Source organism: Leptothoe sp. LEGE 181152 (assembly GCF_032906605.1).
Classification (GTDB): domain Bacteria; phylum Cyanobacteriota; class Cyanobacteriia; order Phormidesmidales; family Phormidesmidaceae; genus Leptothoe; species Leptothoe turfae.
Genome location: NZ_JASATU010000067.1, coordinates 57,672 through 173,014, shown reverse-complemented (window position 1 = coordinate 173,014; position 115,343 = coordinate 57,672). Strand labels below are relative to the sequence as shown.

Below are 115,343 nucleotides of genomic sequence, written 5' to 3'. Positions count from 1 at the left end.
CCCAAGCCTACATTGAAGGTCCCGTCCTCCCTGAGAATAGCAATGTTGTCATTTTGGAAGATGTTGTTACCACCGGACAGTCCGCTATGAAGGCTATCGTCCGTCTGAGAGCAGCTGGTTACACCGTCAAACAGGTAATTTCCTTGGTCGATCGACAGCAAGGGGGAGCTGAGCACTATGCTCAGGAAAATATTGACTTTAAAGCAGTTTTCACAATCAGCGAAATCCAAGCACGCTGGAAAGCCCTAAACCTTCAATCTGCTTAGCATCGGTTGTTTAGCAAATTCCGGAACAAAGTAATAAATTTCAAGGGTATTTGAAATCACCCCTAAGGGTACTGGCGATTGCTTTCACGGCTTTTAGATTTGAATCAGATACATCGTTTTTAGATTTTCGGTGCCATGAGCATCCGTAGGATCTAACGTTTCGTGTAGGAAGATTCTTATGTCTGATCGTCGCCAAGAGTCCTATGCTGTTCGTCTGGAAGCAGCCGAACTAGCTAGAAGTCGCGAGTACCCCACCCATAAAGCTAATGGGGATGAACAGCGCTACGCTGGAGCCCAGTATTTTATGTCCTTTACCAAAGGACTACCCCACAATCCTGACACAGGCTTACTGCAAGATCCTCAAGATTTCGTGGAGTTTCGCCGGGCCATTGACGATGGCTTTATTGATCCTTTTACAGATCGCGTCCGTCACGGTGCCAAGTTCCAAGTGAACTATGCAGGTGAGGTTGTCCCTGAGACAGATGTAGAGATTACTGACAAGTTAAGACAGTGGGAAGCACCTACCGCTGGTGTCGTTTATGGGCTACAAGGTCCTGATGCCCAGGCAGTCACCATGCCGCCTGCACCACCACTGTTGGATGAGCATGGCAATGTTAATCTAGAGCTTGCCTTGGAAATGGCTGAAGTTTATGAGCTAGCTATTCTCCGTGATCAGCCATTTAATGCCTTTGAAAATGGCAAATCCACAGGAGAGATTGATAGTGCGATCTCGCGTCTCAACACTCTAAGCTACGTAAGTAATCAAACCGGTCGCCCTCGTAAGGTCAATAGTGATCAAGAATTCGACCCTCAAACAGTCTTTCGTGGTTCTTCTCCCGGTGTTGAAGTCGGTCCATATCTCTCTCAGTTTTTGCTGATTGGTAATACAGATGTCAATCAAGATGAGGATGGTAATGGTGGGGGACGCGTCGCCGAAGGCAAAATTACCTATGGTGTCCTGCAAATCGACCAGAAGGTTCCTATTGCTGAACCGTGCAAAAACTACATGATTACCATGCCTGAGTATGTGAAGGTACAGCGTGGTATCAAGCCTCCTAGGGAAACCTACGGTGCCAAAAAAGGTCAACCTGTTTCAGCGCCAGCTCGCCCTCCCCGTCGATTTATTTCTACACTTCGTGACTTGGCCACTTATGTCCATTATGATGCGTTATACGAAGCCTACTTAAATGCTTGCATCATCCTGCTAGGCATGGGCACCCCCTTTGATCCGGGATTTGATCAACTCTCAGGGGGGGCGACTTTTGTTGGCCACACGAAAACGTCTCGTAATGCAGGGGGGTTCGCGCTTTATGGTGGCCCCCACATTCTCAATCTTGTAACAGAAGTGGCGACCCGAGGTCTAAAAGCAGTTCGTTTCCAGAAGTTCAACAGTCATATTCGTCTGCGCCCCGAGGCGTTGGCTGGCAAACTTGAGCTACTACGCTGTGGTGCCAAAGTTCCTACAGCATTAGCATCAGACATTGGTGTCCTAAGAGATGCTTTGGGACGTACTCTAACCGCGATCGCAAATGGCCCTGGTTGTGGCACCCATTTCTTACCCATGGCGTTTCCAGAAGGCTCACCTATGCACCCTGCCTATGGCGCAGGTCATGCCACTGTTGCAGGGGCCTGTGTCACCATTCTTAAAGCCTTCTTTGATACCAGTGCTGTTTTGGCTAAAACTAAGGGCGGTGCGATCGCTTTCAAGCGTGAAGAACACGGTGACAAACCTGTTGTTTTCCGTGCACCTGACCTCTCCCATCCTTCTACGGGCGAAGGTGCACCTACAGGGTGTCTTGTGGAGTCTACTTGCAGTGAGTTTCTCACCCTAGAGGGTGAACTAAACAAGCTTGCAGCGAATATCTCTATTGGTCGTGATATGGCTGGAGTCCACTACTTTAGTGACTACTACGATAGTTTACGTATGGGTGAAGAGATCGCCCTCGGTATCCTTGAAGAACAGGCCTTAACCTACTCTACCGATCCGTTTGTGCTCTCTGTGCCCACATTTGATGGTGATGTTGTCAGGATTGGCCGCCGATGACCCGTTTACCCCGTCATGCATCGAAGGTAAAGCCCCCCTTGCGGGGGCGGGCGGCTACGAAACAGTATCGTGGAGAGTTTGCTCCTGTCGCATCCGTACGTCGCCCCCTGCATCCCTATGGCTCTCCACAAGAGCTACCCTGCAAGGAGATAGACCCTCCCACGCTTCCTCCTAAGGATGTAGATCCTCCCATCACTCCCCCCCATAAAACTAGTTTGTTCGCAGACATCGTTCAGTTTTATAAGAGTTTTGCCAGACTCCTAGAAACCTTGAATCAACCCTGGCAGTGGCTATTAGCATTAGCTACTGTTCTCAGTGGCCTGCTTTTGCTAAATCGACTCCTATGACAGTCTGACTGAATTAAATGCTATAGGCAGTTTGGAATCAAGAACAAGAGAGATAAACAGCTCTCTTCAAACCCCTAAGGACAGCACAGATAAAACCCCTATGCCGGAAGTTTCGAAGGTTGCCCCTCGCCAAACTTCCGGTTTCCTAGTATTTAAAGTTCAAGTCCTTTCATGCATATCTGCCATCATTAAAGTCAGCCAATTTTAGGATAATGCTGCGTTAATAACCTCTGGCTTGAGGGCACGTTAAGTTAAAAGCTCCTTGAGCAAAGCCTTGATCAGCATGCGAGGGAACCCATGAAATTTACGCTTCAGTCCATCCTTTATCCCCTAATGCTAGCTGCGGTTGTTGGATGTGCAACCCAACCTAAGTTTGACTCGGTTTACACTCGCTTAGAAACACCTATTCTCAAGGCCGGTAGCGCAATTCCTAAGCCCCAGGAAGATGTAATCTTAACAGTCTCAGGTAAAATTGGTGCAACGAATGATGGCCAAAAGATCATCATGGATATTCCCACCATTGAGTCAGTAGGACTGGTGGAATATACTGTTCAAGATCCATTTGAAAAAGAAGAACACACATTTAAAGGGGTCTTGATGAAAGATCTACTGGAATTATGGCAAGTTCCTCCTGAAGCCAGCGTGCTGGGTGTGCTTGCCTTAAATGATTTTCAAGTAGATGTCCCCATCCATTTAGTTCGTGACTATCCAGTCATTTTTGCATTACAACAAGATGATGAATACATGACTCCCGATTATCGTGGCCCGGCCATGCTCGTTTTTCCCTACAATGACTACAAATTTGAGCTGGGTACAGATTCCTATTGGGTATGGCAAATTAAGAACATTACCGTGAAAGAGTAGTGATACTTCAAGGTTTATGCGATAGTTGTCATGCGTATACCTTTGACTCCGGTAGAAACCAAACTTATGCCTGGGAAAGGCTTCAAAAGTTTTCAGACCAAAATCGTGATGCTGGCAACAATCTCGGTGGGATTATTTGGAGCCATTACTTTCAGCGGTCTCAACCTGATTGATTACTTAAAAGCCCAAGATGAACTCCTAACCAGTGGCCTCAATCGTTCTGAGCGGGGGGTCAATCAATTGAACCGGGAAGTTTTACGATTAGCCGTTCTAGCTAGAGCTAGACATGGCGACCTTGACGTGATTGCTATTAAGCAACAAGTTGATCTTGTGAAGAGTCGTCTGAGGGTAATTCAAAAGCATCATATCAGTAGCGATCTACCTCCTGAACTTGCTAGTAAGCTCACTGAATTTGACCGTGCCTGGCAAATATTAGAGGTAAACCTGAATCACTGGATTACTGATTCTACAAATGATGCATTACAAACTCAGCTTTACGAACAGCTTGTCGACTTTGAGTACCTAATCAATGATCTGGGCAATAAACACTCTCATCAGAGACGAGATCAGTACGTACAGTTGGTAAATCTACGATCTGGCGCAATTCAGCTTATTACAGTCATTTCTATCTTATTTCTCATTTTTATCTGCTTTGCAATTATTAATACAGCCCAATTCATTCAAGAACGTCAGCGAATTCTCGCCACCATTCGAGAGCAAGAGGAGCAATATCGCCGTATTATTGAAACTGCTGAAGAAGGTATTTGGCTCTTAGACCCCCAAGGAAAAACTACCTTTGCCAATTGCAAAATGGCAGATATCTTAGGCCTCGATGAGATAAAGCTAAAGGAAGCTAGCTTATGGGATTTTCTTGCTTCCCGTGAAGATAAACTTAAAGTCCGTGAGTATTTGACTGCTCTTCAACGGGGGGCGCGAGTGCCCCATGACCTACAGTTAATGCGGCCAGATGGAAAGACTTTATGGCTGTTGACCAATGGCACTCCAATTTTCGATGACATTGGCCAACATACGGGGACACTCTGTATGCTGACCGATGTGACTGCCCGAAAGCGGTCTGAAGAAGAACTCAAAATCGCAAAACAAAAGGCAGAAGTTGCAAATCAGGCAAAAAGTGAATTTTTGGCTAACATGAGCCATGAACTTCGCACGCCTCTGAATGGTATTCTTGGCTATTCTCAAATTTTGAGAAGAAGCCAAACGTTAACTGCACGAGAACGTAATGGAATTAGTGTTATCCATCAATGCGGAACCCACCTGCTCACCTTGATCAATGACATTTTAGATCTAGCTAAAATCGAAGCTCGTAAACTGGAGTTAATACCTGTTGCAGTAGATTTACCAGCACTACTCAAAAGTGTTGTGGAAATATGCAAAATTCGCGCTGACGAAAAAAAACTGAGATTGATTTATCAGCCCAACCCTCAATTGCCAACTGGGGTCATCGTTGATGACAAGCGTCTACGGCAAATTTTAATTAACTTATTGGGCAATGCTATCAAATTTACCAATCAAGGGAGTGTCACCCTAAAGGTAGATGTGCTGATGCTTGATCAGATGCAAACATCGTTACGATTTCAAGTCATTGATACTGGGGTAGGCATTGCCAAAGCTCATCTGTTTAAACTATTCCAATCATTTGAGCAAGTAGGTGATCGTCACAAACAGTCGGAAGGGACAGGTCTCGGTCTCGCAATTAGTCAACGTATTGTGCAGTTGATGAAAGGTACTATCCAAGTACGCAGTCAAATTGGAGAGGGTAGTGAGTTTTTTTTCACGGTTAAACTTCCTTTAACGCAGCAATGTAAGGAACGACCAATAACCTTCAACATCCGTCATATAATTGGTTACAAGGGTCGTCGTCGTCAAATATTAGTAGTGGACGATCATTGGGAAAATCGTGTTGTTTTAAGGAATCTACTAAAGCCATTAGGTTTCGATATTGTTGAAGCTGAAAATGGTCAAGAGGGGCTGGACATACTTGGCTCCGGGTCTCCTGATTTAGTGATTACTGACTTAGTGATGCCCACAATGGATGGGTTTGAGTTTTTAAAGCGCATTCGTAATTCTGAGGACCTCAAACAAGTCAAGGTTATTGTCTCGTCAGCCTCAGTATCCCAAAGTGACCAGCAAAAAGCCCTAGCTCAAGGCAGCGATGGTTTCATAGCTAAGCCTGTAGATGAGACTCATTTATTCGAGATCCTGTTAACTCATTTGAAATTAGAGTGGATCTACCAATCTCAGCAGGATAGTCCCCTACAAGCAGCATCTGCCAATGCTGAACTCATCTTACCTCCAAGGCAAACATTAGAGATGCTGTTTACTCACGCACGAAAAGCTAATTTAAAGGTGTTGCGATCGCAAGTCGAACAGTTAGTGGCTACAGATCAACGATATCTCGTCTTTGCCGAAACCATTCTACAGCTGGCCAAACAATTTCAAGTCGAAGAAATTGAAGAACTCCTGCAACAACATCTGACAAATATGTAACTGCCATAGAAAACCTATGTGAAGCATACAGAAACCAATGTCTCTCCAGATAAAAGAAAGGAGCAGCATCAAGCCGCTACCTTTCTTCCCAAATATTATTTAACCCATCAACATCTTACTTCATAAAGAAAGTCTCAGATGTCTTTACACTGTTGCTGCTTTAGCTAAGAACTTCTCTAGTTCTGTGAGTTTGTCTGCGTCTACTTTAGTCTGCATCGGACAGAACTTAGGACCACACATAGAGCAAAACTCAGCTGTCTTGTAGATATCAGCCGGTAGTGTTTCATCGTGATACTCACGAGCACGCTCAGGATCTAAGGACAGTTCAAATTGTTTATTCCAGTCAAAGTTGTAGCGAGCGTGGGAAAGTTCATCATCGCGATCGCGAGCTCCCGGACGATGGCGCGCAATGTCAGCTGCATGGGCTGCAATCTTATAAGCAATTAAGCCATCGCGGACATCTTCAGCATTGGGTAAACCTAGATGTTCTTTGGGGGTTACATAGCAGAGCATAGAGGTTCCATACCAGCCCGCCATAGCTGCACCAATGGCGGAGGTAATGTGATCGTACCCGGGAGCAATGTCAGTTACTAAGGGTCCCAGCACATAGAATGGCGCTTCTGAGCACTCTTCCATTTGTTTGCGTACGTTAAACTCAATTTGGTCCATGGGAACGTGACCAGGCCCTTCCACCATCACCTGGACATCGTGTTCCCAAGCACGTCGGGTCAGCTGACCAAGTGTTTTTAGTTCTGATAGCTGCGCCTCATCCGAAGCATCATGGAGACAACCCGGACGTAAAGAGTCACCAAGACTAAAGGAAACATCATACTTTTTGAAAATTTCGATGATGTCATCAAATCGGCTATAAAGAGGATTTTGCTTATGGTGATGCAACATCCATTGGGCAATAATGCCACCACCCCGAGAAACAATACCGGTAATGCGATTTTTCACCAACGGTAAGTATTCAATCAGTAGTCCTGCATGGATGGTCATATAGTCCACGCCCTGCTGAGCGTGCTTCTCAATGATGTGAAGAAAATCATCCTCAGAGAGATTTTCAATGCTGCCATGGACACTTTCTAACGCTTGATAGATGGGAACTGTACCGATGGGAACGGGAGCAGCATTAATAATGGCAGTACGAATCTCATCTAGGTTGCCACCACCTGTGGAGAGATCCATCACGGTATCAGCACCGTATTTCACAGCAAGGTACATTTTGTCCAACTCTTCGCTGATATCAGAAGAATTGGGAGAAGCACCAATATTGGCATTCACCTTGCACTTACTGGCAATGCCAATAGCCATAGGCTCTAGATTGGGATGGTTGATATTGGCTGGAATAATCATCCGTCCCCGAGCAACTTCTTCTTTAATCAGATCAGCAGGTAGATTCTCTCTCTTAGCTACATACGCCATTTCCTCTGTGATCATGCCCTGACGCGCATAGTGCATCTGGGTAACATTCGCTTGTCCTCGACGGGGGGTAATCCAGTTTGTTCTCATCTTTAAACCAAAATAAAGTGGGGTAACAAATGGTGACGACTTGGCCAGGTCGGCCCAGGAATTAGGCTGGCAAGCTGTCTTCAGCTTGAGCTACATAAGGTGTAGCTTGTAGCTGATCGTAATTAAAAACGGGAGCTGTACCATTTTGTTTTGCTAAGGTAGTCCAAACTAGTGTGACCACTGTTGAAGTAATCAGCGCTGCTGCAAAGCTATGGAGTAGATCTGCACTACCAGGCACCATTGGAAATAAGGGTGAAAAGTCTGGTTTTTGAAAAAACAGTAATCCTGCCACCATCCCTATGAGCGAGCTAACAAAGGCATTACACCCTGTAAGATGGCGACTGTATAAACCATATAGCATGGGGAATAAGACGGCTGCACAAATCAAATCGGCAACAAAAAATAAATACAGTACGCTGTAGCCTTGGGAGGCAATTGCGATCGCAGGCACCCCTATCAAAACAGTTAAAATTCGTGAAACTCTCAGCACATTCTTCGCTGACGGGTCAGGCAACACGCGCATAAGATCTAGCGTGAACACACTGGAAATACCATTGAGCATGGTGTCCAGGCTGCTCATTACTAGGGCCAGAGCCAATACAATCACACTGACTAACACCCAACCAGGCATCGCGAGTTGGCTCAACAAACCAAAGAACGCAGTTGCACCAATAATGTCCGGTTGTTCTGCTGCTAAGGGAACTGCCAACACACCTAACAAGCCTGCAATAAAGATCAGTGGCAAAATGATAACTGCCGACCCCAGAAAAGCTCGACGCACTGTTTGGCTGTCACGACAGGCATAAACTCGTTGCCAGTTGCCCTGATTAAAAACCTCTGCGGCAACAATAGCAATGATCAGTGTGGCTCCAAAGCGAACACCATCAATGTTGCCCAAGGATAATAGCTCGGGCTGCTGAGCAGAAACAGCAATAAAGGCATCTGTCCCCCCCAAAGCCACAACAATCATCCCTGAGCAGATCAACAACAAGGGCACAATCACCACAAACTGAACCACATCAGTCAAGATCGTGGTGCCTAAACCTCCTACCGTCGTGTAAATAAACACTGCTGTAATCACTACCAGAGCGGTGACTCCTAGAGGAACATCGGCCACTAGCTGCAATGCCTTGGCAATAGCTGTTAGCTCTGCTGCCAGGTAAATAAACATGTAAAAAACAATTACCGTCTCCACCAGCCAGTACATGGGGCCGCCAAAGCGATGCTTTACATACTCATTTAGGGAATGACCCTGGGGCATTAGGTGGCGTAGTCTTGGCCCTACGATAAAAAATAAGGCCACGGCCCCTGCTGAACCAAGACAATAACCCAAAATAGCTGACACTCCACCAAACGCGGAGCCTGCCTCCTGGGGACTAAATAAAATCCAGGCTCCCAAAGCTGAAGCCGTCACCGTTGCCAAGGCTGACCAACCACCAACCTGGTTGCGATTGACCATGTAGCTTTCTAAATCAATCCGTTGACGCCCAGCATAAAGCACACCAAGTAGGGTAAATGCTGCTGCCGTTACTAGAGTCACTAGTAGCGCGATCGCTCCTATGGACACCATGCTTCCTCATTGCGTTGGGCAGAACACTAGGAGCGATGAGCATAGTCTGTAGATAACAGATATCACCCCTTGACTTTCCCACGGATGCATTCAGCAGTAACAGTCAACTAAATCGGCTGCTTCCCTACGCTGGCATGACCCAGACTCAGGTTCCGAGGGTATAATCTCAGCCCGTTTGAGTGGGCACCCCTAGCTATGTGATTGATATTATCACAGTAATTATCAGAAGGCAGTGGATCGGGTTCACTGCAAAGAAAGGTTACGTAGCTGTTCAGAGAAAACTGGTTTTACTTGGCCAAGACTTCGAGGGTAAGGGCGGTTAAAGATTGAGTCACCAAGGTATTCCCACTGGGGCTGAGATGAATATGATCTCGATAAAGATGTTCAGGTATAGGGGTATCTTGGAACAGTTGTAAGAAATCTATATAGGGAATCTGTTGCTGAGCGACTAGTTTATCCACTCGCTCACGGGCAACAATCTCATAATCTCTTGGGCCATGGAGCACCTCCCGTTTAAGAGGGGTCATGGCTAACAACAATATGCCGTTGTTGGTAACTACATATTTCTTGATCTCAATAATGGCTGTTAGATTTTTGCCAATGCGATCTCCTTTCTCGTTCTGAACCTCTTTTAAACCTGGAATAGGTTGTTGTTTCTTAAAGCGGTTAAAGATTTCTAAGATAGCAAGCAAAGGCTTTTGATTTGGATAACTGCGGTCTTTACCCACCTGAAGCGAATTAGGCTGGACACCAAAGAGATCATCAGTGTTGATCACCAATATAACAATCTGTGACTCAAAGATTCCAAATTTTTGTAGATAAGCCAGTTCGTTGCGAGGTCCCCATGAATTGGCAGATGCATTGAGCACTTCAGCCCACTGTATCTCATCATATTGAAGAAGGCTATTCTCTAGTCTTACCGATAATGTAGAAGATTGATCGGTCCACCAATTTCCGTTAACAATAGAGTCGCCAATTAGAAATACCCTTAGAATATTCAACGGTCGAGTTTTTTCAATCTCATTCGACCGCATGGAATATTGATTGATGTTAATTAAATTACCGAAGCGTCGCACTCGCTGATTGGGGGCTAACAGATACCCGATAGTATCATCAGCTACATAGAGAGGTGGATTGCCAAACCCAAACAAGAGCTTCAGGGCTAACTCCACTAAGAGAAATCCTACTAAAGCAAAAAGCAATCCTAAAATAACAAACTTCACGGATAGCCCCCGTTTAGAAAGAAAAATATCAAGAATAAGAATTAATCTTCACGCTACCATGCCCCCATATAAACATTTTGCCAGCATTGCGCTATAGGCAATTTAATCTGATATTTTACAGTTGGCTCAATTCAATAACATGACCATCTGGGTCTTGGACAAATATCGCTGCACGACCAGACGAACTGGCTTGCATCGGTATATGAGCTAACTTTAATCGCTGTTTGGCAACGTCTAAATCTGTAATTGCAAATGCTAAATGTGCTTGACGCCCCCACTTTTCATCAGGGGCTGGCTGAGAATAATCACGCTCCGCTACAATTAGGTGGATTTGAAAAGAGCCTAGCTGGTACCATGCTCCAGCAAATTTCAGGGTTCGTTCTACTTTGGTTAGTCCAAGGACTGTTCCATAGAAATGTTCTGCTGTTGCCAGATTTGAAACGTTGATGGCGGCATGCAGAATTGACTGTAACATCTCTTAAATTTTCTAGTCAGCTTCCTTATTGTAGCGAGCCGTAGTTGGGGCTAGCTTGACAGTTCAGGTATATTGCATCACTAGCCAGATAACTTCTCTCAATCGTTACTCCAGAATTAACCTGGGTTTACTAATATCATCAGTCAAACACAGTCTGGTGTGATTCGATGGGTATCGTTATCCTGTGAGTAGCCCTCTCTGTGTACTCCTGCAAGTCTTTATGAACACAGTCAGTCCTTTAAATGCAGCACAAGTTTTGACCAGGCAAAAGCCTCGGCTTCTAGTTGTCGATGATGAACCCGACAATTTAGACTTGCTATACCGCACATTCCGTCGCGAATATCAGGTTTTGAGAGCTGAGAGCGGCAGAAAAGCATTAGAGGTATTAGAAGATGATGGCGAAGTTGCGGTCATTATTTCTGATCAGCGGATGCCTGATATGAGCGGCACTGAGTTCCTGAGTAAGACGGTGCCTGACTTTCCGGACACGGTTCGTATTATTCTTACAGGGTTTACAGACGTTACAGATTTGGTTCAAGCCATTAACAATGGTCAAGTCTATCGCTATATTACTAAGCCTTGGGAGCCAAATATTCTAAAACAGCTAGTTCAAAAGGCTGCTGACACCTATGAGCTGCTTAAGGAAAGTCATCATGCACTGTATGTTGCTGATCGGCAATCTCAGCTCATGGGCAGAGTCGCTGAGATTGCCCACATGGCGATGCAGGAAAGCGAGGTACTACAGTTTATTGCTGATGGATGGGGACAAACGCTATCAGCTCAGCTATGTGTCATCAAGTGTGTAGACAATGGAGCAATGGCTACGTTTGGCAACTTGGGTGGTCAAAGCCTAGACAGTAACCCGTTAGTGCAGGCTGTAATGGCAACTCGTACTCTGCAAACTTTGCCTGACGTGAGCGCTAGCAACGTCAATGATCATCTCTACGAGGCAACAGGTACACGAGCTCATTTAGTTGCCCCTATCATATTTCAAGAACGTCTGTTAGCAGTGGTGTCACTCCATTGGGCCCACAGCTATCGCACGCTCACTGATGTCAGCAATATTCTAACGATTGCAACGAATCAAATGGCTCAAGCTCTAGTTGCAGTCCGCTCTCAATAGGCTCAAGCGGCAGTATGATAAAAGGCGGATTCAGTTGCCGTAGTCAGCATCAATTGTATGCTAGGGTCGCTGATCACACTTGTCCGTAGGAAGGAACTGATGGCTCAGGCTGCTCCCGATGCCAACTATATTCGTGACTTATTCGACCGGATTGCACCGGTCTATGATGACTTAAACCAATCTCTGAGCTTTGGTCTACACAAGGTTTGGAAGCAAATGGCTGTGGATTGGAGTGGTGCCGAGTCAAGGATGAATGTTCTGGATGTATGCTGCGGTAGTGGTGATTTGGCCTTACTGCTAGCACGAAAAGTGGGGGCTGATGGTCGGGTGACCGGGGCAGATTTTGCGGTTGAGCAACTTGCGATCGCAGCCCAACGTGCTGCCACCAGGGGCTATACCACCCGCACTACTTGGGTTGAAGCTGATGCCCTTAATTTGCCCTTTGAGACCAATCAGTTTGATGCCCTGACCATGGGCTATGGTCTACGCAACCTCATCAATATTTCCAAGGGGCTGAGTGAACTCCACAGGGTCTTAAAGCCCAATGGCAAAGCCGCTATTTTGGATTTTCATCGTCCGAGTTCTGCTTTCGTTAAGCAGTTCCAGCAATGGTATCTCGACACCATTGTGGTGCCCACCGCTCAGCGATGCGGTCTGACCGAAGAGTATGCTTATATCGGTCCCAGCGTAGATCGTTTCCCTATGGGTAGTGAGCAAGTTGCCTTGGCCCAAGAAGTCGGTTTTCGTGAGGCTGTGCATTATCCTCTCGTCGGGGGGATGATGGGTGTCCTGGTGGCGCAAAAATGATTGCAGTTTCTCCCATTGTGTTGGTTGTGCCCCCCATTGTGGGTGGCATTATTGGCTATTTCACTAACGATTTAGCCATCAAAATGTTATTCCGACCCTATCGTCCTATCCACCTGTTTGGCCAACGACTACCATTTACGCCAGGGTTGATTCCGAGCAACCAAAACCGTCTGGCCAAGCGGATTGCCGATACGATCATGGGGTCACTTTTGACGCCCGAAGAGCTACAGCGGCTGGCGAAGCGACTACTTAAAACTGAACGTATGGAGGGTGCCATTCGTTGGCTCTTGAACTTAGCCCTCACCCAAACGCAGACTAGCAACCAGGACAAAACAGCCTATATCCTCGGCAATATTCTTCAGGATATGCTGGGCCAATCTTTACCCAAAATGTTAAAAGTATGGGCCCGGGATGAGAATTTTCTGGCTGATCAAATTGACCATATTTTTGATCAGGTCCTGCTGAATTTTCGTCTAAACGAAAATCAGGCCAAACAAATTTCTACCTGGGTGCGCCAGGGCATTTTGCCGCCTGATCGTCTACGTCGCTTAATTATTGACTTTCTCACCGATCGAAATATTAAGGTGATTGACGAAACTTTACGAGAAAAAACTAGCGGTACGTATTGGGTGGTCGCCAATATTTTGGGCGTGCGCAATGCTCTCACCCGTCTACGCACCTATTGTTTAGATGAACCGGTCAAGTGTAACAGCCGCATTGCTGAACTGATTAACGCTCTACGCGTGGAAAATCGGTTTCAAGAATGGTTGCAAAATTTCTCACTCCAGGATTTTCCAATATCGACCGTCCAACAACTCAGGCTCACCCTGCGGCAGACTATTCGCAGCTATTTACAAACAGACGGGGTGCCGTTGCTCAGGGGGTTAAGTGACTCCATTGACTGGCACAAGGTAGCCCAGCGATTACTGAAACGATTACAGACATCCTCAGTCGTTATGGATTCTCTGGATACTGCTAGTCAAGAACTCGCTCTTATCCTGGAACGATATTTGGAGGAAGATTTGGAAAACATTGTTGCTAAGGCAATTCCCATTCTTGATATTGACCAGGTGATTATGGAACGGGTCAATGCCACGTCCCCACGAAACCTGGAAATGGCGATTCAAGGCATTGTCCGCAATGAGCTACAAGCCATTGTTAACCTGGGGGGAATTTTGGGTTTTACTATCGGTCTCATACAAGCCGGAATTTTATTATTCCAGTAGGGGGATTGCATGCAATCCCCCTACCGCATACAAAAAACAGGGCACCTACAAGAGATGCCCCTACGGAGATAATTTGAAACGCTTGGATGATGTGGATAGCCAACCGGTGAATTAACCGAATCGGCCAGATACATAGTCGCGGGTGTATTCTTCGCGAGGATTGCTAAATATCAACTGCGTATCGTCATATTCCACCAGATACCCCATCTTGCCACCAGCTTCAGTGGCCTGTGCATTGAAGAAGGCAGTCTTATCTGAAACGCGGGATGCCTGCTGCATATTGTGGGTCACAATCACGATTGTGTATTGTGTCTTCAGGTCATGCATCAACTCTTCGATTTTTAGTGTGGAAATGGGGTCAAGGGCAGAGCAGGGCTCGTCCATGAGGATGACTTCGGGTTCGATGGCGATCGCACGAGCAATACACAAACGCTGCTGCTGCCCACCTGATAGGCCTAAACCACTGTCTTTGAGCTTATCTTTGACCTCATCCCAAAGGGCTGCCCCTTTTAAGGATCGCTCCACTAGCTCATCCATATCACCTTGGTAACCATTAATACGAGCACCAAAAGCAATATTTTCATAGATGGACTTTGGGAAAGGGTTTGGCTTCTGGAAAACCATGCCCACGCGGCGACGTAGTTCTACAGGATCAAATCGCTTAATGTTTTCTCCGTCAAACAGAATATTGCCGTCAACGCGAGCACTTGGAATCAGATCGTTCATCCGATTAAAACATCGCAGCACAGTACTTTTGCCGCATCCAGATGGACCAATAAAGGCCACAATTTGGTTACGAGGAATATCCAGAAAAACGTCTTTAACCGCCAAGCTAGATCCGTAGTAAACTGAGATTTTTTCAGCCTTTAAAGCTGTATCGGTCATAGTTTTAGGACGTGTATCTTGCATAATTTATAATTCCTGCGAATACCCAATATCTTGGTAAATGAATGCGGTAAACTAGTGCGTCTTCTGAAAACGATTACGCAAGTAAATTGCGATCGTATTCATCAACAGCAGCATGACCATCAGCACGATAATTCCTGAAGCGGCAATATGGTGAAACTCTTCTTGGGGACGGCCAACCCAGTTGTAGATTTGAATGGGCATTGCCGTAAACGGACTTTGCAAGTTCTCAGGTGTAGAGCGAATAAACGCAACCGCACCGATCGCGAGCAAAGGTGCTGTCTCTCCAATAGCGCGAGATAGCGCCAGAATTACCCCAGTTAAGACACCAGGCATTGCACTGGGTAGCACGTGATGCCAGACAACCTGCCACTGATTAGCACCTAACGCAAAACCCGCCAAACGAATGCTGTTGGGTACTGCTCTGAGAGCTTCTCGCGTAGCCACAATAATCACTGGCAAAATCAGTAGCGAGAGCGTTAACCCCCCGGAGAGCACACTGCGTCCACCTGTTAAGGGCTCAAGAATACGCACAAAAACAGCTAGACCCAGCAAACCATAAATAATTGAGGGCACACCAGCCAGGTTCCCAATGTTTATTTCCACCAACCGGGTAAACCAATTATCAGTGGCAAACTCCTCAAGGTAGATGGCTGCACCCACACCAATGGGGAACGATACCGCTGCCACAATCCCCATTACCCACATGGTGCCGAAGAAAGCTGCCTTGATACCGGCCTGCTCAGCTTTTCGTGATGGGAATGCTGTAAAAAAGTTAGGGTTTAGCGTGCCTAAACCATCTTGCAAAATCGTAAACAACAACCATGCCAGCACCACAACAGAAATGATAGTGGCAGTCCATGCAGCTGTTGCAAATACTTTATCTAGGTTGTAGCGACCGGACAAATCCTGCTTAAAGTTGCCAGTTGGTACATCCTTATCTTCAATCCCTTGAGCCGTCATGTCCTTGTATTCCTATTTGCTCACTTGCTCTACTACTCATCACACGGTCTGCGTTAACTCAGAAAACGCTTTCATTAGTCGTACTTCTGACGGAAACGACGCACAAACCAAAAGCTAAAGACATTGAGAGCAAGGGTAATTAAAAATAGGGTCATGCCCACTGCGTACAGAGTTTCGTAGGCAATGGTTCCATGGGGAGCATCCCCCTTTGTCACCTGCACAATGTAAGCTGTCATGGTCATGACGGGTACGAATGGATTAAAGCCCAGGGTAGGGTTTGCGCCTGCCGCCAAGGTCACAATCATGGTCTCACCGATGGCCCGTGACATCGCTAAAATCAGGGATGAAACAATTCCTGAAAGCGCAGCAGGCAAAACAACAGACCAAACCGTTTCACGCTTGGTGGCTCCCAATGCATAGGAACCATCACGTAAGGACTGAGGCACAGAATAGATGGCATCCTCACTCAAAGACGCCACCATAGGCGTAATCATAATTCCCAAAACAATGCCCGCACTTAGGGAATTGAAACCTTCCACAGGCTCTAAAAATGCCTGCAAGAAAGGGGTAACAGTCAACAGAGCGAAGTAACCATAAACCACCGTCGGCACACCCGCTAGAATTTCTAGAACAGGTTTGAGGATTTTACGTAGTTTGGGACTCGCATATTCGCTCAGGCAGATGGCAGCTAATAGTCCCAAGGGGAGGGCTACCGCGATTGAAATAAAGGTGATCATCAGCGTCGCACTGATCAACACAAAAATTCCAAACTGCTTACTCGCAAACAAAGGTGTCCAACGGCCAGCCGTTAGGAAATGAATAACCCCTTGAATATAAGAGACGTTTTCGCCATCCTTTGACAGCTCAGCTGGTAGATCTCCAAAGAAAGAAAAGGCCTCAAAAATGAGCGTTGCGATAATACCAATGGTGGTGACAATCGAAATTGCAGCAAATGCTCCGCAGATGATCTTAACGATCATCTGAATAGCTTGAGAACGACTGCGATTCGGTTGCCAAGCACCAGGGGCAATATCATTTAAGGGAAGCTCAGCTGTCATGCATAAAGTCCTCAGCTTGGGTTTAGGCTACACCACGTCCAGGCACCTGCTTACTCTGGGTCAAAACGACCGTTTTGGACGTGGACAATGTTCGAGTGCATCCAATGTTTAAGCCAATGCTTTAGGTCAGCTGTCACTCTTGTTTGCAGGGAATAAGAGTATCAGATGCAAAAATAGACTACTAAATTTTTGTCCAGAAACGATGCATCCAGCGATGCAGAACAGAACTTAGCCAAAGAGAACTGGGGAGAGTGAACTCTCCCCAGTTGCAATGACCAATCATCAGGCAGAGAGCCCCTGATGGGTTTAAACCCTACAGGTTAGTAGGGTCGCTGCCTAGCTTGGCCTCATCAACACGAGCCTTGGCATTAGCTAAGATCTCATCAGGCAATGCAACATAACCAGCATCACCAATTAGCTCGCCATTCTTGGGATCAAGCATGAAGTCAACAAAGGCCTTGACCTGCTCCTTAGTGTCGTAGGCTTCTTTCTTCACGTAGAAGAACAGGGGCCGGGACATGGGGTTGTAGGAGCCATCAGCGATAGTCTCAGTAGAAGGAGCTACACACTCACCAGCTTCGTTCTGGATTTCAACCGCCTTCAAAGAGTCAGAGTTCTCTTCAAAGTAGGCGTAACCAAAGTAACCTAGGGCACCCTCTTCACCCGTTACACCCTGCACGATTAAATTATCATCCTCACTGGCAGCATAGTCACCACGGCTCGCACCCTCTTCACCATTCACTTCATCGGTGAAGTAGTCGAATGTACCAGAGTCAGTACCAGGACCATACAGATCTAGTTTCTGATCGGGGAAGGACGGATCTACCTGGTTCCAGTTGTTAACTTGATCTTCAGCATCAGGAGACCACATGGTGTTTAGCTGCTCAGTAGTCAAGCACTGAGCCCAATCATTAGCCTGATTAGTCACAATGGTCAGACCGTCAAAAGCGACGGGCACCTCGATAAACTCAATGCCTGCCTCTTCGCAAGCCGCAACTTCTTCATCCTTGATAGGACGAGAAGCATTGGAAATATCAGTCTCACCAGCGCAGAATTTCTTGAAGCCACCGCCGGAACCCGAAATGCCGACAGTTACATTGACATCAGGGTTAACAATGCTGAATTCCTCACTCATTGCTTCTGCAATGGGGAATACAGTACTAGAACCATCAATTAAAACATCGCCAGAGACACCACCAGCAGCAGCAACTTCAGTGCCACCGTCAGCAGGTGCATCGGCGGTATCAGTTGTAGTGCCACCGCCGCAAGCAGCCAGGCTAGTTAATAGAGCAAGCAGAGTCGCTGAGTATGCGTAGCGCATTTTCCGTGCTTTGAATTCCATGATTGCTTAGACTTAAACTCCTCACCAACAATGTCTAAAGACATTCTTGGTGAAAACTACCGAGCTCAGGTAAAGGCAAGGTTAAGAAAAATTTGAAAATGTGCTTAAGCTAACATGCATCATTCCGTGATTTTGTGCCTTTAATAACGTTATTAATGTATAGCAAGCTACATTGGAGGTGCCCTAATACCGGGTCAAGCCGACAGGTTTTATTCCTATAATTAAAAAATAAACGGGTGTGATGCATGGGCTTAAATCTATAGCGCTCTCCTAAAAAGCCTGATTTCTAAGCTGATTTTTGACTGCTCTGAATATTGAATATAAGCTCCCCTCCTGTAAGTCGTCTGTGTCCGGCTTGTACCTGTTCTATTTAGCGTGATCCCTATGCACTGCGTAATTTACGATGGCGACTGTAATCTCTGTACAACCTTAGTCCAATGGTTAGAGTGGCTTGATCGGGGCCAGCGCTTTCATTATGGGTCGATGCAAGATGCTGAAATCCTGGAGCAGTTCAACGTTACAGCTGCTGATTGTGAGTTAGGGATGCTGCTAATTGATGAGGCTAATCCTAAGAGGCGTTGGCAGGGCAGTGCTGCTGCTGAAGAAATTGGAGCCTTGCTACCAGTTGGTGCTCTGTTTGTGGCTGCTTACCGTAGCTTGCCGGGCCTGAAGCGTTCTGGGGATCAGCTGTACATATTCATCCGTGACAATCGATATAGGTTATTTGGTCGGCGTGCTGCTACCTATGAGTCAATCCACCGCGTCTGTAAGTCAGACCGATGTGATCAATATTTTTAATCACCACGTTAAGGTCGGGACTCCTAAATACTTAAAATGCGCTGTGTAAAGTTAAGGACCCGCAAAAATGGCATCTTCTAAATCTTGACGGCTTAGGGAATATTTGAAACCCCGTTGAATATCTTCCCCGGTATCGCCTGCATCTAAATAACGCACAACTAGCGAGTCCGTTTCTAGAATTAAATCTGCTCGCCAGGTTGCCTTGGAAATTTCCCAGCGATTGAGTTCAGAATTGTCTTGCTTGCAACCCTGCTGGGTCAGCCATAGCTCAATGTCAGGCAGCGTGTGGTTGTACAGAGGTGTATCAGTGGAGGGAAGGGCCATGGCGTATTGCTATTGCTAAATTAAGGCTGTAAGACAGACAGGGTAAAATCACTATCGGCGATCCCCAAAATAAATACTAGGGCCAGGCAGACGGCAAACGTTAGCCCCAGTATAAACAGAGCAAATATCTCCCCTGCAGATAGGGGGCGATCGGTCGGATCAAGGTAGGTATAGCGAGACTCAAAGGGTGAATCTTTGCCGGAACCCGTCCTAACATCTTTAGGGGCTTGGCTCACGTAAAACCGAGAATAGCCTATTTTACTATCGTAGCTAAGACGTTGTTCTGGATTGCTTAGGGTGCCATAGGCTTCATTGAGGGCTTGAAACTTTTTGGTTGCGATCGCACTTGATAACTCAGTCGTATCAGGATGATAGAGCTTGCTTAACTCCCGATAAGCGCGACGAATTTCCTGGGGGGAGGCCGTCGGCTTTACCCCCAAAAGTTCATAGTGATTTTTGGGACTATCCTCAGAGACGCTATTTGTCGTCATATATGTCTGCCAAATTATGCCGCCGCTTCCAACGTTGCATGATCGGATAATGAGTTATCCGAATCGCGGATCAATCGAATTTGGGCCAGAGTAAATACGACTGGAATCACGCGAGTATAGTTTGAGGCAATTGCTCGCCAGCCTAGATCGACGATAAACCAAGTCCATAGGGCTGGCCCTAAGCAAGCAAATACACCCCGTACAGCACTGTATCGTGCCGTATTAATAGCCATGCCGCGAGAAGCCAGCTGGATAGCCGCTTTCCCCTGCACTTTAGTGCCCAAAGTAGCGGCCCCGCGCAGGGTTTGTTGAGCCACCTGATAACGTGCCATCTGGAGCGCAAACTGTTTTGCAATTTGCTGCAGTAACCAAGGGCGAATCACAGAACTAGCAGCAACGGCACCGCTCCCCTTAAGTACTAAGGCCATAGGATTTTGTTGTAACTGAGGCGATAGCCGTTGAAACTCTTTCATCTGCGCCAATTCATTGGTCAATCGTTTTTGCAGCTGACGTTGCTGACTAGGAGGTAGCTGCTGCCAGGTCTTTTCGAGTAACTGCAAAAATATTTCGGCTTCTAAATCGAGGGTGGATAATCGTGTAGACAACCGAAGTTTAAGGTGACGGTTGAGCTGTAGCAAAATTTGTCGATAGCTCAGATGTTGGGTGTCTTGTCGCAGCACCGTCAAACCATCAGCCGCCAGATAGCGCAGTCGAGCCTCTATTTGTTGGATACGATGGGTGCGATCGCAACTCTGCACCTTCTGGGGGGAAGGGGTACACCAATAATCTAAAGGATTAAACTTGGGTCGAAATAATACCTCGGCCAGGGCGGCCAGTTCAACGTGGGTTGCTAACTCTAACCCCGTCCTGAGTTCATCCACAGGTCAACTAATTGTGTTGAGACAGCATAATTTTGTTCTTCATTCTACATAGTTCTCTAGAGAAACGGGATGGACCAGGGGGGAGAAAAGGAGTTGGTGCATTCAGGACACCATATAATTTAATAGAAGTTTTATGCCAATGCAGCATGCTCCCGTTTTACTGGAAGCACCGTTCCCCTTACCTATTCCCTACTACCCATGCCTACTTTTCCAATCTCACTGCATACCACTGCCAGGACACCCCGGGGGTAACTTCAAACTCACAGGCAGTATCGCGTAGATGTAGAGCTTGCTGGTCAACTAAGTCAAATTTTTGTAAGTCTCTGGGAAGGGGGCCAGGATACTTCTCTAACATGGCTTTGAGCTTAGCCAATAGCTCATCAGGCTCTAAAAAGACCTCCTCGTTGCCAGGAATCAGCAACACAAACATCTCTTCGCTGTACATGGTGGCATCTGCCATAGATCGAGCCTCCGCTTGGCAAGATAGGTAACTCAATCCTAAGGGCTTACCATGGATAAGGTGGAATCACTTCAGCCCAGCCTTGATTTTCAGCATCAGATAACATTTGGCCAGAGAGTAACCACTCACAAAATGGTTGGCAGTGATACCATTGGGTATACACCACTATCCCGAGCGGATTACCGGGAAATCAAAATCTAACGATTTACCGGGTAATACCGTTATTGACTAGCTATCTGACTACAATTTAGCTCCGCTAGTCTAATCAACCGAGACACTTAAATATTAGGCTTGGATGCTTTTCCATAGCCTGTTTCGTTTTTCGGATTCATCAGTTCTTGTTCTGCTATCGACCGCTGCATCATGGTTCAAACCCCGATTTCTACTAATAGCCACGTAGCTCAGTCGTCGGTTCCGGCGATTAATCCTGTAAAGAAAGTATCCAGACTGGAAGGGATTAAGGAACGTAGTCAGTTTCTCCGGGAACCTGTAGCAACCGAGCTTGCCCAAGACACTACTCATTTCAGTGAAGACGGTATCCAGATCCTGAAATTCCATGGGTCTTACCAGCAAGATAATCGCGATAACCGAGTGAAAGGTCAGGAAAAGGATTACCGCATGATGTTGCGGACCCGCAATCCTGGAGGTTTAGTTTCACCGGAAATGTATCTGACCTTAGATGAGCTGTCGGACAAATACGGCTACAGCAACATTCGGGCTACCACTCGCCAGGCGTTCCAGCTCCACGGCATCCTAAAGAAAAATCTGAAGGCCACCATGGCGTCGATTATTCGTAGCATGGGGTCCACCCTGGGAGCCTGCGGCGATTTGAACCGCAATGTGATGGCTGTACCCGCTCCCTTTAAGGACAAACCAGAGTATGTCTATGCCCGGGACTATGCTAACCGGATTGCTGACTTACTCACGCCCCAAACTCCCGCCTACTATGAAATTTGGCTAGATGGCGAAAAGGCCGTCACTGGTGAAGAGCACCCAGATGTCGTCGCTGCGCGTCAGAGTAATGGCAATGGCACCACCTTCCAGGACAGTGTCGAGCCCATTTACGGCACCCACTATATGCCGCGTAAGTTCAAGTGCTCGGTGACTGTACCGGGAGACAACTCCGTAGACGCCTATACCCAGGATGTCACTCTGGTGGTAATTGTTGATGAAAATAAGGAGTTACTGGGCTTTAACGTATTGGCCGGTGGCGGTATGGGACGTACCCATAACAAAGAGGAAACTTTTGCCCGTATTGCTGATGAAATTGGTTATGTAGATAAGGAAGATGTCTATGACCTGGTAAAGGCAATTGTGGCCACCCAGCGTGATTATGGTGATCGTGTACAGCGCCGCCATGCTCGGATGAAGTATCTCATCAACGATTGGGGCGTTGAGAAGTTCCGGGCCAAGGTTGAGGAGTACTTTGGCAAGAGCCTGCAACCTTTTAAACCTTTGCCAGAATGGAAGTTCTATGACTATCTAGGCTGGTATGAGCAGGGCGATGGCAATCTCTTCCTCGGTGTCCATATTGAGAATGGCCGGATTTATGACAATGGTGCATTCAAGATCAAGTCAGCGCTGAAGGAAATTGAATTACGTTATCGGTTGCCCATCCGTCTTACTAGCAACCAAAGTCTGTTGCTAACGGAGATCAACCCAGCTGATAAGGACGAAATTGACCGTATCCTAACTAGCAACGGCATTGAAGCAGATAATCAAATCAATCTGCTTCACCGCTATGCCATGGCTTGCCCAGCTCTACCTACCTGCGGCTTGGCGGTTACTGAGTCGGAAAGAGCTATGCCCACTGTGCTTGACCGAATTCAAGCACTGCTGAATAAGCTAGGGCTAAAGAAAGAACACTTTGTGATTCGCATGACCGGTTGCCCCAATGGCTGTGCCCGCCCCTACATGGCTGAACTTGGCTTTGTGGGTAGCGCGCCTAATTCCTATCAGCTGTGGCTCGGAGGTTCGCCTAATCAAACCCGATTAGCCCAGCCTTACATGCAGAAAATGAACATTGATGATCTGGAGAGTACTCTAGAGCCAATGTTTGCCTTCTTTAAGAAAGGTCGCCAGTCTGGTGAAAGCTTTGGTGATTTTTGCGATCGCCTCGGTTTCGACGCGATTCGTAACTTTGCTGAATCCTATGTACCTGCCAAGAAGGCATCAGGTCGTCGTAAGCACCGTGTCGGTGTCTCTGGTGAAGTTTACCTACAGCTGAAGGAAGCCGCCGCCACCAAGGGCATGAGCATGGCACAGATTGCAGAGGATGCGATCGCGACTTATCTTAACAACCAAAGTAACTAGGCCCTTTTCCGGGTTAATCAATGGCTAAATTCACCAGTACTCCCAATCGCTGTGTCATCGTTGACGGCGAGGAGCTTTGGATCAGCCGTAGCGTTACCGTTCTGGCCATTGTCGTGGTCGTTTGTGACGGTAACGCCTACGTCCCCCTGAATAAACGTGGTCCTGACCTGCCGTCTGAGGTCGGCAAGTGGTGTTTAGCAGGGGGCTATCTAGACTATGACGAAACCATCGGTGGGGCTATGCTTCGTGAAGTCTGGGAAGAGCTGGGTCTGGATCTTAAGGAGATCCAGGCAAACCATCGACTAGTGGGTTCCCTTGATCAACCTAGTCTAGTTTTTAGTGAGCCCCGCCACTCCCAAAATGTCACCATGCACTATCCTGTGATGGTGTTTCTCAGTCAAGGTGCAGACCTACCGCCGTTAAATCCTCAGGTAAGCAAGGGCGAAGTCACAGACGTTGGCTGGTTTGAGTTGGAGAAAGCCCTGGAAATGGAATTAGCTTTCAAGCACCAGGAAATTCTACGTCGCTGCCTTAGCAACGAATTTGCTAAGATTTGGCCAGCATCGTGTCTGACCTAACGATATCCGCTCAGACTTTTACATCCGCTCTCCATAATCGATATGCGGCCAATTTCTAAACGTCCCCAACAAATCGCTGATAGTCAGTATCAAGCCTTAAGCACCCAGCATCTTTTTAGTCAGTACATGCTGCAGGACCAAATGCGGGACCAGGTGTTTATGGCGTCATTGAGTACCTTCAAAGCTGAACTACAGCGGATCAAAAAGTCGGCATCACTACGTCATGCAAGCCTTGATTGGTATTTAGACGAACTCAATGAGTTAAGACAGCAGTTTGATACCTACGTCAGCACATTACGTCGCAAAGGGTTAATACAGTTCACTCTACCCATGGAATTAGCCTTATTCGCCACCCGCAGCCAGTGGTTTATAAACTACCAAGGACCACAGATTCGTCGGGGATGGCAGCAAGCGGCCCAAGGCTTTCAGCAAATGTCTAACCCAGAAAAATAATAGCCACTAGCCCGAGTGCAGTTGTACGTTGACAAGACCCAAATCAAAATAGTCAGGATCAAAGTCCCCACCGACTTCATCCCATCGGGTCAAATATTGCGGGTCATCGGGGTCATCGAGAATTTCTATTAGCTCGTTGTAACCCCAAATACCGCCACAGCCTTCGGGAGGGCAGCGTAATTCTCCGGTGATGCAGTGGGGATAATGGCCTTGAGGGTCGGCGGGCAAAATCATTTCCACCTCTATAGTGTGAAACCAACCGTCACGTAGGTCATACACGTAACAGAACTGCACCAGATCATCCCTAATGATTTCATTAAGGGGCATTTGCAACAGAGAGGGCTCAGTATCAGATCGCTGCTTACCAATGCGGTAATGATAGTTCGATAAATTTTGCCACCCCATGGCAATTTGCACGATGCGATGCAATTCTTCTAAGTTTGTGGTGGCATTGACCAATAATCGTCGCCATATAGGCGGTTCGCTATCGGTTAAAGTCAGTTTGATTTGATAAATTCGCTCATTGGGCATCAAAGGGCGGCTCCATGTTCGGCTAACCAATCCTCACCCAATTGAATTGTAATATCTGAGTTAAGGTTGCCAGTACTTTCAACCCGCACCTCACCAATGCCTAAAAACTGCTTTAGCATTGATGCACTGGCACGATCACCACGTTGAGCAACGATGCGGGTTTCAGCAAGTGCCTCGTTCAAATCGTAGCCAACACTCACATTGCGATAGCCACTATCGTAGAGAGTATCCACCAAAGACTGGATTGCAACTTCATCACCAGTACTGTCTTGAATCACCACGCTTAAATAGGAAGGGCTGGTAGCCTCCATCATCTGAGCGGCATCTAACCCAAAGTATTGCTCAACCATCTCATCAATTTTTGCGTAATTTGGGAGCCAGTAGCTAAGACTATATTCTGTCGGACTACTAAAGTTACCTGGCAGCATCAACATCTGCACGTCTGAACGGCTAGTTTGAGACCCGTAACCTACCAATGCCACCAATTCTTCTACTGAGAGGTTGGTATCAACATGGGACTGAATAACTGACAAAATCTTCGGGAGTCGGGCGATGGTTGCTGGATTAAGCGTTTGCTCAATGACAGCCCGCATCATTGTCTGCTGGCGCTGTACCCGCCCAATATCGCCATTCTCGTCGTAGCGAAACCGTAGAAATTGCAGCGCCTGATTGCCGTCTAAAGTTTGTCGACCCGCTTTCAGATTGATGTACAGATGCTGGCTATCGTCCTGATATTTCATATCCTGTGGCACATTAACCGTCACGCCGCCCAGAGCATCCAGCAGTTTTTCCACACCCTGCACATTGATACGAACATAGCGGTCGATCGCCACCCCCCCTAGCAAGTCGCTGATGGACTCTGCTGTTAATGCAGGCCCCCCATCCAAATTAGCTTCATTGATTTTTGTCAACATACCATTGACCAATGCCCTGGTATCACGGGGAACAGACATCACCACGAGCTGCCCCGTGCGCGGATTGAAACGCAGCAGCAGCATAGTATCTGATAGGCCCTCAAAGGAGTTAACCAGGGCGTGATATCCCAAGTCCTCTGCACCTGCAACAGACCGATCGAGATCAGAGGTTAGAACTTTGACCCCAAGCACCAGAATATTCACCGGTCTGGTCAAACGGGGGAGGCGCAAACTACTGGTCGCAAGGATAGGTTCATCCTCGCTGAAAACAGCCGCTTCTTCAGGTGACAGCTGACTCTGTAACAGTGGCTGACTATTCATAGACACCGCCAGCAATGCCCCCGTAGCCGCTGAAAACGTCGCTACACTGGCCAATGACACAGTGATCCATGCCCACTTAGGTATGCCCAACCACCCACGACGTTTACGCTGCTTGGGCAATACCGCCTTCTTTATTGGCTGTTTAGCTGATTGTTTTTTGCGGTGTGGGATGGACACAGAATGACCTCAAACCTGGAGAATAATAATTGAGAAGAAGGGCTATGAAAGCGGAAATGTAGCCGTTAGTTTAGCGACTATTGGCCACAATTGACTAATTAATATAGCTACCCTTGCCCAAGGTAATGGAAAACTGCCATACATCAGGGACAGCAGTCCAATTTTTAGCAGAATAGTAGCAGTATTTTTCTGAAAAGACGGATCTTTTCAAAACGCAACATTAATCCGGTAGCCGGCGGCTTAGCTGGCTAACGCCTGGGAGCTTAGTCGATTTCCCTTGGAATATCCGTAGCATCAGCCATAGATTTGTCAGAAAATAGCCGCTCCCCACAAAGCTACTCGCAATCCAAAATCGTAGGGTCGCCAGCTGGGAAAATTCGCTATGGGCACCCGCACTCAGCAACACAGTTGCTAATAACCATCCCATTCCCAAGACAACGGCTAAGCGACTTACTTGCTTTAGCTGGGCATCAGGTTCATGGGGAGTACCATAAAGAGTTAACAGAGAGGCAGGAATGCCTAAAACTGGCACAAGGTTTAGATAGAGCCGTAGCCGCAATAGATAGTTAGGTGATGATTGTTTCACAAATAACCTTGACTGCTAACTACCGAAAAACGAGAAATAAGGCTGAATAACGAACAGAACAATCGATAATGTGCGCTGAAAGCTTAAGTGTTTTAGCGGAAGAAATGTATATCTATATTCAATATTATACTTTCACTTTGTAGATACATTTTGGGCTGGAAGGATCGTAATGAACGAAGCATTTTTAACCAATATAGCTAGCAATGCTACCAGCATTCTGATCGCAGTTGGTCTCAAAATTGTTGGGGCGCTCATTTTCTGGATTGTAGGTCGTTGGCTGATCAAGTTTGCCATTGGTTTGTTGACCCGTAGCCTTAAAAACACCACCATTGATCCAACACTAATTATCTACCTTAAATCTACCGTTGGTGTTGTCCTAAATGTTGTTTTAGTGGTTGCCATTTTAGGTTTCTTTGGCATTGAAACTACATCTTTTGCGGCCCTATTAGCTGCTGCTGGCATTGCAATTGGCGCAGCTTGGAGTGGTCTATTAGCTCACTTTGCAGCTGGAGCGTTTCTAGTTATTTTGCGTCCCTTCAAAGTCGGTGATTTTGTTGCAGCAGGCGGAGTGACAGGCACTATTGAAGAAGTTGGTTTATTTGTTACCAAAATCAACACTATGGACAATGTAATGACGATTGTCGGCAACAACACAATTTTCTCGGATACAATTCAAAACTTCTCTACCAATCCCTATCGCCGTGTTGATTTAGTTGCTCAGCTCGATAATTCTGTGGAGCCTAGCCAAGCGATCGCACTACTTAAAGAAAAACTAGCTGCCATTCCCAATGTCATGACAGAGCCTGCTCCAGATGTCGAGATTCTGGAATTCAATCCCATGGGTCCTGTTTTGGCAGTACGCCCCTATTGCAACAATAACGACTACTGGCAGGTGTATTTCGATACCAATAAAGTGATTCGCGAGGGCTTTGGTCAAGCTGGTTTCCCAGCACCTGCTCAGCACTTTACTGTGCATCAGCGAGCAGCCTAGAAACGAAGTCTCTCAAGAAACTGACATGTAGATGAAACGGTGAAACCATACCAACGCTCGGCAACACCATTTTGTTAATCCTAACGATTGACTAAAATCAACCTCAAGAGCGATAGACACGTCTATCGCTCTTTTTGATGGAAAGTTTTGACCGATAGCTAGCTGAAAGACAGTTAAGCGCGTAAGCAAAGCAGTATGATCAAGCACTTAGCTCATATTGTCATGCTAAGCACATAAATCCATGAATGCGCTAGGTCAAATCTCATCTGCTCAGTCTAATCAGCTATTGACCCAAGTTCGAGATATCTCTGTAGATATTGGCTTACAGATTATTGTTGCAATTATCATTCTAATCGTGGGTCGTTGGATGGCCTCGTTTGTCAAGCAGCTGATTAAAAAGCTAATGGCAAAGGCTCGCATTGAGCCAACGTTAATCTCTTTTGCTAGTAATATCCTTTATTACGGGACCTTAGCCTTTTTTATTTTGGCAGCCCTGGGTCAGCTAGGAATTGAAACAACATCGCTGATTGCTGTTCTGGGTGCTGCAGGCCTGGCGATAGGCTTGGCCTTGCAGGGATCGCTGTCAAACTTTGCCGCAGGCATCTTAATCATTTTATTTCAGCCCTTTCGAGTAGGAGACTGGATAGAAGCGGCTGATATCAATGGCATTGTGGAAGAGATCCAAGTGTTTACAGTTATCCTACGCACCTTGGACAATCGCACCGTAATTGTGCCGAACAGCAAGCTGACCGATAACAACATCATTAATTATTCAGCCAAGGGAATATTGCGGGTGGATCTGGTAATCGGTGTGGCCTATCAGGAAAATTTGGCCAAGGTTAAACAATTGACCTTGGAAGTTTTGGCAGGTCAAGACTTGGTGCTAGCAGAGCCTAAACCTACGGTAGGTGTCCTAGAGCTGGCTGATAGCAGCGTTAATCTGGCTGTGCGGCCTTGGACTAAAACTGAGAACTACTGGAATGTATATTTCGGCGTTCAGGAATCCCTTAAAACACGGTTTGATGAAGTTGGCATTAGTATTCCATTCCCTCAGAGAGAGGTTCATCTAATAGGGAGAAATAACGGGAATAATTCCTAAAAAGCTATTCTATTTTGAGTTTGAGAGGAGTCCATTGAGACGTTCTACAATCTTTTTATCCCTGACACTACAAGGATCCTGGGCGACTGCTGAGGTGGAATTGCGCTAGGATGGATGTAGAATCCAGAGAGTGGCACTCTTTTGTCAATTTTTCCGGTCTAATATTTTTTAAGATAGCGTAGGGGTAAGTGATGCTGGAATCATATCGCAAACATGTAGCTGAAAGAGCGTCATTGGGGATTCCTCCACTACCGTTAACTGCTGAGCAAACAGCTGATCTCTGTGATCTACTTAAGCAGCCGCCTGAGGGTGAATCTGAGTTTTTGATGCATCTGTTGTGCGATCGCATTCCCCCCGGAGTTGACCAAGCATCCTACGTAAAAGCATCCTTTCTAACCGCCATTGCCAAGGGCGAAACCACGAGTCCATTGATATCGCCCCTAAGAGCCGTGCAGCTACTCGGCACAATGTTAGGTGGTTATAACGTCCAGTCCTTGGTAGATCTACTTAAATCTCCAGATGCAGAACTGGCCCAAGCTGCCACCGATGCACTCAAGAAAACACTGCTTGTATATGACGCCTTTAACGACGTACTAGCGCTAGCCAAGGGCAAGGATAAAGGCAGTGACTACGCCCAACAAGTCGTAGATGCCTGGGCTACAGCGGAGTGGTTCACCAGTAAGCCCGAGGTTCCCGACACCATCGATATCACTGTTTTCAAGGTCCCTGGCGAAACTAATACAGATGACCTTTCCCCTGCCCCCCATGCCACTAGCCGTCCAGACATTCCCCTGCATGGTTTGGTGATGCTCGAGTCTAAAATGCCCAATGCCCTAGAAACCATTGCCGAGCTAAAAACCAAGGGTAATCCGGTGGCTTACGTAGGGGATGTTGTTGGTACCGGGTCCTCTCGCAAATCGGCGATGAACTCTGTTATCTGGCATTTGGGTGAAGATATCCCCCACGTTCCTAACAAGCGGACAAGCGGCTACATCCTCGGTGGCAAAATCGCGCCTATCTTCTTCAATACAGCAGAAGATTCGGGTGCTCTCCCCATTGAGTGCGACGTCTCCCAGATGGAAACTGGCGATGTCGTTACCATCCATGTGCGCAAAGGCGAAATTACCAAGGATGGCGTTGTCATTGCCACCTTTAGCCTCACACCTGACACCCTGCTAGATGAAGTCAGAGCCGGTGGACGCATTCCCCTAATGATTGGCCGTGCGCTCACAGATAAAACTCGTGCAGCTTTAGGCCTAGCACCTAGCGATGTATTTATTCGTCCTGCTGCGCCTACTGAGACTGGCAACGGTTACACATTGGCCCAGAAAATGGTCGGTAAAGCCTGTGGTTTGCCCGGTGTGCGACCGGGTATGTCCTGCGAGCCACTGATGACGACAGTGGGTTCTCAAGACACCACTGGTCCGATGACCCGCGACGAGATGAAGGAGCTGGCCTGTCTTGGCTTTAGTGCGGGGCTAGTGCTACAAACCTTCTGCCATACCGCAGCCTATCCAAAGCCAGTGGATGTAGAGACCCATGCCACATTGCCAGATTTCTTTTCCTCTCGCGGTGGTGTTGCCCTACAGCCTGGGGATGGCATCATTCACTCATGGCTAAACCGCATGCTGATGCCCGACACTGTGGGCACAGGCGGAGATTCCCATACCCGTTTCCCCTTAGGTATTTCCTTCCCAGCTGGGTCTGGTTTAGTCGCCTTTGCAGCTGCCATCGGTGCAATGCCTCTGGACATGCCCGAATCGGTTTTAGTCAAATTTAAAGGTGAATTACAGCCTGGCATTACACTGCGGGACATCGTTAATGCAATTCCCTACGTAGCTATCCAAAAAGGTCTACTCACCGTCGAGAAGAAGAATAAGAAAAATGTTTTCTCCGGTCGCATTATTGAGATGGAAGGAATGCCTGATCTGAAGCTGGAGCAAGCCTTTGAGTTAACTGATGCAACGGCAGAGCGTTCTGCAGCAGGCTGTACCATCAAGCTTAGCGAAGAGACTGTGGCTGAGTATCTACGGTCCAATGTGGCACTGATGAAGAACATGATCGCCCGTGGGTATGCCGATGCTCGTACTTTGGCACGGCGAATTGCGGCGATGGAAGATTGGCTGGCCAATCCCAGCCTGATGTCAGCGGATGCAGATGCAACCTATGCAGAGGTGATCGAGATTGACCTCAACGAGATTAAGGAACCTCTGGTGGCTGCACCGAATGATCCTGACAACATCAAAACTCTTTCAGATGTTGTTGACGACAAAGTTGATGAGGTCTTCATCGGCTCCTGTATGACTAATATTGGCCACTATCGAGCATCAGCAAAAGTGCTAGAAGGGGCTGGTACTGTTAAGGGACGTCTTTGGATTTGTCCACCCACTCGGATGGATGAACAGCAGCTGCGTAAGGAAGGCTACTACGGCACCTTTGCCGCCGCTGGAGCCCGAACTGAGATGCCTGGATGTTCGCTTTGCATGGGGAATCAGGCCCGTGTGGAAGATGGTGCAACAGTCTTTTCTACGTCCACTCGCAATTTCAATAACCGCATGGGTAAAGGTGCTCAGGTATATCTAGGTTCTGCAGAACTGGCAGCTGCCTGTGCATTGCTGGGCCGAATTCCCAACATGGAAGAATATTTGGAGATTGTTGCGAAGAAGCTCGATCCCTTTGCAGATGAACTGTACCGCTATTTAAACTTTGATCAACTCAAAGGTTTTGAGGACGAAGGGCGTGTGCTTTCAAAAGATGAAGAAGAGAAGATTGAAAAAGAAGCACTCTCAGTAAACTAAAGAAAGCTTTAGGCCAGGGCTAACTGTATGGGCTCTGGCCTGTTGAACTCAGGAGAAGAAAAATGAGTGATTCATTAACCCGTCAAACCTGTATTCCTTGTAGTGGCAAGGTTCCACCCGCCAGTGAGGCGGAAGTAGCGGAACTTAAGCCTCAGATTCCGGATTGGGATATTATCTCCGTAGAGGGCATCCCTCAATTACAACGGGTTTACCATTTTAGTGATTTTCAGACCGCCCTAGGGTTCACCAACAAAGTCGGTGATCTGGCTGAAGGGGAGCAACATCATCCGGCTCTACTGACTGAATGGGGTAAGGTCACAGTCACCTGGTGGACCCATGCTCTAAATGGGCTGCATCGAAATGATTTCATTATGGCTGCCAAAACCGATAAAGCTGCCCAAGGATTAACCAGTGATGTTATGGCACCATCTCATCAGACTGATTGAGCGTATGCCATGTATCTGGAATCTCATCATCGGCAACTAGGAGACGTCGCATGTCCCGGTGAGGGCAGATGCTTGGATGTTAATTCTGGGTGTTGATTAAAATTTAGGCAATTAAGCCTTCTTCACGGGCACGAATCTCAGTTTGAATGCGTATATTTTTATTCGCTTCAGGGTAAACGTCCAGGGCATCCTGGACCTTAGACCAATAATGACGAACGGTGCGTTCTGAAACGTTCATTCTTTCGGCAATTATTTTATCTTTGAGACCTTCTTTGAAGGCTAATTCCAGAACCGTGAGCCATTCGGATCTAACTTCTAAACTTGTCCGCATATCACGGGGTGTATAAATCAAGCCTTGTAAAGCCCAAGCGACTTTAGTCAGCATTTCTTTCATCGGCAATTTTTTATCGATAATGGTAAAACCTGCCTGATGAATCGCAATCTGAGGCTTGAGCCGAATCAGTGAACGTATATGGGCACTTTGTACAACAATATTAAGTTCTGGGTAGGTTTCCATGACCTTTCGTAGAAGCTCAATGCCTGTATCCACTTCAGAGGGTGTTTGAGCATCCTGAGGAATGGATAAGTCCATGATCAAGAGATCGGGTAATGCGATTGATAATTCCCCTTGGGTCGATTGAGCTGTGTTGGCTGTGGTAATGGCTGCGTCAGGATATTCTTGTAATAAGGCACTGATAGTGCCACTTAAGATTGCTTCATGATCATCAACAATAAGTATCTTGTTACAGGGATAGTCAGAGGCCATGATTTAGACTTGCAATAAAAGATGCGGCATTTTATTCAGGATTTGAGCTGTATTTGCCACTGCAATATCTAACTTAGCTGATCCAGTTGGTAATCTTATCTGTCTTTAGTGTGAGCTATAGGTAGTCAGTGTTAGGGAGTAGGCCGGTTAGCCTCATCCTAGTGACCAGAAAGCAGACCTAACCCCTAATTCCTTAGTCAATGCTTAAACTTAATCAACTGCCGAGATTTGTCGAAGTTGAGCCCCAATTTCAACATCTTCAAACTCAGCCAGACTAGTTAGTAATGCACGTCTATAGTCATTTTCCTCAGGGGTTAGCAACGGATCTGATAGGAGCGCCATGGCGTCGTACCATAGCCCTGCGATCGCATATTCTTGAGCCTGTTGCACCCGATTACCGTCTACCGCACTCAGGTCAATGGGACGGCTAACCACCTCAAACTGTGCGCCTGTGACCTGAGCACTGGATGGACGATCAGGGATGCAAGTTAGCACAATTTGCCACTCATAGACACTGCCTATTTCCAACTCTAGGGTGGCGGGTACCGTATAACTCATATAGCCTTGCGTGCTCAGGCCAATGTCTAACCCTTCCACAATATCGGCCCAACCCTCACCGGTATATTGGTATAAATTTAGCTGAACTTTATAGGCCTTGGCATCAGGTACATACCAAACCAATGTTGGTTGTGTTGTCAACGTTTGTCCCACCGATTGTTGTGGGGCAAGGGCCAGCAAATCAAGGGCTGAGGCATCGTCACACCCCCCTCGACGTCCCCCTGAAAGCGTCGGTCCTTCAGGGGCTTTTGTATCCTCCGATGGCATGTAGGCTGCGATCGCAGACACTGAGATCCCTAAAATGGTACTGATCAGCGCTAAGCAGGTTAACCGAGTCAATCTACTACCTAAGGGAAGAAATGGCATATTAAGAGATTTTAGTATGCTGAAATCTTGCATTTTCTTGAGCTTAGCTAATTTCACCTAGGTTTGGAAATGGGCCATCTTAATTCGCAACATGTGCCATGGGGGGATACTGAAAAGCGTTTGAATTGTCCCTTTAAGTGGTGAGCTAGCTGCTGAGCCTGCCAGGTGCCTCTACCTCCTTCTAGCCGATTGATGTACTTAGAGTCGTCCTTAAGAACAGTTTTGCCATTATCCTGAACTAAAATGAGATTTTCGTTTTCTGTGGCCAGGCAATTGACTGTTAACTTTGTAGCGCCCTGAGCGTATCTACCTACATTACAGAGGGCTTCTTCGAGGAAACGACAGAGATATCGCTTTTCTTCCCTGCCCAATCGTGAATCCTCCATAGATTCAAATTGAACTACGTTAAATTTAATGGATTTAAAGTGTGGAAAATCTCTTTGTATTGTTTGCTCAAACACTTCATAAAGCAACTCATGCAGAACCATATCAAGGTCTAAAGTAGGCCCCTGACTTTGCAGATGAAGTTGGTTATTTTGCGGTTTAAGTTCTTCTTCTAAGGTGTTGTAAACAGCCCGAATCTCTTGATTGAGTTTATCAAGCTTAGCGGATAGTTGGGGGCGATCTATCGTTTTATCTGGATCATCAACATCTTTTAGAATGAGAGCTAAGGTTTGTAGGGGACCGTTGTGAACAGCATTGTATGTGTGTCGGATGACCCGTTGACCAGCTTCGATGCGAGATCGCAACATCTGGTCATATAGCAATATCCCCGGCAAGACTAGGCCATTCAGTAAAAAGGCAATCAATGGCGGCTCTAATGGTAGCCACCAGCCCACGGACAAGGCCACATAGCTGGTAAACACCAAACCTACGCCCGTCATCAGCACCAAAATCAAATGCCGCGACGGTGTGGGGACCACACCCACCAGCACAATTCCCGCAGTCCCCCACCATAAAATCCATAGGTATTCTCCAATGTCTGGCAGGCTGCGCAGTAGGGGACGATTATCTAAGACAGCACTCAGAATCTGGCTGACTACATGGGCATGGATTTCAACGCCAGACACGGCACCAGGATTTTTACCGACGAGGGCAGCGGATGTCACATTATCCTTATGACCTGGAGAAATAATGCCAATGAGAATAACACTGTCTTTAATCCAACTGGGGGAGACATTATCCGCTAACACATCCCTGAGCGGTACCATCCGAAAAGGCTCAGGCCCACTGCGGAAGTTAATCAGTGTTTGTTGGGCATTCGCATCAGCTCTTACGTAACCGCCCGTATTAGGGTAAAACGGTTCAATTTCTACAGCCCCAAAGCGCATAGCATCAGGATTCTTTAAACCATTTTCTAATGGAATGCCTTCATGCCGTAAATATTCAGACGTGAGACGCATGGCCAGGGAGAATTGATAAACACCAGAGTCTTTAGGTCTCCCTAAAAGACTTCTCCGCACAGCGCCATCATCATCTAGCGGATAATCTGAAAACCCTACTCTTTCGTAAGGTAAGGTGGGGGGTGGGCCAATACTCTCACCAGTCTGCCCTAAAAATTCGATACCAAAGACATAGGGTAGATCGGCTAAGGCCTCTACAAAATCTTGATTACCTGATTTTTCGGGTAAATCACGAAAAATATCAATGCCCACAGCCCGGGGCTGATATTGGTCCAACTGTCTTAAAAGGGTTGCTAAGGTTTGACCAGGTAACGGGTAGGTGCCCAAGTTTTGAATATCAGTTTCATCAATGGTAACAACCAGCACTCTTGTATCTGTTGTTTCTGCAGATCGAAGTCGTAAAAATAGATCTAACGTTCTCCACTCGATAGCTTGAAATACACCTAAAAGTCTAACTATGATAATTAGCCCCGTTAAGGTCAATCCTGGTAATATTGACAGCTGCCAGTTTTTTAAACTATTGGGTAAATGTTGCCAGGCAAGGGTGATGTTAGTGTTGTGGGCCATGGGGTATACCCTAAATCAGCAATCGCGAGAGTAGCAGTACGCTGACTATTGTCATATAGTTTACCAAATTTAAACAGCGGCTCAAAATGGCTAATCGTCATCAAGAGCTAGATTAAAACAAACGCTAGATTAAGACAGACAAATGAAGACAAAAAATGGACAGATGACATCTCTACTGAAGTCATCCGTCCCATGGAATAAGGCATTCTATACGACAACAAAGTCACTTCTCGTCAGAGATGTACCTGCTGATAGGGTGGCAATCTGGACAGCCTTCGCAGAGCCTGAGCCATCAATATCAAAAGATAATGCTCCAGTTGAACTATTATAGAGCACACGGTCATTGGTATCGGTTGCAGACCCCAGGACAAATTGCTCTGCACCTAATAAACCTGCGGTTAAGCCACCACCTAAGCCACTGGCCACCAGTGTAATTCTATCGCCTTGGGCACGGACAAAGTCAGTAATGGAATCGATACCATGCTGTAAGGACTTAAACTGGAATTTATCCGCTCCAGCACCCCCCGTAAGGATATCGTTACCAGCGCCCCCCACGAGTTGGTCATTGCCTTTATCGCCATTGAGGCGATCGTTGCCAAAACCACCTGTGATGATGTCATGGCCGGCCCCTCCATGAATCAGATCATCATCAGCTTGACCATTGAGTTTATCATTACCAGAAAAACCATAGAGCTTGTCATTACCAAAGCCGCCGTAGACGGTATCATTACCTGTGCCGGCCTGAATCTCGTCGGCCCCTAGATAACCACGAAGAACGTCATTGCCTGCCTTACCTCGGAGCACGTTATCAGCGTTATTGCCGTGGATGATGTCGTCACCGGAACCCCCATTGGCATTTTCGATTAATGAGCGATTATCCCCCCTATATTGAAGAGCATTATAAACATGACCCTGGGCGTGCTGATTGGGACCTAGCTCTGCCCGTTGAATGTTACCATCTCTATCTAAATTGCTCCATTTGCCAGGGCGTAAGTCAACGGAGAGATTGGTTGTATAGTTAGAGAAATCGTAGGTGTCATTGCCATTGCCATCCCAAATGGTACGGAAGACTTTATTCCCAACCGGTTGCCCTTGACCAACACCGTTGATCGACAGTTCCCCCGTGTCTGTTGAAAACCTATAGACTGTATCGTTGGAGTTATGGTTAAAATTGGCACCATACATCTCTTGTATAGCCCTGATGTCATACATCATCATGGACTGGGGATAACTATCTTGTGCGATTGTATAGCTCCTAACTGGGCTGCCTACGTAAGAACGGTAAGTCATCACCGAGAATTCTATGGAGTCTCGATTGGCATCCATGGCAACTGCTCGCACGCCCTCTTCCGTGCTGTGACCATGTTTAAGACCTAATGCATGGCCAATTTCATGGCCAAAGGTGAGATAGGCATAGTCACCCATTTGAGGATTGTTAAACTGGTTGTTGTCAAACCAAATATCTCCAGCTGCAAAGCTACTATCACTATGCTCTGTACTTCCTGGGAAATCACCGACTCGAGCTGGATTGGCAGCACTAGATTCTGCTATGCGGATAGTGGCATTCCGATCCTGAGCCCCCGTTAGCTCCGTTAATGTTAAGCCAGAGACACTTTCATACATATCCATCCATTCGCGAGCCACAGATCTTTGGGTGGCGTTTAGAGTTTGAAATCCATTTTCAAACTCGGCTGGATAATCTGTTTCTTCCTCATAGTCATTTTTAAAGTTGTTGGTGAAACTGAACGTTACGGTCGTATCTGCCCATCGATGTTCAAGCAGTAGGGCATCGATATTGTTATCCCCTGTAGCTGTATTGTCAATAGATTGAGTGATTTGTCCATATGTCATGGGTCGAACTCCATTAATGCGTTAGGTATTTCAAGAGCGGATTGAGCCCTTCAGTAGCAATGCTTTGTTCTAGGAAATGGATAGAGAGATAACGATGAAATGCATTGCTTGTTGGCTCATTCACACTTCCTAAATTAAGGGTTATTTTCCCTGAAGTCAGGAGAGTTTTATGACACAAGAGATTCTCGCTGTGTCCAATCGACTATCCAAACTTGAGTAAAATAGCCATATAAATGGAGTGTAGATTTTCCGTTTTCTGAGGCGAGCATTGCAGAAAACTACATTTGATTATGGGCAGTCTCGCCCTAGCAGCAAACGACCATCGGCCAGCCGATGCAGGACATTGGGTTCGACGATAGGTTGATCAATGTGCCATGGGCTCGGAGCGTCTTCGTTAGTCAGGGGTTGTACTGGGAGCGCTGAAAACCTGGAGCTAGCAGAGTCGTTAGGACGTAGTGGAAGACCATCAGAGCCCGTAGTGATAAAAGAATCTGGATTTTCTTCTGTGCGGACAATGCAACTGCCAGTGGTAAGTGTGGTGGGATCTACCAAGGCATCTGGCAGTTCGGTTAAACTGTTTTCAATAAAAGAGATATCAGAGATAGTAATACTGCCGTCGATGGCACCACTGGCATTTACATCCACTCGATCATTGCCATTAAACGGTGGTGGACTGCCCGGTACATAATTTTCTCCAAAGAAGGCTGTGTTGAAGGTAATGTCCCCACCGCGTCCATCATCAGCAAACGCTAAAATATCACTGTCATCAAGGGCAATAACCGCATTACCATTAAACGTAATGTCTCCTCCTCCTGATGCGCCGATATTTACAAACGTAACAATATCGCTATCACCTATTAGTAAGACGTTTGTAGCATTGATAGTTATACTGCCTCCAGCAGTATTCTCTGCGTTCGTGAGAATACTGCTATCGTCTGCTCGAAAACTATTGTTGACAGTTAAAAATATATTGCCTGCATCACCATCCCCATCGGAGAATGCACTGATTGTTGCAGCATTACTCATTTCCAAATTGTTGGCTGAAACAACAATATCTCCACCAGTGCCGATGCCATTTTTTCTAAGATTACTAAAAATGCCACTCAAAGAAACAGGATCAGAGTCACTGATAAAGATGGTGTTAGTGACTTTGATCCTCACATCCCCTGCATTGCCAATGCCATCAGAGCTGGCCACCACCCTGGCTCCATTGACTATGTCAAGATTAGCAGCCGTGATGGTGATATCTCCCCCCATCCCGACGGCATTGGGTTCAATGTTGGTTAACGCCGCACTTGGGAAATTCCCATTGGGATTAAACCCATCGAAACGTGCTGTTTCTCTAACATTGAGCACCACATCACCTGCCTGCCCTTGACCAAACACTAACGCACTCAACTGTGCACCATTTGTCACGTCAAGATTACCAGCTGAGATTTGCACTAGGCTGCCATTGCCAACTCCGTCTGAATTCACATTACTAAAAGCGCCACTGCCCAAGAAATTAATTGGATTAAAGCCATCAAATCTAGCTGTTTCAGCGATATCAATGACGACCGTGCCAGCGTCACCTGTACCATTGGTTGATCCTTCAATCTGGGAGCCATTGTTGACTTCCAGCGTGTTAGCTGAAATGTCAACCAAGCCGCCATTGCCTCTCCCTCCAAACCGAATACTACTAGAGATGTCACTAGCTCTACCGTTCGCAGCGTTAAAACCAGTGACTTGCATGGAGTCAGAGATGGCAATGATCACACTTCCCGCATCACCTAGACCATTTGAGGAAGCAGCTATTGCTGCCCCATTGGTGACATCAAGCTGATTGGCCGTAATGCTCACCACTCCGCCTGTGCCTTCCCCATCAGAATTAATATTGCTAAGGGCCGCACTCGGAAAGTTTCCCTGTGGATCAAATCCATCAAAGTGGACCGTTTCTGTCACCTCAAGCATCACATCGCCTGCATCACCGGTACCGGAGACGGATGAACTCAGTTGTGCCCCATTGGTAACTGCAAGATCATTGGCTAAAATTTGAATCACTCCACCCTGGCCTGATCCAGTACGATTGACGTTGCTGAAGGCACCACTAACGATTCCTGTTGCATTATTTACTCCATCAAAGCGGGCCGTCTCAGCAACATCAATTATGATTTGACCTGCATCACCAATGCCATTGGTTGACGTACTAATCTGTGCACCGTTAGTCACGTTTAAACGTCTGGTATTTAACTCGATATCTCCCCCAGTTCCTGCCCCAGGGCCACTCACCTCGGCAAAAATACCACTGACAAGTGCATTATTTTCATTCAATCCATCAATGGTAGATTGATTAGCGATCGCAAGAAAAATATTGCCACCATTACCCGTTCCAACCAAGGCGGCAGATAGTTGAGCTCCGCCTGCAAGCATCAACTCAGAGGCTCGAATAACGATATTGCCACCGTTGCCTGTACCATTGGCAGCAACATCACTAAAAACCCCTGTTAACCTGCCATTGGTGCTGATGAAATCCACCTCATCATTGGCCAGTATCGTAATATCGCCAACGTCTCCTAAAGCAGTAGTACTAATAACACTGTCAGTAACAGACACATTGTTGCGAGCGTCAATAACTATGTTACTGCTTTCTCCATTAAAGGTGCCGACAACTAATCCATCATTAAATCTTCCATCACCCGTAATCGAAATTGAGCTATTCAACACGGTTGGCTGTGGAAAATATTGATTTGTCAACAGAATCAATCCATCGGGCTGCTCAATACGTGCGTCACCTACGCTGATATCAGCAGTAGATGGGTTAGGTGTAGCAAAGGCTGGTGCAAAAAAAATATCCGTAAACGGATTGAACCCAGTTAAGATTTCTAAAGGAGGATCGCCGATTATCTCGGGTCTAACACCTGCCCTAATATCCAACGTTGGTTGAGCTAAGCCATCAACTGCCAACAGCGTACCGTCCGACAACTCAATTACTTCCCGGATCGCATCAATGCCCAAAATGCCTGGATCTGAGCCAGTAATTGTAGCTGTTCCTAGGGTCACTGAACCACCGGCCAAAATATGGAGCGATGCCCCCTCATATTCATTAATAACAACATCTCCAAACGTTCGAATAATAGGATCGATTGGACTGAATAAGTTACCAGCATCACCATTTAATGTCTCAACCCTAAACCCTCCTCGACTCCAAAAATGAGCATCTCCCCCCACCTCATTCGCACTCTGTAACAATAAATCTCCACCAGAATAAAGACCACTATCTGGATGACTCAACACAACAATATCAACCGTCTCATTTCCTTGAATCCTTAAGTTTCCTGCTGCTGCGGCTATGAAAGGAACGGTTACGGAATCTCGAATACGAACCGTACCTGTACCGAATAGATTAAGACTTCCACCGGATATGACTGGTCCTTGTAAATCCACCTGATCTGCAAACACTGTTAAGTCTTGTCCAGTCGCAAGACTACCTTGATTGAGCACCACAGATTGTTCTCTTGGTGCTGGTCCCTTCTGTAGCCCCAGTGGGACACTCACTGTCAAAAGTGAACTATTGTTCGGCCCCAATGTACTAAACTCACTACCATCTTCAAACCCAATCCCCTGCGCCGTACTCACAAAGAACGAGCCCAACACATCTAAACTCGCTGCTGGTCCAAAGATCACTCCATTGGGGTTCAAAAAATATAGGCTAGCTGTCCCATCGACTCCTAAGACTCCATCAATCGACGATGGATTTCCCCCGGTTACCCGACTAAAAATTCGCTCAGTTGCCGCAGGATTGGCAAAATAAACCCGCTGATCAAAATCTACATTAAAGTCCCAAAAACTATGAAAAAGATTAGTATTTCGCCGTGCTCCTCCCTCAATCAGCTCCGTAGGCAAACCCTGTACCGCCGCGCCAGACGTTACCACCGAAGACTCACCCGGCAACGTATTATCCGGCAAAATCTGAGCCATCATAGTTCCATGGGAGAGCCCAACCAAGCTGCTCGTTAATAACAACGTACAGACATGAAACCAACCAGCAGATTGAGTAAATTTCATGGGACGATCTCTTGATTAATAACGATTCAGACATCTATTCTGTTACATTTTGGGAGTGGATCACGCATTGTACAAATCTGCTAAGTCCTTTCATGAGACATCTGATGCCGTAATGACGTCACAGCTGGCTCACCCATATATCAATAGTCCTATTGCAAATTAACAATTTTCTCCCCTGATAATATTTTGATGAACATTCCTTGGCGGTGTTTATTTGTTAACCGACTTATTAACCGACGTTGGCTCAAAACTCTATTTGCTGTCAGTCTGACCTTAGCGGTATGGATTGGTCATAGTTCCTTTATCCCTGGGATGGCATCGGCAGCGAGTTTTGCTAAAAGAATTGCTATCCAAGGGGTTCAAACGGTGCAGGCGGGGGTTGATGATTACAATATAGGCAACTATTCTGCAGCTATTGAGCATTGGCTGGAAGCCCTCAATGGTTACCCGGTTGACGATCCGGTGCCTGAGAAAGCTGTGATTCACACTAACCTAGCCAATGCCTATCAGCAGCTAGGACAACCCCATAAAGCCCTAGGGGCTCTGATTGAGGCGGGAAACATCTATGACCAGTTAGGCATGGTGGCAAGGATGGGGCGAATACAAACTGAACAAGCCCAGATTTACGCCAGCTTGGGACAATACCGGCGAGCAATTGCACTGATCTGTTTACCTCAAAATGTTGATACTCAAACTACCAACCCTATAGATGTAGATGAGCCACCGAGCCCTGTCACCCTGTTCCAAAACTGTGTTGAAGATGGAGCTTACCCGCTTGCGCTCTCCACTCAAGATCTAGCAGGACAGGTTGCAGCCTTGGGGAGTTTGGGGGATGCCTACCAGCTTCAAGGCGACTATGGGAGTGCGGTGGTAATTCTCACCGCTGGTCTTCACTTAGCGCATCAGGGACCCCTCTCAGATGCCTATGAGATTCCGATGCTGAATAGCTTAGCCAATGCCTATGGTAGACAGGCTCTACTCAGCTATCAACGGGCTGAAGCGGCTAAAAGTCTGACCTTTGTCAGTTCTGCCCAGGAGCTGAAAGTTAAAGGTGATGGGCAGTTTGACAATGCTATCAGCTATGTAGAAGAGGCTCTGCTTTTAGTGCAGCAGCGGTTTGAATTAATTGACGAGCCCCTAACTGACGGACGTTCTCTTATACCGTTATTAACAGATGAACTGCGTACCCAGCTAACGCTGTTAAAACTTTCCCAAAGAAGACATCCTGTTCCAGATCTCTCCTTAACACAGCAACGGATTGGTCAATTATTACAACAATTACCCAATTCCCGTGAGACCGCCTATGCTGCCATTGCCCTAGCAAAATCGTATCAAGAAAATCTACAGGCCTTTAGCTGTTTTTCTCCAGGAACTGACTCTATCGTCCGTACGGTACTAGACCATGCCCAGATAATTGCTAAAGATATCGATGATTTTCGGGCCCAATCCTTCGCGACGGGGCAGTTAGGCCATTTCTATGAATGCCAAGCTCAAACATCGTTGTCACCGACACAAAAGCTCACCTATCAACAAGAAGCGCTCAGGCTCACTAAACTAGCTGAGTGGCAGGCCGATGAGGGACGAGACGCTGCTGATAGTCAATATCTGTGGAAATGGCAAGCGGGTCGCCTCTATGAGTCCCAGGGCGACTACACCCAAGCGATGGCCAGTTACCATCAGGCGATTACAATCTTGGACAGTATTCGTGACGATATTTTAACGGCCACTCAAGATCTACAGTTTGACTTTCGTGATGCTGTCGAGCCACTTTATCGCAGAATGATCAAGCTCCAGCTTGAACTAGCGGACAATACCTCTTACCAACTATCAGTAGAAAACGGAAACGACGATGTTCCTCTCAATAGTCTAGAAGGTGCGTTACAGACCGTAGACTCTCTCAGATTAGCTGAATTGCAAAATTACTTTGGGGATGATTGTTTACTCAGTCCAATCCGGCAAGAGCAGGTGATTGGGCTAATTAATCAAAATACAACCTCTGCCGTGATTAGCTCCATTACGGTGGGTGATCAAATGGCGCTGATCTTGACTGTGCCGAATGTGGCGGCGCAGCTGACCTGGGTGCCAGTCAATACCGAACGTCTGGTAAAAACAGCCATCGACTACCGGCAAGGTTTAGAAAGATCCCATGATCGTACCTATGACTATCATTCTGCTGCACAGCTTTATCAGTGGATCATTACTCCCTTTGATGAGGTTTTAGCAGAGACCCATGTTAAGACCCTCGTTTTTATCCAAGATGGCATCCTTCGCAGCATACCCATGGCGGCTTTATGGGATGGCGCACAGTATTTAATTGAGCACTATGCGATCGCAACTATCCCATCACTGACCTTGACCGAGCCAGAAGCACTGCGACCAAAAGAGCTAGAGGTCTTAACCTTAGGCTTTAGCGATGGTTTATGTGATGAAAATGGTAGTAACTGTGAATACGCACCGATCTGGCATGTGGAGCAAGAACTTCAATCTGTTAGACATATTTTTCCGGGTAGTCCTGCCCCACTTCTAAATAGAGAATTCACATCAGAAAATCTGGCCAAAGCATTAAAAAAGAACCACTATTCCCTATTGCATATCGCCACACATGGAGAGTTTAGTGCAGACCCTGACAGCACATTTATTGTGACGGGTGATGGCGAGAAACTTACCTTTGGTGCATTAGAGCAATTAATTCGAGATAACTCATCCAATACTCATCCGATTGAACTGATCGCCTTGACAGCTTGTGACACCGGGTTAGGCAGTGATCGTTCAACCTTAGGGTTAGCGGGTGTCGCACTTCGGGCTGGAGCCAGAAGCGCGATCGCGTCTCTATGGCTGATTGATGATGCCATCACTGCCGATATTATGGGTCACTTCTACCGCAACCTGAAAGAGCATCCAAACCTCAATAAAGCCCAAGCCTTACAAGCAGCCCAGATAGCAGCCATTCAACGGGATGGTCATCCTGGAAATTGGGCTCCGTTGATTCTGGTGGGTAACTGGCTATGAATAACTCAGCCAGTGCTCCTGGGTGAATACTTATATTAATCATGTTCATGTTGCGCTTTATCAACTTAAGCTGTTACTTTCCTGCCCGTTCTAGGTAGTCTGAGAGGGATAACTACCGATTCACGACTCAAATACGGGAGTGTTAGCGATGAAGTACGAAATTCGCTACAAACCAGCGTTTGCCACCTTATTTGTCACCTTACAGCCGGGAGAGCGTATTTTTGCCGAGGCGGGAGCGATGGCGAGCATGGATGGGCAAATATCCATGGGTACAGGCTTCTTTGGTGGCCTGATTCCAGGGTTGCTCAAAGCATTTTTCGGTGGCGAATCCCTATTCCTGAATCACTTTGCTAATCGAACTAATAATCCCCAAACGCTGGTGCTCACCCAGTCAACCATTGGCGATATTGCCCGCATGGAGCTGAATGGTAATGAACTGTGTCTGCAGCCTGGAGCCTATATCGCCCACAGCTCAGGCGTTAAGGTAGAACTACAGTGGGCCGGCTTCGCTAGTTGGTTTGCTGGCGAAGGGTTATTTAAGCTCAAGCTAGGTGGTCGTGGACTCGTTTTCTTTGGTGCCTATGGTGGCCTTTCGGAAGTCACTGTCAAAGATGAATTTATTGTCGACAACGGTCATCTCGTGGCCTACGAACCAGGCATCAAGATGAACATTGGCTTGTCGGGAGGTATGGTGGGCTCCATCACCTCTGGAGAAGGGTTTATCAACCGGCTCCAGGGTCGAGGAAAAATTTATCTCCAGTCCCGCAGTATGGATGGGTTGGTTCGCTTCCTCAGGTCGAAGCTGCGGTAGAGAGTGCTGGATAACATCTATATAACCTGGAAAGAGTATGAAGCTTGAACTGTTACATCAGCCGGATAGTGCGATCGCAAAAATCTTCATGGACCCCCAAGAAGAACTCATTGCCGAAGCCGGGGCCATGGTCGCCATGAGCGGCTTTGTGAACGTTAGCACCACACTCCGCAAAGGTAAGGGGGGCGGCGTCTTTGGTGGCTTAAAGCGTATGCTAGCTGGAGAATCGCTGTTCCTGAGCGTTTTTCGCTCAGGAAATAGCTCGGCAGAACTCTATCTTGCCCCCAAACTAATCGGCGATATTCTTCCCTATACCCTCAAAGAAACAGAACTTGTGGTGCAATCCACTGGCTACATGGCCAGTACACCCGATGTTGATATTGACTTAGGCTTCACTGGCTTTAAAAGTCTCTTCTCAGGAGAATCTCTCTTTTGGCTCACAGCTAGCGGCTCAGGCCTATTGTTGCTCAGCGCTTTTGGTGGCATTTACGAAATAGATGTGGATGGAGACTATGTCGTCGATACAGGCCACATTGTCGCCTTTGAGCGTACCCTTGACTACAGCATCTCCAAAGCTAACAAAAGCTGGGCTGGTGCATTCTTTGGCGGAGAAGGATTTGTCTGCCAATTTAGAGGTCGCGGTAAAGTCTTTTGCCAAACCCACAATCCTGGATCATTTGGGCGATTAGTGGGGGGCAAACTGCCTCCTCGTTAGCAGCGTGAGCAAAGCCAAAATCCGGCCACTGTAAATGAATCAGGAACCAAGCGATATGAGTAATCAAGTCACATATGCCATCGACCATAATCCAGCGTACGCTTCCCTCAAACTTAGCCTGCAGCCCAATCAAACCGTCTCTGTAGAAGCTGGGGCCATGGCAGCTATGGACAGCTGCATTGATATGAAATCCAAAGCAAAAGGCGGCTGGAAAAAAGGCCTTGGCCGCATGCTCGGGGGCGAATCTTTATTTATCAGTGAGTTTACAGCCCAGGGAAGTTCTGGTGATCTATACATATCGCCAGGTGTGCCTGGAGACATTCAACACTATATCTTAGACGGCAATCAAAGTCTGATGGTGCAATCATCTGGTTTTGTCGCAGCTGGTCCAGGCGTCTCCATTGACAGCAAATTTCAAGGCTTTAAAGGATTCTTTAGTGGAGAATCGCTTTTTCTCTTACGAGTTACCGGCCAGGGGGATTTTTGGTTTAGTTCCTTTGGCGCAATTTTAGAAATCCCTGTGGAAGGCAATTATATAGTGGATACGGGCTATATTGTCGCCTTTGAAGATAGCCTCAGCTATAACGTTGAAATGATCAGTGGTCTATCCTTTAGGGGGTTGAGAACTGGCATTTTTGGTGGAGAAGGGCTCGTGGCTCGCTTTAGTGGCTCGGGTCGACTGTGGATTCAGTCCCGTAATGTTTACTCACTGGTTAACTTCCTGAATCCCTTCCGCCCAACCAAGAGTAACAACTAGATGACCAATGCCCATGGAACTTCCGCCTGGAACAGCGGCGTATAGTGACAAAACACCCCCACCCAGCCATCATCAGCTGTTAGTGTTGTTGGGGTTATTTCTCGCAGGCATCGCTATCGCCATTGCCATTGCCTTCTGGTTAGCAGGAGCTTTGGTATGGTTTATCCCGACTCGTGTAGAGCAACAACTGGGGCGGGCAATTGTGCCCATTTACGCGGCTCAAGCTGAAGTGTCAGCGACACAAGCAACCCTTAATCAGCTATTAGACCGGCTGGAGACGTATTTACCTGCTGCACAGACTAACGGACGGAATTATCAGGTATTGTATGTGCCAGATCAGACCGTGAATGCCCTGGCTATTCCAGGCGATCACATTATTATTTACCAGGGTTTACTCGCCGAAGTAGCTTCTGAAAACGAGTTAATGATGGTCTTAGGCCATGAGCTGGGGCACTTTGCCAATCGAGATCATCTGCGCGGCCTCAGCCGTCAGGTCTTAATTCGTCTATCCCTATCGTCTTTACTCGGTGACTTTGGCTCTTGGGGTTCCATCGCCAGCGCTAGCATTTCTACACTTTCCACTGCTCAGTTTTCGCAACAGCAAGAACAACACGCTGATCGACTCGGATTGACACTGCTTAACCAAGTCTATGGTCATGTTGCTGGAGCCACCGACTTCTTTGACCGGCTCAGTCGATCAGAGCGTCCCGGCTTAGCCATATTAGCCAGTCACCCTCCATCTAAAAAGCGGGTGCGCAATCTTGAGCGCCTGATTGCGCAGCAAGGGTATCGAGTAGGAGACAAAGCTCCCTTACCCAACGCTTTGAGGTCAAATCTTTAGTTATGGGGCTCTTCTTGTGCCTCTTAGGGGACTGAACAAAAATAAAGACCCAGGTTGGGGCTGTCGATGGGTGAATGAGTGATGGGGTAATGGGCTGATTATTTAAGCACAAGCGCCTAAAGAGACTTTCGTTCTCTCTCTAGCTGTCGCTGCTTTATACGTTCGGCAAATCGCATACGCTGTTTCTCAGTCAGTTGGTCGTAACAATTAGGGCATGCCATCCCTGGTTCGTAATAGGGTGATTGCATATCTTCATCGGATATCGGATGTCCACAGCCACGGCACATGGCATAGCTGCCCTCTGCTAAGCCATGCTGTACGGTCACCCGTTGATCAAACACAAAACATTCCCCTTCCCAAAGACTGTCTTCTGGTGGGACCTCTTCTAAATACTTTAGAATACCGCCCTTAAGATGGTAAACCTGCTCAAATCCCTGCTCTAGCAAGTAGGATGATGCTTTTTCACAGCGAATCCCCCCGGTACAAAACATCGCTACTTGTTTATGTTTTGCTGGGTCTAACTGCTGATCCGCATAGTCAGGAAAATCACGAAAAGACTCAGTCTCTGGGTTAGTGGCACCGTTAAAGGTACCGATATCCACTTCGTAATTATTGCGTGCATCAATCACCACCACGTCTGGATCAGAAATTACCTGATTCCAATCCTTGGGGTCCACATACGTGCCGACTTTTTTCGTCGGGCTCACGTCCGGCTGTCCTAGGGTGACAATCTCTTTTTTCAGCTTCACCTTCATCCGCGAGAAGGGCTGCTCTTCCGCAGATGAGGTTTTGTGGGTGAGATCGGCTAACCGGGGGTCTTGTTTAAGGTGGGACAGTAACTTTTCCACTGCTTCATTGGTGCCTGCTACCGTAGCGTTAATTCCTTCAAGGGCTAGCAAGATGGTTCCCTTAATGCCTTGCGTTTTACAAAGCTCTGTGAGGGGCTGACGCAATTCAACAAAATCATCGAGCTGAACAAATTTATAGAAGGTAATAACGGTCCAAGGCATGGGAAAGATTTTTGATGCTTGAAATTAGGTTTAGATCGGACTTCAGCAGCTATGGTCAAAATTTCCTGAATATGGTGACATCTCCGTTAGTAAGGCTTTACTGCTTCCAGGAAACGGTGCTGCTAAAGCCTTACAACTTTATCCTAAATTTCTAGCAATATTTCCGGTAGACCTCGCTGGCGGCCCGATGTAAGTATGAATGTCGATAGATCAGCGCGTTCATGTCTTTGCCATAGCCACCGCCAATTACGCAGGCTACCGGGTATCGCGCTTTCGCGCAGGTTTCTAAGACATACCAATCACGACGATATAGCCCCTCATCCGTCAGGGCCAATTTACCCAGACGATCATCCCGATGGGGGTCAGCACCAGCATCGTATAGAACCAGATCAGGCTTTACCTGAGCCAATAGATCGGGCAGATGGGCCTCTAGCTTTGCTAAATATTCGTCATCTTCAGTGCCTTCATCCAGGGGCACATCCAAATCACTGGTTTGCTTACGCCCTGGGAAATTCACTGCGCAGTGCATGGAAAATGTGAATACGCTGGGGTCATCCCGAAAAATCCAGGCGGTGCCATCGCCTTGGTGTACGTCTAAATCAACGACTAGGACGGTTTTAAGTAAGTTTTGGGCTTTGAGAAGACGGGTTGCGATCGCAATATCGTTAAAAATACAAAATCCTGCTCCATATCCTGGAAAGGCATGGTGGGTTCCTCCAGCGGTGTTACAGGCCAACCCTTGATTGAGTGCTAGTTTGGCCGTCAAGATAGTCCCGCCGACTGCGGTGCAGGTTCGTCGCACTAATTCCGCACTCCAGGGCAAACCAATGCGGCGCTGAGCCTTAGCGTCTAATCCGCCATCACAATAAGCTTGTACATAGGGCGAATCGTGCACTAATTCGAGCCAGTCCCTAGGGGGACGCCCCGGCTGATAAATCTGCTTTTCTGAAATGACGCCATCGCGCACCAGCAGATCCCGCAGTAGCTGAAATTTTGGCATCGGAAACCTGTGCCCTGTGGGCAAAGGCGTCACATAGTCAGGGTGATAAATAACCGGCAGACCCGTCAAAACGCGGTTTACAAGAAAGAACTGATTGAGCGAGTCTGACGGACATCTAATTTATGGGCCAGACTCCCTTCTTTCCAATCCAGGGGAGACGTTTCATTGTCCGGAACAACGGTCACCGATGGACCAGACGGAGCAGACTGGCTAGTCACAGCAAATGACATTGGTTGTGACGCCATGGGTGCTGATGGCTGAGCAGGTACTTGATGGTGCCCAGGTCTCTGGCCTGACTGCACTGCCATGCCTTTAGGGGCTGAGCGCTGCTGGGCTGCCAAACGGCGGTGTTTACCACGACGTTGCCGTTTACTAACGGTTTTACCTGGGGTTCGTGCAGAGCGTACAGGGCGAGAACCTGCTTGAGGCACAGGAGTGGTTGTAACCCGGCGGCGACTACGACGAGACTCAGCTGTTAACAGACCTTGTTTAGATACCAGTAGACAGCCACCTGCGCAGGTGACGACCATGAATAACAGTGGCCAAGCTGGCATAGCTTGCTCGTTTGCCCCTGGTAACGTCGCTGCCGGATCTCGCTGACTCAGGACACTTTTTTCATTACGAATGCTCAGCCGTGAAAAAGCAGCGGCATCAGGAGTGCTTAGGGGCTGCCCTGCAATGCTGCTATTGACAGGCTCCAGAGTCATCTCACGGCCAGGGTTAGAAAGACCAGCGAGTGCGATCGCAATCATCAATATAAATGTCAGCCACAGGGCAACGACCAGCAGCCATGGCCGCACCCAAAATAGATGTGACCAAAATGAACCCGACTTAGCAGACCTTTTCTGAGGTGCAGTTGTCTTATGAGCTATGGTCCGGGTTGCTTTAGCGGCAGGCGACTTGGGCACAGCCACTTTCTTAAGCTTTAGAGATGAGGGGGGGCAGCCCCGTCTGCTACGGGAAGGTGATACACGTCTCGAAGCACGCTTCATCAGCGCTTTTAACCTTTTAGATAGTTGCTCAGACAAGATTGGATGCCTAGCCATAGCACAACACGTTCCTTAAAAAGCACCCTCACCCTTGGTATTGGACCTAGAATAACGGCATTGTAAGCCTTCTTTATCGCAATGACTAGCTTTACGCTGCAATTCTTCAGATATCCGATACTTTATCGAGTTTCGCAAGTGAGCTATTGCTGTAATTCTAATTCGGACAAATATTGACCTGGATCGCGAGCAATCCAGCCCTCACTAGAATTTGTCCGCACCTCAAAGTACATAAAAGAATCCTGCGACTCACCTGCTACGGTGCCCAATCCAGTCCCTTGGGTAACTGCATCACCAACGGTAAACTCAACATCAGCCAAGTTGCCATAACGGGTCTGCAAGCCATTGCTATGATTAACCACCACGATCAAAGCGCCATTGTGTTCTCCCACAAACGCTACGGTGCCATCTGCAGCTGATGTCACCACAGTCCCTGGTGTTGCCGAAAAAGCAATACCACTGTTAAAAACCAGTTCATCTCGTCGGGGATGAGGCTGCCAACCATAACTCAACACAAGCTTGGCTGGAACGGGCAATGGATACCCTAAGGCAACTGCTGAAGGCGTAGTTTCAGCAGCCATAGTGCCCCCACGATTACCAGCAGGAATAAATACTCGACTGGGTAAGGTATCAGGGCAGCCATTCACCTCAAATAAAAGGTCTGCCCTTGTCCCATGGCGCTCTGCCAATGACTGCCAGGTTTGACCCGCCCCGACTTGGACAGGAACACCATTAAATGGGGGGACTTCGACCACTCCCCCCGTGGGCAGAGCTCCTTGAGCTGGCAATTGTGGATTGATTGCCGCTAATGTTGCCGGGCGTAACCCATACTGTGCAGCCACACCCTCCAGCGTTTCTCCCGCTGTAACACGGTGGTTGGTCATTTGGGAAAGCGCCGCGTCAGGGCACGCTGATGCTTGCAACGGCTTCAACCAACCCAGGGAAAGCAAACTAAATCCAGATAGGAATAGGAAAAATTTATAAAATCTTTGGAATACATGCATTCTTGGAGCACCCAGGATTACGAACAATAGCAAATCACCATTCCGCAGTGATTGGTAGAGAAATTTACCTGAGCACAGCACCAACATTCAGTACCATGGATAAGTCTGTATCAGGAGTGTGTACTTAAGCCGATACATTTTCGAGGTAATCTTCGCTAAGGTAAGTTCATTAGAACCCTCATCACCTAGAGATGAGGAAGCAGCAATGAAAATTTCTCCCAAACAACTCGGTCTATATGTAGGCCTCCTTCTGGTGGGTAGTGGTGCTGGCTGGGCCAGTCATAGCTACTTTTTCAAGTCGGTTGTCGAGGAACAGGATAGTGAACTACCAATTGCTACTTCGGTTTTGCAGACGGCAACTGAGCCTACAGAAGTTTTAACTCAATCTCCACAGCCCAGCTATCCGTCGGTTGATAATCCTAATTTTATTGCAGCTGCCGCCGAGCAGGTGGGACCTGCCGTTGTACGTATTGATGCTTCACGTTCAGTTAGGGGAGTATCAGAACCCTTTGAGCATCCTTTATTCAAGCGATTTTTCACAGATGAATTTCCGGTGGAACCAGATTTACCCGAACGTCTTGAACAGGGAACTGGCTCTGGTTTTATTATGACGAGTGATGGTCAAGTTATGACCAATGCCCACGTTGTAGAAGGGGCTAAAACAGTCAATGTGACCTTAAATGATGGACGCTCATTTGAAGGTGAGGTAGTCGGGACCGACCCGGTCACCGATGTTGCAGTTGTCAAAATTGATGGTGAGAACCTGCCAACGGCTCCCCTAGGAGCAACGGATAATTTAGCGGCAGGTCAGTGGGCCATTGCCATTGGCAACCCTCTAGGTCTAGATAACAGTGTTACCGCTGGCATTATTAGTGCTATTGGTCGAACCAGCTCCCAAGTGGGCATTTCTGACAAACGTGTGCAGTTTATTCAAACTGATGCTGCCATTAACCCTGGTAACTCTGGTGGGCCACTACTTAATGCCCAAGGAGAAGTTATTGGCATGAATACAGCAATTCGTGCCGGTGCTCAGGGGCTTGGATTTGCAATTCCCATTGAGACGGCTAAACGCATTGGTGATCAGCTGTTTAAAGATGGTGAAGTGAAGCACCCTTATCTGGGAATCCAGATGGTTAACCTTAATCCAGAGATGCGTCAGCGCATTAATGCCGATGAAGATATTGACTTCACTATCGAGGCAGAGTCAGGTGTAATGGTTATTCGCGTCATGGAAGATACACCGGCTGAAATTGCCGGGATCCAACGGGGTGATGTCATCAGCAAAGTGAATGAGGTTGAGGTTGCTACCGCTACCGATGTACAGACTCAGGTTGAGGCTAGTATTATTGGCAAGGCTCTGAAAGTAGAAATTGATCGCAAAGGTGAAGTGAAGACCCTTAAGGTCAAACCTACTAAAATGCCTAACAATCTGCAGTAAATGACTTGCTGTAGTGAGTCCTCGTAATCAAAGTAAATGCTTGCAAGCATTTACTTGCAAACTGGTGGTGAGCTTGAAAACCAAGTAGTAACAGCTAGGCTTTAGATGGCCTAGCTATCAAATTCTGGGAATTCGCTATCTGAATCACTATCTAGTGTAGAGGATACCCCTGACAGGCTGGATTCAAGTTCCATTCGCTGTTCCATCTGACGTAGGAAGTATCCCGTCATCATGGCTGAAGCCAACAACCCCGCCAGGTTTTCACGGTCAGTTGTCACCTGCACGTTAAACCCTTCCGACGGCAGCACGCCAATGAGGCCCTGAACGTTTTGAGAGATGATTTGCTTGATCTCACCGCTCACGGATTGGGCCACGCGAGTGAGAACCTCAGGTGGCTGATGCTGTAGGTACTTCAGTAATTGATTGACCTGTGCATCGTCAGAACCCATGCCGATAAATTGGGCGCTATCAGGGTTAAACATAAATGGTTGTGTATTTCTTCTAATTACCTTAGCGTGATCAAGCCGATTTCAGCTAGCACTTCCAAGAAGTTCAGTGTGAACGACATATCTTAAACATGCCCCATCACATCGCTTGATTTAACGATATCTTAATTGACTACTAGCCTTAGTGAACTTTTCAAGTCTCTGACAGAGCTATTGGTTCAACTGCTACACTCACCTCTGAAAGAGGGTTTGGCACTGTTTCCGTCTCTGTCTCTATGGTTGAATCATCATTTGTGTTGGCGGATGTTTCCATCGAGGTTTCACCAGGCTCAGACGTATCATTTGTGACGTCAGGTAAATTAATCTGTGGAAGTTTATCAATCTCAAAACGCTGATAAAACTTTTCGGTCACTTGTAACCAAAAAGATCGTCCATCGGATTGACGACGGCGACGAACCAAGCCTTGGTCAACTAAATCGTGCACATGTCCATAAGCCCCTGACCCACGCAAGTCAACCAGGTCGGTCTGACTGAGAGGACCTTTCATTGCGATCGCGGCCAACGTCCGCAATGCACCCAAACCAATATCTAAAGGAATCAATTCATCGAGTAGCGGCTTAAATGGCTGACGCAACTGCAAGCTATAGCCATTTTCAGTTTCAGAAATTTCCAATGCTCCCTCTCGATGAGAATAATCTCCCATCAGCTGGATCAACCCTTCCTCCGCAGTCGCCTTATCACACTTGGCATACTCGGCAATCTGGGCAATGGTTAAGGGTTTGGCCTTAAGGTACAAGATTGCTTCAATGGTGTGGGACAAAGACGCCATAGTCATCAATACCTACAAACGTGGGTCAAGGATAGCAAACGCAGGCATATCCTACCCCCATTGGCCGTAGAGTAATCGCCGATCACAGCTAAATTCTTGGTTTGGAGTGTTGAATTTGGCATCAACACTCAACTCAAAATTCAACACTCCCCAAACCAATCAGCTTTACTTAATTAGTTGCCATACGAGTCAGTAACACCGGACAGGGAGCATTGATACGCACATAGTCAGACAAAGACCCACCTAGCAACCGATCAATATCAGGTAAGCCTTTAGCAATGGAAGGACGTCGGTCAGGGGAACCCAGAATCAGTAGATTCACATTGAGCTCATCAGCCAATACACAAATACGCTGACCCGGTTTACCGGCTGGAGCCAAACAACGATAGTTGATACGATACCGCTTTGCTTCAGCGATGGCAGGCGCTAGAACTGGATCAGTCTCTGGATTTGCGTTAATGGCCTCATCAATGGAGTTACGCAAGTTTGATAGCGTATGAACAAAGATCAATTCACTGTCCTGGATATCACGGGTGAGGTCGATGGCAACTCTCAGCGACTCTTTTGCCATATCAGATTTATCTAAGGCAACCAAAACTCGCTTAATGGGTCGAATGCTATATATATCATCCTTCACCAGTAGCATGGGGCGAGAGGATAGCTGAAACACATACTGACTGACCGAGTTTTTGAAAATTGCCTTTAGACCACCGAGCCCACGGGAGCCCATAACAATCAGACTGGCGTCAATTTCATCAGCGACCTTACACACCACATCTTTAGGATCGCCCTCTCGTAGCATAGGGGTTACCTTCGATGCTTCGATACCCAAGCGTGTCACCGTGTCTGACAACTCTTGTTCACTGTCAGTACGCTGATTACCCATGTCGTTGGAAGCTGTTTGAGGCGGGATAGCCTTTAATACAGTTACCTGCGCTCGCTGAATCATGGGGATTTCCAGCAGGGCCTTAAACATTGTCTCAGTGTTGCCTGGGCCGGAGCTGGCCAACAAAATCTTCTCGATCATTGACTAAATCCTATTGGATAAACTCTCAAGGATGTATAAATATCTATGATAAGCACCCTGTTTTCATAAACTTGATCAGGGTTCACAATTCGTAGTTTGACAGTCAACTTATTTATGACTAACCGCTGGTTTGACTATGGTTTTCGAGTACAGCCTCATCACACCGACTATGGTGGTATTGTCTGGCATGGCACATATGTTCAATGGATGGAAGCAGCCCGGGTGGAGTGTCTTCGTGCCCTGGAATTTGCATTCGAAGACTTTGTCAAAGCAGGCTATGACTTACCTGTCATCGACCTGCAATTACGTTATCACCAACCCCTGATCTTGGGAGCCAAAGGATTGGTTAGAACGCGATTAGATATACAACGCAGTGTCAGAATGAATTGGCTTTATGAAATTTACGATACGACAGAAGACGCACAAAAACTATGTATTACCGGTCAAGTATTGCTGGTTCCTATAGATATCAGCAAACGAAAAATTGTCCGGCGCTTACCTCCTGAGCTCCAGCCTATGTTGGACTCACTATATCAATATTTTGTAGATTGATGGACCACTAGTACTGCACTACTGCTCACTGCTAGCCAACTCTTCCAAAGCTATACCCGCAACACGACAGGTGCGCCAATCATTGAGCATCACGGCACCTTTAGACCTATAGAAATCAATGGCAGGCTGATTCCAATCCAAAACACTCCATTCAAAACGGCCGCACCCTTTAGCCAAAGCTGTCTGGGCGAGATATTGAAAAATGGCAGTACCGATACCTCGACGGCGATATCCAGGCAAAACGAAGAGATCTTCTAAATAAATACCTGGTTTCATTAAAAACGTAGAGAAATTAAAAAAATAAAGTGCAAACCCAGCAGGTGCTCCATCAATACGCGCAACAATCGCGTGGGCTTTAGGACTGTCGCCAAAGAGATATTTTTCTAAATCTTCTGGCGCACCACTCACTTCATGGGCCAGATTTTCATATTCCGCCAGAGCCATAACAAGCTCAAAGAGTAATGGAATATCATTGCGGGTTGCGGGGCTAATAGTAATGGGGGCTACCATTGAGCAATTAATCAAAAATGGGTGGAGACACAACTACTTTGAGACAGCCAAACGGCTCGTAACGCGGCCGATAACACGGTTCGCTGCTATGACACCAAAATGTCGACTATCACGGGCTTGCGGCTCACTTGTATTATCGCTGATCAGGTATACACTACCGTCATAGAAGATTTCGCCGACCCGTTTTATGAGGAGCAATACAGCAGAGTTATCAGGTGCAACAACCTGACTAGTGCGTACTTGGGCGATGGCAATATCACCAACCTGCACTGCTCCTCCCATCTTGGCTAAAATCGTATCTCCAGGCATCAGCGTTGGCACCATAGAATTCTCACGAACCACAAACCGTCGCCGTCGCCCTGATAGCCATTGAATATACTCCTTCCATCCGGCACTAGGCAGTACACTTTTGTGTACCTCACGTGATGGGCTATACCCATTTCCCCTTTTACGACTTACCATTCACAGCCTTTGGTTATGAATACAAAAATCCCGCAAGGGAAAGACCCTGCGGGATTGCTATAGAAACATGAGCTACATAGCTACTAGCTAGCGGTATACCAAGCCACATCACGGCCCTTAGTTGCCCAGAAGATGGTGTGGATCTTCTCAACAGCAGCCATGAGCTCTTCAGCATGCTGCTGGCTGACCTCTACCTTGCAGGCAGAGCAAAGTTTTGCCGCCTTCCAGAAAGTATCGTGCAAATCAGGATAGGACTCTAAGTGCACGGGCTTAAAATAGTCAGTCCATAGAATCAGGAGATCATCCTTAGTCTTTTGAGCCTGCTCTTCCTTGATCGCGATGTAGCGAGAAAGAGTGTTCGCGTAGACTACTTTACCAGCGGCATCTGCTGGCTCTTCAAGGGCCAAAATTTTCTTAGTCATCGAGAGCACAGCTTCAGCGGTGATGCGGGCAGCAGAGGGATCATAAACACCACAAGGGCCATCACAGTGAGCGTGGACCTCAGTAGCAGGGAACCAAGCGTTTAGTAATTCAATTGCGTTGTTGAGCATAATCACCAATCGATTCAATAGTTGATGGGGCTTCTGCTAGAAACTTCGCCGGCAAGATCGTTCAGCGAAATCGTCCAGCGAAATCGTCCAGCGCAGTTAACAGTATACTGCCGTTTTCCCATCCCTCCATGGGGGATAGCAAAGGATGTATAAGGATTTATTTTGTAATATTTATAATATTTTTGTACTAACCTCAGGGTAAACTCATGGGTGAAAATATAAGTACTTTTAAGCGGAACCTTGAGGCATCAGAATTTAGCATATTGGCTACGCTGGATACGTTATTCAGTAAGAACATCAGCTTTCTTACTCATACTGACAAGTTGCGATAATTTAGCCACTCAATTGGCCGATCCCAACGCCCATCTTCCCCCCTGTGTCGAGCAAAATTGTGACTGTGGTGATTTTGTCAGTCAAGACCTGGCGCAATTAGTCCTTAATGACATTCAGGGTGACCCCCATAATTTGGACGGTGATGATAACGGTCGCGCTTGTGAACAACTGCCTCAAAGTACACCAGCATTAGACTGGGAAACTTATTTTTCTAACAATCCCCATATTGCTCTGGGCAATCCTAGCCACGCCGGGCAAGAAAATATTAATAACTATTTAATTGATAGAGAGCAATATGTTCTGGCTTACAGTCAAAGTCGAGGTGTATTGCGTTGGGCTAGTTGGGTCTCAAGTCGCGACTGGATTGGTAGTACCGAGCGACAAAACAACTTTCGCCCGGATGGCATTTTACCCAAGGGGACATATAAAGTAGCCCCTGGAGACTATACCAATAGTGGTTATGATCGTGGGCATATGGTGCCTTCAGCGGATCGTACAGCTAGCAAAAAAGATAACTCGGCAACATTTTTAATGACCAATGTTTTTCCTCAGACGGCTGAGAATAATCGTGGACCCTGGAAAGAGCTGGAAAATTATTCCCGTGACTTGATCTATCAGCAAAATAAGATCCTGTATATCGTTGGTGGAGTCTATGGTCAAAAGCAACCTATTGCTAAGGAGCGAGTTATCCCTCCCAGCCGTACCTGGAAAGTGATTGTGATTTTTGACGATGAACCAACTGTGGATAACGTTTCTTACAACACTGAGATCATCGCTGTGGATATGCCTAATAACAAGCGTCTCGATGATCAATGGCAAACGTATCAAACCTCTGTTGATCGAATTGAGCTTGCTACAGGTTACGATTTACTATCGGATGTTCCTGAGGCTTTACAAATTGAGCTTGAGGCTAAACTAAGTGCCCATTAGAAATTGCAGCCCTTTCCACACCGCTGACAAATACGTTTAACTATTGCTAAGATGCTGCCTTAGAAACGCTATAGTTCTTTGCCAGGCAAGGTCTGCCGCGTCAGCGTTGTAACGGGTGCCAGAAGGATTCGCAAACGCATGATTGGCTCCTTCATATATATAGATATCAGTATCTTTGCCAAGGTTCTTGAGCGCTGTCTCAAATGATTGAACTGTGTCGGGAGAGGGGTTGGTATCCAAAGCGCCAAAGTGTCCTTGAATTGGCATTTGTAAGGGTTCAAGGGTGGTTAGATCAGTGGATAGTTGGCTGCCGTAATAAATCACAGCCGCGTCAAGATCTTCAGGTAGCGCCAGGGCTGCATTGAAAGACCAGGACCCACCAAAACACCAGCCAATACTGCCAACCTTAGGGGCCTGTTGTTCATTGGTAAGATAGTTATGGGCGGCTATCACGTTTTGAGTCAGCCGATCTGAGTTTTGAATAGCCGCTTGCACTAAGGTTTTAGCTTCATCGCGGGTTTCTGCTACCTGCCCATCGTACAGATCAACAGCTAAGGCGGCGTAGCCTTCAGCAGCAAGGCGACGGGTCATGGTGCGAATATTGTCGTTAAGGCCCCACCATTCTTGAATCACAATTAAGCCTGGTAAAGGTTCAGTGGCCTCTGCGGGCTTAACAAGATAGCCTTCAAATGGAATGCCATCAAGGGTTCCATAGGTAACATCCTGTGCCGTTATAGTCTCAGCTGCAACATCTTTGGCTGCAGGAGACGCCACTGGAACATCGTCGTTGTGGAGTTCTGCTATGGCCTCGCTTTGGTCATTAGCAGGAGTTTGACTAGACGAAGGAGGATTGATCAAGGTACAGCTAAAGGCGAATAGAGCTGTCACCAGGGCAAGACCCAACAGTTTGCGCATTGTTGCTAACGCGAGAGTAACGCTTAAAGAGTAATCGATTTTTCTAAAGATAACCTGAGAAACATGGGTTGAACCGTGTCAGGGCAGGTACGCACAAGGCGAGTAGGCACAAGGCCGTCCCCTACGGGATGGGCACCGTGTCTAAAAGCTGGGCAATGATGGGAGCGCTTTTGTGGCCGCCACTGGCAATGATTCGATGGGCTAAAACAGCTGTGGCAAGGGTCTTGACATCGTCGGGTAGAACATAGTCTCGATCTTCTAGAAAGGCTAAGGCTTGGGCTGCGCGATAGAGAGCCACTGTCCCTCGTGGGCTAACACCAAGGGCAACATCCTCATGGTCACGGGTGGCACGCACCAGATTAATCATGTACTGCTGTACGGAGTCTTCGACCCTGACCTGCTGACACTGCTGTTGCAGACTGTGCATTTCGTCTAGGGTAATGCAGGGCTCTAGATCAGTTGGTTTAAATGGCTGGGTCAAATTTTGCAGCATCTTCAGTTCTTCTTCAGCACTGGGGTAGCCCAAGCTTAGGGATAGGGCAAAGCGATCCATCTGGGCTTCAGGCAATGGAAATGTTCCTTGATACTCCACAGGATTTTGGGTTGCAATCACGAAAAACGGTTCGGGTACCGGGCGAGAAACGCCGTCGAGGGTCACCTGATGTTCTTCCATCACTTCGAGTAGTGCTGACTGAGTTCGCGGTGTCGCACGATTAATTTCATCGGTCAGTAGTATGTTGGCAAATACTGGTCCTGGCATAAACTGAAACGTGCCGCTGCTGGGGTTCCAGATATTTGTGCCAGTGACATCGCTGGGCAGTAAATCGGGTGTGCACTGCACCCGTTGAAATTTTCCATCAATGCAGCGGGCTAGGGACTTTGCTAGTAAGGTTTTTCCCACTCCAGGGACATCTTCGAGCAGAACATGACCACCGGATAAAAGTGCCACCAGCACCAGGCGAATGGGCTCTTCTTTGCCAACAATGGTTTTATTCAGGTTCTGAACGATTTGGTCGATGCGATCGCGCATGGTTGCCCTTAGTGAACTGCCTACAGCTTACCCACACAGTTCAAGGTTTTGGAATGATGTAGCTCACAGGCAAACGTTTTTAGAGAACTTTGCCCCATGCCACCTACGGATGACGGGGGGCGTTGCATTGCCTACAATAAAAATGTACTAGGTCGAGGTGCGCCACAAGGTAATAAACGCGATGACCATTGAGTTTCAGTTTCAGCCAGAGAAAGCAATAGCAGCTGCAGCCCTGTTATTAAAGTGCCATGGTGAACCGATAAAATATCTTGGGTTGCTCAAGATGCTGTACATTGCCGATCGAGTCGCGTTGGCACAAATGGAGCAGCCGATTACGGGTGACCATTATGTGTCCATGGACTATGGTCCGGTCCTTAGCGGTGTTTATGATTTGATCAAGGGGCAACCCGTTGATGATGCGCTGCCTCTGTGGTCCAAATTTATCTCTCCCCGTGAAGACAACTGTGTTTCTCTGCTTGAAGATCCAGGCAATGGAGAACTTTGTGAAGAAGAAGAAGAGATCCTTCAACAGGTGTATAACACGTTTGGTCATTTGGATCCTTTTGAGGTCGCCGAGTGGACCCATGATTTACCTGAATGGAGCGATCCTGAAGGATCAGCCATTCCCATTGTGGTAGAAGAGATTCTTAAAAATCTGGGCAAAAGTGATGCTGAAATTATGCGCATTCAAGACGATGTTACGCGCGAGGCCTATCTCGATCAAGTTATAGAGGATGAGGGTTAAATGGCTAGCCTCTCTATTCGTCTCGGCGATGCGTTTTTAATTAAAACACCGCCGAAAGGGAAGCATTTGTATATTGCGATCGCAAAAACCACTAAAACTCGACACCTATTTGTCAGCGTCAATAGTCGCCAACCCAAGTCAGAAACTGTCTGTATTCTCAAACCCGGTCCTGATGTGCCAGACTTTATCATTCATGAATCGGTTGTTAATTACCGATTTGCCCGTGAACTAACAGTTAAGGAGTTAGCCAAATTGCTACCCATGGGACATCGCACCCATAAAGGCTATTGCTCTAGAGCCGTACTCCAACACATTCAAGCCGGTGGATTAGCCTCGAAACGGTTGAAGAACCGCTATAAGCTTGCCCTTAAAGATTTTTTAGAGATGTAGTGCCACAAATTTCGTAGTCCCCTTACCCAAGATCAGCTCATGATTCAGCGTACCCTCTACGTCATTGCTGTCCCCAATCTTGAAATCTCAGCCCCTTTCTACCGCGATGTTCTGGGCTTCACCATCGAAGACATGGGGGACCCAGGCTGGCGGATGTATAGGCGTGATGGCTGCCGCATCATGGCTGGAGAATGCCCCAATGCCATTCCGGCAAGAGAGCTAGGCGACCATTCTTATTTTGCCTACTTTGTTGTGGATGATGTGGACAGTGAGTATAACAAAGTGACAGCTCACAATGTGGAGATTGTAAAACCCCTACGCGATGAACCGTGGGGCATGAGAGAGTTTGGTTTACGCACCATTGATGGTCATCGTCTGATGATTGGGAAAGATTTGGATGAATAAATAAGCTAACAATAAAACCCTACACCTGGTAACGGTCGTGTCTCTTACCTTTTAACCTTGCAGTGGTTTGGCATCACCTTCTCTCCAGAGTGCTTCAAAGGAGAGTTGTAAGGTCTTTGCTAGCCCTGGATGGGTAACACTCAATGCCGTAAAGCTGGGAGAACTGACCACCGGGTCCTGCAATGACAGTAGCGTCACCCGCTCATCAAACAGCTGCATTTTAAACGGCACTTCTGCAACAAATCGTACCTGTTGCCCCCAGTCCTGGCACTGGCGGATAAAGTCACGACTGCTAGGATCTTGCCACACATTGTGTTCGTAAATGGTGCGATAGGTAATGCCTTGTTTCAGGGGACCTTCCACGAGTTTTAGGCCATCTTCATAGCTAAGTAGAGAGGGATAGGTAAAAAATACGCAAATGCTATGTTCAGCGGCCTGGGCCAAATGGCTGCCTCGTTCATTAATGTGGTTGGGATCTGACAATACTTCGACATAGGCCAGGGGATCTTGATTGCGATGGCCTGCTGCATAGAGTGGGGCTAGGGCGGCCACCATTGCCTCAGACTGTTGTTGCTGGCGAGATAGTTCGGCTGCGTACTGACGCTGTTTAGCTTGCACTAGTCCCGGTAAGGCCTGGGTCGGATCAACGGCCTGGAATAGGCGTTGTCTGCCAGAGTGGCGTTCGAGGGCAAGGTTGCGATCGCACAACCCCCGTAACACATCATAAATTCGCTGCCGAGGCACCTTTGCCTGGGTTGCTAGTTGAGATGGGGTAAAATCCTGCCGTTCTAGCAACGCTAGATAGACCGCCGCTTCATAGCGGGTCAACCCCAGATTCGTCAGATTTTCTAACTGCTGTGCATCGCTCATAGTTCTGTGACAAGAAATGACACCACTGCTCAGTGGTGCTATTGTAGAATCCTGTCAGTCATCACACAAGTAGCATTACAAACCATGAGTATCACCACGCTTCAGCGCCCTGCCGAGGCCAAATTCGCAGCACCTAATTTTCTGCCAACGGCTTATTTTCGCAATCAGTTTGTCCCCTTTGACCAAGCTCAAATTTCTATCGCCACCCATGCACTCCACTATGGCACCGCTGTTCTCGGCGGCATTCGCGGTTTCATCATTGACGGAGAAGCGTTGATTTTTCGTCTTGAGGCCCACTGTCAGCGCCTGAGCAACAGCGCTAAATTTATGGGCTACCACCTTTCCCCAGATGCACTTCAAGCAACACTCATTGAATTTGTACAACGCAATCAGCCTGCTACAGCCTTCTATCTCAGGCCGTTGATTTACACGTCTGGGCTGGGTGTCGCTCCTCGATTTCACCAAGTCGAAAAAGATTTACTAATCTATGGTGTACCCATGGGGGATTACCTCGCTCGCAATGGTGTACGCTGTCGCATTAGCTCTTGGGCACGGCAAGAAGATCGTAGCCAGCCCCTCCGAGGTAAAACCACCGCCGCTTATATTGCCTCAGCCCTCGCCAAAACAGAAGCCGTAGAATCCGGCTTTGACGAAGCCATCCTGATGAACTCCCAAGGTAAGGTCAGCGAAGCGTCTGCCATGAATCTATTTCTGGTGAGAAATGGCCAGCTGATTACCCCAAGCTTTGACCAAGACATTTTAGAAGGCATCACCCGCGACAGCATTCTTACCATTGCCGAGAATTTAGACATACCAGTCATAGAGCGGCCTGTTGATAAATCTGAGCTTTTTATTGCTGACGAGATTTTTCTCTCAGGAACTGCTGCTCAAATTACACCTGTTTTGAGTATTGAGAATTATGATCTTCCCTCAATGCAGCCCATAACCCATCAGCTTCGGGAAAGTCTTCAATCCATAATGCTCGGGAAAGAGCCGCACTACAATAGTTGGCTCACAAGAGTAAACGTTTAAATTTGGCGCAACACTCAGGTACGCTGCTCAAATCAGCAGTGATCAAAGAGGGAGACAACAGACTAATAGTAGGATAAAGATTCTGCTGTTTGCTTGCTCTTATGCTCACGAATATTCTGATCATTTTGGCGTTAATCATTGCCAATGGCGTGTTTGCCATGTCTGAGCTGGCCATTGTATCAGCTCGCAAGGTGCGCCTAGAGCAAGCTGCTCGCAACGGTGATCGTCGTGCCCAGGCGGCCCTCAAGTTATCTAAACGTCCCGATAACTTTTTCTCTACGGTGCAAGTGGGCATCACCCTGATCAGCATTGTCAGTGGTGCCTTTGGAGGCCAGGCCCTGTCAGCCCCTATGGCCGCCTTGATTAATAAGATTCCTGGTTTGGGGACCTATGCCAATACCCTGGCTTTTCCGCTGGTGGTTGCTATTATCACCTATCTATCACTGATTTTAGGGGAGCTAGTGCCCAAACAAGTGGCGCTGACCATGCCCGAGGCCATTGCAAAAGTCATTGCTCGGCCCATGGCGACCCTCTCAAAACTAGCCGCTCCCATTGTTGCCCTGCTTAGCTTTTCAACCAACCTAGTGGTGCGCGTCCTGAATATTCAACCCGACCGTGGCCCCAGTGTCACGGAAGCAGAAATTCGGGCCTTTATTCAACAAGGGACTGAGGAAGGCACGTTAGAGGTAGCTGAACGGGAAATCATGGAACGGGCGATTCGACTTGGAGACCGCCAAGTTACCTCTATCATGACGCCACGCCCTGAAATCATGTGGCTAGATTTAGAAGATACTGCCACAGAAAATCAACGCAAGATTATTGCCAGTCGCTATCGTCGTCTACCCGTATGCCAGGGTAGTTTAGACAATATTCTCGGTCTGGTCAGTGTTAACTCCCTATTAAATCGAGCCCTGAACCAAAATCCTTTAGATTTAACCGTAGATCTGGAACAACCCCTGGTGATTCCAGAAATATCGCGATCGCTACCCCTACTCGAGCAGTTCAAACGTTCGCGTGTGCACACCGCTCTTGTGGTTGATGAATATGGCGTCATTCAGGGATTAGTCACCCTGTGGGATATTCTGGAAGCCCTCGTGGGAGATGCGCCATCTCTTGACGAACCTGGCGATCAGCCGCGCCAACGGGAAGATGGATCCTGGCTACTCGACGGCATGATGAATATTGAGGATGTCTATTACTGTCTTGAATTAGGAGACTTTTCTGATAAAACAGTTAGCTACTATACCCTGGGGGGCCTAGTGATTCACCAACTTGGGCGCATTCCCACAGCAACCGATCGCTTTGATTGGAATGGATTCGTCGTAGAAGTGATGGACATGGACAGTAATCGGGTGGATAAGGTACTAATCACACCCAAACGTAATCCCTGCGAAGATGAAGGATGACGGCACCATCTCTCCAACCCTAATCCATAGATTCTATGGATTAGGGCTGGAAAACCTGACGTCCTCAGCCGACCTTAGCTTCTGCAATGTTCTGTTCTGTTTCTCCTAAAAGGCGTTTGATTTTGGCCAATAACTCACCAAATCGAAACGGCTTATGCAGACAGTCATCGGCTCCCAGCTCAATCGCTCGAGCGCAGTCGGACTCTCCAAGGGCTGTAATAATCACAACCGGTGGAGACTGATTCATTTTGCGTAAATTCATTAATACATCAAATCCATCGAGCTCAGGCAAACCCAAATCTAAAACGATCAGGTCGAAAGACTCAGAAAGAGCTATATCCAGAGCCTGGCGACCATTAAACGCTGATTCAGGCTGGTGATGCTGTCTCCTAAGTCCCTTTTCTAAGAATGTGACGATTCGAGGTTCATCATCCACAAGTAAAATCTTGGCCATATTCAGAATTTAATATTCGTTCACACTGTGCTACTGTTCAGCATGCTAGACGATATTAAAATCTCGATGATACAGCGATGAGAGCTTATTCATGTTTCAAACGGTAGCCTAACCCTCTAATGGTCTCAATGAAGTGGCGGCCCAGTTTTTTGCGTAAATAGCCAATATACACATCAACAATATTGGAGCCTGGATCATAGTCGTATCCCCAGACGTGATCCAATAGTTGTTCTCGACTTAAGATTTGACCAGGATGGCGCAGAAACGTTTCAGCAAGAATAAATTCTCGAGCTGACAATTTAATCGAGCGTCCTGCTACACGTACTTCGCGAGAATGCAAATTTAGTTCAACCTCTCGGAATCTTAGGATGTAAGTATTAGATGTGTCGGTGTGGGTCTGTTGGAGATGGGCATTGCGTAGACGAGCTTGGATCCGCATTAGCAATTCTTCAAACCGAAATGGCTTGGTCAAATAATCGTCAGCACCCCGTTCAAACCCAGCGACTTTATCGTTAATTTCATGACGAGCAGAAAGAATAATAATTGGCACGGAGATACCTTGCCCTCGAAACTCATCCAGCACAATTAGACCATCTTTATTCGGCAACCCTAAATCGAGGATGATCAGGTCAAACTGTTGGTGGAGGGCAAGTGCGATCGCATCGTCCCCATTATCTATAATGGTTGGGGTATAGCCATTTGCCCGCAGCCCTTTCTCCAGGAAAGATGCCACGCGGGGAGAGTCTTCGATAATCAAAATACGGCTCATAGCAGTTATAGAGCAAGGTTGAGAAAGAGAAAACATTGGCAATAAGACCCCAATTGCTACAAAACCGTATCTTAAATAAGCTAGAAATATCTCTTAAATAAGCTGGAAACATCCTAGTTCGCTTCTAAAATCAATCGATTATGGTGAGGTTGAACAGGTCGGGCAGTTTCACCTAAAACAGCGATAAATTGCTCTAGCTGGGTAATAGAAAGAGTAATCGGATCTCTCATAATAATCCACGTAACACTTTCACTGTAGGGTGGCTCTGTCCAAGAACCTGAATAACGGTAGTAAGCCCTTAGGTTGTCAGGTAATAATTGAGCAGCATCAATCGCTACATTGTCAAAAGTCTTTTTGAGCCCTGGTGTGGCAGGCATATGGTCCCAGATACTTTGCATCACAGGATTACCTTCCCCAACTTCAACGAATACTCCTACAATTACAACGTGCTCACCATAGCGGTGCACAAGTTGAACTTCCATCGCATAGGGCATACCAGCGACAACATGTTCGCTCGGAGCCTGGAAATGCACTTCCTCTAACGTATACAGCTGTTCATCCAGGGTCAGCGTACTACCAAATCGATAATTAACCTGAATAGTATTACCATTGTGCACAACTGTCAGAGGAACAGAATGATAATCGTACTGTAACGGAGTTAAATCCACTTGAATGGTGGTTTGGAGTTCAATGGGAGACTGTCGTTGCTTGTCAGGACATGGCCTGATTGCTATCCCTTTATATGATGAGTAATAAGATCTCTGATTAATAAGAGTGCCAGCAATAAAAGCGCCAACAATTCCCAAAATTATTAAAAAAGACTTCATCCAGTGATGACACAGTAAATGCTTAGCTGATAGCCACGACATAGATAGAAAGCTCCATATAAAGTACCTCTCTCAAGAGAGACGACAGCGAGGAGCCATCCTAAAACTATTGATTAAAACCATCTTGTCCGTTGAAAACGGACAAGACTATTTATAAAGGTTATGGGGTGGAGAAAAATGATTCACAGCCAACTTGAATAAACAGCTCCCATAGCAGCCATGCTGCATGTGCTCCATTACTATGGCTTAGACATGATGATTTGTAATACTATCTATTGACCGTTTCTATGGTTCCAGTGGATAGTCTGCCAGATATCCACCTGGCTATCCGCAGATGGCACAGGCTTAAATCAGACCTTCACGAACGGCTTTGGCGGCAGCTTGCACTCGGTCATCAACACTGAGTTTATTCAAAATAGTACGCACATACGCCTTAATGGTGCCTAAGGATAGGTAAAGCTGATCGGCAATCTCTTGATTTGAACAACCTTCACTAATCAGTTGCAAAACCTCACGCTCGCGATCCGTAAGCATCGAAGGTGCTTTATCTTGAGCGGGAACCGGGGCTGTCGTTGATTTCAACATTGAAGAAAGCTTGTGGGCAATCTGCGGCGCTAAATAGGTGCCGCCGCCCTGGATCAACCGTAACACTGCTATTAACTGCTGCCATTCAATACTTTTGAGACAATAGCCATCTGCCCCTGCTGCCAGCATACCCACGACCTGGCTATCTTTACCGAAAGCACTCAATGCCAGCACTCGACTCTCCGATTCTGTTGCTTTAATGGCTTGAGTTGCTGAAATACCATCCAGAACAGGCATTTCAATATCCATCAAAATAATATCAGGCTGTAGTTGAGCTGCCAGCTCAATAGCCTGCTGACCGTTTTCAGCCTCGCCGACCACTTTAAAGTCATCTTCTAAGCTAAACTGTCCCGACAAGCCACGCCGCATTAGGGCATGATCTTCCACCAAAAGAACACGAATAGGAGCAGTTCCCATAGTTACCTCGAAATGTCAACCAGACTCCAAGCTCGGGACATCACATGTAAGGGCATTCGTTGATAGCATAAACCAAAAGGTAGCCCCCTTACCTGGAATACTCTCTACCCAAATTTTACCGCCATGGGCCTCAATAATTTGCCGACAGAGGTAGAGGCCCAGACCAGCTCGTCCTTGACGGCCTGCAACTTGAGAAAACCGATAAAACAACAAGCCGATCTCTTCCTCCTTAAGACCTGGTCCCTGATCACGTACGGCTACATACACACTTAAATCATGCCGCGATGTCACTGCAATTGAAACCGGCTTCCCTGGCTTACTCAGCCGTACAGCATTATCGACTAGGTTTTGCAAAACCCTTTGAATTTCGATGGCATCACCGTACACGACCGGAATCTTAGACGCGATGTTGACCTCTAATACACATTTCCCTTCCGAGCTATTTTGCTCCCAAACAATCACCCGATTACAAATTTTATCCCAGTTCAAAGGTTCACAGTTAAGTAGCTGACTACCCCCCGCTTCATAGCGACTAATATCTAGCAGTGCCTCCACTAGCTTAATCAAGTTATCGTTAGCTTCACGATAGTCTTCTAACAAATCTTTGAGCAAATTACTCACTGGGCCAAATGCCCCTCCAACAATAGCGTTGAGGGTACCACGGTTAGCCAACAAAGGAGTCCGTAAATCGTGGGATAGTGTACCGATTAAATCTTCTAGCTGTTGATTGCGTTGTTGAATCCGTTCTTGCCGTACGCTGATCCCCTCAGCCATACCATTCAGCGTAGTTGCCAGGTCTCCCATCGGATCTTCTGACACATGCTGAATTCTCCTATCCAATTGACCATGCCGCCAGTTATCCCCGACCCTTATAAGTTGTCTTAAAGGTGTGAGAATACGACGGCGTAGCAGAATTAAGTTCAGTGCACTGCCAACAACAATTAGCACAATGGCAGTACCACTGAGGCCTAAGCCCCAAACATTTAAGCGATTTAGACGGTTTAGTCGCTGATTCTGTGCTTCTAGGATAGACTTCTCATACTCTAGAATGCGATTGACTGCTTCCCTCAGAGTATCTAATGAACTTTCCTCCGCTAAGCTATTTCGATCAAATGAGCCATCGACAACCGGCTGTGCAAATTTTCGTAGCCACTGATTATGAAAGGTTTCAATCAGCGATAGAGTACCCTGCTGAGATGGATCCTGAGCTAAAAGGGTTGAAAGAGTTGCCAAACTTGATTCAAACTGTTGACGTCCAGCTTGATACTGTTGTAAGTAATCCTCATTTTCGCTAAGCAAATATCCACGCAGGGCCACTTTTTCTTCTAAGGCAGATCTCAGTAGGCGCTCGCTTTCACGCTTGATTTCAACGGTCTTAGTAATCTCTTGGGAGGTCCGTTGTCTGGCAACACTCACGGCTACACTCAGCACTTCCTGAGCTAATAGCAGGACAACTAACACCGTAAAGCTGGCATAAAACGGTGCAAATAAGCGCTTTCTGAGAAAAGATAAGTCCAATGGCTCAGTTCGTTAAGGATTCAGTATTAGTCATCCAACTTTGCCAGTATATGAGGTTATATGGTCTTCTAGTCATCTTTATCAAGGCAGTATACGTTTCTGACATCAAGGCGATTCAAGGCAAACGATTCAAATCATGAGAGCAATCTCATGATGATCTTAATGCTTTCTTAGATGCAATGGGTCTAATAAAAGTTAGGCTCAGCGGCTTGTTTTGGATAGTAGTTGCTGCCTAAGCAACCAGCGCATCTGCCCCCATAGCCAGCTTTGCGCTGGTTTTATTCCACACAGAGCATTGTCAACATAGGTGGTACTCCTTAGCCGTCGAGATGCTTTGCTCAAAAACTCTTGATAGGCCCTACGCACATCCCACAACGGCTCGCTAGACTATTAGACAAGCGCTTTGTGGGGGCCTATGGCAATAGTAAAACGGCGCGATCTTGACTATGTGGTGATTACCCTACTCATAGGTAGCAGCATCTACGTTTTTATCACCGGACTCATCGCCGATACAATGGGGCTGCATCACTTTGGCTTTCACAGTCAGGTGGGGTATTTGTGGGTCACCCTAGCCACAATTCATCTCATCCAAACCTGGACTCGGGTTAAAGCCTTTATGCGCAATCGATTGCGAGATCGCCCTCAAGAACCTTCCCTAACCAAAGTTCACCCTAAATCAACAGCCACAGGCCAATCAACAGTCACAGGCCAATCAACAGAGGCCCCACCTCTTCCCCCTAAACAAGTCGTCTTACCAAACAGCGGACGCCGTAATCTTCTTTTGTTTATTTTGGCCATCGCCACTGGCATTGGCTTTGAGCGTTTGATTTCCCCTTCAGAACCCGGTGGCCTCTCTGATGTCAATTCTGATGTCAATCAGGATATAGGGCAGCTTTACCATAGGTGGAGTCAGCCTGGATATGGGGAAGCCATTGCCACTATTTTCAATTGGGGACAAGCGCCACCGCTGTACAAGACTTACCCAGATGCCCAGCAAATTGAACTGCCCCAATTTCCCCTCTCAGAGGAATCATCACCTACTACGCTGAATCTAGCGACAACTTTAACCACTCGGAGATCGCGCCGTAACTACAACCCCCAGAGCCAGATATCGCTAGATACACTTTCCCAATTGTTATATCTAGCTCAAGGCATCACCTGGGATGAGCGAGAGTTTCGGACAGTGCCCTCTTCTGGAGCGCTGTATCCTTTAGAAATTTATCCGATTGTCCACCGCGTCGAAGGATTAGAGCCAGGACTTTATCACCATGCTGTGGAGCATCATCGGTTAGAATTGGTACAATCTGGGGACCTCCGTCAGCCACTTATCAGAGCAGGCTTAAACCAGGAGTTTCTGGGCGAAGCACAGGTTTGTTTTGTGATCTCAGGCATTTTCCAACGCACTCGCTGGAAATATCACGAACGCACCTATCGCTATGTACTAATGGAAGCCGGACATCTAGGTCAAAATTTATATTTAGCCGCTACAGCCTTGGGGCTTGGTGTTTGCGGTGTTGGTGCTTTCTTCGACGATGCACTCAATGAATTATTAGGTATCGATGGTATAGAAGAAGCAGCCTTATACTTAGTGACTGTAGGAAATATTGCATAACCGCTGCATGGATGCTGTTAAACAGTGCTACTCTCTGATTGTTTAAGGCAACTGATGATTATCTGACAGCAATAAGTCGACAGCCTTGGACATACTGTCCAGGGGTTACCCCAAGCATTTTTTTAAAGTGTCGATGCAGATGACTTTGATCGGCAAAGCCAGTCGCTAGAGCTGCTTCAGCAATGGGATGTCCTTCAGCTAGAAGGGTTTTAGCCTGATGAACACGCACATGATTGAGGTAAGCATGGGGAGGTAAGCCAATCTGTTTCCTAAATGCTCTCAGCAAACGAAATGGGCTTAAGTTTGTCAGCCTAGCTAATTCGTCTAGTGAAATATTACGGGTGTAGTGACAGTGAAGATACTCTCGGACCTGTTGAACAGAATAATTTTCTTTGCCAACAGATTTTATCTGGGGACGATTGCTGGCATATCCATGCACTAGCTGCGTTAAGCCCCATAAAAAACGAGATTCTTTTTCTAAGGATGAGGGAGATGTTTCGAGCGTGCGATGGAGATTAACTAACTTTTGATTAAGGCACTTATCTTGGATAACAGGAGATGAAAAGTAGGGAATTGCCCCTGAACATTCACTCAACTCTTTGGCAGCCTGCTGTAGCCAATCGATAGCTGGCAAAAGCGTTCGATAGGTCCACCCTGTCTCTAAGACCGCATGCCCCGTATGCATTTCACCAGGGTGAGTAATCACCACACTCCCAGGGGGCGCAATATGACTGGCACCACGATAGTCAAACTCCATTGCGCCTGACTCGACAATGGCGATGCCAAATCCCTCATGGGCATGACGCGAGAAAGCGTATGTCACATACGTGGCATGGAGCATTTCTAAACCACGCAACGCCGGATCACGCCAAAACTTAACACGTTCTTTAGGGGCTGCTCGACGACTCATTGATAGATACACACACATTTAAAGACTCAGTGTAGCGATAAGATCTATCAAGCAACCTGCTTATTGTAGATTTGCTTCGACCATTAAATACCCATAGGAAGACCTGGCTTATCGAGATATGGGACCTGGTAAAAGGTGAAAGGGGTTGAAATTTGTATGGCGATCGTAAAAGTCTTCGTTTTCTTGGTGTTTTAGCCAGCCGGTTAATCCATAGGTGATGGGGGTAAAGAGAATTTCTACACCGCACTTAAAGATGTAGTTGGACACAACTAGAGTCACCATCAGGCTGGGAGGAAATAGGCCCCAGAATGCGATCGCAATAAATAATCCTGTATCCAACACCTGGCCCACCAGCGTAGACGAAATCGTCCGCACCCATAGCTGTCGACCTTTGGTCGCCACCTTCAACTTGGCTAAAATAAACGAATTGGAAAACTCACCAACGACATAGGCAATCAGGCTAGCCATAACGATCCTTGGCGTCAGCCCCAGGATCTGATCATAGGCCTCTTGGTGGGGCCAATCTGTAGCAGCAGGTAGCGCCCCCACCACCATAAAGGTGACAGACATAACCAGTGCAGCCATAAATCCCGTCCAGATCACCTTGCGAGACCGGGCATACCCGTAAACCTCAGTCAGGATATCCCCAAAAATGTAGCTGAGGGGGAATAGTAATGTGCCACCATCAAAGGTAAAGATACCAAAATCAACAATTTTGGTCGATGTCACATTAGAAATCAACAGTACTGTGACAAACAGAGCGGTAATGGTATCTAAGTGTCTAAAGCCACGCATTGGATGCTGAGGAACAGGTTTGGTCATGGAGTCTAGGCAATAATCTGGATGCAACCCACTAGTTAAGGATACTAGGCGATACCATACCCCTATGGCCAGTACTTAAAATAGAAGTGATGCCTGACTTCATTTGGGAGAAGCTAGACTGTAAAAACCAGCCAATTGGTGGCTTAGGTGCCTGGAGGGCTAAGGTGCCAGGCGGTTGGTTGGTGGCCATTCGCTGTGGTGGTGGCGAGGGTAGCGGCATCACCTTTTATCCAGATCCTAACCATGAATGGGATGGCGGTTCTCTTGATTCTTAGGGTATGGGCATTTTAATTTCAGCTGTCCTGCCCATCGCACTGGTGGCACTGGTGGGTGTTTGGGTGGGGCGTATGTTTACGCTAGAGCGGCAAACCTTAGCACGGTTGAGCATTTATGCGTTAGTGCCAGCGCTTGTACTGCACAGCTTAGCTAAAACAACATTGGAGTTAGGCAATGCGATCGCAATCCTCATCGCCTTTGTTCTCCACACCACCGTACTCTATCTACTTGCTGTCACCCTGGGTAAAGTACTCAAGTTCTCATCAGATGAGAAAAAGAGTTTAATCGCCACAACAATCTTTGCCAATGTGGGTAACATGGGTCTTCCTTTTGTTTTATTCTCCCTAGGAGAAGCCGGACTCGAACGAGCCATTGTTTACCTGGTGGGCTCTAGCCTGATGACTGCCAGTGTCTTCCCTATAGTGCTCAAAGGAGAGGGAATTCTTAAAGGCTTACGCTATACCGCGTGTTTACCGGTTTTGTGGGCTGCGATCGCAGGGCTTATTTTACAAGGCACAAGCACCGTACTGCCCATATCGATCGATCGAGGTGTCACCCTTTTAAGTGAAGGCGCGATCCCAGTTGCTCTATTAATGCTAGGCATTCAGCTGTCGGAAACGCCGTTTGTATTTGGCCGTTACGAGCTCATGGGGGCAGGACTACGATTAATCGTGTCACCACTGATAGCAGTTAACATTGCTAACCTAGTGGGGCTCACTGGTATTGATCGCCAAGTTGTTATCTTACAAGCTGCTATGCCTGTGGCAGTGAATTCGTTAATCTGGGTGATCGAACTGGGCGGGGACACAGTGCGAGTTGCCAGAACCATTGTCGTGTCCACATTACTCAGCCTAGGCACACTCCCTATCGTGCTGTGGCTAAGTAACCGGTGATGTGGAGATATTCAACATTTCTTTTGCTGTCACACAATCTTTGACAATTTGTTCTTTTAAGGCATCCAAAGACTCAAACTTCTGTTCAGGTCGAATAAAGCTTTCTAAACCAACTGTTAGAGTCTCTCCGTACAAATCCCCTTCCCAATCAAATATATGTACCTCGACACTCAAATCCTGACCTGCAACCGTAGGGCGATTACCGATGTTCATGACACCCAGCAAAGGTTTCTGATTTGGTAGAATGCCAAATACTTTAACGCTATAAACGCCCTGGCAAGGAATAAATTTATCGCTTGGCAACTTGAGGTTAGCGGTTGGGAATCCAATTGTACGTCCTAACTGCTTTCCTAAGGTCACTTGCCCGCTGAGGGCATAGGGTCGCCCCAGTAGATGATTGGCTTTGGTTAGCTCGCCCTCCGCCAGAGCTTGCCGAATGCGGGAGCTGCTGATGCGTCCTTCGGCATCATTGTGCAGCGGGATAATGGTAACTGGGATATGGTGACGGGTTGCGATCGCATACAGCAACTCAGCATTCCCGCCGCGCCCTTTACCAAAGTGAAAGTCGCTCCCCACACTAATATGCGTCGCCTGCAAATCCTGAATCAGGATCTTTTCCACAAACATCGCCGCATCCAAGTTAGCCAATGCCGCATCAAACGGCAGCAGCACGAGTTGATCTACCCCTAAACAGGCCAACTGGCGACTTTTTTCTTCCAGCGGCGTCAGTAATGAGCGCGACTGACCGGAAAAATACTCTTTGGGATGGGGAAAAAACGTAACTACCGACGCCCACTCAGCAAAGCCAGATTTCGATGATTCAGAAACAGACGCTACGCCAGGCAAATCACTATAGCCAGAGGCCGCAGCGGCCTGCAAACACATATCGTCAGCTAAGACCAAAGAGGGCAGACCGCCCTTATGGGTTAAAACAGGTTCAATAACATGCTGGTGACCGAGATGGACACCATCAAAGTTACCGAGGGCAATTTTAGTCGGCTTTTTAGCCGATGTAGGAGATGAAGTAATCCACACGCTTTACATTTTTACATAAAAATCTGAGCATAGCGCGGAATTGCGTCAACATGACTACCTCAGAAGTTTTATGAGGCGTTGCAAATCCTCGGTATGATGTCATTGCTCAAGCTCAGATTAATGAGCGACGTGATCGATTAACGCATCCTCTAGATCAGCAACGGCCTTTATTGAAGCGAGTCTACTGGCTCAGTCATCGCCTGAACAAAGTCGCTATAGGGACTTACCATCTGAATGTCTGCCACATCCACTATCGTCATCCCAGCGATCATCAGAGCCGCTATCCAAAAAAACAGATCAAGTTCCTGCAAAACTTTACCCATGAATTGTATTAATCCATCAAAATTACATTGTCGATGACATGAATAATGCCGTTGCTGGCTTCGATATCAGCCGCAATCACCGAGGCATTTTTCACTTCTAGGGGATTCTGGCTACGAATAGGAATGGGCGAACCTTCCACTGATGTCAGTTGGGAAAACTCACGGATACGGGCACTATCCCAACGACCAGAAACCACGTGATAGCAAAGAATTCGGCCTAATTGAGGAGGATTCTGCACCAGATTATTCACAGTATTGGGAGGTAGTTTTGCAAAGGCATCATCATTGGGCGCAAACACCGTAAATGGCCCTGGAGATTGCAACGTTTCCACCAAGCCTGCTGCCTTAACAGCCGCCACTAAGGTTTCAAAACCAGGATTTTCAAGCGCGATATCGACAATCGTTGCCATGATTAAAGCAAAATTCAGAGGACATAAACTTCAACGTGGGCTTTTGCCACTACGCGGCAAGACACACACACTTAGCGGTAATTTGCAGTCTGAATATCTCGCAGACGTGCTTCTGGGCGTATGAGCCGATCCATTTGAGCTTCAAAAAATTCGCGGTTGGCCATCAGATGCTTTGGGTTTGGATCATCTAGTGGATAGTACAACGCCGCTCGTAATGCTTGAATCACCGCTGATGTCACGTTATACATTGAGCGCTGAAAGGTAATGCCTAGCTGAATCAGCTGATCGTCTTCACCACGACAATGTTGTTGGTAATAGTCCTGCAGATAGGGCGGTAAAAAGTGCAGCATATCCTGCATTAACAGTGTTGGTGGAATACCTGCACTACCCACCGGAAACACATCGGCATAGAGAATGCCATAGTGAAATTCTGGCTGCTGGTCTGGCACTTGATGCACCTGGGCATCGTAGGATTTAGTGCCTCGAAATGGTGCTGTACGATAAAAGACGGCCTCCACATAAGGCAGGGCTGCCTCATAAAGCCAGGTAAATCCAGCTGATTTAGGAATGATTTCAAAGCACTCATCACCGACATACACATGGTGATAGATGGGACGACCAGCCACTGCAAAAATGCCATTGACTAAAAAGTTCATGGCATCAGGTACTCCCTTAAAGCCACCTTCATCATAGATGTCTGACATCTCGAAAAACACCGGGGCCATTACTTCCCAAAACAAGCCAAGGTTAGCGTAATATGACATCTGTCGTACCTGCTCTAAGAACATGTCGGGGAAGAGCTTATAAAGCCCCAACATGGCTGGATTACCCCTGAAATAGGCTTTAATTGCTCGATCTGCGGCGGCCTTATAGGGTTCGCTATAGAGATACTCGTTAAATTTGGGATTGAGATCCTCATGCCAAAACATGGCTCGCATGCAGGCTTCCGCAAACTCCATATTGACACGGTCATGTCCTAGATGGTGAAATAGCCGGGGCCACTTGCGCTTACCTTCTCCCTTAGCCATGAACTCCAGTAGCTCGGGATGGGCCTCCCCCACCCCTCGCCATATCCTTAAGGGTGACTGATCACCTGCATAGGTGTTCTGACGGTCCAGATACTCTTGAGAAATGAAATATTTGAAAAATGGCAGGGGCTGTAGGAAAACTCGTTCGCCAATGTACAACAGATCCCGCCAATAAAAATCCATCGGTACCGCATAGGCTTTGTAGATACCGATAATCTGCATGAGATTTTCTGGGGTATCGGGCAGCATGGAGCCGCCAGCTTCGAGCCGATGAATAACCTCAGCATAGGGATGGGTAGACAGGGGAATCGTTGTAGTGGTGTTTACCATGATTTTTACGAAAACAAGTATACGGAAGTCAAGAAAGACCGCTAAGTCAGCAATATCTATGGCTGATTAAGATGCAGCATCGTCTGAAAAAAGACTGCCAATGCTCCAGTGTTGAATGGGTGCGATCGCAATGGAGTTCACTGCTATCGGCTCACTCCAACGCATCAACAAGTTTGGTTGTACACCCAGTACCACAATCAATACAGCCAGTAACAAAGCTGGCGCTTTTTCATTGAAGGAGACTTTTGGAAAGTACGCTCGCTGGTTATCTAAACGACCAAAACATGTGCGATTAAGTAAAATCACAAAGTAAACTGCCGTTAGTCCCGTGCCAACAATGCCGATGAGAGTTTGAACCGGAAACACTCGATAGCTACCCTGGAAGACAGCAAATTCCGCTGCAAAGTTAACCAATCCAGGGATGCCGGCACTTGCCATCGCCCCCAACAGCAGCGTTGCACTAACAAACGGTAACCCTCTCACAGGGTTCATCAAACCGTTCAGCTTGTCTAAATCTCGACTACCAACCTTGGCTTCGATCACACCCACCAAGTTAAACAGAATGGCTAACACTAAACCGTGGGCAATCATGTGGGCAATGCAGCCCGATATGCTCAGACTGTTACCGGCTGCACTCCCCAAAAGCACATAGCCCATATGGCTAACAGAGCTATAGGCCACCATGCGTTTGATATCTTGTTGCACAATCGCCAAAAAAGCACAGTAGATAATGGTGACTGCAGCCCAGACCGCTAGCCAGGGAGCAATGACGGCCCATCCCTTAGGCAACAAACTGAGGCCAAACCGCAACAGGCCATAGGTCCCCAGTTTGGCTAACACACCACCTAATATGATGGCCACAGGGGTAGACGCTGCTACATACGTATCTGGCAACCAGGTATGCAGCGGCACCATGGGAACCTTAATGCCAAAGCCAATCGCCATAGGAATTAAGAGAATCACCTGGAGCCGCACCGATAAATCAGTATCGGTTAGCGCAGCGTAGCTAAAGTTATCAGCCCCACCCAACCACAACAAACCAAAGCCACTAACCAATACAAATGCACCGGAAATCGCTGTGTAAATCAGAAATTTAGTGGCTGCATAACTACGTTTCTCACCACCCCAAATATTGATCAATAAATATAGAGGGATTAGACAGGCTTCATAGAAGAGGAAGAAGAGGAGAAAGTTTTGTGCTAGGAATGCTCCTGAAATAATGCCACTGGTAATTAGCGTCAAGCCATGGAACAGTCGAGGACGTTCAAGGTCAGGGCGAGCACTGTAGATAGCGATCCATGTCAACAGAGTATTTAGAGCAATCATCAATAGCCCTAACCCATCTAAACCCAAATCATAGTTCAGCCCCAAGACTGGCAACCAGTCTAGAGACTCCACCATCTGAAACTCACTAACACTGAGATTAAACTGACTGAACAACCATATCGTCCAGAGCAACGTCACCCCTGAACCCAGTAGGGCTAATGGTTTGGCCTTCTCAGGTGGGAAAAATAGTAATGCTATGGCCCCTAGCAGTGGAAGCACCATTAACAGAGTTAACATCATGACTTGAATGGGTTAAGACAACAGGCAGAACAAGATTGAAAATCTGAGACTAAAATGCTGCAGTGAGCTGACCGAGATTTTTCATGGTGCTCAACGTCATAACAATACCTAGGAGCACAATGCACACAGTAATGGTGAGCACATACAGCTGAGACCGGCCAGGGTTGCTATATTTCAGGGTTTCCCCGCTCAGTAGCGATAGGGCACCTACCAGGTTGACCAACCCATCAATGATGTAGCGCTCTACCCAATCAAAAACGCTAGCAATGCTGGCCACGGGCCAAATTAAAAGATTTTTGTAGAGACCGGGGGTATAGAAGTCATAGGCAAACAAATTTGTCATCCACTGTGGCACGTAGTCAGCAGGCAGTTTCTCTCGCTGAATGCCATAAAAGACAAAACCTAGGCCCAAGCCCAGCATCGTGGACCAAATTAGTAGCAAACCGGTCTCACCGATGGCAGTTTGCATAATCGGCAATAGCTTGAGGGTCTGCAACATGATGGGCACATGCAGCGTAAGTGCCGCCATGATTGCCATTGGCAACACTATTGCCCAAAGCGGTTCAGGGGCGCGGGTGCTCATGGCCTTGGGTTGACCTACGAAGATCAGACAAAACATCCGCACCAAACTAAAGGCACACAGACCATTAATGGCAAGCACGATAGCAAAGGGCAGAATCTGACCGTCGTACCACAGACCAGTTTCTAGAAAACGCATCGCCCAAAACCCGCCAAATGGAGGCAGTCCTAAGATGCCTAGGGCCCCAAAAATAAAGGACAACGCCGTGACCGGACGCCGTGACCAGAGACCTCCTAGCAGGGTCAAGTCCTGGGTGACGCAGGTAAACACAATGGATCCTGTACTGGCAATTAAGGCTGCGATCGCAACCGAAAACGTCATCAGCAAAAAGTACGCTACACCAACCTGAGAAGTCCCTACAGCAATCAGTATCAGCCCCATAAAGGCGCTTGTCAGGTAAGACAGAACGCGTTTCGTATCAATCTGGGCAATGGAGATCAGCGCTCCCCCAATGGCCGTAATCGTGCCAATGGCAACCGCCACAGTATCCACAACCGGAGATAGTGCCAAAACCGGTGTGAGCTTAATTAAGACCCACGCTCCCACCGGAATAACCACAGAGTTACGCAAAATTGTTGTTGGTAGCGGCCCCTCCATGGCAGAGTCAAGCCAAAGATGCAGCGGAAACTGAGCACACTTACTAATCGGTCCAGCCAGCAATGCCAATCCCACCAATGTGGCCGTTAATCCCTCAATCGGTTGATCGCTAGACCACTGAGCCAACTCCGAATAACTCCAGGTACCAGCCAGCGGATACAGAGCAATTAACCCCATCAGTAGAATCAAATCCCCTACCCGCTTAGTCAAAAAGGCATCCCGTGCCCCTGTAACCACCCGAGGCTGATTAAACCAAAAGCCCACAATCAGGTAAGTTCCCAGGGTTAAAATCTCTAGCATCATGTAGCTAAAGAACACCGAATCACACAGCAGTAGCGCCGTCATCCCCGCCTCAAACAGGGCTAACAGGCTATACAAACGCGCCCAGCCCCAATCCATTTCCATGTAGCCAATGGCATAAATCTGCGCTAGCAGGTTCAGAGTTGTTACTACCACCACTGCAACTAAATTGAGGGTAGATAGCTCAAACGGCAGCTCAATTGACAGATCTGCCACCTGCATCCAGCCGATGGACAAGCGTAAGGGTTCCTGACCCCAGACAGCACTCAACGCTAGCAAGGCATGAACTAAAGCCAATACTGTCGTAGCAAGATTCAAGTACCCAGCAGGCCGTGGCCCCGTTCGTCGGACTGACATCCACGGTATCGTCAGCAAGATACCGAGCAATGAGTAAAAAGGGATTAGCCATCCCGCGCGCAAGTAAACCTCAGCCATGGAGTAATTTCAAGAAGCAACTGATTAGGGATTTAACTTTAAAATCCGAGGCATGCAGCTTGGGCAGAAAAATCTTGACCAGAGTATCCCTAGCTCTAGTCAGGGAGCTTTTCACACCCATAAGCCAACCAGAAGATCATTTAATAAAATCTATCTGTGCCTTAGAACGATTTACTTAAATCTATCGATATTTTAAGTTTAATTACCCACACCCAAAAACGCCAGACCTTGAATAGAGTATTTTTAATGTGACTGTTTAGGTGGATTTATCTAAATCAATGAATTGATAGCTCTTCAATATCATTGAGGTTAATCGGCAGCGGTGACGTCCCTAACCGCTGACAGCGCATTTGAAACGGACAATGGGTGCAACGGTCCAAAATATCAGTCTTGGGGAATTCTCCACGTTGCCGTAGTAAAGACAGCCGCTCAGTCAATTGCAATAGTGTTGCTCTAGTTTGCTCATGCTGCTGCAGGCTGTAGGTAAATCGATAGTCGCTAGGGGGTAAATCATCGCCTTGCTCATTCCGATTGCGGACAAACCAGTAGACCATAGTTACCTGGTCAGGCCTTAACCCACTGGTCTCAGTTAATACATACAGATACAAGCGAGTTTGCCAATTCTGAGCCAGACGCATTCTTGAGGGTGGCTTGAGATGGGTTTTCCAATCCACAATTAGCCCTGATTGCTCAGTTAAGACGACCAGATCGTAAATCACTGTAAATATGTAGCCATTCAATGCCAGGGTACGCTGATGCTCACTTTGGCGCAGCTGTTCATCAGGGTCAGGTTGAAACAGGTGGGGGTCTAACCCTCGCAGTGCCTCAATCTTGGCCGTCATATCTGCGTTAGCCGCTGCCATCACATCGATGGGTAGTCCCAGGGCCTGCTGTTGCATCAGCAGGTGAAATTGATTCCCCCACAGGGCTGCATCCTGTCCATCCGGTGTGGGCGGTACCGCTAAAGATTGGTCGAAGATAAACTGAAATCGCCGTGGACAGCTATCTAATAGGGTGAGATGGGCCTGGGATAGCGATAGAACAGACAGCGCCATAGTATTTAAGCCTTTCTCAACACAAAGACGCTGCCCTGATTACCCCGTCCAATACGCATGGTCTGATCTAAATAGGTAACCTCTAACCAACCCGGTTCTCTGTTGGAACTTACCGTAAAGTCAATGCCCTTAAAAAAGTTAAACTTATCGGTTTGCTGCATCGCCTTAATAAACTGGCTAGGGCTCTGATAGCCGAGGGTCGATTGCAAACCGAAAATTGCTCGGTCAAAGCGTACATTGACGCGTTTCTCAGAGACCGGTTCAAATGTCGCTGTCACAGATACCAGCCCACCTAATACCGACCTGATTTCCGCCAGATTATAGATACGCATCTGCTCGATCTGCACCCATTGATAAATGTTGCCGAGGGCTAGCAGCGGAAAGCGATCAATGCCGAGTAATTCTGTGCTGGTGGTATAGAGCAATTGCCAATTGCCATTGAGCAAATCTATTGCTGATAAAGGATTTGGGGTGGGATTACTAGCCTCTAAACGGGCAACCTTTTTGAGGATGTCTGCTTGTTGCTCAGGGTCATCTGCCAGCAGTCCACGGTTTGTGGGTGCGATCGCGTCTAACAGGTCAGTTTTCTCAAGCATTGTCATAGATGGTGACAGATAGATTAGATGCCAACAGACACCTAACCATACTGTGCCTATTTCAAAGGACTAGCAAATTATTGTTGTCAGGGACTTGACATGAGCATCCTTTCATACTTTATTGGCATGGCATGGTAAGAAATGCTTAATATTCAGCTGAAGACCATCACAAACAATGATGAGTGCTGAGGTACTGTATATTTTGATGCAGAGTTTCAGGATCTCTGTGTAGAAAAAAGTAGGTTAAACGGTACGGTAAATCAGCGTATACTCAGTCTTCTGATCTTTGGGGCTTCTGCTCTTTGGGCTCAGATGAGTTAGCTATAGTTGTTTACCCCCAGTCTAGTCTCAACCACAAACGCGTATGACTAAATACAATCCCTCCGTACGACAAATTCCTCGCCAGCAACACGCAGTCGTCATTCCCGAGCGCGGTGACTCCTCCATTCTGCGTTGGCTAGAAAACACAGGGCGTCTGATTCCCCGTGAGACCGAAGCCGTTCGTGAAGAAGCTGATAGCGAAGAAATCTCTGACCTCATGGGCAGTGATGATGCTAGCTTCGATGATTCGGATGACAATTCCGATAGTGATGAACCCGACGGGGATTAAACATCCTCTACAAGCAAGGCTGTGCAGAGCTAAGTATATTGACTTAGTAAGTTTGTAGCCTGTATTCCTAGACTTTTAGCAGCATTCACTGGAAAATCTAGGTAGTGAGGCCTTTTTGTATTTTTAGCACTCCTTATCTACAGACGATTCTGTACGGAAAGTGAGGCTAAACGCTTGAAGTGTGTGGTGTGTGAAGGACGTGAATTGTGGATGCTAAATTCTTTACCTCTAGGGCAACGGCCCTAACGGGTACAGGCCTTTCGGTACTTTTGATGGGTACCCTGTCATGTTTAGCAGCGGGATTAGATATATGGGCAGGTCGTGACTGGTTAGCTCAATCCAGTCTGCTAATGCCATTTCTATTATCCGCTGTGGGTTCAGCTTTACTTGGCTACGGTGTAGTGCCAATGCTAAAGCACCTCAAGGCAGGGCAATTTATTCGGGAAGAAGGCCCTAAAGCGCATTTAAAAAAGGCTGGAACTCCCACCATGGGAGGTATCTTTTTTGTCCCTGTGGCAATCCTGGTAGCAGCTATTGCGTCGGGTGGCGCTGTCAATACATTGGCGGTTTGTGCCTTGACCCTGGCCTATGGTTCTATTGGTTGGCTTGACGATTGGCAAGTGCTAAGACGTCGTTCCAATAAGGGCATTTCCCCCAAGATGAAGCTGGCATTGCAAATTGGGTTTGCCATTGCCTTTTGTGCTTGGGCCATGACTAGTCAGCCCGCTGAAATTACTGAACTGGACTTGCCTTTTGGTATCCTGCTGCCCCTGGGATTACTTTTCTGGCCATTGGCTGGGTTCACCATGGTGGCTGAGAGTAATGCGACTAACCTGACAGATGGTGTGGATGGTCTCATGGGTGGCACTGGTGCGATCGCGCTATTAGGGTTTGGTGCCCTGATTGCTCCCAACTATCCAGAGCTAATGATCTTCTGTGCCGCTATGAGTGGAGCCTGTGTTGGTTTTCTCACCCACAATCGTAACCCTGCCAGAGTGTTTATGGGTGATACCGGTTCCCTAGCATTAGGCGGTTCCCTGGCCGCAGTCGGCATCTTGAGCGGTCACTTGTTTGCGCTGTTTATTATCACCCTGCTATTTGTAGCTGAAACCCTTTCAGTCATTATGCAGGTGAGCTATTACAAGGCCACTAAAGGACCCGACGGTAAAGGCAAGCGTCTCTTTAAGATGGCTCCCTTACATCATCATTTTGAGCTATCCGGTTGGTCCGAAATTCAGGTCGTTAGCGTGTTTTACATGATAGCGGGTCTGCTATCGTGCGTAGCACTGACCACACTGTATTAAGTCTTCTCGATAACGGACAGGTAAGCACTACGGTGCGATGTACTTGTCCATTTTTACTGTTTTAATTTCATACAGCGTTTGAAGCAGCGGTCTCTGTGCCGCTGTTTTATTGTCGTGGGGTGCAAGCCACTAGCATCACCACAAATCACCTTGATCCAACCGAAAATTCTTGCCACACTACTCCTACGGCAGATGCCAAATACTTTTTCAGGGACTCAGTCCCGACATTGCTAACTCAGCATCGGTTATCTTTTCTACCCCTCCGCCTTATTCCAACTATGGCCTCTCCCATCCTCTCCCTGCTGCCCAACAACCTGGACCTGATCCAAGACCCTACCCAGGTCGCTAAGCTCTCCAAGGATTATTATCATTTCAGCCCTGTGCTGACGGCCCAGTTAGAAAACAAAGTGGCTGACCTGGTAGTGCGGCCTTCCACGGAAGCAGAGGTGATCCAAGTGGCTAAGGCTTGTGTTGCCACCAAGACACCGCTAACAGTCAGAGGCGCAGGCACGGGTAACTACGGTCAGTGCATCCCCCTTAAAGGCGGCGTAATTTTAGATCTGAGTAAGCTCAATCGAGTGAAATGGGTAAAGCCGGGGCTGGCTTGTGTAGATGCTGGAGCCAAACTAGCAGCTATTGATAAAATCACCCGTGGGCAGGGCTGGGAACTTCGCATGGTTCCCTCCACCTACCGCACCGCTACCATTGGTGGCTTTATCGGTGGTGGCAGTGGCGGCATTGGTTCCATCACCTATGGTCAGTTGGCCGATCGCGGTAACCTCCATGCGGTCCGTGTGGTCACCATGGAAGACGAACCCCGCATCCTTGAACTGCGCGGTGACGAGGTGCAAAAAGTAAATCACGCCTACGGCACCAATGGCATTATCATCGAGCTGGAAATTCCGTTAGGCCCAGCCTATCCCTGGGCAGAGGTGATTGTCACCTTCGATAATTTTATGGACGCCGCTCGCTTTGGGTATACCCTGGGCGAAGCCGACGGCATTATTAAAAAGCTGATCAGCATTCATGCCTGGCCCATACCCAGTTATTTTGCAGCGCTACAGGATGCCCTACCTGAGGGTAAAGCAGCCGCTCTATTGATGATCTCAGAATCGTCCCTAGAGCCTTTTAAGGAATTGGTCAAAACAGCCGGCGGCACAATCACCTATCAAAAAACTGCAGAGGAAGCCAAGAAAGGGGCTGCCCTAGCAGAATTTACCTGGAACCACACCACACTCCATGCTCGGAATGTGGATGACAGCCTCACCTATTTACAGACGCTGTTTCCCTACGACACAAATATGAAGCTGATTGAGCACATGTATCAGCACTTTGGCGATGAAGCGATGATGCACTTAGAGTTCTTTCGGGTACATGGACAGGTCTGCCCAGCTGCACTACAGCTAGTGCGCTACACCAACGAAGCGCGCCTCAATGAGATTATTCGCTATCACGAGGAGCAGGGAGCCTTTATTGCCAACCCTCACACCTACATTTTGGAAGATGGAGGCCGTAAGCAGATCAACGAAACCCAGGTGGCATTTAAGGCTCAAATTGATCCCTATGGCTTATTAAACCCTGGCAAGATGCGTGGCTGGTTAGAACGACTTTAATATCAGCGTGTAGTCAAGCTTCTGCTGCAATGCCCTGAATAAAATCAAAACCCTAAGCAGGAGCGGACGGATTTAATAATCAGCAGGTGATACAGCAAAAATATTGACCGCCGCTCAGTTTCACAACTATGAAGCCGTGAACGTGTCAAGTGGGTTCCGGCATTTCTCTTCTATGGAGGCTCTTATTTTTGTTCCCACAAATTTATCATCGCCAAGCCATGAATTACAAACAGCAGGGGAGGTCCACAGGAACTTGGGTTAGGCAATCTCTACTAGGACTTGCGATCGCATTAGGCTTAGTTGGGAGTAGATTTTTGGAAAGTAGTTGGGCACTCACTCAACACCAGGATGAACCATCATCACTGTCTCAACGCCTAGAAACGGCGGAATCAAATTTCACTGTTCAGTTGGTGGATTCACCTCTTATCAATTGGGAGCAAGACTTTGCAGATCTGCTACAACAAACCCTTACGGCAGCTGACTCAATCCCAGTTTCAACTGAAAAATCTACAATTTTGTGGCAAGTTGTACGTACATCCAAACTTTTCCCTGATGCTCAAGTAGCTAAAGAGGTATTACAGCAGGCAATTACTGTAGCTAACTCAGTTCCAGATGAAGCTAAGGGGAACGTTCTTAGACAGATTATATATGTAGCCAGCGAACTTTCTGAACCTCTCATAACGGAAGAAGTCTTAGGGGACGTATTCGCTGCAACTAACTCCATTACCAAGCCAGATGAAAAAGCACGCACCTTACTTAGGCTGGCAGAAGCCTACGGACAAATCCCTAAACCTCAAATGGCTAAGGGGATTCTAGAACAGACACTCACCTTAGCTGACTCAATCCCAGAAGAAGAGAAAGTTTTGTTCTTGATTAAGGTTGCAGAAACCTATGGTAAACTTTCCGACTCTCCAAAGGCACAAGAGCTATTGCAGCAAATGCTGATCACGGTTAGCACAAGGCCAGAAAAAGAGAGAATTCCAGTCTTAAGTAAAATTGTAAAAGCATCTGGCCAAATTCCCGACACTCAGACTGCTCAAGCGCTATTGCAACAGATCGCTGCCGAAGCTAGCCTTATCTCAGATGCAGATGCTAGAGCTTGGGTCTTAAGCAAAATTGCAAAAGTCTATAGTCAACTGTCTAATGATCAAGCTACCCAGGAAGTTTTACAACAGATACTTGCCATTCTTAACGCTGTTTCAGACTGGGATAAGAGGAGTAGAAGACGTACAAGTGCTTTGGAAGGCATTACAGAATTATCTGGCCAGTTCTCTAATCCGAAAGCAGGTCAGGCAGCTCTCCAGCATATACTCACAACGGTTAGCTCAATTCCAGCCTCAAGAACTAGAGCTGAGGCATTGTTGGATATTGCCCAAATCTACAATCAGCTTGCTGATCCACAAGCCGCTAAAGAGGTTTTACAACAAGCAATTACGACAGCTAGCTCAATTCAAGACTTAAATGCCCAAGCTAGATTTTTGAAGAGAGTAGCAGAGGCCAGTGGCCAACTTTCTGTACCACAAGCTACCAAAGAGATTCTACAACAAACGCTTGCCGCAGCTAACTCAATTCCAGAGTCTCGTGACCAGGCGATAGTCCTAGGCAGCATTGCTGAGGTGTCTGGAGAGTTCTCTGACCCGCAAACTGCCAAAGAGATTCTACAACAAATAGTCACGGCAGCTAACTCAATCCCGGAATCTTATGACCAGGCTGTAATCTTAATCAGCATTGCCAAGGCATCTGGAAAACTTATTGATTCTCAGATCACTCAAAATATTTTACAACAGGTACTCACTACAGTTAGCTCCATCCAGGAGGTGAGTGTTAAAGCTTGGGCCTTAACTGATATTGCCAAAGCACACAGCGAGTTCGGCGACTTACAATTAGTGCAAGATATCCTGCAACAGGCAGTCACGGCAGCTAACGATATTCCTGCCCCGGATACTAGAGCCAGAATCCTAATTGGCATTGTCGAAGCCTATGGACAGCTTGCTGATACTCAAGCTGTCGAAAAGCTTCTACTTCAGACAGTCGCTACGATTGACTCGATTCAAGATTCGACAGAGCAAACGAGAATCTTACTGTTAATCGCTATAACGCCTTGGCAACTCTCCGATACTCAAGTCGCTAAAGCAATTCTACAGCGAGCTACCGCTACGGATAATTCCATTCCAGAACCAGGTGCTGAAGCTTTGGTTTTGACTATAGTCGCAGGGATATCAGATCGTTTCTCCGGATCTCAAGCCACTGAAGAGATTTTACAGGAGGTACTTACCAAAACTGAACTCATCCCGAATTTTGTTACTAGAGCTTGGGTCTTGAGGAGTATTGCATTGTCATACGGAAAAATCAAAGATTTTGAGATGGCTAAAGCAGTTTTACAACAGTCGCTCACTTTGGACATGTCGATGGACTCTGATGCAAAAGCTTTGTTCTTAGATAGCTTTGCACGGGTTAGTGGAAAGCTTGCCGAGAACCAAGTCGTCACGGCATTGCTACAGCAAGTACTCGCTGAAGCTAACTCTATCCAAGATCCAGGTAACAAAGCTACAGTTTTAAGGAGTGTTGCCGAGGCAGTTGAGATGGCAAGTGCATTAATCCAACAAACTGAACTACCTAAGTTTGGCCCAAATTAATGGCAACTTGCTCAGAAAACAGCTTCGTGGGCTGGGTTGAAGAATGAAACCCAGCAATCACAGAGCTTTACGTGCCTGACTTTGCGTTGGAGCGGATGTGAAGGCTAAAGCGTCAGGCTTCGTTATAAAATGGCCTCACACCGCTCAATTTTACCGTTGGGCAACAAAAGTGCCTAATGGGTGGAATGTTATTACGCTTTGTTAGCTTCTACCAATATTTCCTGAACAGCCCTTAGCGATGATTCCAGCGCACTTTGCATCCAACCTTGATTGGTTGATGTATGTTCCCCCGCAAAATGAATGCGCCCTTCTGGAACAATCCCATGTTCGTACAGACTCAATTGCTGATAGGGCCTGATCAAAGACCAAGCTCCTAAGCTCCAACGGTGATTGTCCCAACTCCAACTTTTCATACTCTGGATTGTTTGATTTTGATTAACCTGAGGATGAATCTTTGCGAGATTCTGCTGAACAATTTGATGGCGCTCCTGCTCAGGTAAATGCGCTAAATGACGGGCTAGCTTACCTGTCGTGTAGGATGCTAGCAAAACAGATGGAGCAGCCGAGATGGCAGGAGTTTTGGCCTGTGTATTATCTGAAGGATACTGGACTGTAGAGATGGGTAAATCGCTCGACGTACTCCCTCCGTATATCCCATCCTCTATTTCCCAAAAACGGCGATTCGTTACAGCGAATACCTTCGTAGCAGAAACATAGGAAAACTCCCGAATAGCCCGATGCTTAGCGGCAGAAAAGGGATTGTCCAGTCTAGATAAAACAGGGAAAGGAATCGTACAAAGAACAAAGTCTCCGACTTCTCTCTTGATGCTATTTTCTTCTACATAAACAGCTGCCGCCTTGGACGCTGAATCATCTCGCTCTAGGCTAATGACTTCACAACCCATTCTCGGTTTCGATTTGAGTTTGTCTGCCAAAGCAGTTGGGAAGCGATCGCTACCACCCACGATTTCTTCCATTTCGCCATAATTTGCGCCTACCCGGACAAAACTAAGCGCTGAACAATACATCAAACCGCCCAAAAAACCATTTGCCGCCGCCATCATTTCAATGGCATTGTCTGAAAAACCAGACGCTTTACACCACTGAAGCATAGACTGCTGATCCATCTCGCGAATGGCTGGATTTTGAATCTGCTGCGCAAAGATCTCAGCTTTCTCCTGTTCGTTCAATTGAGAAAGACGACTTCCAATGACGGTTCCTAAAACATCATCCGGCGTCGATCCTCTCTCCGAACCAGTCAGATTATAAAGACTGCTCAACTGTTCTGAATTCTTCGCCCGTATACGTTGGTTACGCAAATAGTAGTATGCCTCAGGATTGACTGTTACCGATGGACGGAGTTGTAACTCACACTCATTCACATAATGGTGGGTCAGATTATGACTCTTAGCGATTTGCGATGCGCCAACTTCGCCATACAAGCCGTTCCCAAAGCGCAGGGTACGAACTCGTCCTCCAATATGACTACATTCCGCCTCTAGAATGACACATGAATGTCCCCGCTTTTCTAGCTCGTAAGCTGCACAAAGTCCTGCCATTCCTGCCCCCAAAATTATTACCTTCAAAGGTTGACTAGGATTAGGAGTAGCATCTAATTCGTTCAGCAAATTCGTAGACTTGATTTCTGTTTTAGAGGCCTTTGCATGTAATAGCTCTCTTGTGTGAATAAAACGAGATGTGAAAGCTGCACCACTTAAAGCAGCAACACCCCGCAAAAGCCAACGACGATTAATTTGGGATAAGGAGTTGACGTTAAAAAAAAATCGACTATCTTGATTCATTTGTAGTTATCCAAAGTGGCTTTCCAAAGCAAAATGAGAGACGAGTCGCTATTGGTGAAAGGGTTAGCGATCGCACAGATAGGTTTCTGTAAAGGCTGATGAATATAGTGTTGATTGAGTTTTTTCACCCTTGAAAGTCATTAATCGACTTAGTTCCTTTTAGACAGAGAAACCATCTGACCTCTATGGCTTATACTCACCAATAATCTCTAAAATGACTTCAAATCCCGTAATAAGCTGCCAGCCAAACAGACCTGTAATTGAGAATGCAAAAGCCATATGAATTTGACGTGCCCACTCTTTTCCTTTTTGCATAAAGGGAGCTAGGGCTGCGGCATTAGCCATCAAAACTGTCATGACAAGCCCGACGATGGTATGAGGGACGACATATAATTTGCCACTATTAAGATATTCAATTCCTAAAACACCGATACTTCCTGTTGTCATAAGAGCTAAAAGTAATGCTGCGCTTTGATAGTGTCTTTGAGAAAACTTTTGTTTAACTAAGGTTTTCTTTGTTTCTCCAGTCGCTTTGCGAGCACGATGAGATTGCAATCCTAAGTAAAGTGCGTAAATCGTCAAGACGAACACAACCCACATCCAGGCTGGATGAATTGCATAAAGCCAATACTTCATCACTTCTGGAAGTGAGCCTCCAAACTGTAAGCCATTCATTTCTGAACCAAATATTTAAGCTTAATCTGTCAAACCCATCATTACCTGAGCATTTACAGTATGCATATGGTTCACTCTTGGTTTCTTGCCAATTTCTCCGATTTTTAGCACGTTCTTACAGAAGATGTTTAAGAAATGTCTTTGGCGTGACTCCAAACCATCGCTTAAAGTGGCGGTTGAGATGACTTTGATGGGCGAAGCCGACCTGGAGAGCAACTTCTGCGATTGGTAGCTTCCCTTCAACGAGAAGTTGCCTCGCCCGCTTAACTCGATGCTGAATCACATATTGATGCGGTGTGAATCCAGTCGATGCTTTGAAGAGCTGAGTGAAGTAGCTTGGACTCATTTGAGCGACAGCCGCAAGATCAGCTAAAGACAGTTTGCGATCCAGATAGGCATCAATGTATTCGAGCACCTGCCGCAATCGATAGCTTGGCAGTCCACCTGCTTGAGCTGGGAGTATTGGTTTTTGTGCAGTGTAATGGCGAATTAAGTGATTAAGCAGCGCGGTACAGAGGGAGTCTGCATAAAGCTGCCCCCCTAAGCCACTTGACTCAAGCTCGGCTTTTAGGGCTAATCCTATTCCATGAATTAACGGGTCAGCTGTTGCGAAATGGGGCACTAGTTCAGCGCTATCCCAGCTTCCCGTTAATTGCACCGCACTGAGAAATGCGGTTGGTTCAAGACTAAGAATCAGATAGCGATGCTCTGTATCCCAGCAAGCATAGTGGGGCATCTGGGCTGGAATAATGAGAATGTCGCCGACCTGAAAGTGATCTTCTTGAAACTGGGTATCTAACCTCTGTTCAGCCCAGGTTGGAGTCTCTAGGTGAACTAAAACCAAATGCTGATTGGAGACAGTTTCAGGAAGTTCATGGGGACGATGTTGATAGTAGCTTAGGTTAACCCCATGCCATTGTTTTGGTTGGCTTGAAAGGAGCGAGGCAGAGGGCAAAACCTGTAAAATCTCGCTGTCTTTGGTGAAGTCAATCGCTATCGCGCTGCTTGAGGACTGTTTCTTAGTTCCAAAAGGGGCTTGTTTCACAGCGTCAGCTTATCAAAGGCTATTAAAATAATATAAGCATTGCGATTAGGATTTATCAATCTACACCACGCAAGAGCATTAGTGTTGTTGGCTCTTACAATCTTTTCTCAAGCGCAATGATTGTACATTAATTGTTACGCTGAAAAAGAAACATGGGTCTTAAATCAAATTACTGATGTACTAAACGCACAATCACCCAGTGCTCCCTTAGCGATCGGGTTTCTGAATGCCAGGAATTTTGCCGATTTCGATCCTCAAACATTCGAGGAAGCGTTGCAAACGTTGAGGTTGGTAACGCCCTGGTAAGGTGGCCACGTGAATGGTGAGCCTTGGTGCACGCCATTGCGGCAGAATATCCACCAAACGCTGATCAGCCAAGTCTTCTTCAATAAACCAGCGAGGCAAGACTGATGCACCCATGCCCGCAAGAGTAGCTTTGTGCAGGGCGATGATGCTGTTGGTGGTCATTTGGGCAAAAGGAGTCACTAAAACCTGCATTCCTTTGGCATTCGACAAAGGAATGCGATCGCCTTCAAAGGGCGTCAGCACAACAAAGGGAAGCTGCCCCAATGCCTGCGGTTTATTGATTGAGCCATAGTTTGCCAGTAGCTGAGGCGAAGCAACAATCATACGCTCTACCTGCCCAAGGGCCTCAACTTTTAGGGAGTCGTCAGGGACAGGGCCGATTTTAATCCAACAGTCACAGCCAACTTCGGCAAAGCGAATATTACTATCTTGCAATTGCCAAACTAGCGAAATCTGAGGGTGTTGTTGCTGGAATCTCAGCATGCTATCCAGTAGTTGGTTTTGTCCCAGGGCGATGGGAGCAACCACGCTAATTTTGCCTCGGGGGGTGGTTTGGGCGTCAAGATGTCTTTCTTCAAGGGCTTCCCAGCTGTCTAGCAACTGACGAGCATCGGCGAGCAGTTCAGTTCCGGCCACAGTTAACGACAGGCTATGGGTCGTCCGGTGCATGAGTTGAGTTTTAAAACGAGTCTCTAACTCTGCCAACTGACGACTGACAGAGGGCTGCGACAGCCCCAAATCGCGAGCAGCCGCACTGATGCTGCCTGCATCGGCAATGCGTACAAAGGTCTCCAGAAGAGTCAGGCGATCAAGGGATTTGCTCATGCATAAAATGAATAACAGCTATTTTTGTTAATCGTCTACACAATATCAGTTGATCCTGTCATAGTGAATTTATCAACATGATGTAGTTGGATTTCATTCTGTTGTAGATGGTGAGGAGATGTTTTTATAACTATTTCAGGATCCTCGCGATCGCAAAATCATCCCCTAAACAGGAACAGAACAACCTATTTCTAAAAAGATAGGCAACCTCGTCAACATAAACTTTAAAGCTATTAGTCTTAAACCCATGGAGTCTCCCTTCTTTTCCACTTCTAACCCTCTGAACTTTTTACTTGGTGGTGATCTCCCTATCAACCGCTTAGGTTATGGGGCCATGCGCCTGACTGGACAGCCCGGTAACTTTGGCCCCTATGCAGATTGGGAAGGCGGTAAACAATTGCTGCACCACGCTGTAGACCGTGGAGTTAACTTGATCGACACGGCTGAGGCCTATGGCCCTGGTCATAACGAAGAAATTATCGCTGATGCCTTTTATCCCTACCCTGCGGGTTTAGTCATTGCTACCAAGGGAGGGATCAATAAGCCTGCACCTGACAATATTCAAGCAGATGGTAGACCAGAGAGTTTGCGGCAAGGTGTTGAGGGCAGTTTACGACGGCTCAATCTGGAGCGTATTGACCTTTATCAGCTGCACCGCCCTGACCCCAAAGTGCCTTTTGCCGAATCGATTCAGACGCTTGCCGAGCTACAACAGGAAGGTAAAATTCGCCATATTGGTGTCTCAAATGTCACCCTGGCTCAGCTCAAGGAAGCTGAAGCGATCGCACCTATTACCTCAGTACAAAATCGCTATAGCCTGCTCGATCGCACCCACGAAGATATCCTCAACTATTGCACTGCCCATCAGATTGCCTTCATTGCCTACGGTCCCCTGGCCGCCCATCCACTCAGACCTGGTTCTCCCTTAGTGGATGCTGAGGGAACTCTACGTGAAATCGCCAACGCCCATAATATGAGCCCGACACAGATTGCCTTGGCTTGGCTGTTGCATCGGGCCTCCAATATTTTGCTAATTCCAGGAACAACGTCGATCGCCCATCTCAAAGAGAACTTAGCCAGCGCAACGATTAGTCTCTCACAGTCAGAGTTTCAGCAGCTAAACAACCTTGGATAATGTTTAAATCAAAATTCAGGTACTGCATCATCAACATCACCATAACCCTTATCCTCCTCATTGATTGACTACCCACTCAGCGACTCCATTCGCTAACGCTTTAGCGAGTTGCTGCTGTGATTCTGGATTAACAATCCACTCAAACTCATAGGGGTTAATCATAAAGCCCAGCTCTAGTAAGACACTTGGTGTCACACTGGGTCTTGTGAGAGCTAAATTATTCCAATAGACACCGTAGGCTGGGCGATCTAACGTCTCTACTAAGTAGTTGTGCAAAAATAATGCCAGATCATGGGCCTGGGGGTGATACCAAAATGCGCCAATGCCTGCTGTATTGAGGGCATCACCATTATCAGGCAGTGCGTTGTAATGAAGGCTTAGCGCCATGGTGGGCTCTGTTGCCTCAATCACAGCAACTCGATCGCGTGGAAACAAATCATCGTCGCCTTCGCGCACCATCACAACCTCAGCGCCCAACACCTCTAGTTCATCTCTTACTAACTTAGAGATTAATAGTGCAACATCTTTCTCGGGATACCCATTGGGGCCACGGGCACCCAGATCTTCACTGCTGCCATGGCCAGGATCAAGCAATATTGTTGTGCCCTGTAGTGGTGCGACAGTGGCATCAATGGCGGGCGGATGTTTGAGCGAGAGAATCAGATTTGTTCCTTCATAACGCAGTTTATACCCCCACTGTTGATCGGTCTTAAAATGGAATGTATAGGAAGCCTTATCTGGCAAAATGGGCTGCCAGTCCATCCGTTCCACCACTGGGTTATCAGAGAAAAAGATAGTATCCGTTTGGGGCACCGTGTTGTGTAAAATCAGGGTCAGACTGTTGGTGTCTTGTTCCACCGTCATGGGCACTGGCACCTGTAGCGGAAAGATGACCTCAGTCCAGTCTGCTACTTGACGGGATCTGATGCCGCGAATGGTTGTTGTGACTGGGACAGGACTAGGAGAAAGCGAGACTTCTGATGCCCGAATCCAAGCGCCGTAATCTAGACGCACCCAATCCCCTTCACGACCGGTAACAGTAGCGCTGGTGCCTTGGGGAAGTGGTGTTAGACGAGAATAATCGGTGCTAGGGCCAGTGCGAGCAATGCCAGACTCTACGGTAACTTCTGCCACTTGAAAAGAGGTGGGAGAGAGAATCTCTATGGAGCCACTACCCGCCTGGGTGATTGTTTGCCCATTGAGGGTGAGCTGAAATTCGGGGGTGCCAAAGCTTCCCGGTTGATTAAAGGTGGCACAGCCGCCATACTGCGCAGCATTGAGTGCATAGGGCTCAGTTTGTTCAGTTAGTACAGCATAGTTGGGAGGTAGCTCAAAGCTGCCAGGCTGAACCCTAAGAGCGATGCTCTGACCGGCTAAATTAACGGCGACTTGGGCTTGAGGTGGAGCAACGGCTTCAAAACACACCAATTCTCCTGGCTGACGAGCAATACTGCGGCTAGGCTCTAATGTATTTTCTGCAAAGGCAATGCCATTGATCTGAGGAGGCTCTAAGGAATCACGGGTAATGTTAAACGTGATGCTTTCACTGCCTTGGGTAATGGTGAATTGGTTCTGACCGATGGCTAAGGGTACTGTGGGGGCAAAATGTCCGGCTGAGCTGCGGTCGGTGATAGGGGTACCGTTAATTAAAACGTCACTGTCAGGGGCACCGGTGCCAATAAAGAAAATTCGATCTGATACGGTAGTGTGAGTGGACGGTGGATAGGCAACAAATAATTCAGCCATGGCTGGGTGAACAATTGCAAGCTGGCATGTTAATGCGGGTACTAATGCCCCCGCCAATGTTTTCCAACGATTTGCCATGGTGATTTACCCTCTATTCAACCCACGGGCGAAATTATAGCGGCTGTTGCTCCCCCTATAGGTTTTACGACTAGATGTAAGGACGAATAGAAAGAGAGTGTTACGTTTTAATCAACTAACGGGTCAAACTCATTCTGATTGCTCAGGGGTAAAACCAGGTATTTCTCTCCCATCGAGGGAATAATCTGGCCCTCTGAGGCTATGGCACAATTAACGGGGTCCACTGCATCCAACTTTTAACGGCCTGGTTTTTAAATTGAAACCTGGTTGTTTTGGGTTTGCATAATTATCCAATCTCCGCTTTGCGATCGCATTATGACTAAGTTTGTGTTTGTCACGGGTGGTGTCGTTTCCAGTATTGGTAAAGGCATTGTCGCGGCTAGTTTAGGCCGTTTGCTCAAGTCCCGCGACTATTCGGTGTCTATCCTCAAGTTGGATCCCTACATTAACGTTGATCCTGGCACCATGAGTCCGTTTCAGCACGGAGAAGTGTTTGTGACGGAAGATGGTGCCGAAACGGATCTGGATCTGGGTCACTATGAGCGATTTACCGATACCTCTATGTCGCGTCTCAATAGTGTCACCACCGGTTCGATTTACCAAGCAGTCATCAATAAAGAGCGGCGGGGTGAATACAATGGACGCACTGTGCAGGTGATCCCCCACGTTACCAATGAAATCAAAGAGCGGATTCGTCGGGTTGCTCAAAACCGCAACCCCGATGTAGTGATCGTGGAGATTGGTGGCACCGTAGGCGACATTGAGGGGCTACCATTTTTAGAAGCCATTCGCCAATTCCGTAAAGATGTGGGGCGCGAAAATGTTATCTACATGCATGTGACGCTGATTCCTTATATCCCGGCGGCAGGAGAAATTAAAACCAAGCCCACCCAACACTCGGTTAAAGAACTACGGTCCATTGGTTTGCAGCCAGATATTTTGGTGTGTCGCTGTGCCCAGCCGATTCCCGAGCACATCAAGGCTAAGGTGTCGGACTTTTGCGATGTGCCCGAGGCCTGTGTGATTGCGGCAAATGATGCCCCCAGCATCTATGAAGTGCCTCTGCTGATGGAGCAGGAAGGCTTGGCAGAACAGGCTATTCGCTTGCTTAATTTAGAGGATCGCATCCCCGCCTTAGACAAGTGGTCCACCCTGGTGGAGCGGCTATACACGCCTACCCAAACCTTGGATATTGCCATTGTTGGTAAGTATGTCAGCTTGAACGATGCCTATCTGTCGGTGGTAGAAGCTTTGAGGCACGCTGCGATCGCAATCCATGCTGAAGTGAGTATCCGCTGGATCAGCTCAGAAGACATTGAAGCGAACGATCCGGCTGACTATCTAGAAGGTGTTCACGGCATTGTGGTACCGGGGGGCTTTGGCAGTCGTGGCATCGATGGCAAAATTCGCACCATTGAATACATCAAAGAACAGGGCATTCCCTTCTTAGGTTTATGCCTGGGGATGCAATGTGTTGTGGTGGAATGGGCTCGCAATGTAGCTAAGCTATCTGAAGCCAATAGTGCTGAAATTGATCCTGAAAGTGAAAACCCAGTCATTAACCTCCTACCGGAGCAACAGGATGTGGTGGACTTAGGGGGCACTATGCGCTTAGGTTTGTATGCCTGTCGTTTAGAGCCAGGTACCCTCGCCAGTCAGCTGTACGACCAGCCAGTCATTTACGAACGTCATCGCCACCGTTACGAGTTTAATAATGCCTACCGCAATCTGTTTTTAGAAACAGGCTATGTGGTTAGCGGCACCTCCCCCGACGGACGTTTAGTGGAGATTGTCGAACTGCCCGACCATCCTTTCTTTATTGCCAGTCAGTTCCACCCCGAATTTCAATCCCGACCCAATGCCCCTCACCCACTTTTCTTAGGCATGATCAAAGCCGCCGCAAAGCGCTCTGGCAATCCCTCTGCCATGGATGAGATCGCGCCTGCACCAGCGATGTCAGAACCAGAAACATGGACCCAATCCATTGCCGATCCGGTGGCTTAGTGCCTTGGGTGATAGCTGTTCAATGAACGGTCCCTAGGCCGTTGGTTCATCGGGCCATGGGTTCATAAGTACGTCCTTCATAGGAGCGGCAACCTTCACATGGCCCCATGGGATTAACGGCACAGCGAATATGGGGAGAACGGGCATTGAGCTGACAGGTGATATCACCAATCACCAAGCCAATGCCGTCGATATAATGCTCATCTGGATCTCGTCGTCGCCACGGGTGAACTGAGGGGTATTGGGCTGATTCTATGGCAAAGTCAAATCGTTCAATGACTCGTCGTTCGGCTCGATACGTTGCCCAAACTGATAGAGCTGGTGGCAGTAGGCCTATCAGAATCAAAAATACCACTACGACCATACAGAGCGATTATTTGAGGGTAATTTCCCTGATCGTAGCGCAGGTTGTTGGAGCGGCGGATGTAGATTTGTGGAAGAGGGGGTGAAGGGAGGAGAGTGAATGTTGGGTCACGATAAACACGACATAAACACGACCCAACATTCATTTTCCCTATTTTTCTTCCTTTTCCTTTGGCTTATAGGTTGACTTCACCTGCAATTCCTTGAGCTGACGCTCATCTACTTTGGATGGTGCCTGGGTCAATAGACAGCGGGCTTGTTGGGTTTTGGGGAATGCGATCGCATCGCGAATCGACGTTTCTTCCGCCATGAGCATCACCAATCGGTCTAAACCGTAGGCAATGCCACCGTGGGGCGGTGCACCAAAATCAAAGGCATCCATAAAGAAGCCAAACTTTTCGCGGGCTTCTTCATCGCTGAGGCCAATGGTGGAAAATACTTTAGCCTGTACATCGGGTTGATAGATACGGAGACTGCCACCGCCAATCTCATAGCCGTTGAGCACCAGGTCATAGGCCACGGCTCTAGCCGTTGTTAGGTCATCAATATCCTCAGGATTGGGCGCTGTAAATGGGTGGTGTAATGCCTCATAGCGATTTTCATCAGCGTTCCACTCAAACATGGGGAAGTCTGTCACCCAGAGGAAGTTGAGCTTGTCGTGATCAATCAGATCTAGCTCGGCGGCAATGGCCTGGCGGACTTTATCCAGGGCGGCATTAACGGTGGCTGTGGGGCCGGCACCAAATAGCAGCAGGTGGCCAGCCTCAGCACCGGTACGCTCTAGCAGCGTTTGCTTTTGCTCATCACTGAGGTTGTCCTTAATGGCTCCAATGGTGTCGATTTCCCCACCTTCGCGAACACGAATGTAGGCCAATCCTTTAGCACCCGCATCAGTGGCCACCTTAAACACATCACCGCCGGGCTTAATGCGCACATTCGAAATGGCATCATTACCGCCAGGAATCGGTAGTACTTTTACCTGACCGCCAGACTTGACAGCGCCGGAAAACACCTTAAATCCAGAGTCTTTAACAATGTCAGAGACTGAAACCAGCTCCAGTCCGTAGCGAGTGTCCGGCTTATCGCTACCGTAGCGATCCATCGCCTCGGCATAGGTCATGCGGGGGAACGGCAGCGGCAGGTCGATGCCCTTCACGACCTTGAAAATATGGGCCACTAAACTTTCATTGAGCGCCAGGATCTCCTCTTGATCCATAAAGCTCATTTCCATATCCAGCTGAGTAAATTCTGGCTGGCGGTCGGCGCGCAGGTCTTCATCGCGAAAACAGCGAGCAATCTGGTAGTAGCGATCCAGGCCTGCTACCATCAGTAGCTGCTTAAATAGCTGAGGCGACTGGGGTAACGCGTACCATTCGCCTGGATTAACCCGTGAGGGCAGTACATAGTCCCGTGCCCCTTCTGGCGTAGAACGGGTGAGGACTGGAGTTTCAACTTCAACAAATCCTTCCTGGTCTTCAAGAAAACGACGAATCGCTTTCATGACCTCATGGCGCAAGCGGATATTACGACTCATGCGCTCTCGTCGCAAATCTAAATAGCGGTACTTTAACCGCAGTTCCTCACGCACATTTTCCTCTTCCGCCGTTGAAATTTGAAACGGCAGTTGCTTACGCACGGCGCTGAGGAGTTCAATGCTATCGGCGTAAATTTCTACCTGCCCCGTTGGCAAGTTAGGGTTCAATGACTCGGGTGGACGCTGGCTAACCCGGCCTTCAATTTTTACGACATACTCATTACGTACCTGATCAGCCGCTGGATAGGAGGCCGGGGTACGTTCGGGATCGCTGACAATTTGCACAACACCATCGCGATCGCGCAAATCTAGAAAAATCACACCACCATGGTCACGGCGGCGATCCACCCAGCCATACAGGGTAACAGTCTTATCGATATGCTCGGCCCGCAGCTGACCGCAGTATAAGGTACGCATGGATATAGAAAGAGGGTGATTTTTCGTAGGTTTCAACAAAGCCTACCTATTATCTAGGATTGTTAGGTAGTTTTGAATTTTGAATTTTGAGTTTTAAGTTTGATCCTTTTGAGATTTTTCTGGCAAGCCCAGGACATCAACTCAAAATTCAATACTTAAAACTCAAACTTCAAGGCCAAATCTCCCTTTCCGTAAAACCGCTATCGGACGGCTGCACGACCCTGCATCATATCCGACAGCATAGACGCTGGCTGCTTTTGGTGGGGCCAGGCAAAAGCATGACGAAACGCAGCTTCTTGACATGCTCGCAGGCCATCAAAACCAATGACGTCCTGAGTTAGCAGGTTTTCATACTCAAAGGGCAGTCGCACATTGTGCAACCCAGCGTTGTCCGTACAAATTGCAATATCCACACCTGCGTCAAAGCAGCGGCTAAAGACCTCTTTCAGCTGACTAATTTCATCGAGGGTACCCGTTTGCCAGTAGGTCGTCGGACAGACTTCTAAGCATTGTCCCCGCGCCGCTACATCCTTGAGCAGTTCTGGATAATGTAGCGGGATCTGAATACCATGGCCAATCCTCATCAGATAGGGCAACAGCTCTGGATAGCAGCCATTGGACGTTTCATAGAGGTGTCCCGTTGTCTTGATCCCCAACGATTGAGCATAGCGATATAGCTGCACAATCTCATCCAGCTTTTCTCGATAGGCTGCATCTCCACCCGCAATGTCAATGGCACAGACATAGTCTGGGTACTGTGCTGCCAGATCAACGGTGGCTCGATTGATTTCGTAGGGCAAACGGGAGTGCATACATAGAATTTGCCGAGTCACGACTGGATACTCGGTTTGTTCACTGGCACGACCAACGATCTCAACGATCTCCGCCATCATGTCCATGCGCTCCCGCTCGCTCATGCTGTGGGGTGTGCGATAAAACGGCGTATAGCGCAATTCAAGATAAGCCAGGTTTTCGAAGATGTAGGCTCCTCGAATTAGACGATAGATAAAGTAAGGCAGTGCTTCGCGAGTTTGAACACTTTCTACGAGGGTATGTAGCTCCAAATACTCTTCTAGAGAGTCCTTGGGTTGAATGTAGAATTGCTCAAACTCGGCATAATTTTGAAACCGCTCAGCTAAATCAGGACGGTTTCTCTGAAAGTAGCGCCACAGGATTCTGGGTACGACAGAGCCCCCCAGATGGCGATGGAGTTCTGCATAAAGACTCATGATGTCTCAATGTATTGGGTGGATTGGTGAAAAAAATTAATTGCTTAATGTTGCGAGAGCAACGACAACCCCACGACCCTTTCAAAATTACGCGGGGATCAAAAATTACAACGTTGAAACAAAAATTAAAAAAGTGTGAAATGCCTATTAAATTAAGTTTTACCTCAGGATTTAATTTTTTGCCTAAAAAAAACTTCAAAACCCTGATGAGCTTAAACTTTAGTTAACCTTTGGGGTTTGAGAAAGTAGCGCGCAAGTTAGCGGAATTTATTTTTTTACTACGACCAAGGTTTATGTTGCATTTGTTGACACTAGCTACCTTGCCTCATCATAATTGTGATTTGTTTGAACTCTAACGCGCGAGATTCCCTTGGCAAACGTTATTGTAATTGGTGCCCAGTGGGGCGATGAAGGTAAAGGAAAAATCACTGATTTGCTTAGTAAATCAGCAGATGTGGTTGTCCGTTATCAAGGTGGTGTCAATGCAGGACACACTGTTGTTGTAAAAGATCAGACCTTTAAGCTGCACTTGATCCCATCGGGCATCTTGTACCGTGATACGGAGTGTTTGATCGGTAGTGGTACAGTTATCGACCCTAAGGAGTTGATAGCTGAACTTGATAAGTTAGATGGCCTGGGAGTTTCCAGTAAAAATCTCTTTATTTCTGAAACTGCCCATGTGACCATGCCTTATCATCGGCTGATTGATCAGGCTTCTGAGGAACGTCGAGGGAGTAAGAAGATCGGCACTACAAAGCGTGGTATCGGTCCCACCTACGCGGACAAGTCAGAGCGCACAGGGATTCGCATTTGCGATCTAATGGATTTGTCAGCTTTTCGCGATCAGTTAGATTGGACAATTAGCTACAAAAATATTGTTCTAGAAAAGCTCTATAATCTTCCACCTCTCGATGCAGAGGAAGTATTCCAGGAGTATGAGGTTTACGCTGAGCGATTACGCCCCCATGTGGTTGATAGCTCTTTGCACATATACGATGCATTGACAAAGCGTAAAAATGTACTGTTTGAAGGGGCTCAGGGAACTCTTCTAGATCTCGACCACGGTACTTATCCCTATGTGACATCATCCAACCCAGTTGCCGGTGGTGCATGTATTGGTTCCGGTATTGGCCCAACTGCTATTGATCGCGTGATTGGTGTTGCCAAGGCGTATACAACTCGTGTAGGTGAAGGACCCTTCCCCACTGAGCTATTGGATGAAATGGGCAATGCTCTTTGTATGCGTGGGGCCGAGTTTGGTACGACGACGGGTCGACAGCGTCGCTGCGGCTGGTTTGACGCTGTGATTGGTCGTTATGCTGTCCGGATTAATGGCTTAGACTGTTTGGCCATTACCAAGCTGGATGTTTTAGATGAGCTGGACGAAATTAAGGTTTGCGTTGCCTATGAGTTAGATGGTGAACGCTGCCATGATTTGCCGGGTAGTGCTAGTCAGTTTGCTCGGTGTAAGCCGGTTTATGAGGTGATGCCAGGTTGGAAACAATCCACAGCGAACTGTCGTAAACTAGAGGACCTGCCTTCACAGGCTCTTGATTATCTAGAGTTTTTGGCCAAGCTGATGGAAGTTCCCATTGCCATTGTGTCGTTGGGTGCTAGCCGCGATCAGACAATTATTGTGGAAGATCCAATCCATGGTCCAAAGCGTGCCCTGCTCTATGAGAACGGTGGCGCATTTAAGGTGGCTTAGATTATGATCATTGGCCCCCAAACGCTAGGATGATAAAGCTCTAAATTACGGTGTTACTGGGCAGATGCCGTATCGCAAAGGTTTGAGGCCAGTGCAAACTCGATTGTAGGCTGACTGGCTGCCTAAAAAGTTGGACGGACAACAATTTCTTTTTTCATCGATCGGATAATTATAATGGAACTGACTCTCGACTGTAGTAAGCGTGCAGATAATGAAAAACCTGGGGCTTTACGTCGCGCAGGTGTGATGCCGGCTGTACTTTATGGCCACGATGGCACTAACTCGGTATCCCTCAAGGCAAATACCCGTGAAGTTGAAGCGCTGATACGTAATGCTAAGGGGCAGAAAGTGGAGTTGAGCCTGAATGTGATTGATATGCCTTGGAACGGCAAAGTCGTTTTGCAAGAAGTGCAAAATCATCCTTGGAAAAGTGAGATTTATCACATTAGTTTCTTGGCTCAATAAGCTTAATTTTTAGCACAGCTATTAAAACCTCTGATTTCTCTAAGAAGTCGGGGGTTTTAAAGAAACCGGGCTTTTTAATGGCAGCCAGTATAGTATAGGCGTTAACTATTCAGCCCTGTTTTACGACGGATATGAAAACGCCTCAAGGAAAAAAAATTATTAATGACATGACCGATTTGATTGTGCCAGCTGCGTTGCGGATTTGGCTGGTCTTTCTATTGGTCTTTGTGTTGTTAGGGTATCCAGTAACGGTCAGTATTTTGTTCGGGGCTGTGGGTGGTTTTGCAGGTGGCTTAGTGTCTGCCTGGTGGTATGCACCAGGAGGAGAGCCTATGCCTAAAGCAGATGGGCAGACCTTGTCTCCCATGTTGCAGTTACCTAAATTGCGCTGGCGCGGTGAGCGGCGTCATTTGCGGCGGCGGCAGCGCTAATATCCATCAAGTTTAAAAAAGTTGATAGACGGTGGGTAGCATGATGGCTATTACATTTTTTAATTCGGTGATTCCATCTACTCAACAATTGACCCTTGATGGACTACTACTATGTTTTTCTTTTTATCGAAGTTCCTTCCTTTACTGATTTATCCGTTGGGATTGAGCTGTTTGCTCCTATTGATAGCTCTAGTTTCGCTGTGGAAGTTTCCTCGCCGGTCTTTATTTGCGATCGCAACCGCCTTACTCATCCTTTTTTGCAGCAGTAATCCTTTAATTGCGGTCACCTTTGTCAAAACCCTAGAATGGCAATACTTGCCCTTAGACCCTGTACCCGCCGCTGAAGTGATTGTAGTTCTAGGTGGGAGCACCCGCGCTCAGTCCCCACCTCGTCCTTGGGTCGAAGTTTTAGAAGCAGGTGACCGTATTTTGTATGGTGTCAAGCTCTATAAAGAGGGGGTGGCTCCCTCGATTTTGTTTAGCGGTGGTCGTGTCTCTTGGCAAGGTAATGAGGGTGGTTCAGAAGCTCAGGATATGGCTGCGATCGCGAAAACAATGGGCGTGCCTGAACGCAGTATTGTGCTAGAGAATGTATCCTTAAATACGTACCAAAATGCCGTAGAAACAGCGAAAATCCTGCGCCAGAAAAAGATCACCAACATTTTACTAGTGACTTCAGCTATCCATATGCCCAGGTCTGTCGCAATTTTTGAGAAGCAGGGGTTTGATGTGACGCCAGCTCCTACTGACTATTGGGTTGCTCAGGAATCTCTGGATCAGATGCGAGGAATTTCCCCAGGGACATTTCTCAATGTCTTGCCTGACACCGAAGCCCTTCACTTTTTTACAAGAGCTCTTAAGGAATATATAGGACTCGGGATCTATCGTCTGAGGGGCTGGTTATAGTGAGGTGAGTAGCACCTGTTTCCCCACATGATTTTCAGACTATGCAAGGTTAAACGTTGACCTCCACCTTAACTTTCTGACTAGCTCGAGTATGTTCAAACGTTCTTTAGAACCTCCCGCAACGAATGTTGGTGAATCGATTCAACTACAACAAATTGCCTACGAGTTTCGTCAGGAGGTTAGATACCGTGATGACTTTGAAGCCTATTGCCAGTGGTACTACGACACGGCTGAAAAACATCGTACAGAGCTCGCTGCAATGAAAAACGATATCCCTTTCTTTAGTTGGTTTTGTCGTAGTCGTACCTGAGGAGACTGTTGGAGTTAAGAGAGGATGGTTTGGCTAGAGAGTAGGATGCTGACATACCATTAAAGTGTTAGCCAACGGCTCAGCTAGCCTAAGCGGTAACTGTTGAGGGAGATGCTAGAGTACTTCTAATTCTGCTGATGACAGGTGAGCTTTGAACGGTCTTTTGGCACCTTCAATGGCAAATTCAACCACGACTGGAAAGTTAGGGCTAATGGGGCGTCCTTTCCAGTCAGTTAAGACTTCTTTGATGACTCCTTCCATGCCCTCAGCATTGTGAGGTTGATTTCGGTGTTGAGGATGGTGAAACAGAACAACAGGAGTGGAAACCCGTACGCGATCGCCAGCTTTCATAGACATGCAATAATCCCAAAAAAGAAAAAACGTGTGATCGCATTGCGAACCACACTGTTCATTAAGTTGAGAATTATTTTCTCATAAGATAGCACCCTCCATGTAACTTTAACAACTCAGTAGTTGTTAAAGTCGGGTAGTCTTAGCTCTATCCTTGGGTAGGTTGCTAAGCATCGGATTAAGAATCGGGTGCCGTGATGGGTTCCTGTTGGGGGTCATCCGGGATGGCAGCAGGGCGTAGATTTTGCCAAACCAAAACTCCGGCTACACCAGCCACACTGACAGCAATCAAGAGCAAAATGCTCAAAACCAGAGCTTGTAAGGATCTTCGCGGTTTCTCTTCAGTCGGTGTCTCCATTTCCGTGGGCTCCTCACTCTCCCCATACAGTAGGGCTTTAGACGCCGCAGTCAGCTCTGTGGGATAGCCTATGTCCTGTTGGGTTGTTATGGATGGAGGTGTGATCGGGTCATCAATAATGACCGTATCACCTGTCATGGTGCAACTCATGAGCACAACGGCAACATTGTCATGCCCATTCTTTTGATTGGCTAATTCCACCCAAGACTCTACGGCAGTGGGTAACGGCACAATATTTTTCACAATCAGGCCGATATAGTTAGCCCATGATGTTTCCACGCGATGATTGTCGCTGAGGCCATCGGAGCACAGTAACAAAACACCGGTTTCATCCAAGATAAAACGTTCCACATGGGGTTTGAGGCTATCGGCCTCGCGGGTGCCTAGAGCTTGGGTGAGAGCACCGGCATCAGTGTGGGCATAGGCAGCAGCGGGGTAGCTTTTGCCGGATGTGATTTCACGTCCTGCCACATCGTCATCTACCGTAAGTAAATGACAGGCTTCGGGGGTGATCCAATAGGCGCGGCTATCACCCACGTGGGCAATATAGAGCTCGTTCACTTCTTCGTAGCCCTGCGGTGTGGGAATGCGTTGGGGAATCATCAGGGCGGCTACCAGGGTGGTGCCCATGCGCTGCCGTTCGGTTCGCCCTTGGCTATCGTTTTGGCTAGCGACCAAGTTATTGGCAACCCTAATGGCGGCTTCAATCTGGCCCATCACCACATAGGGAGGCAGAGGTTCTTCTTGTTCAGCAATTTCTGTCAGCAGCCCCCTGAACTGTAGCTGGAGCGATCGCACCACGGTTTGGCTAGCAATTTCGCCACCCGCATGACCACCGACTCCATCGCAGACCACGGCAATCCGAGGCAAGCTAGGCAGATCAGCAGGGCTAGACCGCTCTAGTTCCACCTTGCTAGGGTAGCAGGCATCTTCATTGTGGGGCAGTTGGCCACTGCTGGTGCTACCCGCTACCTGAGTCGCTAGCGACATATCCATTGCCTGGCTCAGTAGAACTCGATTAAGTTGCTCAAGGATGCGATCAAAATTTGGCTGAGACCCATCGCACTGCTCTAAAACGGGTCGGAGATTATTGGCAACTGCCGGTACTGACTTAGACAGCAGCGCTGCAATCAAATTCGCCAGATTTTGAAGAGGCGGTTGCCCCGGAATCAAATTACTTAACCGTATGCGCCAGCCATCAACATGGATCGCTTCAGGGGCTGTCAAGCTAGCCGCCATATTCATGCCAAATAAGTGGGGCCACAGATTAAATAGCTGCCAGCACCAATAAACTTGGCGAAATGGTGTGGTTCCAGCCCAGGCTGTACCTAGGGTGGGCATCAGCCTGCCATGACGATCAATCGGGGCATTATCGAGCAGTAATACAGGGCCATCAATCAGCTTGCATTCTCCATAAACCGTTGGTAAATGCAACTGGTGAGGATAGGCTCGCAGGTAGGGTAAAGCCGCCGCTGAAACAGTTTCTGGATGGTCTGGAGGCTCTGGAGCTTGGGTATCATGCCATATACCTGGACTAAGCACCCAATAGCGTTCATTTACGCTTTGGCCAGGTGGCACATCACGCCCAGGTCCCAGGGCTAGAACGTATTTTTTAAATGGGTAGACGTCCATTTGAGTCATGTCAGCCAGCGATTTTGCCGATATAAACATTTGCCATGTCCAGAATTGGAATTTTTACCTAAAGAAACCATAGGCTTCAACCTGGACGCGGTTTAGAACTACAAAGGGAAAAAGATTAGGTTAATGGTAGTCGCAAAGCGCTCAAATGAGGAATTCTTTAACAATGAGGAGTTCTTTAACATCTCTGCCGATCTGGATCTGGCTGGATTACCCTTGAGATAGCTAAAACGTGAAATACCAATGAGCTTGGCGATTTTTTGGATTCTGCTTGGCGTAGCACTCTGTGTTATGGAATTAATGATTCCAACGGCATTTTTAGAATCTGCTTTAGGGGTGAGTGCCATTGCCGTGGGGGTGCTAGTGATGCTGCTGCCCATTGCATTTAGCTGGCAGGTGGCACTGTGGATGGTGCTTTCAATGCTGCTGTTCTGGGCACTGCGACGGTTTTCTCCACGGCGACAACCCCCTGCGCTCATGGATTCAACAGAAGCAAGAACGATTACGTCGATCCCAGCAGGTCAAAGTGGACGCGTGATATATGAGGGGAATTCATGGCCTGCATGCTGTAGTGATCAAGATGTTGCGATCGCGACCAATCAAACCGTCATTGTCGTTGGTCGTCAGGGGAATACGCTAATTGTCATGCCCGAAAGCGCCCTCTTGTAGAGACGGTTGTAGGGGGCATTGCCTGCGACGCCCCTACAAAAATATCCCAAAATATTTTTTAGAAAGACACACATCATGGAACAACTTGTACTTCTGATTATGTTGGCTCTTGGCGGTTCCATGGCCGCTGGCTCAGTCCGTATTGTTAATCAAGGAGATGAAGCCCTAGTAGAAAGCCTGGGCCGATATAACGGCAAAAAGCTCCAGCCTGGCTTAAATTTCACCGTGCCCTTTATCGACAAGATGGTTTATAAGCAAACCATTCGCGAAAAAGTGCTCGATGTCCCCCCTCAGCAATGCATTACCCGCGACAACGTTTCTATTAGCGTAGATGCCGTTGTTTATTGGCGGATTGTCGATTTAGAAAAGGCCTACTACAAAGTTGAAAATCTACAAGCGGCCATGGTCAACCTGGTGCTTACCCAAATTCGGGCAGAAATGGGCCAACTAGAGCTAGACGAAACATTTACTGCCCGTGCCGACATTAATGAGACCTTGCTGCGGGAGCTGGATATTTCCACTGATCCCTGGGGCGTCAAGGTAACTCGTGTAGAACTACGAGATATTGTGCCGTCTAAGGCTGTGCAAGATTCCATGGAACTACAGATGGCTGCCGAACGCCGCAAACGTGCCGCTGTACTGACATCAGAAGGTGAGCGTGAGTCAGCGGTGAACGCAGCTCAAGGCCAAGCGGAAGCAGAAGTTTTAGCCGCTGAAGCGCGCAAAAAAGCAGCAATTCTGGAAGCAGAAGCAGCGCAAAAGAGCATCGTGCTTAAGGCTCAGGCCGACCGGCAAGAAAGTGTTCTGCGGGCTCAGGCCACGGCAGAAGCTGTGCAAGTGCTGACTCAAAAACTAAAAAGCGATCCCGCCGCCCGCGAAGCGCTACAGTTTTTGCTGGCCCAGGGCTATCTAGATGTCGGTAGCAAAATTGGCGCTAGCGATAGCAGTAAAGTCATGTTTATGGACCCCCGTGCGATTCCTGCCACATTAGAAGGCATGAAATCCATTGTGGGAGATTTACAGCAGCAGTAGCTTAGAGGCTGCCCCAAACTGATCGAGAGTAAAAATATGGGCAATATGGGCAAGCTAGTGATCCCAAGTTTAGCTGGAACCCCTTAACCTGAGGCCGCTTGGCATTTAGCGCAGAGTCCGAAGAACTCTAATGTGTGGTAGAAAATGCGGAAATGATGGGAATCGTTGAGGTGCTTCTCCAGCTCATGGACTGGACACTCTTCGATGGGTAGCGATGCACCACAGCGGAGGCAGGTCAGGTGGTGACGATCTTCATGGGTCAGACTGTAGAGCGATTCCCCATTAGATAATGTCCGTACTTGAACCGTGCCATCTAGTTTCAATGCTTCGAGGGCTCGATAAACGGTGGCCAGACCAATGCGGCTACCATCTTGTCGCATCACACCATGCAGATCCTGAGCAGATATGGCTTGCTCCTGATTTTGTAGTGCTTCCAGGATGCGCTCCTGGTTACGGGTCCGACGAATAGCCATGGGATTTAAGGAATGGATTCTATTAGCTTAGATCGTAGTACCGTGCTTAGGGTAGACCTGCTGGCGACGTGATACCAGGGGTGCGATAGTATTAAATTTGTCTACTTCTGGATTGACATTGTGGCGCAGACTTATCAGGCTCAAGTGTATGTGACTCTTCGTCCTTCGGTGCTGGACCCGGCGGGTACGGCGGTGCGCTCTGGATTAGAGCACATGGGATATGACAATGTGACGCAGGTTCGCATTGGGAAATATATAGAGGTTTCGCTGACGGCAGATAGTGAAGAGGCTGCGAACGAGCAATTGGATCGCATGTGTGATCAGCTTTTGGCAAATCCGGTGATTGAGAATTATCGGATTGAATTACAGACGATGGCGACCGCCTAATATTCGATACTCCGTAGGGTGAACACTGCCCACCATTCAACATTTAGGCCCCAGCCCATTCCCCAACCCATTCCCCACCTATTTTTGGTCCCATGAAATTTGGTGTCATTACATTTCCCGGTTCTAATTGCGATCGCGACGTCGTTTACGTCACCCGCGATATTCTTAAGCGTCCCACCCATCGCATCTGGCATGAAGATAGCGATTTAGGTGATATAGATGTGGTGGTGATCCCCGGTGGCTTTAGCTATGGTGACTATCTGCGGTGTGGTGCTGTCGCCCAGTTTTCTCCGGCGATGCGGTCTGCTGTGGACTTTGCCAATAAAGGCGGCTTGGTTTTGGGCATTTGTAACGGCTTCCAGATTTTGACTGAGGTGGGACTGTTGCCCGGTGCCCTAATGCGAAATCGAGATATGCGGTTTATTTGCGATCGCACTCCTCTAAAAGTAGAGCGCACTGCTCTGACTTGGACCAGCAACTACACCCAGGGGCAGGTCGTGACGATTCCCATCGCCCATGGTGAAGGTTGTTATTATGCTGATACAGATACCCTAAAGTCTCTAGAAGATAATCAACAAGTTGTTTTCCGCTACAGTAGCTCAGATGGCACTGTTGACAACAACAATAACCCCAACGGATCCCTCAACAACATTGCTGGTATTTGTAACAAAACCGGTAACGTGCTTGGCATGATGCCCCATCCAGAGCGAGCGGCAGATACTAGACTCGGTGGAACCGATGGATTAGCCCTGTTTGAATCTGTCTTACAATCGGCCCTCAGTGTCGCTTAGCGGACATCCCCACAACACAACAGGCTATAAATTGCTAGACCATAATCAAAAGTAGGCTTCCAGCCTCAATACTTACAAACAGCCTGCTCTACACATAGGCATCTTCAGAGCAGGCTATTTATATTTGCTAAGACTTCTGCCAATAATTGTTAGCCGCAGCAACAGTTGCAAACTCAGTCGCAACGGTCTGCCCCACAGCGATTAGCATCATGGCATCCGACGCATAGACATTTCGCAATTTATCTCTCTCGGCTGCATCTGGCTGCGTCATTTTAATAATGAGCCGCGCCATTTTAACAGCTAACTGCCGTCCCTCCTCAGGCGTATCAGTAATCAAAGAATTACTCGGAACCAATGTAATTTCTTCCATGGTAATTGCCTCTAGTTTTCAGAATGTAAAGCTTTAACACAAAATAAGTCGTGCGCGAATTAATTGTACACGATTTAATGATAGCAAGTGTTCTTGAAAAGTCAATCGTGCGCGATTAATTCGCGTGTTGCTATGATTGGAAGATAGCTGGTGCCCCTGGTAAGGCCGTCTATTTATGCTCTTTGTGATAAGAAGTCATGGTTGACTCGATTTCCCACCCTAGTGAATTTCTTCAGTTTGACGATTTCCTGTGCTTTGCACTCTATGCTGCCAACCACGCTATGAATCGTGCCTATAAGCCATTGCTCGATAAGATTGGGCTTACCTATCCTCAGTACATTGTGATGGTGGTGTTATGGGAAAAAGATGGACAAGCTGTTAGAGAATTGGGAGAAAGGTTGTTTTTGGCATCGAATACGCTAACGCCCTTGCTAAAGCGGTTGGAAAAAATGGGTTACGTCACCCGACAGCGGGATCCGAAGGATGAACGCAAGGTGCTCATTTATCTGACCCAGGTAGGAAAAACCCTCAAGCAAGATGTGCTCGAGATCCCTGGCTGCATTATTAACGCTACAGGTCTTACTTCGAGCAATCTGGAGGCTCTTCAGGAACAGTTGTCTCTGCTTCGCAAAAATCTGGAAACTGCTCTAGAAACAGGTACTATTGACTAGAGATAGTTTAGGTTTGTTTGAGGCAGTATTAGCGACAATATTAAGCGTGAACTGCTTCTTTGCCCCTATTCTTGCCGTAACTGCTGAATTTCCTCGATTAACAAACCTGTTGTTTGGCTAATAGCATCATCGTCCAACATTGGTAGCAGCCTTCGAGCAATATCCAATTGTGTTTGTTGCTGTCCCCGTTCCATTCCCTGTTGGAGACCCTGCTCTAGAGCCTGTTTAGAGGCTTTAACAATGGCGCCACGCTGATCCTGAATAAACATTTCTTGGTGTTCTAAATCATCCAACTCCTCACGAGTAAGGTTGGCTTGATTTGCTACATTAAATGCCTCTTTGATGGCAGTCACCACCCGCAGGGACTCTGGGATGGTCTCTAGCTCACGGGCATGGTTGAGAAAATAGGCCCATTGATCGGTAAGACTGTGCAATTCGTCTAAGGCACGGTCGAACTTGGGCAATTCCCCGAAGACCAGTTCCAGATCGTGAATGGGATAGTCGAATAAAAAGTTTTTTTCCTTGAGGATAAAACGGGAGAGCCAGCCCTCAAATTCTGGAAACATGACAAAGTCGGTAATTGTCAAGGCAATTACCGGATTGAGCAATGCATAGTCATGACCTTTATTCAGTTGGATGGAGTAGGCTTTAGCGGCATTGTAAAGAATACGTTTTTCAAATCCTTCTAGATTTAATACCTGCATCTCAATAATGACGGTGCTGCCATCGTGGAGTTGGGCTTTCACGTCCAGATAAGTGTCTTTAACGCCACGAATCCGAGGTGCCTGGTAGGGGTTAAGAATGGTTAGATCCTGAACTATATCGTTGCCTTCGTAAACCATCCCGTTTAGGAAACTCATGAGGATGTCCTTGTGTTCTTCAGAACCAAAGATTTTTTTGAAGGCAAAGTCCGTCTTAGGATTAATAAATGCCATAGCAAACAGGTTTGGCTAATTAAAATGCCAATGCTTTTATCTTATTGCATCTTTCAAGATGACATGAGCGTTGACACTTTTTGATGGTCACTTGGTATGTGGGTCGTACCTGGGGGATCAGAATTAGGTCAATCCTTCTAAGACTTGAATAGTCGTCAAAATTTAGCGCTCATTCCCCTCAGGCATGAGTAAATTTTTAATTCAGATTATTGTAGCGAGGATAACCTGCTCTTTCTCAGCTGCTTCTGCGAAACATCTTTTGAATTCTTGACTAGCTTTACGACAGTCTTCAAGCCAGTCCTCTGGAGCATATACCGAAGTATCAAAGTGATGAAGTAGTTCATCTACTCTGATTTTGCAAAGGATCTGTGCAATTTCCTTCACTTGTCCTGAGGTGAGATAACGTAGATTACTTGAATTTATGTGCTCACCTCCCCAAATAGCCAAGTCAGCTAGTTGAGTATTTAAAGGAAATTTTATTTCCAAGACCTTCAAAAGGCATGAATGAACTAGTCTGTCAATTCGTGTGCCAAAGTAAATCTTTCTCTGTGCGAGAAGTGGATCCTCTGCTTTAAATTGTTCCAAAAGTTGTTCTAGAAGATCACAGTATGTGTTTAAATCTTTTCCAGGTGTAAAAGGAAATAGACGCTTGTCTTCGCTACCGTTGAATGCTTCGTAGTCCTCTTCATAGTCTTGAATAAATACATCTATTGTTGGTTCTCGGAAATAGTCAGGATCGGACGTGGGAAGTGCATTGAACCATAAAAACATGCCACTTCCATAGCTCCATATCTCCTTAATCAATATTTGTAGCTTTTCATTACTACGAATCTGCTCAAGTAATTCAATAGGAATAGCTTGCTTTACGATAGAGTGTGACATTTAAGAAGCCTTACATAGAAAAAGCCCTGAATAGTGAGAAAATAATTCAAGAGTTTATTCATATTGCACAATAGCTCAAATATTGGAGGTTTAGATAACTCTTTGATGCATTATGAAGCTGTTTAGCCTTATGTCAGGAGAGAAAATTAATTGGCTAAACCATTTGGAATAGTGAATTGTCGTTCTGTATAGCAATAATTATTCCCAGCCATGCGCCCAATGGGAGCCAACTTTTGAGTATCAACGTGATGGTTCTCATCTATCAAGTCATCACGTACAAACCAATGGACTA

At 47.3% G+C, this 115,343-nt stretch carries 111 protein-coding genes and 1 riboswitch (2 of these 112 cut by a window edge); of the genes, 48 read left to right on the top strand and 63 right to left on the bottom strand.

Translation table 11 applies throughout. The annotated features are described in order from the left end of the window. From pyrE to QGP82_RS33055, 5 genes are all read left to right on the top strand, one after another. On the top strand, positions 1-266 hold the 3' end of the coding sequence (gene pyrE, locus QGP82_RS33075; RefSeq protein WP_163663577.1) for an orotate phosphoribosyltransferase. Its footprint begins 337 nt before the window's first position; only the last 266 of its 603 coding nucleotides appear in the window; its start codon lies off the left edge, out of view; the stop codon is at positions 264-266. Between the two features lie 178 nt (positions 267-444). Next, positions 445-2,310 (top strand): phosphatase PAP2 family protein, encoded by a 1,866-nt coding sequence (locus QGP82_RS33070; RefSeq protein ID WP_499062140.1) that lies wholly within the window; start codon positions 445-447, stop codon positions 2,308-2,310. After that, complete coding sequence (locus QGP82_RS33065; protein WP_499062139.1) at positions 2,307-2,657, top strand: hypothetical protein; 351 nt, start codon at positions 2,307-2,309, stop codon at positions 2,655-2,657. Before QGP82_RS33070 ends, QGP82_RS33065 begins: the two co-directional genes overlap by 4 nt. A gap of 297 nt (positions 2,658-2,954) precedes the next feature. Then, positions 2,955-3,521 (top strand): putative pterin-binding protein, encoded by a 567-nt coding sequence (locus QGP82_RS33060; protein WP_163663571.1) that lies wholly within the window; start codon positions 2,955-2,957, stop codon positions 3,519-3,521. Positions 3,522-3,551: 30 nt separating this feature from the next. After that, positions 3,552-6,029, top strand: coding sequence for a hybrid sensor histidine kinase/response regulator (locus QGP82_RS33055; protein WP_499062138.1), 2,478 nt, complete (start codon positions 3,552-3,554; stop codon positions 6,027-6,029). 144 nt (positions 6,030-6,173) lie between these two features. Here the strand turns inward: QGP82_RS33055 and thiC are convergent, their stop codons facing one another. The 4 genes from thiC to QGP82_RS33035 all read right to left on the bottom strand — a co-directional run bounded on the left by thiC (position 6,174) and on the right by QGP82_RS33035 (position 10,809). Continuing rightward, on the bottom strand, positions 6,174-7,541 hold the full coding sequence (gene thiC / locus QGP82_RS33050; protein WP_499062137.1) for a phosphomethylpyrimidine synthase: 1,368 nt from the start codon (positions 7,539-7,541) through the stop codon (positions 6,174-6,176). Between the two features lie 61 nt (positions 7,542-7,602). Further along, positions 7,603-9,111, bottom strand: coding sequence for a sodium:solute symporter family transporter (locus tag QGP82_RS33045; RefSeq protein ID WP_499062136.1), 1,509 nt, complete (start codon positions 9,109-9,111; stop codon positions 7,603-7,605). 104 nt (positions 9,112-9,215) lie between these two features. After that, positions 9,216-9,312: riboswitch (TPP riboswitch) on the bottom strand. Positions 9,313-9,398: 86 nt separating this feature from the next. Further along, entirely contained in the window at positions 9,399-10,334 is a 936-nt protein-coding gene (locus tag QGP82_RS33040) for a GDSL-type esterase/lipase family protein (RefSeq protein ID WP_163663563.1), read from the bottom strand. Positions 10,335-10,449: 115 nt separating this feature from the next. Continuing rightward, positions 10,450-10,809 (bottom strand): VOC family protein, encoded by a 360-nt coding sequence (locus QGP82_RS33035; RefSeq protein WP_163663561.1) that lies wholly within the window; start codon positions 10,807-10,809, stop codon positions 10,450-10,452. A 256-nt stretch (positions 10,810-11,065) separates the two neighbouring features. Here QGP82_RS33035 and QGP82_RS33030 point away from each other — a divergent pair, with 256 nt between their 5' ends. The 3 genes from QGP82_RS33030 to QGP82_RS33020 all read left to right on the top strand — a co-directional run bounded on the left by QGP82_RS33030 (position 11,066) and on the right by QGP82_RS33020 (position 13,965). Continuing rightward, positions 11,066-11,932 (top strand): response regulator, encoded by an 867-nt coding sequence (locus QGP82_RS33030; protein ID WP_499062135.1) that lies wholly within the window; start codon positions 11,066-11,068, stop codon positions 11,930-11,932. 99 nt (positions 11,933-12,031) lie between these two features. Further along, positions 12,032-12,739: a bifunctional demethylmenaquinone methyltransferase/2-methoxy-6-polyprenyl-1,4-benzoquinol methylase UbiE gene (ubiE, locus tag QGP82_RS33025; RefSeq protein ID WP_499062134.1), complete on the top strand. Its 708-nt coding sequence runs from the start codon at positions 12,032-12,034 to the stop codon at positions 12,737-12,739. Beyond that, positions 12,736-13,965 carry a DUF445 domain-containing protein gene (locus tag QGP82_RS33020; RefSeq protein WP_499062133.1) on the top strand — a complete coding sequence of 410 codons (1,230 nt, stop codon included), beginning with the start codon at positions 12,736-12,738 and terminating at the stop codon, positions 13,963-13,965. Before ubiE ends, QGP82_RS33020 begins: the two co-directional genes overlap by 4 nt. Before the next feature lie 111 nt (positions 13,966-14,076). Here the strand turns inward: QGP82_RS33020 and pstB are convergent, their stop codons facing one another. The 4 genes from pstB to QGP82_RS33000 all read right to left on the bottom strand — a co-directional run bounded on the left by pstB (position 14,077) and on the right by QGP82_RS33000 (position 18,234). Continuing rightward, positions 14,077-14,874: a phosphate ABC transporter ATP-binding protein PstB gene (pstB, locus tag QGP82_RS33015; RefSeq protein ID WP_163663553.1), complete on the bottom strand. Its 798-nt coding sequence runs from the start codon at positions 14,872-14,874 to the stop codon at positions 14,077-14,079. 51 nt (positions 14,875-14,925) lie between these two features. Further along, the gene (gene pstA / locus QGP82_RS33010) at positions 14,926-15,834 is read right to left on the bottom strand and encodes a phosphate ABC transporter permease PstA (RefSeq protein ID WP_163663551.1); all 909 of its coding nucleotides are present in this window, start codon (positions 15,832-15,834) and stop codon (positions 14,926-14,928) included. A gap of 74 nt (positions 15,835-15,908) precedes the next feature. Beyond that, positions 15,909-16,892, bottom strand: a complete 984-nt coding sequence (pstC, locus tag QGP82_RS33005; protein WP_163663549.1) for a phosphate ABC transporter permease subunit PstC — start codon at positions 16,890-16,892, stop codon at positions 15,909-15,911. 313 nt (positions 16,893-17,205) lie between these two features. After that, positions 17,206-18,234 (bottom strand): PstS family phosphate ABC transporter substrate-binding protein, encoded by a 1,029-nt coding sequence (locus QGP82_RS33000; protein WP_163663547.1) that lies wholly within the window; start codon positions 18,232-18,234, stop codon positions 17,206-17,208. A 384-nt stretch (positions 18,235-18,618) separates the two neighbouring features. Here QGP82_RS33000 and QGP82_RS32995 point away from each other — a divergent pair, with 384 nt between their 5' ends. Beyond that, on the top strand, positions 18,619-19,032 hold the full coding sequence (locus tag QGP82_RS32995) for a thiol-disulfide oxidoreductase DCC family protein (RefSeq protein ID WP_163698747.1): 414 nt from the start codon (positions 18,619-18,621) through the stop codon (positions 19,030-19,032). 51 nt (positions 19,033-19,083) lie between these two features. Here the strand turns inward: QGP82_RS32995 and QGP82_RS32990 are convergent, their stop codons facing one another. The 4 genes from QGP82_RS32990 to QGP82_RS32975 all read right to left on the bottom strand — a co-directional run bounded on the left by QGP82_RS32990 (position 19,084) and on the right by QGP82_RS32975 (position 21,188). Beyond that, entirely contained in the window at positions 19,084-19,356 is a 273-nt protein-coding gene (locus QGP82_RS32990; protein WP_163663540.1) for a DUF3143 domain-containing protein, read from the bottom strand. 20 nt (positions 19,357-19,376) lie between these two features. After that, positions 19,377-19,847 (bottom strand): J domain-containing protein, encoded by a 471-nt coding sequence (locus QGP82_RS32985; RefSeq protein ID WP_499062132.1) that lies wholly within the window; start codon positions 19,845-19,847, stop codon positions 19,377-19,379. 14 nt (positions 19,848-19,861) lie between these two features. Further along, a complete protein-coding gene (locus tag QGP82_RS32980; RefSeq protein ID WP_499062131.1) occupies positions 19,862-20,728 on the bottom strand; it encodes a YaaW family protein in 867 nt (288 codons plus the stop codon). Positions 20,729-20,930: 202 nt separating this feature from the next. After that, on the bottom strand, positions 20,931-21,188 hold the full coding sequence (locus QGP82_RS32975; protein ID WP_499062130.1) for a CRR7 family NDH-1 assembly protein: 258 nt from the start codon (positions 21,186-21,188) through the stop codon (positions 20,931-20,933). Positions 21,189-21,551: 363 nt separating this feature from the next. On the opposite strand from QGP82_RS32975, the gene sir reads away from it, so the two are divergent. The 3 genes from sir to QGP82_RS32960 are packed head-to-tail and all read left to right on the top strand — an operon-like array spanning position 21,552 to position 24,532. Further along, positions 21,552-23,501, top strand: a complete 1,950-nt coding sequence (gene sir, locus QGP82_RS32970; RefSeq protein WP_250564908.1) for a sulfite reductase, ferredoxin dependent — start codon at positions 21,552-21,554, stop codon at positions 23,499-23,501. A gap of 20 nt (positions 23,502-23,521) precedes the next feature. Next, entirely contained in the window at positions 23,522-24,079 is a 558-nt protein-coding gene (locus tag QGP82_RS32965) for an NUDIX hydrolase (RefSeq protein WP_163698741.1), read from the top strand. A 42-nt stretch (positions 24,080-24,121) separates the two neighbouring features. Then, positions 24,122-24,532: a hypothetical protein gene (locus QGP82_RS32960; RefSeq protein WP_163663529.1), complete on the top strand. Its 411-nt coding sequence runs from the start codon at positions 24,122-24,124 to the stop codon at positions 24,530-24,532. Positions 24,533-24,538: 6 nt separating this feature from the next. Here the strand turns inward: QGP82_RS32960 and QGP82_RS32955 are convergent, their stop codons facing one another. From QGP82_RS32955 to QGP82_RS32945, 3 genes are all read right to left on the bottom strand, one after another. Further along, on the bottom strand, positions 24,539-25,063 hold the full coding sequence (locus tag QGP82_RS32955; RefSeq protein WP_163663527.1) for a plasmid pRiA4b ORF-3 family protein: 525 nt from the start codon (positions 25,061-25,063) through the stop codon (positions 24,539-24,541). Continuing rightward, positions 25,063-26,475: an LCP family glycopolymer transferase gene (locus QGP82_RS32950; protein ID WP_163663525.1), complete on the bottom strand. Its 1,413-nt coding sequence runs from the start codon at positions 26,473-26,475 to the stop codon at positions 25,063-25,065. Before QGP82_RS32950 ends, QGP82_RS32955 begins: the two co-directional genes overlap by 1 nt. Before the next feature lie 220 nt (positions 26,476-26,695). After that, positions 26,696-27,061, bottom strand: a complete 366-nt coding sequence (locus tag QGP82_RS32945; RefSeq protein ID WP_163663523.1) for a hypothetical protein — start codon at positions 27,059-27,061, stop codon at positions 26,696-26,698. A gap of 169 nt (positions 27,062-27,230) precedes the next feature. Here QGP82_RS32945 and QGP82_RS32940 point away from each other — a divergent pair, with 169 nt between their 5' ends. From QGP82_RS32940 to QGP82_RS32925, 4 genes are all read left to right on the top strand, one after another. Beyond that, positions 27,231-28,052, top strand: a complete 822-nt coding sequence (locus QGP82_RS32940) for a mechanosensitive ion channel family protein (RefSeq protein ID WP_499062129.1) — start codon at positions 27,231-27,233, stop codon at positions 28,050-28,052. A gap of 241 nt (positions 28,053-28,293) precedes the next feature. Further along, positions 28,294-29,151, top strand: a complete 858-nt coding sequence (locus QGP82_RS32935; RefSeq protein WP_250564907.1) for a mechanosensitive ion channel family protein — start codon at positions 28,294-28,296, stop codon at positions 29,149-29,151. A 191-nt stretch (positions 29,152-29,342) separates the two neighbouring features. Next, complete coding sequence (acnB, locus tag QGP82_RS32930; protein ID WP_499062128.1) at positions 29,343-31,949, top strand: bifunctional aconitate hydratase 2/2-methylisocitrate dehydratase; 2,607 nt, start codon at positions 29,343-29,345, stop codon at positions 31,947-31,949. 62 nt (positions 31,950-32,011) lie between these two features. Beyond that, on the top strand, positions 32,012-32,395 hold the full coding sequence (locus QGP82_RS32925; protein ID WP_163663518.1) for a 4a-hydroxytetrahydrobiopterin dehydratase: 384 nt from the start codon (positions 32,012-32,014) through the stop codon (positions 32,393-32,395). 103 nt (positions 32,396-32,498) lie between these two features. Here the strand turns inward: QGP82_RS32925 and QGP82_RS32920 are convergent, their stop codons facing one another. From QGP82_RS32920 to QGP82_RS32900, 5 genes are all read right to left on the bottom strand, one after another. Continuing rightward, positions 32,499-33,161: a response regulator transcription factor gene (locus QGP82_RS32920; RefSeq protein ID WP_499062127.1), complete on the bottom strand. Its 663-nt coding sequence runs from the start codon at positions 33,159-33,161 to the stop codon at positions 32,499-32,501. Positions 33,162-33,371: 210 nt separating this feature from the next. After that, a complete protein-coding gene (locus QGP82_RS32915; protein WP_499062126.1) occupies positions 33,372-34,085 on the bottom strand; it encodes a DUF928 domain-containing protein in 714 nt (237 codons plus the stop codon). Between the two features lie 53 nt (positions 34,086-34,138). Beyond that, positions 34,139-36,055, bottom strand: coding sequence for a sensor histidine kinase (locus QGP82_RS32910; RefSeq protein ID WP_499062125.1), 1,917 nt, complete (start codon positions 36,053-36,055; stop codon positions 34,139-34,141). Positions 36,056-36,262: 207 nt separating this feature from the next. Continuing rightward, a complete protein-coding gene (locus QGP82_RS32905) occupies positions 36,263-37,906 on the bottom strand; it encodes a M10 family metallopeptidase (protein ID WP_163663510.1) in 1,644 nt (547 codons plus the stop codon). Positions 37,907-38,194: 288 nt separating this feature from the next. Beyond that, the gene (locus QGP82_RS32900; protein ID WP_499062124.1) at positions 38,195-41,950 is read right to left on the bottom strand and encodes a two-partner secretion domain-containing protein; all 3,756 of its coding nucleotides are present in this window, start codon (positions 41,948-41,950) and stop codon (positions 38,195-38,197) included. 189 nt (positions 41,951-42,139) lie between these two features. Here QGP82_RS32900 and QGP82_RS32895 point away from each other — a divergent pair, with 189 nt between their 5' ends. From QGP82_RS32895 to QGP82_RS32875, 5 genes are all read left to right on the top strand, one after another. Then, positions 42,140-44,959: a CHAT domain-containing protein gene (locus QGP82_RS32895; protein ID WP_499062123.1), complete on the top strand. Its 2,820-nt coding sequence runs from the start codon at positions 42,140-42,142 to the stop codon at positions 44,957-44,959. Between the two features lie 148 nt (positions 44,960-45,107). After that, complete coding sequence (locus QGP82_RS32890) at positions 45,108-45,770, top strand: TIGR00266 family protein (protein WP_163663505.1); 663 nt, start codon at positions 45,108-45,110, stop codon at positions 45,768-45,770. A gap of 37 nt (positions 45,771-45,807) precedes the next feature. Further along, the gene (locus tag QGP82_RS32885; protein WP_163663502.1) at positions 45,808-46,485 is read left to right on the top strand and encodes a TIGR00266 family protein; all 678 of its coding nucleotides are present in this window, start codon (positions 45,808-45,810) and stop codon (positions 46,483-46,485) included. 55 nt (positions 46,486-46,540) lie between these two features. Next, the gene (locus QGP82_RS32880; RefSeq protein WP_163663500.1) at positions 46,541-47,242 is read left to right on the top strand and encodes a TIGR00266 family protein; all 702 of its coding nucleotides are present in this window, start codon (positions 46,541-46,543) and stop codon (positions 47,240-47,242) included. A gap of 13 nt (positions 47,243-47,255) precedes the next feature. Beyond that, positions 47,256-48,083 carry a M48 family metallopeptidase gene (locus QGP82_RS32875; protein ID WP_348917923.1) on the top strand — a complete coding sequence of 276 codons (828 nt, stop codon included), beginning with the start codon at positions 47,256-47,258 and terminating at the stop codon, positions 48,081-48,083. Positions 48,084-48,199: 116 nt separating this feature from the next. On the opposite strand, the gene trhO is transcribed toward QGP82_RS32875, so the two are convergent. The 4 genes from trhO to QGP82_RS32855 all read right to left on the bottom strand — a co-directional run bounded on the left by trhO (position 48,200) and on the right by QGP82_RS32855 (position 52,023). Further along, positions 48,200-49,093 (bottom strand): oxygen-dependent tRNA uridine(34) hydroxylase TrhO, encoded by an 894-nt coding sequence (gene trhO / locus QGP82_RS32870; RefSeq protein WP_499062122.1) that lies wholly within the window; start codon positions 49,091-49,093, stop codon positions 48,200-48,202. 151 nt (positions 49,094-49,244) lie between these two features. Beyond that, entirely contained in the window at positions 49,245-50,093 is an 849-nt protein-coding gene (locus tag QGP82_RS32865) for a histone deacetylase family protein (RefSeq protein ID WP_250564906.1), read from the bottom strand. Between the two features lie 77 nt (positions 50,094-50,170). Further along, positions 50,171-51,001, bottom strand: coding sequence for a hypothetical protein (locus QGP82_RS32860; protein WP_499062121.1), 831 nt, complete (start codon positions 50,999-51,001; stop codon positions 50,171-50,173). Between the two features lie 281 nt (positions 51,002-51,282). After that, positions 51,283-52,023 carry a peptidoglycan DD-metalloendopeptidase family protein gene (locus QGP82_RS32855; RefSeq protein ID WP_499062120.1) on the bottom strand — a complete coding sequence of 247 codons (741 nt, stop codon included), beginning with the start codon at positions 52,021-52,023 and terminating at the stop codon, positions 51,283-51,285. Between the two features lie 325 nt (positions 52,024-52,348). Here QGP82_RS32855 and QGP82_RS32850 point away from each other — a divergent pair, with 325 nt between their 5' ends. Further along, complete coding sequence (locus tag QGP82_RS32850; protein WP_163663488.1) at positions 52,349-53,581, top strand: HhoA/HhoB/HtrA family serine endopeptidase; 1,233 nt, start codon at positions 52,349-52,351, stop codon at positions 53,579-53,581. Between the two features lie 110 nt (positions 53,582-53,691). Here QGP82_RS32850 and QGP82_RS32845 read toward each other — a convergent pair whose 3' ends face one another. The 3 genes from QGP82_RS32845 to QGP82_RS32835 all read right to left on the bottom strand — a co-directional run bounded on the left by QGP82_RS32845 (position 53,692) and on the right by QGP82_RS32835 (position 55,883). Continuing rightward, the gene (locus QGP82_RS32845) at positions 53,692-54,063 is read right to left on the bottom strand and encodes a DUF760 domain-containing protein (protein ID WP_163663486.1); all 372 of its coding nucleotides are present in this window, start codon (positions 54,061-54,063) and stop codon (positions 53,692-53,694) included. Positions 54,064-54,220: 157 nt separating this feature from the next. Next, positions 54,221-54,856, bottom strand: a complete 636-nt coding sequence (gene scpB / locus QGP82_RS32840) for an SMC-Scp complex subunit ScpB (protein ID WP_250565304.1) — start codon at positions 54,854-54,856, stop codon at positions 54,221-54,223. 169 nt (positions 54,857-55,025) lie between these two features. Further along, positions 55,026-55,883: a universal stress protein gene (locus QGP82_RS32835; protein ID WP_499062119.1), complete on the bottom strand. Its 858-nt coding sequence runs from the start codon at positions 55,881-55,883 to the stop codon at positions 55,026-55,028. Positions 55,884-55,997: 114 nt separating this feature from the next. Here QGP82_RS32835 and QGP82_RS32830 point away from each other — a divergent pair, with 114 nt between their 5' ends. Beyond that, a complete protein-coding gene (locus QGP82_RS32830) occupies positions 55,998-56,435 on the top strand; it encodes an acyl-CoA thioesterase (protein WP_490793647.1) in 438 nt (145 codons plus the stop codon). Positions 56,436-56,453: 18 nt separating this feature from the next. Here the strand turns inward: QGP82_RS32830 and QGP82_RS32825 are convergent, their stop codons facing one another. The 3 genes from QGP82_RS32825 to sodN form a co-directional block, all read right to left on the bottom strand. Then, positions 56,454-56,945 (bottom strand): GNAT family N-acetyltransferase, encoded by a 492-nt coding sequence (locus QGP82_RS32825; protein WP_163663478.1) that lies wholly within the window; start codon positions 56,943-56,945, stop codon positions 56,454-56,456. A 33-nt stretch (positions 56,946-56,978) separates the two neighbouring features. Beyond that, positions 56,979-57,407 (bottom strand): S24/S26 family peptidase, encoded by a 429-nt coding sequence (locus QGP82_RS32820; RefSeq protein WP_163663476.1) that lies wholly within the window; start codon positions 57,405-57,407, stop codon positions 56,979-56,981. An 83-nt stretch (positions 57,408-57,490) separates the two neighbouring features. Beyond that, the gene (sodN, locus tag QGP82_RS32815; protein ID WP_006518321.1) at positions 57,491-57,958 is read right to left on the bottom strand and encodes a superoxide dismutase, Ni; all 468 of its coding nucleotides are present in this window, start codon (positions 57,956-57,958) and stop codon (positions 57,491-57,493) included. A gap of 345 nt (positions 57,959-58,303) precedes the next feature. Between sodN and QGP82_RS32810 the strand changes: the two genes are divergently transcribed. After that, on the top strand, positions 58,304-59,221 hold the full coding sequence (locus tag QGP82_RS32810) for a DNA/RNA non-specific endonuclease (RefSeq protein ID WP_490793649.1): 918 nt from the start codon (positions 58,304-58,306) through the stop codon (positions 59,219-59,221). 36 nt (positions 59,222-59,257) lie between these two features. Here QGP82_RS32810 and QGP82_RS32805 read toward each other — a convergent pair whose 3' ends face one another. Then, entirely contained in the window at positions 59,258-60,136 is an 879-nt protein-coding gene (locus QGP82_RS32805) for a dienelactone hydrolase family protein (protein ID WP_163698716.1), read from the bottom strand. Between the two features lie 121 nt (positions 60,137-60,257). Then, positions 60,258-61,166, bottom strand: a complete 909-nt coding sequence (locus QGP82_RS32800) for an AAA family ATPase (RefSeq protein WP_163663472.1) — start codon at positions 61,164-61,166, stop codon at positions 60,258-60,260. A gap of 181 nt (positions 61,167-61,347) precedes the next feature. Between QGP82_RS32800 and QGP82_RS32795 the strand changes: the two genes are divergently transcribed. From QGP82_RS32795 to QGP82_RS32785, 3 genes are read left to right on the top strand one after another with little or no spacing between them, the layout of a single operon-like run. Then, positions 61,348-61,911, top strand: coding sequence for a Panacea domain-containing protein (locus QGP82_RS32795; RefSeq protein WP_163663470.1), 564 nt, complete (start codon positions 61,348-61,350; stop codon positions 61,909-61,911). Continuing rightward, positions 61,912-62,301 (top strand): hypothetical protein, encoded by a 390-nt coding sequence (locus tag QGP82_RS32790; protein ID WP_163698714.1) that lies wholly within the window; start codon positions 61,912-61,914, stop codon positions 62,299-62,301. A 39-nt stretch (positions 62,302-62,340) separates the two neighbouring features. Continuing rightward, the gene (locus tag QGP82_RS32785) at positions 62,341-62,706 is read left to right on the top strand and encodes a VOC family protein (protein WP_163663466.1); all 366 of its coding nucleotides are present in this window, start codon (positions 62,341-62,343) and stop codon (positions 62,704-62,706) included. 51 nt (positions 62,707-62,757) lie between these two features. Here the strand turns inward: QGP82_RS32785 and QGP82_RS32780 are convergent, their stop codons facing one another. Further along, positions 62,758-63,576 (bottom strand): TrmB family transcriptional regulator, encoded by an 819-nt coding sequence (locus tag QGP82_RS32780; protein WP_163663464.1) that lies wholly within the window; start codon positions 63,574-63,576, stop codon positions 62,758-62,760. An 84-nt stretch (positions 63,577-63,660) separates the two neighbouring features. Here QGP82_RS32780 and QGP82_RS32775 point away from each other — a divergent pair, with 84 nt between their 5' ends. Further along, the gene (locus QGP82_RS32775) at positions 63,661-64,608 is read left to right on the top strand and encodes a branched-chain amino acid transaminase (RefSeq protein WP_499062118.1); all 948 of its coding nucleotides are present in this window, start codon (positions 63,661-63,663) and stop codon (positions 64,606-64,608) included. A gap of 101 nt (positions 64,609-64,709) precedes the next feature. Continuing rightward, positions 64,710-66,014 (top strand): hemolysin family protein, encoded by a 1,305-nt coding sequence (locus tag QGP82_RS32770; protein ID WP_163663460.1) that lies wholly within the window; start codon positions 64,710-64,712, stop codon positions 66,012-66,014. A gap of 64 nt (positions 66,015-66,078) precedes the next feature. Here the strand turns inward: QGP82_RS32770 and QGP82_RS32765 are convergent, their stop codons facing one another. From QGP82_RS32765 to QGP82_RS32745, 5 genes are all read right to left on the bottom strand, one after another. Continuing rightward, positions 66,079-66,468: a response regulator transcription factor gene (locus tag QGP82_RS32765; protein WP_163663458.1), complete on the bottom strand. Its 390-nt coding sequence runs from the start codon at positions 66,466-66,468 to the stop codon at positions 66,079-66,081. 85 nt (positions 66,469-66,553) lie between these two features. Beyond that, positions 66,554-67,237, bottom strand: coding sequence for a response regulator transcription factor (locus QGP82_RS32760; RefSeq protein WP_163663456.1), 684 nt, complete (start codon positions 67,235-67,237; stop codon positions 66,554-66,556). A 113-nt stretch (positions 67,238-67,350) separates the two neighbouring features. Further along, a complete protein-coding gene (locus QGP82_RS32755; protein ID WP_163698709.1) occupies positions 67,351-68,106 on the bottom strand; it encodes a carbonic anhydrase family protein in 756 nt (251 codons plus the stop codon). 303 nt (positions 68,107-68,409) lie between these two features. Beyond that, positions 68,410-69,066, bottom strand: coding sequence for a response regulator (locus tag QGP82_RS32750; RefSeq protein ID WP_499062117.1), 657 nt, complete (start codon positions 69,064-69,066; stop codon positions 68,410-68,412). A 15-nt stretch (positions 69,067-69,081) separates the two neighbouring features. Further along, the gene (locus QGP82_RS32745) at positions 69,082-70,584 is read right to left on the bottom strand and encodes a sensor histidine kinase (RefSeq protein ID WP_499062116.1); all 1,503 of its coding nucleotides are present in this window, start codon (positions 70,582-70,584) and stop codon (positions 69,082-69,084) included. A gap of 415 nt (positions 70,585-70,999) precedes the next feature. Between QGP82_RS32745 and QGP82_RS32740 the strand changes: the two genes are divergently transcribed. Beyond that, a complete protein-coding gene (locus QGP82_RS32740) occupies positions 71,000-72,196 on the top strand; it encodes a SagB/ThcOx family dehydrogenase (protein WP_499062115.1) in 1,197 nt (398 codons plus the stop codon). A 58-nt stretch (positions 72,197-72,254) separates the two neighbouring features. On the opposite strand, the gene QGP82_RS32735 is transcribed toward QGP82_RS32740, so the two are convergent. After that, positions 72,255-73,106 (bottom strand): AraC family transcriptional regulator, encoded by an 852-nt coding sequence (locus QGP82_RS32735; protein WP_163663446.1) that lies wholly within the window; start codon positions 73,104-73,106, stop codon positions 72,255-72,257. 108 nt (positions 73,107-73,214) lie between these two features. Then, the gene (locus QGP82_RS32730; RefSeq protein WP_499062114.1) at positions 73,215-73,928 is read right to left on the bottom strand and encodes a queuosine precursor transporter; all 714 of its coding nucleotides are present in this window, start codon (positions 73,926-73,928) and stop codon (positions 73,215-73,217) included. An 89-nt stretch (positions 73,929-74,017) separates the two neighbouring features. Between QGP82_RS32730 and QGP82_RS32725 the strand changes: the two genes are divergently transcribed. Beyond that, entirely contained in the window at positions 74,018-74,203 is a 186-nt protein-coding gene (locus tag QGP82_RS32725; protein ID WP_163663444.1) for a hypothetical protein, read from the top strand. A gap of 3 nt (positions 74,204-74,206) precedes the next feature. Beyond that, positions 74,207-75,097: an AEC family transporter gene (locus QGP82_RS32720; RefSeq protein ID WP_163663442.1), complete on the top strand. Its 891-nt coding sequence runs from the start codon at positions 74,207-74,209 to the stop codon at positions 75,095-75,097. Here QGP82_RS32720 and QGP82_RS32715 read toward each other — a convergent pair. The 8 genes from QGP82_RS32715 to QGP82_RS32680 form a co-directional block, all read right to left on the bottom strand. Beyond that, the gene (locus tag QGP82_RS32715; protein ID WP_163663440.1) at positions 75,083-76,132 is read right to left on the bottom strand and encodes a bifunctional riboflavin kinase/FAD synthetase; all 1,050 of its coding nucleotides are present in this window, start codon (positions 76,130-76,132) and stop codon (positions 75,083-75,085) included. The genes QGP82_RS32720 and QGP82_RS32715 overlap by 15 nt on opposite strands. A 167-nt stretch (positions 76,133-76,299) precedes the next feature. Beyond that, complete coding sequence (locus QGP82_RS32710) at positions 76,300-76,455, bottom strand: hypothetical protein (RefSeq protein WP_163663438.1); 156 nt, start codon at positions 76,453-76,455, stop codon at positions 76,300-76,302. Positions 76,456-76,463: 8 nt separating this feature from the next. Then, on the bottom strand, positions 76,464-76,865 hold the full coding sequence (locus tag QGP82_RS32705; RefSeq protein ID WP_163663435.1) for a fasciclin domain-containing protein: 402 nt from the start codon (positions 76,863-76,865) through the stop codon (positions 76,464-76,466). A gap of 71 nt (positions 76,866-76,936) precedes the next feature. Further along, a complete protein-coding gene (locus QGP82_RS32700; RefSeq protein ID WP_499062113.1) occupies positions 76,937-78,223 on the bottom strand; it encodes a CO2 hydration protein in 1,287 nt (428 codons plus the stop codon). A 66-nt stretch (positions 78,224-78,289) separates the two neighbouring features. Further along, positions 78,290-79,786 carry an NADH-quinone oxidoreductase subunit M gene (locus tag QGP82_RS32695; protein WP_250565303.1) on the bottom strand — a complete coding sequence of 499 codons (1,497 nt, stop codon included), beginning with the start codon at positions 79,784-79,786 and terminating at the stop codon, positions 78,290-78,292. Positions 79,787-79,838: 52 nt separating this feature from the next. Beyond that, the gene (locus QGP82_RS32690; RefSeq protein ID WP_163663430.1) at positions 79,839-81,701 is read right to left on the bottom strand and encodes an NAD(P)H-quinone oxidoreductase subunit F; all 1,863 of its coding nucleotides are present in this window, start codon (positions 81,699-81,701) and stop codon (positions 79,839-79,841) included. A gap of 275 nt (positions 81,702-81,976) precedes the next feature. Further along, positions 81,977-82,756, bottom strand: coding sequence for a PD-(D/E)XK nuclease family protein (locus QGP82_RS32685; protein ID WP_499062112.1), 780 nt, complete (start codon positions 82,754-82,756; stop codon positions 81,977-81,979). 5 nt (positions 82,757-82,761) lie between these two features. Then, positions 82,762-83,352, bottom strand: a complete 591-nt coding sequence (locus tag QGP82_RS32680) for a PAP/fibrillin family protein (RefSeq protein ID WP_499062219.1) — start codon at positions 83,350-83,352, stop codon at positions 82,762-82,764. A gap of 364 nt (positions 83,353-83,716) precedes the next feature. Here QGP82_RS32680 and QGP82_RS32675 point away from each other — a divergent pair, with 364 nt between their 5' ends. The 4 genes from QGP82_RS32675 (at position 83,717) to QGP82_RS32660 (ending at position 89,515) form a co-directional block, all read left to right on the top strand. Further along, positions 83,717-83,962, top strand: coding sequence for a DUF3134 domain-containing protein (locus QGP82_RS32675; protein WP_163663426.1), 246 nt, complete (start codon positions 83,717-83,719; stop codon positions 83,960-83,962). A gap of 206 nt (positions 83,963-84,168) precedes the next feature. Then, a complete protein-coding gene (mraY, locus tag QGP82_RS32670) occupies positions 84,169-85,266 on the top strand; it encodes a phospho-N-acetylmuramoyl-pentapeptide-transferase (RefSeq protein WP_163663424.1) in 1,098 nt (365 codons plus the stop codon). Between the two features lie 278 nt (positions 85,267-85,544). Beyond that, on the top strand, positions 85,545-86,879 hold the full coding sequence (locus QGP82_RS32665; RefSeq protein ID WP_499062111.1) for an FAD-binding oxidoreductase: 1,335 nt from the start codon (positions 85,545-85,547) through the stop codon (positions 86,877-86,879). Between the two features lie 218 nt (positions 86,880-87,097). Next, entirely contained in the window at positions 87,098-89,515 is a 2,418-nt protein-coding gene (locus QGP82_RS32660) for a tetratricopeptide repeat protein (protein ID WP_499062110.1), read from the top strand. A gap of 191 nt (positions 89,516-89,706) precedes the next feature. On the opposite strand, the gene QGP82_RS32655 is transcribed toward QGP82_RS32660, so the two are convergent. The 4 genes from QGP82_RS32655 to QGP82_RS32640 form a co-directional block, all read right to left on the bottom strand. Further along, positions 89,707-91,317: a flavin monoamine oxidase family protein gene (locus QGP82_RS32655; RefSeq protein ID WP_499062109.1), complete on the bottom strand. Its 1,611-nt coding sequence runs from the start codon at positions 91,315-91,317 to the stop codon at positions 89,707-89,709. A gap of 183 nt (positions 91,318-91,500) precedes the next feature. After that, a complete protein-coding gene (locus tag QGP82_RS32650) occupies positions 91,501-91,992 on the bottom strand; it encodes a DUF4079 domain-containing protein (RefSeq protein WP_499062108.1) in 492 nt (163 codons plus the stop codon). Positions 91,993-92,107: 115 nt separating this feature from the next. After that, on the bottom strand, positions 92,108-93,037 hold the full coding sequence (locus QGP82_RS32645) for a helix-turn-helix domain-containing protein (RefSeq protein WP_499062107.1): 930 nt from the start codon (positions 93,035-93,037) through the stop codon (positions 92,108-92,110). Between the two features lie 207 nt (positions 93,038-93,244). Further along, complete coding sequence (locus tag QGP82_RS32640; RefSeq protein WP_499062106.1) at positions 93,245-94,168, bottom strand: LysR family transcriptional regulator; 924 nt, start codon at positions 94,166-94,168, stop codon at positions 93,245-93,247. A 247-nt stretch (positions 94,169-94,415) separates the two neighbouring features. Between QGP82_RS32640 and QGP82_RS32635 the strand changes: the two genes are divergently transcribed. Next, the gene (locus QGP82_RS32635) at positions 94,416-95,303 is read left to right on the top strand and encodes an aldo/keto reductase (protein WP_499062105.1); all 888 of its coding nucleotides are present in this window, start codon (positions 94,416-94,418) and stop codon (positions 95,301-95,303) included. Between the two features lie 57 nt (positions 95,304-95,360). On the opposite strand, the gene QGP82_RS32630 is transcribed toward QGP82_RS32635, so the two are convergent. Beyond that, a complete protein-coding gene (locus QGP82_RS32630) occupies positions 95,361-97,127 on the bottom strand; it encodes an N-acetylmuramoyl-L-alanine amidase family protein (RefSeq protein WP_499062104.1) in 1,767 nt (588 codons plus the stop codon). 315 nt (positions 97,128-97,442) lie between these two features. On the opposite strand from QGP82_RS32630, the gene pyrG reads away from it, so the two are divergent. Next, positions 97,443-99,131, top strand: a complete 1,689-nt coding sequence (gene pyrG, locus QGP82_RS32625; RefSeq protein WP_163663408.1) for a CTP synthase — start codon at positions 97,443-97,445, stop codon at positions 99,129-99,131. Positions 99,132-99,177: 46 nt separating this feature from the next. Here pyrG and QGP82_RS32620 read toward each other — a convergent pair whose 3' ends face one another. From QGP82_RS32620 to QGP82_RS32610, 3 genes are all read right to left on the bottom strand, one after another. Then, the gene (locus tag QGP82_RS32620) at positions 99,178-99,495 is read right to left on the bottom strand and encodes a DUF6464 family protein (protein ID WP_284681674.1); all 318 of its coding nucleotides are present in this window, start codon (positions 99,493-99,495) and stop codon (positions 99,178-99,180) included. A 150-nt stretch (positions 99,496-99,645) separates the two neighbouring features. Next, positions 99,646-101,445 (bottom strand): aspartate--tRNA ligase, encoded by a 1,800-nt coding sequence (gene aspS, locus QGP82_RS32615; protein WP_163663404.1) that lies wholly within the window; start codon positions 101,443-101,445, stop codon positions 99,646-99,648. 200 nt (positions 101,446-101,645) lie between these two features. Continuing rightward, on the bottom strand, positions 101,646-102,674 hold the full coding sequence (locus QGP82_RS32610; RefSeq protein ID WP_006518281.1) for an adenosine deaminase: 1,029 nt from the start codon (positions 102,672-102,674) through the stop codon (positions 101,646-101,648). Between the two features lie 370 nt (positions 102,675-103,044). On the opposite strand from QGP82_RS32610, the gene QGP82_RS32605 reads away from it, so the two are divergent. The 5 genes from QGP82_RS32605 (at position 103,045) to QGP82_RS32585 (ending at position 106,494) form a co-directional block, all read left to right on the top strand. Then, complete coding sequence (locus QGP82_RS32605; RefSeq protein WP_163663403.1) at positions 103,045-104,382, top strand: adenylosuccinate synthase; 1,338 nt, start codon at positions 103,045-103,047, stop codon at positions 104,380-104,382. A gap of 174 nt (positions 104,383-104,556) precedes the next feature. Then, positions 104,557-104,847: a 50S ribosomal protein L25 gene (rplY, locus tag QGP82_RS32600; RefSeq protein WP_499062102.1), complete on the top strand. Its 291-nt coding sequence runs from the start codon at positions 104,557-104,559 to the stop codon at positions 104,845-104,847. Positions 104,848-104,978: 131 nt separating this feature from the next. Further along, entirely contained in the window at positions 104,979-105,278 is a 300-nt protein-coding gene (locus tag QGP82_RS32595; RefSeq protein WP_163663399.1) for a hypothetical protein, read from the top strand. A gap of 111 nt (positions 105,279-105,389) precedes the next feature. Beyond that, positions 105,390-106,184 carry a YdcF family protein gene (locus tag QGP82_RS32590; RefSeq protein WP_163663397.1) on the top strand — a complete coding sequence of 265 codons (795 nt, stop codon included), beginning with the start codon at positions 105,390-105,392 and terminating at the stop codon, positions 106,182-106,184. Between the two features lie 91 nt (positions 106,185-106,275). After that, on the top strand, positions 106,276-106,494 hold the full coding sequence (locus QGP82_RS32585; protein WP_163663395.1) for a hypothetical protein: 219 nt from the start codon (positions 106,276-106,278) through the stop codon (positions 106,492-106,494). A gap of 114 nt (positions 106,495-106,608) precedes the next feature. Here QGP82_RS32585 and QGP82_RS32580 read toward each other — a convergent pair whose 3' ends face one another. Together QGP82_RS32580 and QGP82_RS32575 are read right to left on the bottom strand one after the other, a co-directional pair. Continuing rightward, positions 106,609-106,851 (bottom strand): ferredoxin-thioredoxin reductase variable chain, encoded by a 243-nt coding sequence (locus tag QGP82_RS32580; protein WP_006518275.1) that lies wholly within the window; start codon positions 106,849-106,851, stop codon positions 106,609-106,611. Between the two features lie 172 nt (positions 106,852-107,023). Continuing rightward, on the bottom strand, positions 107,024-108,874 hold the full coding sequence (locus QGP82_RS32575; protein ID WP_490794594.1) for a PP2C family protein-serine/threonine phosphatase: 1,851 nt from the start codon (positions 108,872-108,874) through the stop codon (positions 107,024-107,026). A gap of 258 nt (positions 108,875-109,132) precedes the next feature. On the opposite strand from QGP82_RS32575, the gene QGP82_RS32570 reads away from it, so the two are divergent. Together QGP82_RS32570 and QGP82_RS32565 are read left to right on the top strand one after the other, a co-directional pair. Further along, positions 109,133-109,510 (top strand): NfeD family protein, encoded by a 378-nt coding sequence (locus QGP82_RS32570; RefSeq protein ID WP_250566025.1) that lies wholly within the window; start codon positions 109,133-109,135, stop codon positions 109,508-109,510. 75 nt (positions 109,511-109,585) lie between these two features. Then, on the top strand, positions 109,586-110,542 hold the full coding sequence (locus tag QGP82_RS32565) for an SPFH domain-containing protein (protein WP_163663389.1): 957 nt from the start codon (positions 109,586-109,588) through the stop codon (positions 110,540-110,542). Positions 110,543-110,625: 83 nt separating this feature from the next. On the opposite strand, the gene QGP82_RS32560 is transcribed toward QGP82_RS32565, so the two are convergent. Then, positions 110,626-111,015, bottom strand: coding sequence for a Fur family transcriptional regulator (locus tag QGP82_RS32560; RefSeq protein ID WP_163663387.1), 390 nt, complete (start codon positions 111,013-111,015; stop codon positions 110,626-110,628). 120 nt (positions 111,016-111,135) lie between these two features. Between QGP82_RS32560 and purS the strand changes: the two genes are divergently transcribed. Together purS and purQ are read left to right on the top strand one after the other, a co-directional pair. Continuing rightward, a complete protein-coding gene (gene purS, locus QGP82_RS32555) occupies positions 111,136-111,402 on the top strand; it encodes a phosphoribosylformylglycinamidine synthase subunit PurS (protein ID WP_006518270.1) in 267 nt (88 codons plus the stop codon). Between the two features lie 92 nt (positions 111,403-111,494). Further along, positions 111,495-112,193 carry a phosphoribosylformylglycinamidine synthase subunit PurQ gene (gene purQ, locus QGP82_RS32550; RefSeq protein WP_163663385.1) on the top strand — a complete coding sequence of 233 codons (699 nt, stop codon included), beginning with the start codon at positions 111,495-111,497 and terminating at the stop codon, positions 112,191-112,193. Between the two features lie 127 nt (positions 112,194-112,320). Here purQ and QGP82_RS32545 read toward each other — a convergent pair whose 3' ends face one another. Then, entirely contained in the window at positions 112,321-112,563 is a 243-nt protein-coding gene (locus QGP82_RS32545; protein ID WP_163663383.1) for a hexameric tyrosine-coordinated heme protein, read from the bottom strand. A gap of 197 nt (positions 112,564-112,760) precedes the next feature. Between QGP82_RS32545 and QGP82_RS32540 the strand changes: the two genes are divergently transcribed. Further along, positions 112,761-113,234: a MarR family winged helix-turn-helix transcriptional regulator gene (locus QGP82_RS32540; RefSeq protein ID WP_163703018.1), complete on the top strand. Its 474-nt coding sequence runs from the start codon at positions 112,761-112,763 to the stop codon at positions 113,232-113,234. A gap of 65 nt (positions 113,235-113,299) precedes the next feature. Here the strand turns inward: QGP82_RS32540 and QGP82_RS32535 are convergent, their stop codons facing one another. The 3 genes from QGP82_RS32535 to QGP82_RS32525 all read right to left on the bottom strand — a co-directional run. Continuing rightward, complete coding sequence (locus QGP82_RS32535) at positions 113,300-114,169, bottom strand: Rpn family recombination-promoting nuclease/putative transposase (protein ID WP_163703019.1); 870 nt, start codon at positions 114,167-114,169, stop codon at positions 113,300-113,302. A 201-nt stretch (positions 114,170-114,370) separates the two neighbouring features. After that, positions 114,371-115,051 (bottom strand): DUF1877 family protein, encoded by a 681-nt coding sequence (locus QGP82_RS32530; RefSeq protein WP_163703020.1) that lies wholly within the window; start codon positions 115,049-115,051, stop codon positions 114,371-114,373. A 146-nt stretch (positions 115,052-115,197) separates the two neighbouring features. Further along, positions 115,198-115,343, bottom strand: the end of a protein-coding gene (locus tag QGP82_RS32525) for a flavin reductase family protein (RefSeq protein WP_163703021.1). The gene runs 472 nt beyond the window's last position; only the last 146 of its 618 coding nucleotides appear in the window; its start codon lies beyond the right edge, outside the window — the gene reads right to left on this strand; it ends in the stop codon at positions 115,198-115,200.

Bases quoted from the DNA above. Each gene is read 5' to 3' on its own strand.
- QGP82_RS32800 (WP_163663472.1), bottom strand. From the start codon at position 61,166: ATGCGCGATCGCATCGACCAAATCGTTCAGAACCTGAATAAAACCATT.
- QGP82_RS32915 (WP_499062126.1), bottom strand. From the start codon at position 34,085: ATGCCATTTCTTCCCTTAGGTAGTAGATTGACTCGGTTAACCTGCTTA.
- pstA (WP_163663551.1), bottom strand. From the start codon at position 15,834: ATGACGGCTCAAGGGATTGAAGATAAGGATGTACCAACTGGCAACTTT.
- thiC (WP_499062137.1), bottom strand. From the start codon at position 7,541: ATGAGAACAAACTGGATTACCCCCCGTCGAGGACAAGCGAATGTTACC.
- QGP82_RS32690 (WP_163663430.1), bottom strand. From the start codon at position 81,701: ATGGCTGAGGTTTACTTGCGCGCGGGATGGCTAATCCCTTTTTACTCA.
- QGP82_RS32595 (WP_163663399.1), top strand. From the start codon at position 104,979: ATGAAAACGCCTCAAGGAAAAAAAATTATTAATGACATGACCGATTTG.
- QGP82_RS32960 (WP_163663529.1), top strand. From the start codon at position 24,122: ATGCGGCCAATTTCTAAACGTCCCCAACAAATCGCTGATAGTCAGTAT.
- QGP82_RS33065 (WP_499062139.1), top strand. From the start codon at position 2,307: ATGACCCGTTTACCCCGTCATGCATCGAAGGTAAAGCCCCCCTTGCGG.
- aspS (WP_163663404.1), bottom strand. From the start codon at position 101,445: ATGCGTACCTTATACTGCGGTCAGCTGCGGGCCGAGCATATCGATAAG.
- QGP82_RS32885 (WP_163663502.1), top strand. From the start codon at position 45,808: ATGAAGCTTGAACTGTTACATCAGCCGGATAGTGCGATCGCAAAAATC.
- QGP82_RS32770 (WP_163663460.1), top strand. From the start codon at position 64,710: ATGCTCACGAATATTCTGATCATTTTGGCGTTAATCATTGCCAATGGC.
- QGP82_RS32665 (WP_499062111.1), top strand. From the start codon at position 85,545: ATGGCCTCTCCCATCCTCTCCCTGCTGCCCAACAACCTGGACCTGATC.
- pstB (WP_163663553.1), bottom strand. From the start codon at position 14,874: ATGCAAGATACACGTCCTAAAACTATGACCGATACAGCTTTAAAGGCT.
- pstC (WP_163663549.1), bottom strand. From the start codon at position 16,892: ATGACAGCTGAGCTTCCCTTAAATGATATTGCCCCTGGTGCTTGGCAA.
- QGP82_RS32635 (WP_499062105.1), top strand. From the start codon at position 94,416: ATGGAGTCTCCCTTCTTTTCCACTTCTAACCCTCTGAACTTTTTACTT.
- QGP82_RS32755 (WP_163698709.1), bottom strand. From the start codon at position 68,106: ATGTCGTGGCTATCAGCTAAGCATTTACTGTGTCATCACTGGATGAAG.
- sir (WP_250564908.1), top strand. From the start codon at position 21,552: ATGGTTCAAACCCCGATTTCTACTAATAGCCACGTAGCTCAGTCGTCG.
- QGP82_RS32940 (WP_499062129.1), top strand. From the start codon at position 27,231: ATGAACGAAGCATTTTTAACCAATATAGCTAGCAATGCTACCAGCATT.
- QGP82_RS32985 (WP_499062132.1), bottom strand. From the start codon at position 19,847: ATGACGACAAATAGCGTCTCTGAGGATAGTCCCAAAAATCACTATGAA.
- QGP82_RS32650 (WP_499062108.1), bottom strand. From the start codon at position 91,992: ATGAATGGCTTACAGTTTGGAGGCTCACTTCCAGAAGTGATGAAGTAT.
- QGP82_RS32890 (WP_163663505.1), top strand. From the start codon at position 45,108: ATGAAGTACGAAATTCGCTACAAACCAGCGTTTGCCACCTTATTTGTC.
- QGP82_RS32685 (WP_499062112.1), bottom strand. From the start codon at position 82,756: ATGGCGCTGTCTGTTCTATCGCTATCCCAGGCCCATCTCACCCTATTA.
- QGP82_RS32785 (WP_163663466.1), top strand. From the start codon at position 62,341: ATGATTCAGCGTACCCTCTACGTCATTGCTGTCCCCAATCTTGAAATC.
- QGP82_RS32830 (WP_490793647.1), top strand. From the start codon at position 55,998: ATGACTAACCGCTGGTTTGACTATGGTTTTCGAGTACAGCCTCATCAC.
- QGP82_RS32900 (WP_499062124.1), bottom strand. From the start codon at position 41,950: ATGAAATTTACTCAATCTGCTGGTTGGTTTCATGTCTGTACGTTGTTA.
- QGP82_RS32640 (WP_499062106.1), bottom strand. From the start codon at position 94,168: ATGAGCAAATCCCTTGATCGCCTGACTCTTCTGGAGACCTTTGTACGC.
- scpB (WP_250565304.1), bottom strand. From the start codon at position 54,856: ATGGCGTCTTTGTCCCACACCATTGAAGCAATCTTGTACCTTAAGGCC.
- QGP82_RS33035 (WP_163663561.1), bottom strand. From the start codon at position 10,809: ATGTTACAGTCAATTCTGCATGCCGCCATCAACGTTTCAAATCTGGCA.
- QGP82_RS32820 (WP_163663476.1), bottom strand. From the start codon at position 57,407: ATGGTAAGTCGTAAAAGGGGAAATGGGTATAGCCCATCACGTGAGGTA.
- purQ (WP_163663385.1), top strand. From the start codon at position 111,495: ATGAAATTTGGTGTCATTACATTTCCCGGTTCTAATTGCGATCGCGAC.
- QGP82_RS32705 (WP_163663435.1), bottom strand. From the start codon at position 76,865: ATGGCAACGATTGTCGATATCGCGCTTGAAAATCCTGGTTTTGAAACC.
- QGP82_RS32925 (WP_163663518.1), top strand. From the start codon at position 32,012: ATGAGTGATTCATTAACCCGTCAAACCTGTATTCCTTGTAGTGGCAAG.
- QGP82_RS32710 (WP_163663438.1), bottom strand. From the start codon at position 76,455: ATGGGTAAAGTTTTGCAGGAACTTGATCTGTTTTTTTGGATAGCGGCT.
- QGP82_RS32695 (WP_250565303.1), bottom strand. From the start codon at position 79,786: ATGTTAACTCTGTTAATGGTGCTTCCACTGCTAGGGGCCATAGCATTA.
- QGP82_RS33020 (WP_499062133.1), top strand. From the start codon at position 12,736: ATGATTGCAGTTTCTCCCATTGTGTTGGTTGTGCCCCCCATTGTGGGT.
- QGP82_RS32905 (WP_163663510.1), bottom strand. From the start codon at position 37,906: ATGACATATGGACAAATCACTCAATCTATTGACAATACAGCTACAGGG.
- QGP82_RS32910 (WP_499062125.1), bottom strand. From the start codon at position 36,055: ATGGCCCACAACACTAACATCACCCTTGCCTGGCAACATTTACCCAAT.
- QGP82_RS32565 (WP_163663389.1), top strand. From the start codon at position 109,586: ATGGAACAACTTGTACTTCTGATTATGTTGGCTCTTGGCGGTTCCATG.
- QGP82_RS32590 (WP_163663397.1), top strand. From the start codon at position 105,390: ATGTTTTTCTTTTTATCGAAGTTCCTTCCTTTACTGATTTATCCGTTG.
- QGP82_RS32570 (WP_250566025.1), top strand. From the start codon at position 109,133: ATGGAATTAATGATTCCAACGGCATTTTTAGAATCTGCTTTAGGGGTG.
- QGP82_RS32725 (WP_163663444.1), top strand. From the start codon at position 74,018: ATGCCTGACTTCATTTGGGAGAAGCTAGACTGTAAAAACCAGCCAATT.
- QGP82_RS32660 (WP_499062110.1), top strand. From the start codon at position 87,098: ATGAATTACAAACAGCAGGGGAGGTCCACAGGAACTTGGGTTAGGCAA.
- QGP82_RS32610 (WP_006518281.1), bottom strand. From the start codon at position 102,674: ATGAGTCTTTATGCAGAACTCCATCGCCATCTGGGGGGCTCTGTCGTA.
- QGP82_RS32720 (WP_163663442.1), top strand. From the start codon at position 74,207: ATGGGCATTTTAATTTCAGCTGTCCTGCCCATCGCACTGGTGGCACTG.
- rplY (WP_499062102.1), top strand. From the start codon at position 104,557: ATGGAACTGACTCTCGACTGTAGTAAGCGTGCAGATAATGAAAAACCT.
- QGP82_RS32875 (WP_348917923.1), top strand. From the start codon at position 47,256: ATGGAACTTCCGCCTGGAACAGCGGCGTATAGTGACAAAACACCCCCA.
- QGP82_RS32560 (WP_163663387.1), bottom strand. From the start codon at position 111,015: ATGGCTATTCGTCGGACCCGTAACCAGGAGCGCATCCTGGAAGCACTA.
- QGP82_RS33055 (WP_499062138.1), top strand. From the start codon at position 3,552: ATGCGTATACCTTTGACTCCGGTAGAAACCAAACTTATGCCTGGGAAA.
- QGP82_RS32825 (WP_163663478.1), bottom strand. From the start codon at position 56,945: ATGGTAGCCCCCATTACTATTAGCCCCGCAACCCGCAATGATATTCCA.
- QGP82_RS32920 (WP_499062127.1), bottom strand. From the start codon at position 33,161: ATGGCCTCTGACTATCCCTGTAACAAGATACTTATTGTTGATGATCAT.
- QGP82_RS32955 (WP_163663527.1), bottom strand. From the start codon at position 25,063: ATGCCCAATGAGCGAATTTATCAAATCAAACTGACTTTAACCGATAGC.
- QGP82_RS32735 (WP_163663446.1), bottom strand. From the start codon at position 73,106: ATGAGTCGTCGAGCAGCCCCTAAAGAACGTGTTAAGTTTTGGCGTGAT.
- QGP82_RS32780 (WP_163663464.1), bottom strand. From the start codon at position 63,576: ATGAGCGATGCACAGCAGTTAGAAAATCTGACGAATCTGGGGTTGACC.
- trhO (WP_499062122.1), bottom strand. From the start codon at position 49,093: ATGCCTTGGACCGTTATTACCTTCTATAAATTTGTTCAGCTCGATGAT.
- ubiE (WP_499062134.1), top strand. From the start codon at position 12,032: ATGGCTCAGGCTGCTCCCGATGCCAACTATATTCGTGACTTATTCGAC.
- QGP82_RS32865 (WP_250564906.1), bottom strand. From the start codon at position 50,093: ATGCCAAAATTTCAGCTACTGCGGGATCTGCTGGTGCGCGATGGCGTC.
- QGP82_RS32535 (WP_163703019.1), bottom strand. From the start codon at position 114,169: ATGGCATTTATTAATCCTAAGACGGACTTTGCCTTCAAAAAAATCTTT.
- QGP82_RS33045 (WP_499062136.1), bottom strand. From the start codon at position 9,111: ATGGTGTCCATAGGAGCGATCGCGCTACTAGTGACTCTAGTAACGGCA.
- pyrG (WP_163663408.1), top strand. From the start codon at position 97,443: ATGACTAAGTTTGTGTTTGTCACGGGTGGTGTCGTTTCCAGTATTGGT.
- QGP82_RS32730 (WP_499062114.1), bottom strand. From the start codon at position 73,928: ATGACCAAACCTGTTCCTCAGCATCCAATGCGTGGCTTTAGACACTTA.
- QGP82_RS32580 (WP_006518275.1), bottom strand. From the start codon at position 106,851: ATGTCTATGAAAGCTGGCGATCGCGTACGGGTTTCCACTCCTGTTGTT.
- QGP82_RS32655 (WP_499062109.1), bottom strand. From the start codon at position 91,317: ATGAATCAAGATAGTCGATTTTTTTTTAACGTCAACTCCTTATCCCAA.
- QGP82_RS32790 (WP_163698714.1), top strand. From the start codon at position 61,912: ATGGCTAGCCTCTCTATTCGTCTCGGCGATGCGTTTTTAATTAAAACA.
- QGP82_RS32750 (WP_499062117.1), bottom strand. From the start codon at position 69,066: ATGGGAACTGCTCCTATTCGTGTTCTTTTGGTGGAAGATCATGCCCTA.
- QGP82_RS32630 (WP_499062104.1), bottom strand. From the start codon at position 97,127: ATGGCAAATCGTTGGAAAACATTGGCGGGGGCATTAGTACCCGCATTA.
- QGP82_RS32835 (WP_499062119.1), bottom strand. From the start codon at position 55,883: ATGATCGAGAAGATTTTGTTGGCCAGCTCCGGCCCAGGCAACACTGAG.
- QGP82_RS32765 (WP_163663458.1), bottom strand. From the start codon at position 66,468: ATGGCCAAGATTTTACTTGTGGATGATGAACCTCGAATCGTCACATTC.
- QGP82_RS32620 (WP_284681674.1), bottom strand. From the start codon at position 99,495: ATGGTCGTAGTGGTATTTTTGATTCTGATAGGCCTACTGCCACCAGCT.
- QGP82_RS32675 (WP_163663426.1), top strand. From the start codon at position 83,717: ATGACTAAATACAATCCCTCCGTACGACAAATTCCTCGCCAGCAACAC.
- sodN (WP_006518321.1), bottom strand. From the start codon at position 57,958: ATGCTCAACAACGCAATTGAATTACTAAACGCTTGGTTCCCTGCTACT.
- QGP82_RS33060 (WP_163663571.1), top strand. From the start codon at position 2,955: ATGAAATTTACGCTTCAGTCCATCCTTTATCCCCTAATGCTAGCTGCG.
- QGP82_RS32585 (WP_163663395.1), top strand. From the start codon at position 106,276: ATGTTCAAACGTTCTTTAGAACCTCCCGCAACGAATGTTGGTGAATCG.
- QGP82_RS32680 (WP_499062219.1), bottom strand. From the start codon at position 83,352: ATGCTTGAGAAAACTGACCTGTTAGACGCGATCGCACCCACAAACCGT.
- QGP82_RS33000 (WP_163663547.1), bottom strand. From the start codon at position 18,234: ATGGAATTCAAAGCACGGAAAATGCGCTACGCATACTCAGCGACTCTG.
- QGP82_RS32845 (WP_163663486.1), bottom strand. From the start codon at position 54,063: ATGTTTAACCCTGATAGCGCCCAATTTATCGGCATGGGTTCTGACGAT.
- QGP82_RS32935 (WP_250564907.1), top strand. From the start codon at position 28,294: ATGAATGCGCTAGGTCAAATCTCATCTGCTCAGTCTAATCAGCTATTG.
- QGP82_RS32760 (WP_163663456.1), bottom strand. From the start codon at position 67,237: ATGAGCCGTATTTTGATTATCGAAGACTCTCCCCGCGTGGCATCTTTC.
- QGP82_RS32545 (WP_163663383.1), bottom strand. From the start codon at position 112,563: ATGGAAGAAATTACATTGGTTCCGAGTAATTCTTTGATTACTGATACG.
- QGP82_RS32880 (WP_163663500.1), top strand. From the start codon at position 46,541: ATGAGTAATCAAGTCACATATGCCATCGACCATAATCCAGCGTACGCT.
- QGP82_RS32990 (WP_163663540.1), bottom strand. From the start codon at position 19,356: ATGGCCCTTCCCTCCACTGATACACCTCTGTACAACCACACGCTGCCT.
- QGP82_RS32740 (WP_499062115.1), top strand. From the start codon at position 71,000: ATGGCAATAGTAAAACGGCGCGATCTTGACTATGTGGTGATTACCCTA.
- QGP82_RS32975 (WP_499062130.1), bottom strand. From the start codon at position 21,188: ATGGCAGATGCCACCATGTACAGCGAAGAGATGTTTGTGTTGCTGATT.
- QGP82_RS32850 (WP_163663488.1), top strand. From the start codon at position 52,349: ATGAAAATTTCTCCCAAACAACTCGGTCTATATGTAGGCCTCCTTCTG.
- QGP82_RS32700 (WP_499062113.1), bottom strand. From the start codon at position 78,223: ATGGTAAACACCACTACAACGATTCCCCTGTCTACCCATCCCTATGCT.
- QGP82_RS32540 (WP_163703018.1), top strand. From the start codon at position 112,761: ATGGTTGACTCGATTTCCCACCCTAGTGAATTTCTTCAGTTTGACGAT.
- QGP82_RS32895 (WP_499062123.1), top strand. From the start codon at position 42,140: ATGAACATTCCTTGGCGGTGTTTATTTGTTAACCGACTTATTAACCGA.
- QGP82_RS33070 (WP_499062140.1), top strand. From the start codon at position 445: ATGTCTGATCGTCGCCAAGAGTCCTATGCTGTTCGTCTGGAAGCAGCC.
- QGP82_RS32855 (WP_499062120.1), bottom strand. From the start codon at position 52,023: ATGACCAACCACCGTGTTACAGCGGGAGAAACGCTGGAGGGTGTGGCT.
- QGP82_RS32775 (WP_499062118.1), top strand. From the start codon at position 63,661: ATGAGTATCACCACGCTTCAGCGCCCTGCCGAGGCCAAATTCGCAGCA.
- QGP82_RS32795 (WP_163663470.1), top strand. From the start codon at position 61,348: ATGACCATTGAGTTTCAGTTTCAGCCAGAGAAAGCAATAGCAGCTGCA.
- acnB (WP_499062128.1), top strand. From the start codon at position 29,343: ATGCTGGAATCATATCGCAAACATGTAGCTGAAAGAGCGTCATTGGGG.
- QGP82_RS32965 (WP_163698741.1), top strand. From the start codon at position 23,522: ATGGCTAAATTCACCAGTACTCCCAATCGCTGTGTCATCGTTGACGGC.
- QGP82_RS32575 (WP_490794594.1), bottom strand. From the start codon at position 108,874: ATGTTTATATCGGCAAAATCGCTGGCTGACATGACTCAAATGGACGTC.
- QGP82_RS32805 (WP_163698716.1), bottom strand. From the start codon at position 60,136: ATGCGCAAACTGTTGGGTCTTGCCCTGGTGACAGCTCTATTCGCCTTT.
- QGP82_RS32995 (WP_163698747.1), top strand. From the start codon at position 18,619: ATGCACTGCGTAATTTACGATGGCGACTGTAATCTCTGTACAACCTTA.
- QGP82_RS32530 (WP_163703020.1), bottom strand. From the start codon at position 115,051: ATGTCACACTCTATCGTAAAGCAAGCTATTCCTATTGAATTACTTGAG.